Origin of the sequence: Kitasatospora sp. NPDC097691 (assembly GCF_040302665.1) — a bacterium.
In the GTDB taxonomy this organism is placed as follows: domain Bacteria; phylum Actinomycetota; class Actinomycetes; order Streptomycetales; family Streptomycetaceae; genus Kitasatospora.
In genome coordinates this window covers 1-115,343 of record NZ_JBEORY010000010.1, presented here as the reverse complement: position 1 = coordinate 115,343, position 115,343 = coordinate 1, and the positions used below count along the sequence as shown (strand labels likewise).

Annotated in this window: 90 protein-coding genes, 2 tRNA genes and 1 rRNA gene (1 of these 93 running past the window's edge); 51 read left to right on the top strand and 42 right to left on the bottom strand. The window is 73.7% G+C overall.

The window, feature by feature from the left end; genetic code table 11:
- Positions 1-680 carry the final stretch of an outer membrane protein assembly factor BamB family protein gene (locus ABTY56_RS10215; RefSeq protein ID WP_350628068.1) on the top strand. Its footprint begins 979 nt before the window's first position, so 680 of the gene's 1,659 nt are visible here — the last part of the coding sequence; the start codon falls outside the window, past its left edge; it ends in the stop codon at positions 678-680.
- Positions 681-859: 179 nt separating this feature from the next.
- Positions 860-3,439 carry an aminopeptidase N gene (gene pepN / locus ABTY56_RS10210; protein WP_350628066.1) on the top strand — a complete coding sequence of 860 codons (2,580 nt, stop codon included), beginning with the start codon at positions 860-862 and terminating at the stop codon, positions 3,437-3,439.
- A 115-nt stretch (positions 3,440-3,554) separates the two neighbouring features.
- On the opposite strand, the gene ABTY56_RS10205 is transcribed toward pepN, so the two are convergent.
- Both ABTY56_RS10205 and malQ read right to left on the bottom strand, forming a co-directional pair.
- Positions 3,555-3,782, bottom strand: coding sequence for a hypothetical protein (locus ABTY56_RS10205; RefSeq protein ID WP_350628064.1), 228 nt, complete (start codon positions 3,780-3,782; stop codon positions 3,555-3,557).
- A 146-nt stretch (positions 3,783-3,928) separates the two neighbouring features.
- Positions 3,929-6,040 carry a 4-alpha-glucanotransferase gene (gene malQ / locus ABTY56_RS10200; RefSeq protein WP_502893066.1) on the bottom strand — a complete coding sequence of 704 codons (2,112 nt, stop codon included), beginning with the start codon at positions 6,038-6,040 and terminating at the stop codon, positions 3,929-3,931.
- A 453-nt stretch (positions 6,041-6,493) separates the two neighbouring features.
- On the opposite strand from malQ, the gene ABTY56_RS10195 reads away from it, so the two are divergent.
- Positions 6,494-10,378, top strand: a complete 3,885-nt coding sequence (locus ABTY56_RS10195) for a beta-N-acetylglucosaminidase domain-containing protein (RefSeq protein WP_350628118.1) — start codon at positions 6,494-6,496, stop codon at positions 10,376-10,378.
- Positions 10,379-10,495: 117 nt separating this feature from the next.
- Here ABTY56_RS10195 and ABTY56_RS10190 read toward each other — a convergent pair whose 3' ends face one another.
- Positions 10,496-11,140 carry an HNH endonuclease gene (locus ABTY56_RS10190; RefSeq protein ID WP_350628062.1) on the bottom strand — a complete coding sequence of 215 codons (645 nt, stop codon included), beginning with the start codon at positions 11,138-11,140 and terminating at the stop codon, positions 10,496-10,498.
- Between the two features lie 500 nt (positions 11,141-11,640).
- Here ABTY56_RS10190 and ABTY56_RS10185 point away from each other — a divergent pair, with 500 nt between their 5' ends.
- The gene (locus ABTY56_RS10185; protein WP_350628061.1) at positions 11,641-12,813 is read left to right on the top strand and encodes a mechanosensitive ion channel family protein; all 1,173 of its coding nucleotides are present in this window, start codon (positions 11,641-11,643) and stop codon (positions 12,811-12,813) included.
- A 128-nt stretch (positions 12,814-12,941) separates the two neighbouring features.
- Here ABTY56_RS10185 and ABTY56_RS10180 read toward each other — a convergent pair whose 3' ends face one another.
- Positions 12,942-14,210: a hypothetical protein gene (locus ABTY56_RS10180; protein ID WP_350628059.1), complete on the bottom strand. Its 1,269-nt coding sequence runs from the start codon at positions 14,208-14,210 to the stop codon at positions 12,942-12,944.
- Positions 14,211-15,106: 896 nt separating this feature from the next.
- On the opposite strand from ABTY56_RS10180, the gene ABTY56_RS10175 reads away from it, so the two are divergent.
- The 8 genes from ABTY56_RS10175 to ABTY56_RS10140 all read left to right on the top strand — a co-directional run bounded on the left by ABTY56_RS10175 (position 15,107) and on the right by ABTY56_RS10140 (position 24,418).
- The gene (locus tag ABTY56_RS10175; RefSeq protein WP_350628058.1) at positions 15,107-16,297 is read left to right on the top strand and encodes an ROK family transcriptional regulator; all 1,191 of its coding nucleotides are present in this window, start codon (positions 15,107-15,109) and stop codon (positions 16,295-16,297) included.
- Positions 16,298-16,402: 105 nt separating this feature from the next.
- Positions 16,403-17,758, top strand: a complete 1,356-nt coding sequence (locus ABTY56_RS10170; protein ID WP_350628056.1) for an ABC transporter substrate-binding protein — start codon at positions 16,403-16,405, stop codon at positions 17,756-17,758.
- 28 nt (positions 17,759-17,786) lie between these two features.
- The gene (locus tag ABTY56_RS10165) at positions 17,787-18,803 is read left to right on the top strand and encodes a carbohydrate ABC transporter permease (RefSeq protein ID WP_350628054.1); all 1,017 of its coding nucleotides are present in this window, start codon (positions 17,787-17,789) and stop codon (positions 18,801-18,803) included.
- A 21-nt stretch (positions 18,804-18,824) separates the two neighbouring features.
- Positions 18,825-19,742: a carbohydrate ABC transporter permease gene (locus ABTY56_RS10160; RefSeq protein WP_350628052.1), complete on the top strand. Its 918-nt coding sequence runs from the start codon at positions 18,825-18,827 to the stop codon at positions 19,740-19,742.
- Positions 19,742-21,055: a 6-phospho-beta-glucosidase gene (locus tag ABTY56_RS10155; RefSeq protein ID WP_350628051.1), complete on the top strand. Its 1,314-nt coding sequence runs from the start codon at positions 19,742-19,744 to the stop codon at positions 21,053-21,055. Before ABTY56_RS10160 ends, ABTY56_RS10155 begins: the two co-directional genes overlap by 1 nt.
- A gap of 148 nt (positions 21,056-21,203) precedes the next feature.
- Complete coding sequence (locus ABTY56_RS10150; protein ID WP_350628049.1) at positions 21,204-22,223, top strand: N-acetylglucosamine kinase; 1,020 nt, start codon at positions 21,204-21,206, stop codon at positions 22,221-22,223.
- Between the two features lie 126 nt (positions 22,224-22,349).
- Positions 22,350-22,985, top strand: coding sequence for a hypothetical protein (locus ABTY56_RS10145; protein WP_350628048.1), 636 nt, complete (start codon positions 22,350-22,352; stop codon positions 22,983-22,985).
- A gap of 341 nt (positions 22,986-23,326) precedes the next feature.
- Positions 23,327-24,418, top strand: coding sequence for a hypothetical protein (locus tag ABTY56_RS10140; protein ID WP_350628046.1), 1,092 nt, complete (start codon positions 23,327-23,329; stop codon positions 24,416-24,418).
- Between the two features lie 95 nt (positions 24,419-24,513).
- Here the strand turns inward: ABTY56_RS10140 and ABTY56_RS10135 are convergent, their stop codons facing one another.
- Entirely contained in the window at positions 24,514-25,179 is a 666-nt protein-coding gene (locus ABTY56_RS10135) for a response regulator (RefSeq protein WP_350628044.1), read from the bottom strand.
- Positions 25,176-26,354 carry a sensor histidine kinase gene (locus ABTY56_RS10130; RefSeq protein ID WP_350628042.1) on the bottom strand — a complete coding sequence of 393 codons (1,179 nt, stop codon included), beginning with the start codon at positions 26,352-26,354 and terminating at the stop codon, positions 25,176-25,178. Before ABTY56_RS10130 ends, ABTY56_RS10135 begins: the two co-directional genes overlap by 4 nt.
- Before the next feature lie 134 nt (positions 26,355-26,488).
- Between ABTY56_RS10130 and ABTY56_RS10125 the strand changes: the two genes are divergently transcribed.
- Together ABTY56_RS10125 and ABTY56_RS10120 are read left to right on the top strand one after the other, a co-directional pair.
- Positions 26,489-27,400, top strand: coding sequence for an ABC transporter ATP-binding protein (locus tag ABTY56_RS10125; protein ID WP_350628040.1), 912 nt, complete (start codon positions 26,489-26,491; stop codon positions 27,398-27,400).
- On the top strand, positions 27,397-28,242 hold the full coding sequence (locus tag ABTY56_RS10120; protein WP_350628038.1) for an ABC transporter permease: 846 nt from the start codon (positions 27,397-27,399) through the stop codon (positions 28,240-28,242). The genes ABTY56_RS10125 and ABTY56_RS10120 overlap by 4 nt, the downstream gene beginning before the upstream one ends.
- Before the next feature lie 222 nt (positions 28,243-28,464).
- Here ABTY56_RS10120 and ABTY56_RS10115 read toward each other — a convergent pair whose 3' ends face one another.
- Positions 28,465-29,226 carry a tyrosine-protein phosphatase gene (locus ABTY56_RS10115; RefSeq protein WP_350628037.1) on the bottom strand — a complete coding sequence of 254 codons (762 nt, stop codon included), beginning with the start codon at positions 29,224-29,226 and terminating at the stop codon, positions 28,465-28,467.
- A gap of 317 nt (positions 29,227-29,543) precedes the next feature.
- Between ABTY56_RS10115 and ABTY56_RS10110 the strand changes: the two genes are divergently transcribed.
- Positions 29,544-30,359 (top strand): GntR family transcriptional regulator, encoded by an 816-nt coding sequence (locus ABTY56_RS10110; protein ID WP_350628035.1) that lies wholly within the window; start codon positions 29,544-29,546, stop codon positions 30,357-30,359.
- A 127-nt stretch (positions 30,360-30,486) separates the two neighbouring features.
- Here the strand turns inward: ABTY56_RS10110 and ABTY56_RS10105 are convergent, their stop codons facing one another.
- Positions 30,487-30,555 carry a hypothetical protein gene (locus tag ABTY56_RS10105; RefSeq protein WP_350628117.1) on the bottom strand — a complete coding sequence of 23 codons (69 nt, stop codon included), beginning with the start codon at positions 30,553-30,555 and terminating at the stop codon, positions 30,487-30,489.
- On the opposite strand from ABTY56_RS10105, the gene ABTY56_RS10100 reads away from it, so the two are divergent.
- From ABTY56_RS10100 to ABTY56_RS10075, 6 genes are all read left to right on the top strand, one after another.
- The gene (locus ABTY56_RS10100; protein ID WP_350628116.1) at positions 30,554-31,645 is read left to right on the top strand and encodes a PucR family transcriptional regulator; all 1,092 of its coding nucleotides are present in this window, start codon (positions 30,554-30,556) and stop codon (positions 31,643-31,645) included. The two genes, ABTY56_RS10105 and ABTY56_RS10100, sit on opposite strands and share 2 nt — an antisense overlap.
- A gap of 230 nt (positions 31,646-31,875) precedes the next feature.
- A complete protein-coding gene (locus ABTY56_RS10095; protein WP_350628033.1) occupies positions 31,876-32,700 on the top strand; it encodes a hypothetical protein in 825 nt (274 codons plus the stop codon).
- Positions 32,701-32,791: 91 nt separating this feature from the next.
- Entirely contained in the window at positions 32,792-34,822 is a 2,031-nt protein-coding gene (locus ABTY56_RS10090; protein ID WP_350628032.1) for a flotillin family protein, read from the top strand.
- 180 nt (positions 34,823-35,002) lie between these two features.
- Positions 35,003-39,817 (top strand): DNA repair ATPase, encoded by a 4,815-nt coding sequence (locus ABTY56_RS10085; protein WP_350628031.1) that lies wholly within the window; start codon positions 35,003-35,005, stop codon positions 39,815-39,817.
- 207 nt (positions 39,818-40,024) lie between these two features.
- Positions 40,025-40,879 carry a methyltransferase domain-containing protein gene (locus ABTY56_RS10080; protein WP_350628029.1) on the top strand — a complete coding sequence of 285 codons (855 nt, stop codon included), beginning with the start codon at positions 40,025-40,027 and terminating at the stop codon, positions 40,877-40,879.
- Between the two features lie 96 nt (positions 40,880-40,975).
- Positions 40,976-41,137 carry a hypothetical protein gene (locus tag ABTY56_RS10075; RefSeq protein WP_350628027.1) on the top strand — a complete coding sequence of 54 codons (162 nt, stop codon included), beginning with the start codon at positions 40,976-40,978 and terminating at the stop codon, positions 41,135-41,137.
- Positions 41,138-41,610: 473 nt separating this feature from the next.
- Here the strand turns inward: ABTY56_RS10075 and ABTY56_RS10070 are convergent, their stop codons facing one another.
- From ABTY56_RS10070 to ABTY56_RS10035, 8 genes are all read right to left on the bottom strand, one after another.
- On the bottom strand, positions 41,611-43,305 hold the full coding sequence (locus ABTY56_RS10070; RefSeq protein ID WP_350628025.1) for an FAD-dependent oxidoreductase: 1,695 nt from the start codon (positions 43,303-43,305) through the stop codon (positions 41,611-41,613).
- 140 nt (positions 43,306-43,445) lie between these two features.
- Entirely contained in the window at positions 43,446-44,393 is a 948-nt protein-coding gene (locus ABTY56_RS10065) for an AurF N-oxygenase family protein (RefSeq protein WP_350628023.1), read from the bottom strand.
- A 344-nt stretch (positions 44,394-44,737) separates the two neighbouring features.
- A complete protein-coding gene (locus tag ABTY56_RS10060) occupies positions 44,738-45,790 on the bottom strand; it encodes an alpha/beta hydrolase (protein ID WP_350628021.1) in 1,053 nt (350 codons plus the stop codon).
- A gap of 526 nt (positions 45,791-46,316) precedes the next feature.
- Positions 46,317-47,582, bottom strand: a complete 1,266-nt coding sequence (locus ABTY56_RS10055) for an RNA polymerase sigma factor (protein ID WP_350628020.1) — start codon at positions 47,580-47,582, stop codon at positions 46,317-46,319.
- Positions 47,579-47,956: a YciI family protein gene (locus ABTY56_RS10050; protein ID WP_350628018.1), complete on the bottom strand. Its 378-nt coding sequence runs from the start codon at positions 47,954-47,956 to the stop codon at positions 47,579-47,581. Before ABTY56_RS10050 ends, ABTY56_RS10055 begins: the two co-directional genes overlap by 4 nt.
- 159 nt (positions 47,957-48,115) lie before the next feature.
- Entirely contained in the window at positions 48,116-49,147 is a 1,032-nt protein-coding gene (locus tag ABTY56_RS10045; RefSeq protein WP_350628016.1) for an RNA ligase family protein, read from the bottom strand.
- 166 nt (positions 49,148-49,313) lie between these two features.
- Positions 49,314-50,561: a 3-phosphoshikimate 1-carboxyvinyltransferase gene (aroA, locus tag ABTY56_RS10040; protein WP_350628015.1), complete on the bottom strand. Its 1,248-nt coding sequence runs from the start codon at positions 50,559-50,561 to the stop codon at positions 49,314-49,316.
- 250 nt (positions 50,562-50,811) lie between these two features.
- Positions 50,812-51,456: a TetR/AcrR family transcriptional regulator gene (locus ABTY56_RS10035; RefSeq protein WP_350628013.1), complete on the bottom strand. Its 645-nt coding sequence runs from the start codon at positions 51,454-51,456 to the stop codon at positions 50,812-50,814.
- 122 nt (positions 51,457-51,578) lie between these two features.
- Here ABTY56_RS10035 and ABTY56_RS10030 point away from each other — a divergent pair, with 122 nt between their 5' ends.
- The gene (locus ABTY56_RS10030) at positions 51,579-53,006 is read left to right on the top strand and encodes an amidase (RefSeq protein WP_350628012.1); all 1,428 of its coding nucleotides are present in this window, start codon (positions 51,579-51,581) and stop codon (positions 53,004-53,006) included.
- Between the two features lie 118 nt (positions 53,007-53,124).
- On the opposite strand, the gene ABTY56_RS10025 is transcribed toward ABTY56_RS10030, so the two are convergent.
- The 4 genes from ABTY56_RS10025 to ABTY56_RS10010 all read right to left on the bottom strand — a co-directional run bounded on the left by ABTY56_RS10025 (position 53,125) and on the right by ABTY56_RS10010 (position 56,121).
- The gene (locus tag ABTY56_RS10025) at positions 53,125-53,811 is read right to left on the bottom strand and encodes a response regulator transcription factor (RefSeq protein WP_350628010.1); all 687 of its coding nucleotides are present in this window, start codon (positions 53,809-53,811) and stop codon (positions 53,125-53,127) included.
- Positions 53,808-55,028 (bottom strand): sensor histidine kinase, encoded by a 1,221-nt coding sequence (locus tag ABTY56_RS10020; protein ID WP_350628009.1) that lies wholly within the window; start codon positions 55,026-55,028, stop codon positions 53,808-53,810. The genes ABTY56_RS10025 and ABTY56_RS10020 overlap by 4 nt, the downstream gene beginning before the upstream one ends.
- Before the next feature lie 99 nt (positions 55,029-55,127).
- Entirely contained in the window at positions 55,128-55,895 is a 768-nt protein-coding gene (locus ABTY56_RS10015; RefSeq protein ID WP_350628007.1) for a sterol desaturase family protein, read from the bottom strand.
- A 142-nt stretch (positions 55,896-56,037) separates the two neighbouring features.
- Positions 56,038-56,121 (bottom strand) — tRNA-Leu (locus tag ABTY56_RS10010).
- Positions 56,122-56,437: 316 nt separating this feature from the next.
- Between ABTY56_RS10010 and ABTY56_RS10005 the strand changes: the two genes are divergently transcribed.
- Positions 56,438-58,024: an AMP-binding protein gene (locus ABTY56_RS10005; RefSeq protein WP_350628005.1), complete on the top strand. Its 1,587-nt coding sequence runs from the start codon at positions 56,438-56,440 to the stop codon at positions 58,022-58,024.
- 88 nt (positions 58,025-58,112) lie between these two features.
- The gene (locus tag ABTY56_RS10000) at positions 58,113-59,834 is read left to right on the top strand and encodes a DUF885 domain-containing protein (protein WP_350628003.1); all 1,722 of its coding nucleotides are present in this window, start codon (positions 58,113-58,115) and stop codon (positions 59,832-59,834) included.
- Between the two features lie 226 nt (positions 59,835-60,060).
- Here the strand turns inward: ABTY56_RS10000 and ABTY56_RS09995 are convergent, their stop codons facing one another.
- Together ABTY56_RS09995 and ABTY56_RS09990 are read right to left on the bottom strand one after the other, a co-directional pair.
- Entirely contained in the window at positions 60,061-60,546 is a 486-nt protein-coding gene (locus ABTY56_RS09995) for an SRPBCC family protein (RefSeq protein WP_350628001.1), read from the bottom strand.
- 108 nt (positions 60,547-60,654) lie between these two features.
- Positions 60,655-61,347 (bottom strand): TetR/AcrR family transcriptional regulator, encoded by a 693-nt coding sequence (locus ABTY56_RS09990; RefSeq protein WP_350627999.1) that lies wholly within the window; start codon positions 61,345-61,347, stop codon positions 60,655-60,657.
- A gap of 58 nt (positions 61,348-61,405) precedes the next feature.
- Here ABTY56_RS09990 and ABTY56_RS09985 point away from each other — a divergent pair, with 58 nt between their 5' ends.
- Together ABTY56_RS09985 and ABTY56_RS09980 are read left to right on the top strand one after the other, a co-directional pair.
- Positions 61,406-62,851: an aldehyde dehydrogenase family protein gene (locus ABTY56_RS09985; RefSeq protein WP_350627997.1), complete on the top strand. Its 1,446-nt coding sequence runs from the start codon at positions 61,406-61,408 to the stop codon at positions 62,849-62,851.
- A 285-nt stretch (positions 62,852-63,136) separates the two neighbouring features.
- Positions 63,137-63,652 (top strand): hypothetical protein, encoded by a 516-nt coding sequence (locus ABTY56_RS09980; RefSeq protein WP_350627995.1) that lies wholly within the window; start codon positions 63,137-63,139, stop codon positions 63,650-63,652.
- Here ABTY56_RS09980 and ABTY56_RS09975 read toward each other — a convergent pair.
- Positions 63,649-64,608, bottom strand: a complete 960-nt coding sequence (locus ABTY56_RS09975) for a GlxA family transcriptional regulator (RefSeq protein ID WP_350627993.1) — start codon at positions 64,606-64,608, stop codon at positions 63,649-63,651. The two genes, ABTY56_RS09980 and ABTY56_RS09975, sit on opposite strands and share 4 nt — an antisense overlap.
- A gap of 96 nt (positions 64,609-64,704) precedes the next feature.
- On the opposite strand from ABTY56_RS09975, the gene ABTY56_RS09970 reads away from it, so the two are divergent.
- Positions 64,705-65,301 (top strand): cysteine hydrolase family protein, encoded by a 597-nt coding sequence (locus ABTY56_RS09970; RefSeq protein WP_350627991.1) that lies wholly within the window; start codon positions 64,705-64,707, stop codon positions 65,299-65,301.
- A gap of 21 nt (positions 65,302-65,322) precedes the next feature.
- Here the strand turns inward: ABTY56_RS09970 and ABTY56_RS09965 are convergent, their stop codons facing one another.
- Together ABTY56_RS09965 and ABTY56_RS09960 are read right to left on the bottom strand one after the other, a co-directional pair.
- Positions 65,323-65,847 (bottom strand): hypothetical protein, encoded by a 525-nt coding sequence (locus ABTY56_RS09965; RefSeq protein ID WP_350627989.1) that lies wholly within the window; start codon positions 65,845-65,847, stop codon positions 65,323-65,325.
- Between the two features lie 139 nt (positions 65,848-65,986).
- On the bottom strand, positions 65,987-66,769 hold the full coding sequence (locus tag ABTY56_RS09960) for an SDR family oxidoreductase (protein WP_350627987.1): 783 nt from the start codon (positions 66,767-66,769) through the stop codon (positions 65,987-65,989).
- A 103-nt stretch (positions 66,770-66,872) separates the two neighbouring features.
- Here ABTY56_RS09960 and ABTY56_RS09955 point away from each other — a divergent pair, with 103 nt between their 5' ends.
- Complete coding sequence (locus ABTY56_RS09955) at positions 66,873-67,814, top strand: sigma-70 family RNA polymerase sigma factor (RefSeq protein WP_350627985.1); 942 nt, start codon at positions 66,873-66,875, stop codon at positions 67,812-67,814.
- Between the two features lie 88 nt (positions 67,815-67,902).
- On the opposite strand, the gene ABTY56_RS09950 is transcribed toward ABTY56_RS09955, so the two are convergent.
- On the bottom strand, positions 67,903-68,583 hold the full coding sequence (locus tag ABTY56_RS09950; protein WP_350627983.1) for a DinB family protein: 681 nt from the start codon (positions 68,581-68,583) through the stop codon (positions 67,903-67,905).
- A 52-nt stretch (positions 68,584-68,635) separates the two neighbouring features.
- Positions 68,636-69,211, bottom strand: a complete 576-nt coding sequence (locus ABTY56_RS09945) for a nucleosidase (RefSeq protein WP_350627981.1) — start codon at positions 69,209-69,211, stop codon at positions 68,636-68,638.
- A 460-nt stretch (positions 69,212-69,671) separates the two neighbouring features.
- On the opposite strand from ABTY56_RS09945, the gene ABTY56_RS09940 reads away from it, so the two are divergent.
- The 10 genes from ABTY56_RS09940 to ABTY56_RS09895 all read left to right on the top strand — a co-directional run bounded on the left by ABTY56_RS09940 (position 69,672) and on the right by ABTY56_RS09895 (position 83,049).
- Positions 69,672-71,081, top strand: a complete 1,410-nt coding sequence (locus ABTY56_RS09940; protein WP_350627980.1) for a GlnX family signal transduction membrane protein — start codon at positions 69,672-69,674, stop codon at positions 71,079-71,081.
- A gap of 21 nt (positions 71,082-71,102) precedes the next feature.
- Complete coding sequence (locus ABTY56_RS09935; RefSeq protein WP_350627979.1) at positions 71,103-72,062, top strand: glutamate ABC transporter substrate-binding protein; 960 nt, start codon at positions 71,103-71,105, stop codon at positions 72,060-72,062.
- Positions 72,063-72,263: 201 nt separating this feature from the next.
- The gene (locus ABTY56_RS09930) at positions 72,264-73,625 is read left to right on the top strand and encodes a hypothetical protein (RefSeq protein WP_350627978.1); all 1,362 of its coding nucleotides are present in this window, start codon (positions 72,264-72,266) and stop codon (positions 73,623-73,625) included.
- A gap of 5 nt (positions 73,626-73,630) precedes the next feature.
- Positions 73,631-76,168 carry a serine/threonine-protein kinase gene (locus tag ABTY56_RS09925; RefSeq protein ID WP_350627977.1) on the top strand — a complete coding sequence of 846 codons (2,538 nt, stop codon included), beginning with the start codon at positions 73,631-73,633 and terminating at the stop codon, positions 76,166-76,168.
- Between the two features lie 3 nt (positions 76,169-76,171).
- Positions 76,172-77,485 carry a PP2C family protein-serine/threonine phosphatase gene (locus ABTY56_RS09920; RefSeq protein ID WP_350627976.1) on the top strand — a complete coding sequence of 438 codons (1,314 nt, stop codon included), beginning with the start codon at positions 76,172-76,174 and terminating at the stop codon, positions 77,483-77,485.
- Positions 77,486-77,601: 116 nt separating this feature from the next.
- A complete protein-coding gene (locus tag ABTY56_RS09915) occupies positions 77,602-78,957 on the top strand; it encodes a vWA domain-containing protein (protein ID WP_350627975.1) in 1,356 nt (451 codons plus the stop codon).
- 73 nt (positions 78,958-79,030) lie between these two features.
- Positions 79,031-80,317, top strand: a complete 1,287-nt coding sequence (locus tag ABTY56_RS09910) for an FHA domain-containing protein (protein ID WP_350627974.1) — start codon at positions 79,031-79,033, stop codon at positions 80,315-80,317.
- 156 nt (positions 80,318-80,473) lie between these two features.
- Positions 80,474-81,391, top strand: coding sequence for an ABC transporter ATP-binding protein (locus tag ABTY56_RS09905; RefSeq protein ID WP_350627973.1), 918 nt, complete (start codon positions 80,474-80,476; stop codon positions 81,389-81,391).
- Positions 81,388-82,533: an ABC transporter permease gene (locus tag ABTY56_RS09900; protein ID WP_350627971.1), complete on the top strand. Its 1,146-nt coding sequence runs from the start codon at positions 81,388-81,390 to the stop codon at positions 82,531-82,533. The genes ABTY56_RS09905 and ABTY56_RS09900 overlap by 4 nt, the downstream gene beginning before the upstream one ends.
- Positions 82,534-82,644: 111 nt before the next feature.
- The gene (locus ABTY56_RS09895) at positions 82,645-83,049 is read left to right on the top strand and encodes a globin (protein ID WP_350627970.1); all 405 of its coding nucleotides are present in this window, start codon (positions 82,645-82,647) and stop codon (positions 83,047-83,049) included.
- A gap of 65 nt (positions 83,050-83,114) precedes the next feature.
- Here the strand turns inward: ABTY56_RS09895 and ABTY56_RS09890 are convergent, their stop codons facing one another.
- The 5 genes from ABTY56_RS09890 to ABTY56_RS09870 form a co-directional block, all read right to left on the bottom strand.
- The gene (locus ABTY56_RS09890; protein WP_502893068.1) at positions 83,115-83,801 is read right to left on the bottom strand and encodes a DUF8010 domain-containing protein; all 687 of its coding nucleotides are present in this window, start codon (positions 83,799-83,801) and stop codon (positions 83,115-83,117) included.
- A gap of 36 nt (positions 83,802-83,837) precedes the next feature.
- Complete coding sequence (locus ABTY56_RS09885; RefSeq protein ID WP_350627966.1) at positions 83,838-84,314, bottom strand: acyl-CoA thioesterase; 477 nt, start codon at positions 84,312-84,314, stop codon at positions 83,838-83,840.
- Between the two features lie 124 nt (positions 84,315-84,438).
- Positions 84,439-86,103, bottom strand: a complete 1,665-nt coding sequence (gene ettA / locus ABTY56_RS09880) for an energy-dependent translational throttle protein EttA (protein ID WP_350627965.1) — start codon at positions 86,101-86,103, stop codon at positions 84,439-84,441.
- A 311-nt stretch (positions 86,104-86,414) separates the two neighbouring features.
- Positions 86,415-87,854: a Cys-Gln thioester bond-forming surface protein gene (locus ABTY56_RS09875; RefSeq protein WP_350627964.1), complete on the bottom strand. Its 1,440-nt coding sequence runs from the start codon at positions 87,852-87,854 to the stop codon at positions 86,415-86,417.
- A 356-nt stretch (positions 87,855-88,210) separates the two neighbouring features.
- The gene (locus tag ABTY56_RS09870) at positions 88,211-88,795 is read right to left on the bottom strand and encodes a single-stranded DNA-binding protein (protein WP_350627962.1); all 585 of its coding nucleotides are present in this window, start codon (positions 88,793-88,795) and stop codon (positions 88,211-88,213) included.
- A 633-nt stretch (positions 88,796-89,428) separates the two neighbouring features.
- Here ABTY56_RS09870 and ABTY56_RS09865 point away from each other — a divergent pair.
- Positions 89,429-89,504, top strand: a tRNA-Arg gene (locus ABTY56_RS09865).
- 266 nt (positions 89,505-89,770) lie between these two features.
- Here ABTY56_RS09865 and ABTY56_RS09860 read toward each other — a convergent pair.
- Positions 89,771-90,382 (bottom strand): TetR/AcrR family transcriptional regulator, encoded by a 612-nt coding sequence (locus ABTY56_RS09860; RefSeq protein WP_350627960.1) that lies wholly within the window; start codon positions 90,380-90,382, stop codon positions 89,771-89,773.
- A gap of 77 nt (positions 90,383-90,459) precedes the next feature.
- Here ABTY56_RS09860 and ABTY56_RS09855 point away from each other — a divergent pair, with 77 nt between their 5' ends.
- A complete protein-coding gene (locus tag ABTY56_RS09855; RefSeq protein ID WP_350627959.1) occupies positions 90,460-91,008 on the top strand; it encodes a GNAT family N-acetyltransferase in 549 nt (182 codons plus the stop codon).
- Between the two features lie 193 nt (positions 91,009-91,201).
- On the opposite strand, the gene ABTY56_RS09850 is transcribed toward ABTY56_RS09855, so the two are convergent.
- Positions 91,202-92,716 carry an MFS transporter gene (locus ABTY56_RS09850; protein WP_350627958.1) on the bottom strand — a complete coding sequence of 505 codons (1,515 nt, stop codon included), beginning with the start codon at positions 92,714-92,716 and terminating at the stop codon, positions 91,202-91,204.
- A gap of 171 nt (positions 92,717-92,887) precedes the next feature.
- Here ABTY56_RS09850 and ABTY56_RS09845 point away from each other — a divergent pair, with 171 nt between their 5' ends.
- Both ABTY56_RS09845 and ABTY56_RS09840 read left to right on the top strand, forming a co-directional pair.
- Positions 92,888-93,583: a TetR/AcrR family transcriptional regulator gene (locus tag ABTY56_RS09845; protein ID WP_350627956.1), complete on the top strand. Its 696-nt coding sequence runs from the start codon at positions 92,888-92,890 to the stop codon at positions 93,581-93,583.
- 35 nt (positions 93,584-93,618) lie between these two features.
- Positions 93,619-94,434, top strand: coding sequence for an enoyl-CoA hydratase/isomerase family protein (locus ABTY56_RS09840; protein ID WP_350627955.1), 816 nt, complete (start codon positions 93,619-93,621; stop codon positions 94,432-94,434).
- Positions 94,435-94,544: 110 nt separating this feature from the next.
- Here ABTY56_RS09840 and ABTY56_RS09835 read toward each other — a convergent pair whose 3' ends face one another.
- Positions 94,545-95,771: an acyl-CoA dehydrogenase family protein gene (locus ABTY56_RS09835; RefSeq protein WP_350627953.1), complete on the bottom strand. Its 1,227-nt coding sequence runs from the start codon at positions 95,769-95,771 to the stop codon at positions 94,545-94,547.
- 145 nt (positions 95,772-95,916) lie between these two features.
- Here ABTY56_RS09835 and ABTY56_RS09830 point away from each other — a divergent pair, with 145 nt between their 5' ends.
- On the top strand, positions 95,917-96,543 hold the full coding sequence (locus tag ABTY56_RS09830; protein WP_350627951.1) for a TetR/AcrR family transcriptional regulator: 627 nt from the start codon (positions 95,917-95,919) through the stop codon (positions 96,541-96,543).
- A gap of 148 nt (positions 96,544-96,691) precedes the next feature.
- Entirely contained in the window at positions 96,692-98,146 is a 1,455-nt protein-coding gene (locus ABTY56_RS09825) for a cellulase family glycosylhydrolase (protein WP_350627949.1), read from the top strand.
- A 7-nt stretch (positions 98,147-98,153) separates the two neighbouring features.
- Here ABTY56_RS09825 and ABTY56_RS09820 read toward each other — a convergent pair whose 3' ends face one another.
- A complete protein-coding gene (locus ABTY56_RS09820) occupies positions 98,154-100,178 on the bottom strand; it encodes a M3 family metallopeptidase (RefSeq protein WP_350627947.1) in 2,025 nt (674 codons plus the stop codon).
- A gap of 153 nt (positions 100,179-100,331) precedes the next feature.
- On the opposite strand from ABTY56_RS09820, the gene ABTY56_RS09815 reads away from it, so the two are divergent.
- Positions 100,332-102,044 (top strand): bifunctional 3'-5' exonuclease/DNA polymerase, encoded by a 1,713-nt coding sequence (locus tag ABTY56_RS09815; RefSeq protein ID WP_350627946.1) that lies wholly within the window; start codon positions 100,332-100,334, stop codon positions 102,042-102,044.
- A gap of 18 nt (positions 102,045-102,062) precedes the next feature.
- Here ABTY56_RS09815 and dhaM read toward each other — a convergent pair whose 3' ends face one another.
- Complete coding sequence (dhaM, locus tag ABTY56_RS09810) at positions 102,063-102,455, bottom strand: dihydroxyacetone kinase phosphoryl donor subunit DhaM (protein WP_350627945.1); 393 nt, start codon at positions 102,453-102,455, stop codon at positions 102,063-102,065.
- A 148-nt stretch (positions 102,456-102,603) separates the two neighbouring features.
- Here dhaM and dhaK point away from each other — a divergent pair, with 148 nt between their 5' ends.
- On the top strand, positions 102,604-103,599 hold the full coding sequence (gene dhaK, locus ABTY56_RS09805; RefSeq protein ID WP_350627944.1) for a dihydroxyacetone kinase subunit DhaK: 996 nt from the start codon (positions 102,604-102,606) through the stop codon (positions 103,597-103,599).
- 12 nt (positions 103,600-103,611) lie between these two features.
- Entirely contained in the window at positions 103,612-104,268 is a 657-nt protein-coding gene (dhaL, locus tag ABTY56_RS09800; RefSeq protein WP_350627942.1) for a dihydroxyacetone kinase subunit DhaL, read from the top strand.
- A gap of 46 nt (positions 104,269-104,314) precedes the next feature.
- On the opposite strand, the gene ABTY56_RS09795 is transcribed toward dhaL, so the two are convergent.
- Positions 104,315-105,487 (bottom strand): PP2C family protein-serine/threonine phosphatase, encoded by a 1,173-nt coding sequence (locus tag ABTY56_RS09795; protein WP_350627941.1) that lies wholly within the window; start codon positions 105,485-105,487, stop codon positions 104,315-104,317.
- A gap of 166 nt (positions 105,488-105,653) precedes the next feature.
- Between ABTY56_RS09795 and ABTY56_RS09790 the strand changes: the two genes are divergently transcribed.
- Together ABTY56_RS09790 and ABTY56_RS09785 are read left to right on the top strand one after the other, a co-directional pair.
- Positions 105,654-105,872 carry a heavy-metal-associated domain-containing protein gene (locus ABTY56_RS09790; RefSeq protein WP_350627939.1) on the top strand — a complete coding sequence of 73 codons (219 nt, stop codon included), beginning with the start codon at positions 105,654-105,656 and terminating at the stop codon, positions 105,870-105,872.
- Between the two features lie 79 nt (positions 105,873-105,951).
- Complete coding sequence (locus tag ABTY56_RS09785) at positions 105,952-108,231, top strand: heavy metal translocating P-type ATPase (protein WP_350627938.1); 2,280 nt, start codon at positions 105,952-105,954, stop codon at positions 108,229-108,231.
- A gap of 96 nt (positions 108,232-108,327) precedes the next feature.
- On the opposite strand, the gene ABTY56_RS09780 is transcribed toward ABTY56_RS09785, so the two are convergent.
- From ABTY56_RS09780 to recD2, 3 genes are all read right to left on the bottom strand, one after another.
- Positions 108,328-109,047 carry an SDR family NAD(P)-dependent oxidoreductase gene (locus ABTY56_RS09780; RefSeq protein WP_350627937.1) on the bottom strand — a complete coding sequence of 240 codons (720 nt, stop codon included), beginning with the start codon at positions 109,045-109,047 and terminating at the stop codon, positions 108,328-108,330.
- Positions 109,048-109,622: 575 nt separating this feature from the next.
- Positions 109,623-110,912 carry a citrate synthase gene (locus tag ABTY56_RS09775; protein ID WP_350627936.1) on the bottom strand — a complete coding sequence of 430 codons (1,290 nt, stop codon included), beginning with the start codon at positions 110,910-110,912 and terminating at the stop codon, positions 109,623-109,625.
- Positions 110,913-111,137: 225 nt separating this feature from the next.
- Positions 111,138-113,369 carry an SF1B family DNA helicase RecD2 gene (gene recD2, locus ABTY56_RS09770; protein WP_350627935.1) on the bottom strand — a complete coding sequence of 744 codons (2,232 nt, stop codon included), beginning with the start codon at positions 113,367-113,369 and terminating at the stop codon, positions 111,138-111,140.
- A gap of 206 nt (positions 113,370-113,575) precedes the next feature.
- Here recD2 and ABTY56_RS09765 point away from each other — a divergent pair, with 206 nt between their 5' ends.
- Together ABTY56_RS09765 and ABTY56_RS09760 are read left to right on the top strand one after the other, a co-directional pair.
- Positions 113,576-114,367 carry a VOC family protein gene (locus ABTY56_RS09765; protein ID WP_350627933.1) on the top strand — a complete coding sequence of 264 codons (792 nt, stop codon included), beginning with the start codon at positions 113,576-113,578 and terminating at the stop codon, positions 114,365-114,367.
- Between the two features lie 147 nt (positions 114,368-114,514).
- Positions 114,515-114,976 carry a GNAT family N-acetyltransferase gene (locus tag ABTY56_RS09760; protein WP_350627932.1) on the top strand — a complete coding sequence of 154 codons (462 nt, stop codon included), beginning with the start codon at positions 114,515-114,517 and terminating at the stop codon, positions 114,974-114,976.
- Positions 114,977-115,052: 76 nt separating this feature from the next.
- Here ABTY56_RS09760 and rrf read toward each other — a convergent pair.
- Positions 115,053-115,169 (bottom strand): 5S ribosomal RNA (rrf, locus tag ABTY56_RS09755).
- Positions 115,170-115,343: the final 174 nt, after the last annotated feature.

The window sequence follows — 115,343 nt, the reverse complement described above, 5'->3', positions numbered from 1 at the left end:
GCGTCCAGATCGCCGTCAGCGACCGCTGCTACGGCGGCAGCGGCCCGAAGTCGCAGCTGGTCATCGTGAACGCCGAGACGGGCAAGGCGGCCAGCACGCCGATCACCCTGACCGGCAGCATCGAAGAGGTCGACCAGGTCGTCCAGGACAAGCCGCTCGTCCTGCTGATGACCAGCGGCCCGCAGGGCGACTACGTCCTGCCGTTCGACAAGGACAACAAGCCGGGCAACCAGATGTCCGTCAAGGAGCCCGGTTCGGACAGCCTGCGCCTGTCCGGCCAGGACGAGGCCCTCACCCGGAACGTGGTCAGCGGTTCCACCCTGTACGTCCAGGTCAGCGGCACCAAGCCGGGCATCAACGCCTACGACCTGAACACCGGCAAGCGCCTGTGGGCGTCCACCACCTCCTCGGCCGGCAACGAGATGCGCCTGGTCTCCGGCACCGACAAGGACGGCAAGGTCCGCGCCGTCGTCGAGCAGGGCTACGACAAGCCGGCCCGCCTGGTGACGCTCTCTCCGACCGACGGCTCGATGGCCGACATCGGCACCATCGCCATGTCGAACGGCCTGGACATCGGCAGCAGCACCTCCGAGTACGTCATCTCGGACGACGGCAGCGCGGTGTACGCCTTCCGTCGCTACAGCTCCACCGACGGTCCGCTGACCAAGTGGAAGAAGTGACACCGGGGGCATGACCCTCCGTCGGGGCCGTCGAGGCCACGACAGCACACGGGCGGGGCGGGTACGGGCGAACAGCCGGTACCCGCCCCGCCCGTGTGCCCCACCGGTGAATTCTCGGCGGGCCCATGCGTTGGACATGCGAGGATTCGGAACATCCGTCTGACAAAGGAGTGCAGCGAGTGCCCGGCACAAACCTGACCCGCGAGGAGGCCCGCACCCGGGCCGATCTCCTCCGCGTGGACGCGTACGACATCGAGCTCGACCTGGGCTCGGCCCGCGAGGGAGGCACCTTCCGGTCCACCACCGTGGTCCGGTTCACCGCCACCACGCCCGGCGCGGACACCTTCATCGACCTCGTCGCCCCGAGCGTCGAGGAGATCACCCTCAACGGCGCGTCGCTCGACCCGGCGAGCTTCGCCGACAGCCGCATCCCGCTGCCGAACCTGGCCGCCGAGAACGAGCTGCGGATCGTCGCCGACTGCGCGTACACCAACACCGGTGAGGGCCTGCACCGGTTCGTCGACCCGGTCGACGGCGAGACCTACCTGTACACCCAGTTCGAGGTGCCGGACGCCCGCCGGGTCTTCGCCACCTTCGAACAGCCCGACCTGAAGGCCGCGTTCACGTTCACCGTGACCGCCCCGAAGGGCTGGGTCGTGGTCTCCAACTCGCCGACCCCGACCCCCGTCGGCGACGATGACACCCAGGTCTGGAAGTTCGAGCCCACCGGCCGGATCTCCAGCTACATCACCGCGCTGATCGCCGGCCCGTACGTCGGCGTCTTCGACAGCTACGAGAAGGGCGAGCAGAAGGTGCCGCTGGGCGTCTACTGCCGGCCCTCGCTGCGGGAGTTCCTGGACCCGGAGGCCATCTTCGAGGTCACCAAGCAGGGCTTCGACTACTTCCAGGAGAAGTTCGACTTCCCGTACCCGTTCGCGAAGTACGACCAGCTGTTCGTCCCGGAGTTCAACGCCGGCGCGATGGAGAACGCGGGTGCCGTCACCCTGCGCGACCAGTACGTGTTCCGCTCCAAGGTCACCGACGCCGCGTACGAGGCCCGCGCCGCGACGATCCTGCACGAGCTCGCCCACATGTGGTTCGGCGACCTCGTCACCATGGAGTGGTGGAACGACCTCTGGCTGAACGAGTCCTTCGCCACCTTCGCCGAGGCCGTCTGCCAGGCCGAGGCCCCCGGCTCCAAGTGGCCCCAGTCGTGGACCACCTTCGCCAACCAGATGAAGACCTGGGCCTACCGGCAGGACCAGCTGCCGTCCACCCACCCGATCATGGCCGACATCAACGACCTGGAGGACGTCCAGGTCAACTTCGACGGCATCACCTACGCCAAGGGCGCCTCGGTGCTCAAGCAGCTGGTGGCCTACGTCGGCCAGGACGCCTTCTTCCAGGGCGTGCAGGCCTACTTCAAGCGTCACGCCTGGGGCAACACCCGGCTCAGCGACCTGCTCGGCGCCCTGGAGGAAGCCAGCGGCCGCGACCTCAAGGCCTGGTCCAAGTCCTGGCTGGAGACCGCCGGCATCAACGTGCTGCGGCCCGCCATCACGCTGAACACCGACGGCGAGATCGAGTCCTTCGCCGTGCTGCAGGAGGCCCCCGCGCTGCCCGCCGGCGCCAAGGGCGAGGCCGTGCTGCGGCCGCACCGCATCGCGATCGGCCTGTACGAGCTGAACGGCGACGCCCTGGTGCGCACCGACCGGATCGAGCTGGACGTCGACGGCCCGCGCACCGAGGTGCCGGAGCTGGTCGGGCGTCACCGCCCGGCCGTCGTGCTGCTGAACGACGACGACCTGTCGTACGCCAAGATCCGGCTCGACGAGGACTCGATGGCCGTCGTCACCGAGCACCTCGGCGGCTTCACCGAGTCGCTCCCCCGCGCGCTGTGCTGGGCCTCCGCCTGGGACATGACCCGCGACGGCGAACTCGCCGCCCGCGACTACCTGTCGCTCGCACTCTCCGGCATCGGCCGCGAATCCGACATCGGCGTCGTGCAGTCCGTGCAGCGCCAAGTCAAGCTCGCCCTCGACGCGTACGCCGACCCGGACTGGCGCGAGGAGGGCCTCTCCCGCTGGGCCGCCGCCGCCGAGGAGCACCTGCGCGCCGCCGAGCCCGGCAGCGACCACCAGCTGGCCTGGGCCCGTGCCCTCGCCTCGGTCGCCCGCACGGACGGTCAGCTCGGACTGCTCGCCGGTCTGCTGGACGGCTCGGTCGAGATCAAGGGCCTCGCGGTGGACACCGAGCTGCGCTGGACGCTGCTCTCCCGCCTCGCGGCCACGGGCCGGGCGGACGAGGCCGCGATCGCGGCCGAGCTCGAGCGGGACAACACCGCCGCCGGCCAGGAGCACGCGGCCACCTGCCGCGCCGCCCGGCCGACCGCCGAGGCCAAGGCCGCGGCCTGGGCGTCGGTGGTGGAGTCCGACACGCTGACCAACTACGTCCAGGAGGCCGTCATCGCCGGCTTCCAGCAGTCCGACCAGCGCGAGCTGCTCGCGCCGTACGCGGAGAAGTACTTCTCGGCGGTCAAGGGCATCTGGGAGACCCGCAGCCACGAGATCTCGCAGCAGATCATCATCGGGCTGTACCCGGCGCTGCAGGTGACGGCCGGGACGCTGGAGGCCACCGACGCCTGGCTGGCCTCGGCCGAGCCGGCGCCGGCGCTGCGCCGCCAGGTCGTCGAGTCGCGGGCCGGGATCGAGCGCGCGCTCAAGGCCCAGGCGGCCGACCGCGCTGCGGGCGCTCGCTGACGAGGCGCAGACCGCACGAAGGGGCGCCGGACGGGATCGTCCGGCGCCCCTTCGGGGTTGTGCGGGTCCGGGTGGACGGTGCGCGGCGTCCGGGTGGACGCTGTGCGCGGGGTGGTTACTTCTTCTTGGTCTTGCCGTAGGGCAGGCCGGCCAGGGCACCGATCACCACGAAGAGAACGATCGGGAGAAACACGTACAGGCCGAGGGTCTGGCCGAGGCTCAGGCCGGAACCGGGGTCATCGCCGTCGTCCCTGGTGTAGGCCATGGCGGGCGACGACAGCAGCATCATCAGCGTGACCGTTGCGGAGACCGCGCCGGCTCGCAAAGCGTTCCTCTTGTCCACGTTTCCAACTTACCCGCCGCTTATGGGACGGCGCGCGTCGGGGTCGGCCTGGTGGGGGTGGGGCGGCTGCGGGTGGCCGCGCGGGCGGAGGCCGACGGTGGCCGCGCGCGGGCGGAGGCCGCGCGCGGCGGGTCGGGCTCCCGCGGTCAGTGCGGCTTCGGTGGGGCGAGGAGGTGGGCGAGGAGGCGGGCGGCGGGGGTGGCGGCGAGGCGGTCGAGGGTGACCGGGGCGCCGGCGCCGTCGGCGACCGGGAGGCGCCAGTTCGGGTACTGGTCCCAGGTGCCCGGCAGGTTCTGCGGGCGAGGGTCCCCGACCAGGTCCGGCAGCCAGACGCCGACCAGCTCCGCCGGGGTCGCCCGCAGGAAGCGGTACAGCACGGGCATCGACAGCGGCTCGCCGGGGGTGAGCAGCCCCTGCGCGGCCAGCTCGGCCCGCCAGTCCGCCAGTTCCCCGGCCGCCTCCTCCTGCTCCTCACCCAGCGGCCGGGCCAGCAGGCCGAGCCGGTGGCGCAGCTCGACGTGCTCGCCGGAGAGCCGGGCGGCGGTGCTCGGCAGGTCGTGGGTGGTGAGGGTGGCCAGACAGCCCGGCCGCCAGCGGTTCGGGGCCAGGATGCCGCCGCCGGCCTGCCAGTCCCGTTCGAACCACAGGACGGAGGTGCCGAGCACGCCGCGCGCCGCCAGCTCCTCCCGGACGCCCGGCTCGACCGTGCCGAGGTCCTCGCCGATCACCGCCGTCCCGGCCCGGTGCGCCTCCAGGGCCAGCACGCCGAGCATCGCCTCGGCGTCGTAGCGGATGTACGCGCCCTCGGTGGGCAGGTGGCCGGCGGGCACCCACCAGAGCCGGAACAGGCCCATGACGTGGTCGATGCGCAGGGCCCCCGCGTGCCGGGCGGCCGACCGCAGCAGCTCCGCGTACGGGGCGTAACCGGCCTCGGCGAGAGCGTCCGGGCGCCAGGGCGGCAGGCCCCAGTCCTGGCCGTGGGCGTTGAAGGCGTCCGGCGGGGCGCCGACCGAGATGCCGCCGGCCAGCACGTCCTGGAGGGCCCAGGCGTCGGCGCCGTCCGGGTGGACGCCGACGGCGAGGTCGTGGATCAGGCCGACCGGCATGCCGGCCTCGCGGGCGGCGCGCTGGGCGTCGGCGAGCTGCTGGTCGACCTGCCAGGCGAGCCAGTGGTGGAACTCGACCCGTTCCCCGAGCTCCTTGCCCGCCTGCTCGACGTGTGGGCCGTCCGGGTGACGCAGGCCCTTCGGCCAGTGGTGCCAGTCGGCACCGTGCACCTCGGCCAGGGCGTTCCACAGGGCGTGCCGGCGCAGCCACTCGCCCTCCCGGCGCCGGAACGCCTCGTACGCGGCCTGCCGGCCGGGCCCGCGCGGCACCTCGTGCAGCAGTTCCAGGGCCTCGCGCTTGAGCGCCCAGACGGCGTCGCGGTCGATCAGGCCGTCGTGCCCGAGGACCTCGTCGCGCAGGCGGGCCGCCCGGCGGGTCAGCTCCTCGGCCCGCTGTCGTTGCTCCGCGGTCAGGTACCCGTACTCGGGGACGGCCTCGATCCGCAGGTGCACGGGGTCGGCGAAGCGGCGGGAGGACGGGCGGTAGGGGGACGGGTCGGACGGAGTGGCGGGGAGCCCTGCGTGCAGCGGGTTGATCTGCACGAAGCCCGCGCCGAGGTCGGCGCCCGCCCACTGGGCCAGTTCGGCGAGGTCGCCGAGGTCCCCCATGCCCCAGGAGCGGTCGGACAGGACGGAGTACAGCTGCGCGAGGAACCCCCAGCTGCGGCCCGGGAGTCGGGGGACTTCCTGCGGGGCGACGATCAGCGCCGCTTCGGCCTTCGTGCCGTCGGACTCCGCCTTGAGGGTGTGCCGCCCGAGGGGCAGGTCGGCGGGCAGCCAGTGCGAGTGCCCGCACGGCAGCTCCCAACTCCCGCCGCCCTCCAGCTCCACGTGCAGCCGGGCGTCCGCCGGGACGTCCAGGGCGGTGCGCCGGCCCTGCCGGACCACCACGGTGGGCGGCAGCAACCGGGCGCGCTGCTCGGCCCGGTGACGCTCCAGCGCCTCCCGCGCCTCCTCCGGCGTCCCGGCCGCCACCCCCAGTGCCGCCAGCACGGCGACCAGCGTCCGCGCCCCCACCGCCTGTCCGCCCGGCCCCGGATGCCGGGTGTCCACCCCGTACGCCTGTGCCAGCGCCACCAGTTCGGCGGGCGGCGGCGGGGCATCCTGCGCCGGTACCTGCTCGGCTCCGTCACTGTCGTGGTAAGCGGCCACTCGCGGCTCCTGCGATGTCTCGGCTACGCCCGGTCAGGACTCCCCAAGTCCTACCCGGGTAACCGCCCGACGACGCTGCGCGACACGGCGGGCGCGCGGTGGATCGGACGGTCCGTCGCACCGGAACCGGTGACCCTTCGGTGACGGACCGTGTCCATGCCGCCCCGCTCCCCCTTCCCCGGCCGCGGCTGACGCATCGCCGCACCTCACACCGTCGATCCGGGGCGTCGGGGCCGGGTCGGCGGCTGGTGCGGCGAGCGGTCCCGGCCGGGGGATGAATCGGGGCAAGGTCGGCATAGCCGTCGGCGGCGTTGACACCGGGTTGGGTACCTGGTGGGGTTGCTCGCATTGTGGTCCTGGCCTGGCGAGGAGGCTCCTGTGCAAGCCCGAGTGTCCGTCGCAGCCGGGCGGCGGCTGCGGTCTCAGTTGGAGCAGAGTCCGGCGTTGCGGGAGGTGCTGCAGCACCCGGCGGCGCTGGTCGCGCGGCGGGCGACGGCGCGGACGTGCCGTCAGTTGGCGCCCCGGACGGCGGACCGGCTGATCGCCGACCTCAAGGGGACGGAGCCGCTGTTGGCCTCGGTGCGGGCGGAGCGCGCGGCCGGGCGTCCCGGGCGGCGGGCGATGCAGATCGCGGCCGGGGTCGCGGCCGCGGCGGTGGTCGGCGGGCTGTTGGCCGGGCCGCTGCCGTCGGCGTACGCGGCCACGCCGGGGCCGGACGTGGTGTCCACCGCGCCGCAGACGCCGCTGGGGAGCGTGACCGACCCTCAGGTGTTCCCGCGGCCGCAGGAGCAGACGGTGGCGGGCAAGGCGGTCGTGGTGCCCGGCGCCGTGACGCTGGTGGCCTCGCCGAAGGCCGACATCGGCGCGGTGCTGGCCGTCCGTGAGGTGCTGGACGTCGCCGGGGCGACCGAGGTGACGCCGCAGGCGGACGGCGGGACGCCGGCCGCCGGCTCGCTGGTGGTGTACGTCGGCGGGCCCTCCGAGGGCGCCGACGGCGAGGTCGACCGGGTGCTGCGGCAGCTGAGCGCCGCGGCCGGCGGCAAGGGGGGCGCCGCGCCCTCGACCGCGAACCTGCCGGCCGGCGGGTACGTGCTGTCGGCCGGTCAGCTGCCCGCCCAGGGCGGCGGGACGTACGGCGCCGTGGTGCTGGCGGGCACGGACACCACCGGGACCTTCTACGCCGCGCAGAGCCTGCGCCAGCTGCTCGCCGCCGTGCCGGCCGGGCAGGGGCAGGCGGCGGGCGCCAACGGGCTCGGCCTGCCCGGGATCACGCTGCGGGACTGGCCGAGCGGCGCACCGGTGCGGGGCACCGCCGAGGCGTTCTACGGCACCCCGTGGACAGCGCAGCAGCGGCTGGACCAGGTCGACTTCCTCGGCCGCTCCAAGCAGAACTTCTACCTCTACGCCCCGGGTGACGACCCGTACCGGCTCTCCCGCTGGCGCAGCGCCTACCCGGCCGCGCAGGCGGACGAACTGCGCGAGCTGGCCGACCGGGCGCGGCGCAACCACGTGACGCTCGGCTACGCGATCGACCCGGGGCAGTCCCTCTGCTTCAGCTCCGGCAAGGACGTGGACGCGCTGGTGGCCAAGCTGGACGGGCTGCGCAAGCTCGGCTTCACCGCCTTCCAGCTGCAGTTCCTGGACGTCAGCTACGACGAGTGGCACTGCGACGACGACCGCGACGACTACGGCACCGGGCCCGCCGCGGCCGCCAAGGCGCAGGCCGAGCTGGTGAAGAAGGTGCAGGACCGGCTGATCGCCAAGAACCCGGGGCTGGCGCCGCTGTCCGTCGTCCCGACCGAGTACCACCAGCAGGGCGCCACGCCGTACCGCAAGGCGCTGGCCGCGGCGCTGCCGGCGGGCGTGCAGGTGGCCTGGAGCGGGGTCGGGGTGATCCCGGAGAAGATCACCGCCGCACAGGCCTCCGACACCGCCGACCTGTACGGGCACCCGCTGGTCACCATGGACAACTACCCGGTCAACGACGCCAACCCGGACCGGCTCTTCCTCGGCGCCTACACCGGGCGCGACCCGGGGGTGGCCACCCGCTCGGCGGTGATGCTGACCGGCGCGATGCAGCAGCCGGTCGCCTCCCGGATAGCCATCGCCACGGCCGGCGACTTCGCCTGGAACCCCGTCGGCTACAAGCCGGACGAGTCCTGGCAGGCGGCCGTGCGCACGCTGGCCGGGCCGACCGGCGCCGCCGCGACGCCCGCCGGGACGGCGCTGCCCGCCGTCACGGCGCTGGCCGGCAACAGCACCTCCTCCCCGCTGTCCAAGCAGGAGTCCGGCTACCTCACGCCGCTGCTCGACCGCTTCTGGGCGGCAGCCGAACCCACCTCCGGCGCGGCCCCCGACCTCACCAGGCTGATAGAGGCCGCCGCCCCGCTGCGGGACGCCTTCGCCGCGATGGCCACCGCCCAGCAGACCCTGGCCGGCACCCCGGCCACCGCCCAGCTGGCCGGCGAGGCCGCGCCCTGGCTGGGCCCGCTGCGCGACTACGGGCTGGCCGGGCAGGCCGCGCTGAACATGCTGCTGGCCCAGCACGGCGGCGACGGCGCGGCCGCCTGGAAGGCCCGGGTGGAGCTCAACCGGCTGCGCGAGCAGCTCGACCGGGCCCCGGCCACCGTCGGCGCCGGCGTGCTCGGCCCGTTCCTGGACCGTGCCGTCCGCGCCGCCGACACCTGGGCGGGCGTGGTCGGCGGCGGGGTCACCGCGACCACCACCCTGGGCACCGCGCAGGACCACCTGCCCGCGCTGATGACCGACGGCGTGGCGGACACCTTCTACTGGAGCTCCGCTCCCCCGCAGCCCGGCGACGCGATCGGCCTGGACCTCGGCGCGGGCCGCCCGGTCAGCGGCGTGACGGTGCTGATGGGCAGCTGGGGCAACGGCCCGGACGCCCGGACCGCCGTGGACGACTACATCCGCGACGGCGTGCTGGAGTACTCCACCGGCGAGGGCGGCTGGAAGCAGCTCGCCGTCGTCAAGAACCAGAAGACGGTCAGCGCCCAGCTCCCGCCGGGCACCGTCGTCCGGGCGGTGCGGCTGCGGGCCACCGCCGCGCAGAAGACCGCCGTCGCGGTCCGCGAGTTCACCGTCACCGCCCCGGACGAGTCCCCGGCGAGCGTCACCGGCGGGCCCGCCGCGCTGCCCGGCTCCTCCGCCGCCGCGGTACTGGACGGCAACCCGGACACCGCGTACCGGGCCGCCAAGGCGCCGACCGCGCAGGACGAGCCGCTGACCGTGGAGCTCGGCGCCGCCCGCCCGCTGGACCGGCTCACCGTGCTGACCGACCCGGGCGTGCGCGCCACCGCCACCGTCGCGGTGCGCCGCGCCGACGGCACCTGGGCGGACATCGGCACCGTGGTGCCCGGCTACAACGAGCTGCCCGCCGGCGGGCAGGTGGCCGACGCGTTCCGGCTGACCTGGCGGCCCGGCGGCGACCCGCCGGTGGTCAACCAGGTGATCCCCTGGTACGCGGACGCCCCGGCGGCCCGCCTCAGCCTCTCCGACCCGGCCCTGGACGTGGTCACCGGCGCGGCCGCGCCCGTCAAGACCCAGGCCACCGTGGAGGCCGGCCGCCCCGAGGGCACCACCGGGGAACTGCGTGCCGAGGTGCCGGCCGCCGCCAAGGGCCTGACCGTGACCCCGGCCGGCCCGGTGACCGTGCCGCGCGGCGGCCGGGTGGGCGTTCCGCTGCTGGTCGGCGCCGCGCCGGGCACGCCGTCCGGGACGTACCAGGTGCCGGTGCAGTTCGTGGCCGGGGCGACCACCGTCAAGCAGGTGCTCCAGGTGCACGTGGTGCCGCCGACCGGCGGGGCGGACCTGGCGCTCGGCGCGAAGGCCACCTCCTCCGGCGACGAGACGGCGAACTTCCCGGCCTCGGCGGTCACCGACGGCGATCCGAAGAGCCGCTGGTCCTCGCCGGCCAAGGACGACGCCTGGGTGCGGCTGGAGCTGCCGCAGGCGACCAGGCTGGGCGCGGCGGTGCTGCACTGGCAGGCCGCGTACGCCGCCTCGTACAAGATCCAGGTCTCTGCGGACGGGAACTCCTGGACGGACGCGGCGACGGTGGACAACGGCAAGGGCGGCGACGAGACGGTGCGCTTCGACGCGCCCGGCGTCCGGTTCGTCCGGGTCCAGGGCGTGGCGCGGGCGACGAAGTACGGCTACTCGCTGTGGGGCGTCGAGCTGTACGCGGTGACCCCGCCGGCCCAGCCGCAGCCGCCGGCCGGCCAGCCCGCGCAGCCGGGACAGCCGGGGCAGCCGGGACAGCCGGGCGGTGCGCCGAGCGCTCCCCCCGCAGCCCCTCCGGCGGCGCCCGCGAAGCCGTAGCCGGCCCGCGGCCCCCGAAGGACGGCGGCGGGCCGCCGTGCTCCCCGCTGCGGGGGGCGCGGCGGCCCATGAGGCGCGTACCGACGGTGTGACGGGCGAGCCCTTGTGTCGCTTCGGTCAGGCGGAGAGCGGTTCGGGCTGCTCGCCGCGGCGGACGGGGGTGGAGTGGGCGCCGTGCGCCCGGCCGATCGGGACCGAGTGGTTGAGCTCGGTATGGTCGTGGTGCTCGTACTCGCCCCACTGCGGGGCGCGCAGCTGGTCGCCGCCGCCGTAGGGTTCCAGGTAGGGGCGCCAGCGCGGATCCTTGATGCCGGTGCCGATGATCCGCCAGGCGAGTCCGCTGGGCGGTGCGGGTGGACGCTTCATCCGCCACCCGAGTTCGGTGAGGTGGCGGTCGGCCTTGGTGTGGTTGCAGCGGCGGCAGGCTGCCACCACGTTGTCCCACCGGTGCTGGCCGCCCCGGCTGCGCGGGATCACGTGGTCGACGCTGGTGGCGGCGGCCCCGCAGTAGACGCAGCGGCCGTGGTCGCGGGCGAACAGCGCCCGGCGGGTGAGCGGGACGGGCCCGCAGAACGGGACCCGGACGAAGCGGGTCAGACGGACGACGGACGGCGCCGGAAGGGCGCTGGTGGCGCTGTGCAGAGTGACTCCCGAGTCCTCCAGGCTGACCGCCTTGTGGTTGAGGACCAGGATGAGTGCGCGGCGCATCGATACGACGCCGAGTGGCTCGTAGGACGCGTTGAGGACCAGGACATGCGGCACGGATGCCTCCTTGGACGCCTGCGGCGCGTGGCTCGCGCCGGGACGAGCGGTTGGATCGCACAACGAGTGCGCGATCTCCCCCAGTGTCGCCTTACGCCTTTGTACGGCGCCACCACTCCTGTGTAACGGACCTGACGTGAACTCCGGGTGTGGTCTCTGTCATAACCGGTATGCCCGGGGAAGGTCGGGTTGCACCCGGGCGGCACCCGGGTGCCGCCCGGGCCCGGCCGACGGCTCTGCCGGGGGACGGATCGGCCGGTCGGAGCAGTGTCCGGCCGGGTCGGAGCGGCTTCCGGGCCGGGGTCCCGGGGGAGCGCACCGGGGCGTTGACGGGGCGTCCGGGCCGGTCCGTACGCCCGTGGGCGGCTTCCCGCGAGGCGGCGGACGGCGTCCGGCGTGTCCGGTCGGGCGCTCGGCGGCGGATAGGCTAAGGCGCACGGTCCGCGGGCCGCTTGCCGGCGGTGCGGGCCCGCCACGCCACCAGCAAGGAAGGTCCGCACGTGTTCAGCTCCGGCGCCACCGGTCTGTCCGACGCGTCCCCGACGCCCTCCGTCCCGACGCCGACCCCCAGCCCCACCGGGCAGCTGCCGAACCTGGACCTGCGGATCCCGACCAGCGCGCAGGAAGTCTCGGACACCACCAAGCAGGCCGCCAGCTGGTTCGACACGCACTGGCAGAGCTGGCTGGCCTCGGGCCTGCGGATCGTCTTCATCGTGGTGCTCGCGATGGTGCTGCGGGCCGTGGTGCGCAAGCTGATCACCCAGCTGATAGGGCGGATGGCGCGCAACCCGGAGCACCAGGAGGAGAGCCGGCTGGGCGGGCTGCTGGCCAACACCGGGGTGGTGAACCCGGAGCGGCGCCAGCAGCGCTCTGAGGCGATCGGCTCGGTGCTGCGCAGCGTGGCCTCCTTCACGATCCTCGGCACGGCGGCGCTGATGGTGCTCTCCGCGCTGGGGGTGAACCTGGCGCCGCTGCTGGCGAGCGCCGGTGTGGCCGGTGTGGCGATCGGTTTCGGCGCCCGCAACCTGGTCACCGACTTCCTCTCCGGAGTCTTCATGATCATGGAGGACCAGTACGGCGTCGGCGACGAGATCGACACCGGGGTGGCCACCGGCACGGTGCTGGAGGTCGGCCTGCGGGTGACCAAGCTGCGCGGCGCGAACGGCGAGATCTGGTACATCCGCAACGGCGAGGTGAAGCGGATCGCCAACATGAGCCAGGGCTGGGCGACGGCCTCGGTGGACGTCCAGGTCGCGTACAAGGAGGACCTGCTGCGGGTCGAGGACCTGATCCACCAGACCGCCGAGGAGCTGGCCAAGGAGACGCCGTACGACGAGCTGGTCTGGGCGCCGGTGTCGATCCTGGGCGTGGAGTCGGTGGCGGCGGACTCCCTGATGCTGCGGGTCGAGGCCCGGACCGCGCCCGGCAAGTCGGCGGCCGTCTCCCGGGCGCTGCGCCAGCGGCTCAAGGTGGCCTTCGACGGGGCCGGGATCAAGGTCAAGGAGGAGGCCCCGACGGCGGCGGCCGCGGCGGCCGCCGCCGTGGCCGCCGCGGTGATCGCTCCGACGCAGGCCCCCGCGGCCGAGCCGGGGGCGCCGTCCGCCTTCGCCGACCCGAACTCGGCCCGGTTCAAGGCGACCGAGCCGATCCCGCTGCCGAGGCCGGAGCCGTAGACCCCACCCGCGAGAACGGACGAGAGCCCCGCCCCCGGCGGTCGGCGGCGGCGGGGTGCGCGTCGATCGGCAGGGTGCGCGTCGATCGGCAGGGTGCGCGTCGATCGGCAGGGAGCGGGACGGGGGGATCAGATCGGCTGAATGCGCTTTCCCTGCCGAGGGACCGGCGGAAGGTTCGTGAGCGTACGCAGAGCCTGATCATGCGCGCGGAAGCCGAAGCTGATGAGGGTGACGCTCTCGCCGGCGCCGAGCGGCGTCCGGCCGTGCGGCGTGAGCGCGCCGTCGAACACGACGCAGTCACCCACGTCGAGATCGCATTCGAGATAGCCGTTGGCGTCGATGAACACGGTGGTGCTGGCCCTGGGCGCACCGGTGGGGCGAACGTGCTCTAGGCAGAGGATCAGGTTGGCCTCACCGAAGCCGGACTCGTCGACGTGGAAGTCGAGGAACTGCCCCTCCTCCCGGTAGGCGATGTAGACGGCGGTGTGCGGCTGCTCGACGTCCAGGCCAGTGGACCCTGCCACGACTGCGGCGAGATCGATCTGTGCGGCGAACCGGTTCGCGGCGACGCCTACAGGCGCGTTCCACTTGCCGTTGTGGAGGTATCCGTCAGCGGCTACGACCCTCTCGGCCTCCTCCGCCATGGCGGCGACCAGCTCAGCGGGGAACGACTGATCACGCAGGTGACGCGGGTGCACGCGCTGGTGTGCGGTGAGCCCGCGCACGGCGTCCCGGAGAGTGGGGAAGTCCTCTGCCCACCGGTCCGGCCTCCGGGCCGTGGTGCGGGACCGGAGCCATGAAGTCCACTGACCGCTCCACCGGCTCGGTGCCGCGCTGCCCGCCGCCGACGCGTCGGCCTGACCGATCAGCATCTCCACTCGGGAGAGTGCGGCCTGCGTGGACTCGACCAGCCCGGCATCCCCCTTGGCGATCCGCAGCCGCAGCGCTTCCTGCAGATGGGCCTGGGCATCCGCGAGGTCGCCGCGCTCCATCAGGTGCTTTCCGGTGTGCTGGAGCGCGAAGTCGACCAGTTCCGGGTGCCGGCCTCGCGCGGTGCTCAGGGCACTGCGGTAGAGCGCGTCCGCGGTCCGCACGTCACCGGCGTAGCGATGCGCGTCGCCGAGGTTGAGTCCGGTGGCGACGACGGCCCGGGTGTTGCCGATCGCCGCGGCCAGGTCGAGCGACTGCCGGAGGAACCTGCGGGCCTCCTCGTGGTGGCCCAAGCACATCCGGCCGATGCCGATCCACCTGGTCAGGACCCGGGTACGAGCAGGGTCGGCCCCCTCGGGAAGGTCCTGCAGGTCCTTGTGGAGTCGGCCGACGGCGACGGTCAGCTCGTTCCGGTCGGCGGGGACCATCCGCAGGTCGTCGTCGTGAGTGATGAGGTGATTCAGCACGTGACCCTCCGTCGTTCGGCTGAGCCCAGAGTGGCACTACAGCTGGTCGGTCTGCCCGGCGCAGGTCGGCCAGCAGCTCCACCCCGTGGGCGGTGAAGTGATCCCGCAGGAGTTCGAGTTCGCGCATGAGGTAGCGGACGGCCGGCAGTCCCTCGTCATAGGCGCTCCGGAAGCTCGCGCGCTCGCTGGGCGTCAGATCGTCGCGGCGCAGTTCGGTCTGGCGGAAGCGCAGCAGCTGGTTGTACACGCAGGTCGCGTGCCACCTCATAGGCAGGAAGTCGGTCCGGCCGACTTCCTGCGCATGAGGGCCGGGCACTGCCGTTGCCGCTTCGGCCGGGCAGAAGCGGTCGACGGGGACCCTCAGTGCGCCATGGGCGTCGCTGTCGACCGATACTTCTGCTGCCGCCGCCTCACCATCGGAGGTCGGCGCCCCTCTTCTCCTCCCTGCTTCCTCCGCTCGTGATCGCCCGAGAGGCGACTTTCCCTCATTTCGCTACGCTGACTGCTTCTATCGATGCCGCCCCTCGGTGTGCCGAGGGGCGGCATCACAATTCCCGTCTTCTTCGATTATTTCGCCCATAAGTACGCTGCCCCTCCTTGCTCAAGGAGGGGCAGCACACTTGATCCGAGGTTTCCCTTTTGGCGACTGAGCGGCTTACCCCCGCCCCCGGCGCCGTGGGGTGGGGCTCCGTGCTGCCCGGTAACGCTTCGGCATCCTCCGTTCCACCGGCCATTGACACCCCGCTGACACGGCCCTTACGGTCCTTCCCAAGCGACTGGAAAGTTTCCTAACAGTTCGCCCGAAGCTCGCACCCGTCGGTACGGACGCCGCCCGAGAGTCACCCCGACGTCCCCCGGCGGCAACCCCGACCAGCCGAAAGAGGAGGATTCCGGGCATGACCAAGAGCACCGCCAAGGCCCCCCTCGCCGGCACTCCGAGCCTCCTGCGGGCCATCAACGACCGCGCCGCCCTCGAACTCCTGCTGGAGAACGGCCCGCTCTCCCGCACCCAGATCGGCACCCTGACCGGGCTCTCCAAGCCCACCGCCTCCCAGCTGCTGGCCCGGCTGGAGGCGGCCGGGCTGGTCCTGCCGGTCGGCACCACGGCGGGCGGTCCGGGGCCCAACGCGCAGCTGTACCAGGTGAATCCGGCCGCCGGGTACGTCGCCGGCCTGGACGTCACCAACAGCGCGATCCGGGTCGCGGTCGCCGACATCACCGGCACCACGCTGGTCGAGCACACCGTCACCACCAAGGGGGTGCCGGCCGCCGAGACCGTCCCCAGGGTCGCCTCCGCCGTCGCCGAGGCGGTCCGGGCCGCCGGGCTCGCCGAGGGCAGCCTGCGCACCGTCGCGATCGGCGTCGGCGGCGCCCCCGACCCGGTCACCGGCAAGCTGCGCTACGCCTCCCACCTGCCGGGGTGGCACTCGCCGCGGCTGGTCGAGGAGCTGTCCGAGGCGATCGGCGCGCCGGTGTCGATCGAGAACGACGTGAACCTGGCCGCCGTCGCCGAGCAGGCCTCCGGTGCGGCGGCCGGCTTCGAGGACTTCGTGCTGCTCTGGGCCGAGGCGGGCGTCGGCGCCGCGATCGTGATCGCCGGGCGGCTGCACCGCGGCTTCACCGGCGGCGCCGGGGAGGTCGGCTACATGCCGGTGCCCGACTCCCCGGTCGAGTGGGACTCCCGCCGCCGCAACTTCGGCGGGTACCAGGCCCTGGTCGGCGCACCCGCCGTCCGGGCGCTGGCCCGCGAGCACGGGCTCGGCGCGCCCACCGCCGAGGAGTCGATCGCCAAGGCCCTGGCCACCCCGGGCGCCGGCGACGCCTTCCTCACCGCGCTGGCCGGGCGGCTCGCCGTCGGGCTGACCGTGATCGTCTCGGTCGTCGACCCCCAGCTGGTGGTCCTCTCCGGCGCGGTGCCGAGCGCGGGCGGCGAACGCCTGCGCGCGCTGGTCGAGGACGAACTGGCCAGACTCTCCATCGCCCGGCCGGAGGTGAGGAGCAGCGCCCTGCCCGGCTCCCCCGTCCTGCTCGGCGCCCTGCAACGCGCCCTGTCGGACGCCCGCGAGGCGGTCTTCTCCACCCACTGACGCTCCCGCCCACCGACGCTCCCCCCGCACCCACTTCTCCCCGACCCCCGAACGCGGGCCCCGAGGCGACGACGCCTGCCCGCGCACTTCCAGGAGGACCTCCCAGTGCACGCCACCACCTCCCGCAGAGGCCGCCGCACGATCGCCGCCGTCGCCGGCAGCGCCGTCCTGGCCCTGCTCGCCACCGCCTGCACCGGTTCCAGCGACTCGGGCGGCAACGACGACTCGGCCAGCGGCAAGGACGTCACCATCACCTTCTGGCACGGCTGGAGCCAGGACAACGAGACCAAGGCGATCAACGACAACATCGCCGCCTTCGAGAAGGCCCACCCCAACATCCACGTCAAGGCCGTGGGCAACATCCCGGACGACAAGGTCAACCAGGCCCTGCGGGCCGGCGGCGACGACGCGCCGGACGTGGTCTCCTCCTTCACCACCAACAACGTCGGCATGTTCTGCTCGACCAAAGCCTTCGTCGACCTCAAGCCGCTGCTCCAGAAGAGCGGCATCGACGCGGCCAAGACCTTCCCGGCCGTGATGCTCAACTACACCCAGTTCCAGGGCAACCAGTGCTCGCTGCCGCTGCTCGGCGACGCGTACGGCCTGTACTACAACAAGAAGGCCTTCGCCGCCGCGGGCATCACCAACCCGCCCAAGACCTTCAGCGAGTTCGCCGCGGACGCCGCCAAGCTGACCGTCGCCGACGGCGACTCGTACAAGCAGCTCGGCTTCATGCCGCTGTACCACGGCTACGAGTCCACCACCGAGCACTACCTCGGCCAGTACGGCCCCACCTACTTCGGCCCCGACGGCAAGTCGAACCTCGCCACCGACCCGAAGGTCGCCGCGATGCTCCAGTGGCAGAAGGGCCTGGTCGACCAGCTCGGCGGCTACGACAAGCTGGAGAAGTACCGCGCGACCTTCGGCGAGGAGTTCAGCGCCAAGAACCCCTTCCACACCGGCCAGGTCGCGATGGCCATGGACGGCGAGTGGCGCACCGCCTCGCTGGCCGCGAACAAGCCCGACTTCGAGTGGGCCACCGCCGCGTTCCCCGTCCCGGACGACCAGGCCGACACCTACGGCCGCGGCTACCAGACCGGCACCATCGTCGGCATCGCCAGCACGAGCAAGAAGCAGACCGCCGCCTGGGAGTTCGTCAAGTACCTGACCACCGACACCGACGCGGTCGTCGGCTTCGCCAACGCGATCCACAACGTGCCGAGCACCTTCGCCGCGCTCGACTCGCCGAAGCTGGTCAGCGACGACAACGTCAAGACCTTCCTGGACATCGCCAAGAACCCCCACTCCGGCACCACCCCGTCGGCCGTCAACGGCAGCGGCTACATCAGCTCCCTGCAGAACCTCGGCTACGACTACGAGTCCGGCAAGCAGACCGACCTCCAGGCCGGCCTGGCGGCCACCGCCAAGCAGATCGACACCGACATCGCCCAGGCCAAGTAAGCGCCCGCGAACGGCCCACGGAGCTCCCATGTCACTCGCGTTCGGCACCCGCAAGGGAAGCGGCGACAAGGCCGGCACCGGACCGACCGACCCGACGGCGCCCTCCACGCAGCACCTGCTGCGCCGGAAGCGCCGCCGGGAGGCGGCCCGCACCCTCGCCTTCCTCTCCCCCTGGCTGATCGGGTTCAGCGTCTTCTTCGTCTACCCGCTGGTCTCCACCGCCTACTTCTCCTTCACCCAGTACAACGGCTTCGGCCAGCCGACCTTCAACGGCCTCAAGAACTGGGACTACGTCCTCGACCAGCTGCCGATGTTCTGGCAGGGCCTGCGCAACACCCTGTGGCTGGTCGTCGTCATGGTGGGCCTGCGGGTCGCCTTCGGCCTCGGCATCGGGATGCTCATCACGAAAGTCAAGACCGGCGCGGGCTTCTTCCGCACCGCCTTCTACCTGCCGTACCTGGCCCCGCCGGTGGCCGCGACCGTGGCCTTCGCCTTCCTGTTCAACCCCGGCACCGGCCCGGTCAACCACCTGCTCGGCGAGCTCGGCCTGCCGCAGCCCGGCTGGTTCGCCTCCCCGGACTGGTCCAAGCCCGCGCTCACCCTGCTCGCCATGTGGGGCGTCGGCGACCTGATGGTCATCTTCATGGCCTCGCTGCTGGACGTCCCCAGGGAGCAGTACGAGGCGGCCGAGCTGGACGGGGCCGGCCCGTTCCAGCGGTTCCGGTACGTCACGCTGCCGAACATCTCGCCGATCATCATGTTCGCGGTGGTCACCGGGGTGATCCAGACCATGCAGTACTACACCCAGGCGATCGTCGCCGGGAAGGTCGCCAGCGGCATCGCGGGCAACTCCGGCCAGCAGTTCGAGCCCGGCTACCCGGGCGGCTCCACCTGGACCCTGCCGCAGATGGTCTACAACCTCGGCTTCCAGCGCTTCAACTACGGCGCGGCCTGCGTCGTCGCCCTGGTGCTGTTCGCCGTCTCGATGGCCGTCACCTCGATCCTGCTCCGCCGCCGGTCCGGCTTCATGGCGAGCGACGACTAACGGGCCAGTGAGGAACTGATCATGACTCTCGGCAACACGCTCACCGAGGCGCCGGCCCCGACCGGCTCCGCCCGCCCCGCCCGCCCCGGCAGTCCCGCGGCCCGGGCCGCCCGGCGCCGCGCCCTGCTCCACTGGGTGGCCGTCCACTCGCTGGCCATCGCCGCCGCGCTGTTCTTCCTGCTGCCCTTCGTCTTCGTACTGCTCACCTCGCTGATGGACGACCAGCAGGCGCTCACCACCGACTACTGGCCCACCCACTGGGAGTGGGGCAACTACGGCAAGGTGTGGAACACCCCCGGTTTCCTCACCTGGTGGCGCAACACCCTGCTCTACGCCGGCGCGGGCACGCTGCTGACCGTCGTCTCCAGCCTGCCGGTCGCCTACGCACTCGCCAAGTTCCGCTTCCGGGGCCGCAACCTGGCACTGATGGCGGTCATCGCGATGATGATGCTGCCGCCGCAGGTCACCGTCATCCCGATGTACCTGTTCTGGGCCAAGCAGATGGGCATGAGCGGCTCGCTCTGGCCGCTGATCATCCCGATGGCCTTCGGCGACGCGTTCTCCATCTTCCTGCTGCGCCAGTTCCTGATGACCATCCCCAGGGAGTACATCGAGGCCGCCCGGATCGACGGCTGCGGCGACCTGCGCACCCTGCTGCGGGTGGTCCTGCCGATGGCGAAGCCGGCCATCGCCGCCGTCGCGCTGTTCCAGTTCTTCTACTGCTGGAACGACTACTTCGGCCCGCAGATCTACGCCAGCAACAACCGCGAGGCCTGGACCCTCTCGTACGGGCTGGAGTCCTTCAAGGCCGCCCACCACACCAACTGGAACCTCACCATGGCCGCCACCCTGCTGGTGATGGCGCCGGTGATCATCCTCTTCTTCTTCGCTCAGAAGGCCTTCATCGAAGGCGTGACACTGACAGGGGTCAAGGGCTGATGTCCGCACCGAAGACGTCCGGAGCCGCCGCGCTCAAGCTCGCCATCGTCGGCGGGGGTTCGACGTACACCCCGGAGCTGATCGACGGCTTCGCCCGGCTGCGCGACACCCTGCCGGTCGGCGAGCTGGTGCTGATCGACCCGGCCGCCGAACGCCTGGAACTGATCGGCGGCCTCGCCCGGCGGATCTTCGCCAGGCAGGGGCACGGCGCGGCCGTCACGGTGACCACGGACCTGGCGGCGGGCGTCGCGGACGCCGACGCCGTCCTGCTCCAACTGCGGGTCGGCGGGCAGGCGGCGCGCGACCAGGACGAGACCTGGCCGCTGGAGTGCGGCTGCGTCGGGCAGGAGACCACCGGCGCAGGCGGGCTCGCCAAGGCGCTGCGCACCGTCCCGGTGGTGCTGGACATCGCCGAGCAGGTGCGCCGCACCAACCCGGACGCCTGGATCGTCGACTTCACCAACCCGGTCGGCATCGTCACCCGGGCCCTGCAGACCGCCGGCCACAAGGCCGTCGGGCTCTGCAACGTCGCCATCGGCTTCCAGCGCAAGTTCGCCGCGCACCTCGGGGTGGACCCGGAGCTGGTCCGGCTCGACCACGTCGGGCTCAACCACCTCACCTGGGAACGCGGGGTGACCCTGCTGGACGCCCCCGGCGCGGCGGGCGGGCGGGAGGTGCTGCCGGAGCTGCTCGGCGGCTTCGGCAAGGAGATCGCCGAGGACCTGCACCTGCCGCGGGCCGTCATCGAGCGGCTCGGCGTCGTACCGTCCTACTACCTGCGGTACTTCTACCAGCACGACGCGGTGGTCGCCGAGCTCAGGGAACAGGGCTCGCGGGCCGCGCAGGTCGCCGAGATCGAGCGGCAGCTGCTGGCGCTGTACGCCGACCCGACCCTGGACACCAAGCCCGAACTGCTCGGCAAGCGCGGCGGCGCCTTCTACTCGGAGGCCGCCGTCCAGCTGATCGCCGCCCTGCTCGGCACCGGCGGCGGGACCTCCGTCCAGGTCGTCAACACCCGCAACGACGGCGTGCTGCCCTTCCTGCCGGACGACGCCGTCATCGAGGTGCCCGCCGAGGTCGACGCCGGCGGCGTGCGCCCGCTGCCGCAGCGCCCGTTGGAGCCGCTGTACGCCGGCCTCGTCGCCGCCGTCACCGCGTACGAGCACCTCGCCCTGGACGCCGCGCTGCACGGCGGGCGCGACCGGGTCTTCGACGCACTGCTCGCCCACCCGCTGGTCGGCCAGATCGAACTCGCCGACCGGCTCACGGACCGACTGCTCGCCCACAACCGCGAGCACCTCGCCTGGGCCTGACCTGGCCCGCCGTGCCCCGCCCGCGTTCCTCAGGACATCGCGGGCCGGGCACCGCGAGGAGACCGTCCACCCCCGGCCGCCGACTCCCGGCCGGGCATCCCCGGCCGATGACTTCCCGGCCGGGCCACGTACGAGCCGCGGGGACCCGATGACCCACCAGCCCGAACCACTCCTGCCCGGCGTCCTCGCCATCGACGCGGGGAACTCCAAGACCGACGTCGCCCTGATCGGCGTCGACGGCACCGTCCTCGGCACCGCCCGCGGCGGCGGCTTCGCACCCCAGCGGATCGGCGGCGCCGCAGCCGTCGCCGGCCTCGCCCCGCTCGTCCGGCAGGCCGCAGCCGAGGCCGGCCACCCGACCTGGAGCGGCGTGCTCACCGACCACGTGAGCGCCTGCCTCGCCAACGCCGACCTGCCGGTCGAGGAACAGGCCCTGCTCGACGCCCTCGAATCCCACCCCTGGGGCGCCACCAACACCGTCGTCAACGACACCTTCGGCCTGCTGCGGGCCGGCACCGACGGCCCGCGCGGCGTCGCGGTCGTCTGCGGCGCCGGGATCAACTGCGTCGGCCTGCTGCCGGACGGCCGCACCGCCCGCTTCCCCGCCCTCGGCGAACTCACCGGCGACTGGGGCGGCGGCTCCGGCCTCGCCATCACCAGCATGTGGCACGCCGTACGGTCCGAGGACGGCCGCGGCGGGCCGACCGCCCTCGCCCGCGCGATCGCCGACCACTTCGGCCTGTCCAGTGCCGGCGCCGTCGCCGAAGCCGTCCACCTCGGACACCTGTCGGGCGACCGGCTGCACGAACTCGTCCGGGTGCTGTTCGCGGTCGCGGGCGACGGGGACGCCGTCGCCCTGGAACTGATCGACCGCCAGGCCGACGAGATCGTCCGGCTCGCGGTGGTCGCCCTGAGACGCCTCGACCTGCTGGACTCCCCCACCCCGGTGGTGCTCGGCGGCGGCGTGCTCGCCTCCGAGCAGCCGCTGCTGCTCGACAACCTGAAGGCCCGACTCGCGCGGGCCGCGCCGCTGGCCGAACCCCGGGTCGTCGTCGCGCCGCCGGTGCTGGGCGCGGCACTGCTCGGCCTGGACCACCTGCAGGCGGGCGCGGAGGCGCAGGCCCGGCTGCGCGAGGCCTACGAGGGGCCACGGCCGGTCGCCGCCTGACCAGGCGTCAACGAACTTCCCTCCTCTGTCGGATCCGCACATCCGGCGGGGGAGGGAACCGCGCTCCCGGTCGTCCTCGTACGACCCGAGTACCGGCGACCGCCGCCGCCCGGGGAGACTGGTGCCATGGCCGTGCCCCGCAACCTCCTCGCCGCCGCCCTGCTGGCCTGTGGCACCGCAGCCGCGCTCACCGGCTGCACCCCCGCCGACTCCGGCCCGACGGTGGCCGCCGCCTCCGCCGCGGCGGTCGCCGACGAGGCGGCGGACGACCTGCTGGACGAGGACGACGAACTCCTGGGCGAGGAGGAGGAAGCGGAGGAGGCCTACTCCCCCGCGGACAACCCGTCCGCCGGCGATCCGTCCGCGGCCGACCCGTCCCTCGCGGCCCCGTCCGTTCCGGCCCCCGAGTGCCCGGCGCCCGCGGAGCGCCCGGGCCACGAGGTCCTCGTCGTCGTCGCCGCCGGCCCCGCCACGGTCACCGCCCAGCCGGCCCGCCACACCTGCGACCCCGCCCGCTACACCCCCACCGGCACGCCCGTCCACTACGGCTTCGCGGCGGCCGGAGTGACGGCGACCCTGGTCGACCGCCCGCACGGCGACCCGGCCAGGGCGGTCCCGCTGGCGGAACTGATCGCCCACCTCGACGACTGCCTGGCCGAACGGGACCCGGCCGCCCCGTACGGGTGCCACGGGAACGCCTACGACGTGGTGCTGGACTCCCACGGGCGGATCATGCGGATCGGCGAGGTCGAGGGGCCGTAGGGCAGGCAGCGGCGGAATACGGTGTAGAACCTCCTCGCAACTGTTGACATTCGGCTGAGCTACGCGCGTCAGCATCCCTGCAGCTGGGGACTTTTGACCTTCCATACCTCCGCATGGGCCGCCCTTGGGGCTGGTCTTACTCTCAGCCTCGTTGACCCGGTTTCGGCGGCTCTGCTTTGCTTCCGGCGGTCGACGGTGTACCGGTCCCCCATCCCCTCTCAGCCGACCGCCCCTGACGGGCGGCCCGCTGCTCCGGCCTGCCGTCGTCGCCCCGCTCGTCCCCCCACAGCGCCGCCGCGTCCCCACCCGGGTGCGGTCGGCGCGAGAGAGGAACCCTCACGATGGGCATCTCCCCCACCTCCCGCCGGATGCGGCTCCGGGCCTTGACCGGGCTCAGCGCGCTGGCCCTCGCCGTCACCGGTCTCGCCGCCGCTCCGGCCGCCCAGGCCGACCAGCCGGGCGGCGAGTTCGCCGGAAAGTCCCACCCGTACCGGCACGGCGTCCACCCGTCCAAGGAGGCGGGCAACTCCGCCGCCGCCCGGACCAACAACCTGAAGTACGGCGGCGCCGTGGACGGCATCGGCGTCACCACCGGCGCCCCCAAGGTCTACCTGGTCTTCTGGGGCACCCAGTGGGGCACCCAGGGCACCGACGCCAACGGCAACACCACCCTCACCGGCGACCCGAAGGGCATCGCCGTCCGCGCGCAGCAGCTGTTCAAGGGCCTCGGGACCAACAACGAGACCTGGTCCGGCGTCATGACGCAGTACTGCGAGGGCGTCGCCAAGGGCGCGAGCAGCTGCCCGGCCACCGCCACGCACGTCGGCTACCCGACCGGCGGCGCGCTGGCCGGCGTCTGGGTGGACTCCTCGGCCGCCGCCCCGGGCCAGGCCACCGGCAACCAGCTGGCCGCCGAGGCCGTGAAGGCCGCCGGGCACTTCGGCAACACCACGGCCGCGTCCAACCGCAACGCGCAGTACGTGGTGCTCTCGCCCACCGGCACGCACCCGGACGGCTTCAACACGCCGAGCGGGGGCTTCTGCGCCTGGCACGACTGGAACGGCGACACCACGCTGACCGGCGGCGCCGCCCCGTCCCCGTACGGCGACGTGGCGTTCACCAACGACCCGTACGTGACGGACATGGGCGCCTCCTGCGGCCAGAACTACGTCAACAGCGGCAGTGCGGGCACGCTCGACGGCGTGACCATCGTGTACGGCCACGAGTACTCGGAGACCGTCACCGACCAGAACCCGGCCGGCGGCTGGACCGACTCGACCGGGTACGAGAACGCCGACAAGTGCGCCTGGAACGGCACCGGCGGGACCGGCGGCGCGCAGAACGTGACCTTCGCGACCGGGTCGTTCGCCATGCAGGCCACCTGGTCGAACGCGGTCAGCGGCTGCCAGATCTCGCACGCGATCGTCCACTGACGCCCGGGGCGCGGTGAGGCGCCGGGGCGGGCCGTGCGGGCCCGCCCCGGCGCTTCGCGTTCCCGGGAGCGGCCGCGAGCGGCCACGAGCGGCCGCTACGGGCTGACCAGCCCGAACTCGTAGGCCTGGATGACCAGATGGACCCGGTCGCGAGCGTCGAGCTTGGTGAAGAGCCGGGCGACGTGGGCCTTGGCGGTGGCCACGCTGATGGTGAGCTCCTCGGCGATCTCGGTGTTGGACAGGCCGCGGCCGACCAGGGTGAGCACCTCGCGCTCGCGCTCGGTGACGCTCCCGGCGACGGCCCGCCGGGGCTGCCGGGCCTCCCCGGCGCCGTCCGGACGGGCGGCGAACTCGCCGATCAGGCGGCGGGTGATGCCGGGGGCGATCAGCGCGTCCCCGGCGGCGACGACCCGGATGCCGTCCAGGATGGTCTCCAGGGCGAGGTCCTTGACCAGGAAGCCGCTCGCGCCGGCCCGCAGCGCGCCGTACACGTAGTCGTCGTCGTCGAAGGTGGTGAGGACGAGGACGTGGGTGGGCAGGTCCGGGTCGGCGGTGATCCGGCGGGTGGCCTCGATGCCGTCCGTGTTCGGCATCCGGATGTCCATCACCGCGACGTCGGGGCGCAGCCGGGCCACCAGGTCGACGGCCTCGGCGCCGTCGCCGGCCTCGCCGACCACCTCCAGGTCCGGGGCGTCGGCGATGAGCACGCGCAGGCCGGTGCGGATGAGCGGCTGGTCGTCCACCAGAACGACGCGGATCACGGTCCCACCTCCACGGGGATCGGCAGTCGGGCGGCGACCCGGAAGCCGCCTTCGGGGCGCGGGCCGGCGCTGAACTCGCCGCGCAGCAGGGCGACCCGCTCGCGCATGCCGGCGATGCCGTAGCCGGTGCCGGGAGCCGGCGTCGCCGGGCCGGCGCCCAAGTCGACGACGGTGACCGCCAGTTCGTCCGGCCGGTAGTCGACGGTGACGTGGCAGTCGCGGGTACCGGAGTGCTTGACCACGTTGGTCACCGCCTCCTGGACGATCCGGAAGGCGGCGAGGTCGACGTCGGCGGGCAGGGCGCGCGGCTCGCCGCCGCGGGTCACCGCGACCCGGACACCGGCGCCCGCACCGTTCGCCACCAACCGGTCCAACTCGGCGAGCCCCGGGGCGACTTCGAGCGGTGCGGACTCCTGCTCGCCGGCCCGCAGCGCGCCGAGCATCCGGCGCAGGCCGGCCAGCGTCTCCCGGCTGGTGGCCTCGATGGCGACCAGCGCGTTGCGGGCCTCGGCGGGCTGGGTGTCCATGACCCGGCTGCCCATGCCGGCCTGGATCGCGATGATGCCGATGGTGTGCGCGACCATGTCGTGCAACTCGCGTGCGATCCGCAGTCGTTCGGCGGTGATGGCCTGCTCGGAGGCGCGGCCGCGCAGCGCCTCGGTGTGGGCGCGGGTCTGGTGCACCGTGTTGCCGACCAGCCAGGCGATCAGCGCGGTCGCGGCGAATCCCGCGTAGGCGAACGGGTTGACGGGGTAGTCGTGGACGGCACCCCAGAGCAGCAGCCCGGCGACCGTGGCGACCGGCAGCCCCAGGGCGCTCAGCGAGACGCGCCGCGAGCGGGTGGCGGCGCAGTAGCCGACCACTCCGTCGGCGATCAGGAACTGCAGCACCGGCGTCTCCGGGACCCCCTGCATCCCCAGCGAGAAGATGCTGCCCACGAGCGCCACCACGATGGCCACCAGCGGCAGCCGGACCAGCAGCGCCGCCACCAGGGTGGTGACCACCGCGGTGACCACCAGCGGCATGTCCTCCGGATTGCCGTAGTAGTTGAACAGGTGGCTCAGCTCGGCCTCACGCGTGAAGCAGCGGAACACGACCAGGGCCGTCCAGAGCGCCGCCACCCACACGGCCGGCGGCAGGCGCCTGAGCAACGGCGGGCGGGGTTCGGTGATCATGACGCGATGGTAGCCGCGCCCCGTTCGGCGGCGCATTGGCCGGCGGGCGTAATCCCCGGGGCCAGTGCGGCGGCGGCCGGTTGTGGCCCGCCGCCCGATGCCGCGGCGGGGCGCCGACCGGCAGCGTTGTCCCCGTGATCGAGATCGAGCGACTGACCAAGCGGTACGGCGCCACCACGGCCGTCGACCAGTTGACCTTCACCGTCCGGCCCGGGGCCGTCACCGGCTTCCTCGGCCCCAACGGCGCCGGCAAGTCCACCACGCTGCGGATGATCCTGGGCCTCAACACCCCCACCGAGGGCAGCGTCACCGTCGACGGCGTGCCCTTCGCGCATCGGCCGCGCGGGCTGCGGCACGTCGGCGCGCTGCTGGACGCGGGCGACGTGCACGGCGGGCGCAGCGCCCGGGCGCACCTGTCGGCGCTGGCCCGCAGCAACCGCATCCCGCTCGGGCGGGTGGACGAGGTGCTGGAGGAGGTCGGGCTGGGCAAGGCCGCCGGGCGGCGGATCGGCGGCTACTCGCTGGGCATGAAGCAGCGGCTCGGCATCGCGGGCGCGCTGCTCGGCGACCCGCCGGTGCTGCTCTTCGACGAACCGCTCAACGGGCTGGACCCGGAGGGCGTGCTGTGGGTGCGCGGGCTGTTCCGGCGCCTCGCCGCCGAGGGACGGACGGTGTTCGTCTCCAGCCACATGATGGCCGAGATGGAGCACACCGCCGACCGGCTGGTGGTGATCGGACGCGGCCGGCTGATCGCGGACGAGAGCCTCACGGACTTCTCGGCCCGCAACGCGGTGACCTCGGTGGCCGTACGCACGCCCGGACTCGCCTCGCTGGCGGCGGCGTTGCGGGCCGAGGGGGCCGAAGTCCGCGAGATGGAACCGGAGTTCGGGATCGTCGCGGGCCTGCCCGCCGAGCGGATCGGCGAACTCGCCCTGCGGCACGGCGTGGTGCTGCACGAACTCGCCACCCGGACGTCCTCCCTGGAGTCCGCGTTCATGTCCCTGACCGCCGGCAGTGTCGAGTACCTGGCTGGAGACGCCCGATGAGCACGACCCTCGCCCTTCGTTCCGGCGAGCCGGCGCCCCGGTTCACCGACCTGCTCGCCGCCGAGTGGATCAAGCTGCGCTCGCTGCGGTCGACGTACTGGGTGCTCGCGCTCGCCTCGCTGGTGGCGATCGTGGTCAACCTGAACGCCGTCCACAGCGACCTGACGTACATCGACCAGCCGCCCGCGCCGATGCCCGGCCACCCGCCGTACCGGTACGACCCGCTGTTCCACGGCCTGAGCAGCATGTCGAGCGACCTGCTGGCGATCGCGGCCGGCAGCCTCGGCGCGATCACCGTGTTCGGCGAGTACACCACCGGCCTGGTCCGCACCACCTTCGCCGCGGTCCCGGACCGGCGCGGAGTGATCGCGGCCAAGGTGGTGCTGATCGGCGGGATCACCGCGCTCGCCGGGCTGGTGGTGTCGTTCGGGTCCTTCTTCACCACGAACGCGATGCTCGCCTCCCGGCACGTCGGACTCTCCGTCTCCGACGAGGGCTGCCTGCGGGCCGTCCTCGGCTACGCGGCGATCGTGCCGACCTGCGCGCTGATCGGCATGGCGCTCGGCGCGCTGCTGCGGCACGCCACCGCCTCGATCGTCTCGCTGGTGATGCTGATGTTCATCCTGCCGCTGATGTTCGGCGGGGACCGCTACCGGTGGCTGAAGGAGATCGGCACCCACCTGCCGCTCAGCACCGTCAGCCGGCTCACCATCACCCCCGGCTCCTCGGCCACGATGGGGAAGTACGCGCCGACCGTGCTGGACTCCTGGATCACGATGGGCGTGTGGGCCGTCGTCGCGGTGACGGTCACGGTGGTCGTGGTGCGGCGACGGGACGTGTGAGGCGGCGCTCCGCAGCAGTGTGGCCATCACGCCGCGCCCCCGGTCTCCACGCTCCCTGCCGCATCCTGTGCCCCCGCCCCGCCGGGCACGGTGGTGCCAGGCTGGGCGGGGGCGGCGCAACGGAGTTGCCGCGCGGGCGGGGGCGGCGGGGCCGCCGTCGGGGCAGCCGGGTCGCTGCCGGGCCGGGAGGCCTTGTGCCGAGGCGGCCGGGTCGCTGCCGGGTCAGGCCACGGCGGCGCCGGCCTTGGTGCGGAAGGCGGTGAGGGTGGCGGTCGGGACGCCGCAGGCGGGGAGGAAGGAGGCGGCGCCGCCGTGGTGGGTGCGGACGCGGTCGAGGAAGACGGACATGGCCTCGGCCGGGGCTTCCAGCAGGGGGGCGGGGATCGTGAGGTTGCGGCCCTGGGAGTCGGTGACGCGGGAGGTGGAGTGGTCGTTGAGGGCGGTGCGGTGGCGCTCGGCGAGGCCCTCGAAGATCTGCGGGAGGGCGTCGGTGGTGCGGGCGTAGTCGGCGACGATGCGGTCCACGGAGGCGCCGAGGAGGTCGAGGAGCAGGGCGGTCAGCAGGCCGGTGCGGTCCTTGCCCGCCGCGCAGTGCAGCAGGACGGCGCCGGGGCGGACGGTGGCCTCGACGGCGGCGGCGACCGCCTCGGGGGCGGACTCGGCCAGCAGCACGTAGAAGTCGCCGAGGTCGGCGGCCGTGGTCATGGTGCTCATCCGCGCGGTGAGGGCGTCGGTCGCGGGGTTCACCGGGGCCGCGACCACGGCTATCCCGGCGGCCTCGGCGGCGGCCCAGTCGGCGGGGTCGGTCTCACGCGGGTCGCGCAGGTCGACGATGGTGCGGATGTCGCAGGCGCGCAGCTGGGCGACGGTGGCCTCGTCGGCGGCCGGGAACGGCTGGGCGGAGCGGTACAGCACGCCGGGGCGGACCCGACGGCCCTCGGGGTCGCCGAGGACGGCGGCGTCGCGGAAGTTGACCAGGGACATGCGGGAGGCCTTTCGGTGGAGCCGCGCTCGGGGGGTGGGGCATCCGGACGGACATCTAGACGTCTAGATGTCTAACCCCTCCGGGGGTCGCCGGGCAAGCGGCGACCGACGCGCTCCCTCCATCCCACCCCCGTCCGTGCGCCGGGGCGACCCGGGCGAGGCGGCGGGCTCCGGGCAGCGCGGGCGGGTCCGGGGCGCGCGGGTCCGGGGCGCAGGCGGCGGACAGCGGGTCCGGGGCGCGGGCGGCGGACAGCGGGTCCGGGGCGGCGGGCGGCGGACAGCGGGTCCGGGGCGGCGGGCTTCGTAGGATCGGGCGTGTGGCGACCAACCCTCCGGGCACCCCGAGCACCCCGCTGTACCGCCGCCTGGCGCGCCGGCTCCAGGAGCGCATCGACGCCGGCACCTACCCGGCGGGCACCCGGCTGCCGAGCGAGCCGGAGCTGAGCAGCGAGTTCGGCGTGAACCGGCTGACCGTGCGGCAGGCGGTCGCGGAGCTGGAGCGGGCGGCCGTGGTGGAGATCCGCCGGGGCGTGGGCACCTTCGTCCGCCCGCCCGCCGTCCGCGTGTCGATCACCGTGGACCCGCGCAGCCAGCGCTTCGACCTCGGCAGCGTGCACGCCGCTCTGCCCGCCGGCGGCCGGGGCACCGGCCCGGACGACGATCGGGACGGTGACGGGAACGGGGAGCAGGGCGACGGCGAGTTCGTCGTCGCCTCGCCGCCCGTGACCGGCGCGGCGGAGGACGCGGAGGCGGCCCGCCGGCTCGGCCGCGAGCCCGGCGAGCTGTCCCGGGTGGACTCGGTGATCCGGCTGGGCGGGCGGGCCCGGGCCGCCTGCAGCTACTGGGTGCCGTTCGGCCCGCTGCCCGCCGAGCTGGTCCGGCCGGGCCGCCCCGGGAACCTGGTGCTGGACCTGGCGCGGGCCGCCGGGGTGGAGCTGGAGTACGACTGGCGGGCCTTCGGCGCGGTCGGTGCGGACCTCGCCGACGCCGAACTGCTGGGTGTCCCGCCGGGCACCGCGCTGCTGGTCCGCGAGGGCGTCAGCTGCACCCCGGACGGCACCCCGCTCCTGTACGTGCGGCGGCGGATCGACGGCAGCAGCGCGCGGTTCGTGCTGCACTTCCGCGACCGGTAGCGCCCGGGTTCCGACAGCCGTGGCGCCCGGATTCCGACGCCCGGGGCGCCGGGATTCCGAGGCGGGCGGCGTCGGGGCTCGCGGGTGCGGCGGCACCGGTCTCCGGCCGTATCGATCCTGCTAATGTTCAGCGCCGAAATACCAGGTCGTTCGGGGGATGGCAGGACACGGTGACCGAGGGGATCGAGCTCGACATGCCCACCGAGCTGGCCGAGGCCTACCTCGTCCTGCTCGCCGACGTCTCCCGCACCGGCCGGCTGCTGCGCCGCGACGAGCTGGAGCGTCTGCGCAGGCTGGGCGAGCACTGCGCCGAGGCCGGGTACGGGCTGCGCGAGGTGGTGGCGCACTGCCTGGCGGCGGCCCGCCGGGCCTGGCAGACGCTGCCCGGGACGACCGCCGCGACCAGCGTCGGCGAGCTGCGCCGGATGGGCGACGCCGTGCTCGGCGCCACCGACGCCGCGCTGGCCGCGCTCGGCGAGGGGCACGAGCGCGCGCAACGCCTGGCGGTCCGTCAGGAGGAGGCAGCCAGACGGGAGTTCATCGACGACCTGCTGTTCGGCCGCAGCGACCTCGGCCTGCTCGCCGAGCGCGCGGAGCGGTTCGGGCTGCGGCTGGCGGGTGCGTACACGGTGGCGGTCGCGGTGGGCGACGAGCCGTTCGCGGACGTGCACCCGCTGGTGCACCGGGTGGAGCGGGAACTGGCCGGGCGGTTCGGCGAGCGGGACGTGCTGCTGGCCGGCAAGGACGGCCGGCTGGTCTGCATCGCCCCGGATTCCGAGCGGGCCGTGCTGGAGGCCTTCGCCGATCTGACGCTGCGCCCGGGCCCCGGCTACCGCCCGGTGCTGCGGGTGGCCACCGGCCGTCGGCACTCGGGGCCGAGCGGGGTACTGCGCAGCTACGACGAGGCGCTGGACGCGCTGGACTACGCGCAGCGCCTGGGCCTGCCGGCCCGGCAGCTGAAGGCCGAGGAGCTGCTGGTCTTCCCGGTGCTGATGCGCGACCGGGCGGCCATGGCGGACCTGGTGCGCAGCGTGCTCGGCCCGCTGACCGAGGCGCGCGGCGGCGCCCGTCCACTGCTGGACACCATCGCGGTGCAGGCGGAGGCCGCCTACGTGAACGCGGAGGCGGCGCGCCGGCTGGGGCTGAGCGTGCGAACGCTGAGCTACCGCCTGGAGCGGATCAAGGCGCTCACGGGGTACGACCCGTCGGACGCGCTGCAGCGCTTCACGCTGGAGACCGCCGCGATGGGCGCGCGGCTGCTGAACTGGCCGGAGCAGCCGCTCTAGGACCCGGCTCGAAGCCGCTCGTCGAACCGGCTCGTCAAACCCGCTCGGGCCCGCTGCGACGGTCCGGCGGCCGTTCTGTTGCCCGGCTGTTGCAGTGTCACGTGGGTCGCGTGTACCAGGGTGTCAAAGAGCCGTAAAGATTGCCGGATCCTGGCAATGTGCGGCGGGCGGCTCCACTGCCATGATCTCTCCGGCGCCGAAGCGCGGTGCCGTGGGAAAGGCGGGGGAGCGTGGCCGGGACGGGGGGATTCTTCGCGGCCGCGCTGGCCTTTCCGACGGCGCTGTTCAGTTTCGCACTGGTGGTGGTCGTCGGGTACTGGCTGCTCATGCTGCTCGGCGGACTGGGGTTCGACGCCCTGCACGGGGGGCACGGCGTCGGGCACCACCTGGATGCCGGGCACGTCGGTCATGTCGGCCACGTCGGCCATGCGGGTCAGGTGGGTCACGTCGGGCACGGTGCCGGGGGGCACGGTGTCGGGGGGCACGTGGCCCACGGGTCGCACGGTGGGCACGGCACCGACGGGCACGGCACCGACGGGCACGGCTCCGACGGGGGGAACGGGGGCAACGGCGCCCGCGCCGCGGCCGGCCACCACGGGGGCGTGCTGGACGCGCTGGGACTGGGCGGCGTGCCCGTGACGGTGGCGGTGTCGCTGCTGGTCGCGCTCGCCTGGTTCGTCAGCCTGGCCGGCACCGTGCTCACCTCGGGGGCGCCGGCGCGCGGCGGAGTGTTCGCCGTCGCGCTGGTCGCCTCCTGGGCGGGCACCCGGGTGCTCGTCAAGCCGCTGCGGCGGCTCTTCCCGCAGGACCGGCCGACCACCCGGGGGGACTTCGTCGGCCGGGTCTGCGTGATCCGGACCGGCCGGGTGACGGCCGACTTCGGGCAGGCCGAGGTCACCGCCGAGGACGGCTCCACCGCGACCGTCCAGGTCCGCACGACCACCCCGGAGCCCGGGCTGACGGTCGGGCGGACCGCCCTGATCTTCGACTACGACGCCGAGGGCGAGCACTTCCTGGTGGCGCCCTTCGACCCGTCGCCGCCGGGCCTCACCTGAGAGCCCGGACCCCGTCACCTCTGACCCTTCGTCAGTTCACTTCCTCCGCTTTCCTCTTCGCACCATCTCGCCATCGTCAAAGGACTCCGTGATGGACACCATCGCCGTGGGTTTCGGCGTGCTCGTCGCCGTCGTGCTGCTCATCCTGCTCGCCATGCTGCTGTTCGTGGGCCGCCTCTTCCAGAAGGTCGAGCAGGGCAAGGCACTGATCGTCTCCCGGACGAAGAAGGTGGACGTCACCTTCACCGGCGCGATCGTCCTGCCGATCATCCACAAGGCCGAGCTGATGGACATCACCGCCAAGACGGTGGAGATCCACCGGGCCGGCCGGGACGGCCTGATCTGCCGCGACAACATCCGGGCGGACATCCGGATCTCCTTCTTCGTCCGGGTGAACAAGACCGTCGAGGACGTCGTCAAGGTCGCGCAGTCGATCGGCACCGCCCGGGCCAGCGATCCGCAGGCGATCCAGGACTTCTTCGCCGCGAAGTTCGCCGAGGCGCTCAAGACCGTCGGCAAGCAGCTGGACTTCACCGACCTGTACACCCACCGGCACGAGTTCCGGGACCAGATCATCGCGGTCATCGGCACCGACCTCAACGGCTACACGCTGGAGGACGCGGCCATCGACCACCTCGAACAGACCCCGATGAGCCAGCTGGACGGCGACAACATCCTGGACGCCCAGGGCATCCGCAAGATCACCGAGCTGACCGCGATCGAGCACGTGCGCACCAACGAGTACCAGCGTACCGAGGAGAAGGAGATCACCCGGCAGAACGTGGACGCCCGGGAGACCGTCCTGGAGCTCGAACGCCGCCAGGCCGACGCCGAGATCCGCCAGCGCCGCGAGATCGAGACCCTGCGGGCCAAGGAGGACGCGGTGATCGCCCGGGTGCAGGAGGAGGAGCGGCTCAACGCGCAGACCGCGTTCCTGCGCACCGAGGAGCTGCTCGGGGTGCAGCGGGAGAACCAGGCCCGCGAGGTCGCGGTGGCGCAGAAGAACCGCGAGCGGGTGATCGCGGTGGAGAACGAGCGGATCGAGAAGGACCGTCTGCTGGAGGTCGTCGGCCGCGAGCGGGAGACCGAACTCGCCACGATCGCCAAGGTGAAGGAGGTCGAGTCGGCCAAGCGGGACGTCGCCGACGTGGTCCGCGAGCGGGTCGCGGTGGACCGGACCGTCGCCGAGCAGGAGGAGGCCGTCAAGACGCTGCGCGCCACCGAGGAGGCCGAGCGCGTCCGCAAGGCCGTCGTCATCCAGGCCGAGGCGGAGGCGCAGGAGAAGCTCGTCAAGGACATCAAGGCCGCCGAGGCCGCCGAGCAGGCCGCCACGCACAAGGCCCGCGAGGCGCTGGTGCTGGCCGAGGCCCGGCAGCAGGCCGCCGAGCTGGACGCGGCCGCCAAGATCAGGATGGCCGAGGGCGTCCGGGCGGAGGCCGCCGCCGAGGGTCTGGCCCGCGTCCAAGTGCGGGAGCAGGAGGCCGCGGCCGTGGAGAAGGTGGGCCTCGCCGAGGCCGTCGTCCAGGCCGAGAAGGCCAAGGCGGCCGCGCTGGAGGTCGGCGCCAAGCTGAAGGCCGAGGCCGAGGGCCTGACCGAGAAGGCCGCCGCGATGGCAAAGCTGGACGAGGCCTCGCGCGAGCACGAGGAGTACCGGCTGCGGCTGGCCGCCGAGAAGGACGTCCGGCTGGCCGGGCTGGACGCGCAGCGGCAGATCGCCGAGGCGCAGGCCGCGCTGGTCGCGACCGGCTTGGAGAAGGCCAAGATCGACATCGTCGGCGGGGACTCGGTCTTCTTCGACCGGCTGGTGCAGTCGGTGACGGCCGGCAAGAGCGTGGACGCCTTCGTCGGCCACTCGCAGACCGCGCAGGCCCTGGCCGGCCCCTGGCTGGACGGCCGGGCCGGCTTCACCGAGGACCTCACCCGGGTGCTGTCCTCGGTCTCCACGGCGGACGTGCAGAACCTGACGGTCTCCGCGCTGCTGATGAAGCTGATCGGCTCGGGCGCCGGCGAGCAGTCCGGACAGCTGCGCCAACTCCTGGATTCGGCACGGAAGCTGGGGATCGCCGAGGCCCCGATCGGGACGCTGGCCGGTGGCGGCGCCGCGCTGAACGGCTCCAAGTAGCCTACGGAGCCGGGCAGCCCGGCTCCGAGCGGCCCGGCTCCGGGCAACATCGTTCCGGGCAGCCCGGCTCCGGCGAGGCTGCTGCGGGCAACCCCGCTCCGGGCAACACCGCTCCGGGCAACACCGCTCCGGGCAACACCGCTCCGAGCAACGATCCGCCGAGTACCTGAGGAACTGACCGTGGACGTCCTCGACGACCGGCTCGACGCCGGCACCTACGAGGTCCTGCGCGACCGGCTCGCCCGGGCCGCCGCCGAACTCGCCGACCGCGCGCAGGCGTTGAACGCCCGCCGGGTCGAGGAGTTCGGCGGCGGGGAGCTGCGGCTGACCGGCACCGGGCGGCTCACCACCCCCCGGTCCTGCCTCCCGCAGGACCTCACCGCCGCCGGCGGGCTGCTCCTGCTCGGCACCCGCCCCACCGAAGTCGGGGACGGCGCCGAGGACTTCGCCGACGTACTCGGCCTCCACGGCCCCGACCTCTCCCCCGCCCCCGCCGAGGGCACCCTGCTGGACGACCCTCGACTGCGCCAGGACCTCGCCGACCTGCGGCGCTACTTCCGCGACGCCCGCCTGGAACGCCTGCGCCCGGCGGAGGGGCGACTGCTCGCCGTCTTCCGCACCGGCCCGGCCGCCACCGACGTCCGGGTGCTGCGCTGGCGCCTCGACGACGGCGCCGACGACACCCGCCCCGCCTACCTGGACGGGCGCGGCGAGCGCGACCACACCCCCGCCGACGGGCAGCAGCTCGCCTGGACGGCACTGACCCGCGACGACCAGCTGCCGGCCGGCCCCGGCCGCCCGCCCCGCGCCGACCTGGCCGGCGAGCTCCACCTCGGCGTCGACGGCGGCCGGTTGACCCTCACCACCCCGGACGGCCGGGAGCTGCACCACGAGCCGCTGGCCGAGGCCCTGCAGACCCTCGCCGACGCGCAGATCGCCCACGCCCGGCTCGGCACCCTGCTGCTGGTGCGCGTGCGCCCGTACCAGGAGGAGGGCGTCCGGCACCTGGTGGTGCACCTGCCCAGCGGCAAGGTCACCCGGATCGACGCGCTCGGCCAGGCCTGCCTGCGGCTGCCCGCCGACCAGGGCGTGGCCTTCCCCGGCGGCTGCCACCTCACGGACGGCACCGTGCGCACCTTCGACCAGCCGGTGGACGGCCTGGCCTACGAGCGCACCGTCGTCTCGCCCAACGGCGAGGACGTGCTGTACGAGTTCCGCTCCCCCGCCGACGGCCGCGCCCTGCTGCAGCCGTACAACAGCGTCCGCCAGGAGGCCGCCGCCCCGCTGCCCTGCCAGGGGTACGCACTGCTCGCCGACGGCACCCTGATCGCACTGCGCCCGGCCGAGGACGGACCCACCCGGCTGCACCCCGTCCAGCTCTGGCAGACCCCGTTCACCAGCGAGCGCTTCGCCGCCCAACAGCCGCCCGGTACCGGGCCGTTGGCCCGGATCGGCAACGCCGACCTGGTACGCGGCCTGGCCGACTGCCTCGCGCTCGCCCGCCTGGCCGAGGCCGGCGCCGACACCCCGGCCGGCCACCGGGCCGTCCTCACCGCCTGCACCCGCACCGCCGACCGGCACCACTGGCTCGGCCAGAACGGCCTCGGCGACCTCGCCGCGCCGCTCGCCGAGATCCGCGACACCGCCCGGCAGGTCATCGCCGAGTACGAGGCGATCGCCCAGCTCACCGCGCACGCCGCCGGCCAGACCGGCGAGGCGGCCGAGCACGTCGAGGGCCTGCTGCGCACCGCCCGCGGCGAGACCCTGGCCGACGCCGCCGAGTGGGTCGACCGGCTCGCCGGGCTGCGCCGCGCCCAGGGCCGGGTCGAGGCGCTGCGCGACCTGCCGCGGGCCGACCCCGAGCGGATCGACGCGCTCGCCGCGCACCTCGCCGAGGGCCTGGCCGAGGCCGCCGACCGCGCCGTCGGCCAACTGGCCGAGCCCACCGCCTTCGAACCGCACCGGCGGCGGGCCGCCGAACTGGCCGAGCAGTGTGCCGCGATCGCGACCGCCGCCGAGGCCGAGCCGCTGGGCCACGAACTGAACGCCCAGAGCGAGGCGCTGCAGACCGTCTCGGAGCTGGTCGGCACCCTCGACCTGGCCGACGCCACCACCCGCACCGCCATCCTGGACCGCCTCGCCGACGTCCTCGGGCTGCTCAACCGGGCCCGGACCGCGCTCACCGTGCGCCGCCGGGAGCTGCGCACCCGCGAAGCCGCCGCCGAATTCGCCGCCGAGACGGCGCTGCTCGCCCAGGCCACCACCGCCGCGCTCGCCGCCGCCGACACCCCCGAGGCCTGCGACGACCGGCTCGGCCGGCTCCTGCTGCGGATCGAGCAGCTGGAGACCCGCTTCGCCGACGCCGACCCGGCCCTCGGCGAGCAGCTCGCCGACCGGCGCACCGAGATCCACGACGCGCTCACCGCCCGCCGCCAGCACCTGCTGGAGGAACGGGCCCGCCGCGCCGACCGGCTCGCCGCCTCCGCCGAGCGGATCCTCGACACCCTGCACCGCCGACTGGCCGCCCTGGACACCGCCGCCGAGATCGACGCCGCGCTCGCCGCCGACCCGACCGCCGTCAAACTCCGCGACCTCGCCGGCCAGTTGACCGCGCTCGGCGACCGGGTCCGGGCCGCGGAGCTGACCGGACGGCTGCGCGCCGCCCGCGGCCGCGCCCACCGCGCCCTGCGCGACCGCGCCGAACTCGCCGGGGACGGTCCCGGCACCCTGCGGCTGGGCCGACACCTGTTCGCCGTCACCACCCAGCGGCCCGAACTCGCCCTCGTGCCCTGGCGCGGGCGCCCCGCCTTCACCCTCACCGGCACCGACTACCGCTCCCCCGTCACCGACCCGGCCTTCGCCGCCACCGAGCGCTACTGGGACCGTCCGCTGCCGTCGGAGACCCCACAGCTCTACCGCGCCGAGTACCTCGCCGCGAGCCTGCTGCTGGCCGCCGAGCCGGACTCGCTCTCCGCCGACGCGGACCTGCTGGACCACGTCCGGCGGGCCGCCGAGCAGCGGCCGGACGAGGGCTACCAGCGCGGCGTGCACGACCACGACGCGGCGCTGCTGCTCCGCGCGCTGCTCGAACTCTCCGCCGACGCCGGGCTGTTGCGGCACCCGGCAGGCGCCCGGGCGGCCGCGCAGCTGTACTGGGCGTACGGCGCGGACGAGCGGCAGCGGCTGCTCTGGCACACCCGGGCCCGCTCGCTCGGGCTCGCCCGGCAGGCCTTCGGCGGCGTGCCGGCGCTGGACGCGCTGGCCGCCGAACTCTCGGACGCCGTCACCGAGTTCGCCCTGGGGACAGGAAGGAGCGGAGCAGGAAGGCGCGGAACAGGAACGCCCGGGGCAGGAACGCCCGGAGGCGGCGCGCGGGGAGCCTCCGCTGCCGGGGCGGAGGGCGCCGGACCGTACCTGGTGGCCGAACTGGCCGCCGAATCACCGACATTCGCCTACTCGGCGGGCGCGGCCGCGCTGCTCGACAAGTTCCGCGCCGCCCCCGAGTCGGCCGGCCTCACCGAGGCGCTGGCCGCCCTGCCCGACGAGCCCGCACTCCTGGCCGTACGGCGCCAGCTCGCCACCGCCTGGCTGACGGCGGGAGCCGCCGACGCCGATCCGGCCGACCTCGCCGAGGCCGCCGCCGTCCTGCTCTGCCCGTCCCTGCCGCGCCGGCCGGTGGACGGGGCGGTGGGCACCCGGCTGACCGGGCTGCTCGGCGACCACCCGCGCCTGGCGGGCGGCGCACTCGACCTCCGACTGGACGAACTGCTCGCCCGGGTCCGGGATTTCGAGGAGGTGGAGGTCCCCGGTCACCGGGCCTACCAGAAGCTGCGCGGCGAGCTGCTGGCCGCCGAACACGCCCGGCTGCGGCTCGACCAGTACCGGCCGGCCCCGCTCAACGGCTTCGTCCGCAACCGGCTGATCGACCGGGTGTACCTGCCGCTGATCGGCGACAACCTGGCCAAGCAGCTCGGCACGGCGGAGTCCGGCGGACCGGTCGACCGCAGCGGCCTGCTGCTGCTGGTCTCCCCGCCCGGCTACGGCAAGACCACCCTCGTCGAGTACCTCGCCGAGCGGCTCGGCCTGCTGCTGGTCTCCGTCAGCGGCCCGGCGCTCGGCCACCGTGTCACCTCGCTCGACCCGGCCGAGGCGCCCGACGCCACCTCCCGGCGCGAGGTCGAGAAGCTCAACTTCGCCCTGCACGCCGGCGACAACGTGCTGCTCTACCTCGACGACGTCCAGCACACCTCGCCCGAGTTCCTGCAGCGCTTCATCCCGCTGTGCGACGCGCAGCGCCGGATCGACGGCGTCTGGGACGGCGAGGCCCGCGAGTGGGACCTGCGCGGCAAGCGCTTCGCCGTGGTGATGGCCGCCAACCCGTACACCGAGTCCGGCCGGCTCTTCCGGCTGCCCGACATGCTCGCCAACCGCGCCGACGTCTGGAACCTCGGCGACGCCGTCGCCGGGCGCGACGACCTGTTCGCGCTCAGCTTCGTCGAGAACGCCCTGCCCGCCAACCCCCACCTCGCCCCGCTCGCCACCGCCGAGCGCGCCGACCTGGACACCCTGCTCGCCCGTGCGACGGGGGTCCCCGGCGGCACGCTGGCCGGCGCCTGGCCCGCCGCCGAGGTCGAGCGGATGACCGCCGTCCTGGCCGGCCTGCTCCACCTGCGCACCACCGTCCTGGCCGTCAACCGCGCCTACCTGGACTCGGCCGCCCAGGACGACCGCACCCGCGCCGAACCGCCGTTCCTGCTCCAGGGCTCGTACCGCAACATGGCCAAGCTCGCCCAGCGCCTCGACCCCGCCCTCACCCGACCCGAGCTGGACGCCCTCCTCACCGACCACTACCGCGCCGAGGCCCAGCCGCTGGGCGCCGAAGCGGAGGCGCAGCTGCTGAAGCTGGCGGAGCTGCGCGGTGCCCTGACGCCGGAGCAGGCGCAGCGCTGGGAGGAGCTGAAGCGCGCCCGGCGGGGGCAGGGCCCGGGCCTCTGACGACCGGCCCTCGCCCGGCCTCGCGGGCTTGCGAGCCCGGCCGCGAAGGCTTGCGCAGGCCCTCGCAGGCCCGCACCGATGTCCGCCTGACCGCCGAGCGCGCCGGTCCGTTGATCAGGCGGTCGGACGACCGCACAACACGCCCCACCGGGGCAACCGTCCGTGGCGCGCCGGGGTGCGGCCGAGGCCTGCGGCTAGCGTGTCCGCATGGGCGCTCAGCAACTCGATCTGACCGGGCTGCGCCGGGTGTACGGGCGGAGCGGGAGCCGGTGGTTCTACACCCGGGTGGCGCGCAACGCCCGGCACTGGGGGTGGACGGAGCCGGGGCAGTCGAAGTGGCGGCTGTGGCGGGCGCAGCGGCAGCTGGAGGACGTGTTGGGGCGCAAGCTGGCACTGCCGGCCGGGGCCCGGGTGCTGGACGCCGGGTGCGGTGCGGGGGTGGTGGCACGGGCGATGGCAGCGCGCTTCGGGCTGGCGGTGACCGGGGTCGACGTGCTGGACTTCCACCTCGCCGAGGCCCGTCGGCTCAGCGCCCGCGCCGCGCTGGACGGCCGGACCGCCTTCTCCTGGGGTGACTTCCACCGGCTCCCCTTCGGGGACGACGAGTTCGACGGCGCCTACTCGATGGAGACGCTCGTCCACTCCTACGACCCGCCGCGCGCCCTGGCCGAGTTCCACCGGGTGCTGCGGCCGGGCGGGCGGCTGGTGCTGCTCGGCCCGATGAGCACCGCCCCGCTGGACGAACTGGAGCCGGGCGCACGGGCGTTGCTCGAACCGTACCTGGACGCGATGACGATGACGGGCGCCAAGCTCTACCACGCCCGCAACCTGCCGCGGCTGCTTGCCGAGGCCGGCTTCGAGGTCGAGGAGGCGCTGGACGCGACGCCGCGCTACACGCCCACCTCGGAGGCGGTGTACGCGTACTTCCGGCTCCCGTGGGAGGTCGTGCGGCGCTTCGGCGATCCGGCGAAGTGGCTCAACCTCCGCTCCACGGTGGAGATGTACGCCGTCCGCGAGTACATCGCCTGGTACGTCCACACCGCCGTCAAGCCGTCGAGGTGACCCCGGCCGTGGGCGGGCGCTCGGCGCCGCTGCCGTACCCGAGCGGCTGGTTCTGCGTCGGCCGGGCCCGGGACCTGGCCGGCGCTGCGGGCCTCGGTGCGGATCATCAAGCAGGACCGGCCGGTGCTCACCCACAAGCGGTACCTGGAGCGGCCGCGGCTCGTCCCCGGGGAGCGCTCGATCGGGCTGTTCCGCCGCTGGGCGCGCCAGTTCTATCCGGTCCATCCGGTCTGTCCGGAGGCGAATCCCGTGGACTGACCTCCGCCTCCGGGCGCGGCCAGGGACTCCCACACCGGGTCGGGCAGTCCGGGGACGGACCGCCCCTCCGCCTGCCACCGCCGGGCCAGCTCGGCATAGATGGGGGCCTCCGGATCGGGTTCTCCGGGCGGCTCCAGCCCATGCAGGATCGTTTCTTCGGCCGGCCACCGCCGTGGGACCGGCATCACCCCAAATCCACTCACACCCACCCAACGCACCCCGGCCTCACCGGGACACGGCCTCGTCAACCGGGCAGTCCGCGCATCAACCCCTCGCGGGGCTCCGTACGGGGGAAGCGGCGCGGGGGTTCGGGAGGGTTTGGCAGGGGGTGGCGAGGGGACCGGCGAGGGGCTCGCGCAGGAAGTCGACCGGACCGACTTCCTGCGCGGCACCCGTGCGGCCTGTGCGGCCTGTGCGGCCTGCGGGACCTGCACGGCCTGCGGGGCTCGTACGGCCCGACGGTCCCGGGCCGCCTACCGTCGGCGGCCCGCCGCCAGCAGTTCGGACACGGTGGCGAGCTTCACCCGGGGCCGCCCCTCCGCCGCGCCCCGTTCGCGCTCGGCCCGGTCCACCGCCCGCAGCTCCTTCAGCCCGACCGCGTCGGGCCGGCGGCGCCGCACCAGCCGGTCGAAGTCCGCGCGGCCCGTCTCCGGTACGGGCAGCACCCGGGCGGCCGCGTCGTCCAGCAGCGCGTCCACGGTCTCGCGCGCGCACGCCCGGTTGGCGCCGATCCCGCCGGACGGGCCGCGCTTGGCCCACCCCACCACGTACGTCCCCGGCAGCGGCTGCCCGGTCGCCGGGTCGACGACCCGGCCGCCCCGGTGCGCAACCGTCCCCGTCCGCTCGTCGAACGGCAGCCCCGGCACCGGCACCCCGCGGTGCCCGATGGAGCGCACCACCAGCCCGGCCCGCAGCACGTCCTGCTCCCCGGTCGCCTCGACCCGGTCCCCGTCCACCAGCGTGGTCCGCTCGACGGTCAGGGCCTCGACCCGCCCGTCGCCGGACAGCTCCACCGGCGCCGACAGGAACCGCAGCACGATCCGCCGCCCCGCGCCGGGCTCGGCGGCCCCGTCGTACGGGACCAGCGGCAGGCCGGCGAGCAGTGCCGCCCGCGAGCCCGTCGGCGGTGTCGCGGTGTCCGGACCCGCCTCTTCGGCCGACACCGCCCCCTCGATCGCCGCCCGGACCTCCGGGTGGTCCTCGACCACCACCTCGACGCCCGGCAGCTGCCGCAACGCCAGGAACTCCGCCCTGGTCCACGCCGCCTGCTCCGGACCGCGCCGGGCGAGCAGCACGACCTCCCGCACCCGGCTGCCGCGCAGTGCGGCGAGGGCGTGGTCGGCGATGTCGGTGGCGGCGAGCCGGTCCGGGTCGGTGAGCAGGATGCGAGCGATGTCCACGGCCACGTTGCCGTTGCCGACCACGACCACCCGCTCCGCCGACAGCTCGACGGCGTCGCCCGGCACGGTCGGATCGGCGTTGTACCAGCCGACGAAGGCGGTCGCGGGCAGGCTGCCGGGCAGGTCCTCGCCGGGGATGCCGAGCCGGCGGTCGGCGGCCGCGCCGACGGCGTACACCACCGCGTGGTGGTGCTCGGCGAGTTCCCGGTGGGTGACGTCCGCGCCGATCTCCACGTTCAGGTGCATCCGCAGCCGGGGGTCGTGGAACACGCTCGCGAAGCTCTCCGCGATCCGCTTGGTGGACTGGTGGTCGGGCGCGACGCCGTGCCGCAGCAGACCGCCGGTGACCGGCAGCCGGTCGATCATGGTGATCTCGGCGCTGGTGCTGCGCAGCAGTTCCTGCGCGGTGTACCCGGCGGACGGCCCGGTGCCGACGACGGCGATCCGCAGTGCGCCGAGCTCCCCCGGCAGGCTGCGCGGGAAGCTGGGCCGACCCCAGGCGTGGTCGTTGGGGTGGTCACGGAACCAGTCGCGGTTGAGGTCCCCGAACACGGTGTCCGGACCGCGCAGCCGGTCGACCGGGAACACCGCGTCCACCGGGCAGGCGTCCGCGCAGGCGCCACAGTCGATGCACGCCTTCGGGTCGATGTACAGCATGTCGGTGGTGCCGAACTCCGGCTCGTCCGGGGTCGGGTGGATGCAGTTGACCGGGCAGACGGACACGCACGAGGCGTCGTTGCAGCAGGTCTGGGTGATCGCGTAGGCCATGGCCGGTGAGGGGTCCTCGCTGCGCGTTGGGGGGTGGCAGGGGGTCTGGTGCCGGGGGGTCTGGTGGCAGGGCGGCAGGGGGTCTGGTGCCGGGGGGTCTGGTGGCGGGGGGTGGCGGCAGGTGCGCTTCCGACTGCGGGTCAGAGCATGTGCACGCGGCGGTAGACGGCCGCCGAGCGGCCGGTGAGCAGCCCGGTCTCGGCGAGGAAGGCCATCAGGTGCCGGGAGCTGGTGCGCATCATCGCCTTGCGGTGCTCGTTGGCCCGTACCTCGGCGAGCGCCCGCTGTACGTCGAGCCCGGCGGCCCGGTACACGCCCGGGTGGACCATGCTGGTGACGATGACGTACGCGCCCACGGCGATGCCGGTGGCCGAGGCGCGTCGGCGCGCCGGGCTCGCGTGCCGCATCCGCTCGCGGATCTCCTGCCGGGCGAACTTCATGTGCCGCGACTCCTCGACCACGTGGATCCGGGACGTCCCGCGGACGATCTCCAGCACGTTCTCGCCGCGCATCCAGTCGCGCTGCATGACGTCGAGCACCTCTTCGGCCACCAGGATGCCGCCGAAGGCGAGTTCGCCCTTGGCGAGCGCCTTGAACACGCGTCCGGCCTGGGCGATCAGCTTGTTCGGCCGGTAGGCGGGGACGCCCATCTTCTCGCAGGCCCGGGCGAACATGATCGAGTGGCGGCACTCGTCGGCGATCTCGGTGAGGGCGAACTGGAACTCCGCGCTGGCGGGGTTCTTGAGGTACTGGTCGCGCAGCACCATCTGCTGGAGGATCATTTCGAACCAGATGCCGGTGTTCATGATCGAGCAGACCTCGTGCCGGGTCAGGGTCACCCGCTGCCGCTCGGTCATCTCGTCCCACAGCCGCGTGCCGTAGAGCGTGCTCCACTCGGGGTTGAGGCCGTAGTGCCCCTCGGGGAGGGGGGCGTCCCAGTCGATCTCGGTCGAGGGGTCGAAGGAGAGGGTGGCGGCCGACTCCAGCAGTCGCTTCGAGACGTCGTCGTCGGCCGTGGTGTGACGGTCACTCCGGTGGTCGTCCTGACGGTGGTCCCGCCTCCGCGCCCTCGGGTCGGTGAGAGCCATGGCTGCCTCCAGGTGCCTGCTGCTGCGGGTTCCCGCTCACCCGCTTATTAGACGGACAGTACAATAAGACCCTGCCGCCGAGAACCCCCTGCGCAGCGGCGAACCGGCGCGGCTGCAGGGCTCGCGACTGCAGGGCTCGCGCCCCCGGCGGCCCGGGTACGCGGGCGGGAGTGGGAGCGTGCGGGTGGACGGGTGCGGGTGGGCGGGTCTCCTCACCCACGTCGGCACGCATCCGGGCACGACGAAGGGCGAGGCCCGTCGAGGCCCCGCCCTTCGTTCCGCCTTCCGTTCCGCCTTTCTGATCCGTCCTCCGGCCTGTCCTGTTGTCCGGCCGCGCGTCTCCGCTACGCCGCGGCCAGCGCCTGGCGCAGCGCCTCGGCCGCCTCCGCGGTCGCCTCCCGGAAGCGCCGGCCGATGCCGATGTAGTTGACGTACCCGTGGATGAGGTCCGGCTGCCGGCTCAACCGCACCGCCACCCCGGCCTCCTCCAGCGCCCGCGCGTACGCCTCGCCCTCGTCCCGCAGCGGGTCGAAGCCCGCGGTGCCGATGTACGCGGACGGCAGGCCGGCCAGGTCCCCGGCGAGCAGCGGCGACAGGCGCGGGTCGGTGCGGTCGGCGGGCTCGGGCGCGTACTGCTCCAGGAACCAGTCCGCGTCGGCGCCGGTCAGGAAGAACCCGTCGGCGAACAGCTCGCGCGAGGGGCGTCGGGTCGAGGCGTCGGTCGCCGGGTACAGCAGCAGCTGGAACACCGGCGCGGGACCACCGCGCCGCACGGCCTGCTGCGCCGCGACGGCGGCCAGGTTGCCGCCCGCGCTGTCGCCGCCGATCGCGATCCGCTCCGGGTCCGCGCCCAGGTCGGCCGCCTTGGCATGCGCGTAGTCGAACGCGGCCAGTGCGTCCTCGGCCGCGGCCGGGAACACGTGCTCGGGCGCCAGCCGGTACTCCACCGACAGCACCCGCACGTGCGCCCGCTGCGCCAGGAACCGGGCGACGTGGTCGTGACTGGTCCGGCTGCCGACCACCCAGCCCCCGCCGTGCAGGTACACCAGCAGGCCGGAACCCTCCGCCAGGCCCTCCGGCGTGTACAGGGTGGCGGCCAGTTCGCCCTGCTCCTGCGGGATCCCGACGGCCCGCGCGGCCACCGAGTGGAGCGTCGGCCCACCCACCAGGTACCGGGCGTACTCCATCGCGGCCCGCGACGGCTCGACCCCGCCCGGCATCACCAGGGCCGCCTTCGACTGCCGCTGCAGCTTGAGTATCAACTGCGCGTCCAACGCGAGCGTCTGCCCGTCCCGCACCACCGGCTTGCCCGCGATCGCCCGCCGCACGCCCTCCGGCAGGGCGTACATGCCCCGGACGACGGCGGCCTGGATCCGGACGGGGAGTGGGATCGTCATCTCTTCTGCCTCCTGGGGACGGTGCTGCCCGAACGGGAGCCCATGATGGGGCCGTCCCAGCAGAGTTGGAAGCCTCCTCGACGCCCCCTGAACCCACCCTCGACCCGACACGCCCCCGCCCTGGTCCGACACCCCGGGGAATTATGTAGACCGGTCTACATTCCTGCTCGCGACCCCACCCCACCCCACCCCACCCCACCCCACACGAGAAGTCGGCCAGGCCGACTTCCTGTGCAGCGAGCAACCCATCGAGAGCAAATAGGTAGACCGACCTACATAATTCTGCGCACACCAGGCCACGACCCGCACAAATCAGTAGACCGACCTACATATTCGCCCCACCCGCACCGCCAAGCCGCAGAGTTCGGGCCAAATCAGTAGACCGACCGACATAATTTGGCGCTCAACCCACCCCGCCCGCCCCACCACCCACCCACCCACCCACCCACCCACCCACACAGAAAGTCGACCAGGCCGACTTCCTGCCACACCGCGCCACCGACCCCTCACAAATCAGTAGACCGACCTACATATTCACCCCACCCGCGCCCTCAAGCCGCAGGGCTCGGGCCGCCAGGTGGCGGCGTTCGGGGGCGCTGGAGGTGCGGGCGGCGGCTTCGCGGTAGGCGCGGGCGGCGGCGGCCGGGTCGGTGCCGAGGCGGTCGAGGAGGTGGGCGCGGACTGCGAGCAGGCGGTGGTGACGGGCGAGGCGCTGGTCGGCGGCCAGCGCGTCCAGGAGAGCGAGCCCGGCCGCCGGGCCGTGCACCATCGCCACCGCGACGGCCCGATTGAGGGCGACCACCGGATTGGCGTCGAAGCGCAGCAGCAGGTCGTACAGCGCCAGGATCTGCGGCCAGTCGGTGGCCTCGGCGGTCGCCGCCTCGCTGTGCACCGCGGCGATCGCCGCCTGCACCTGGTACGGCCCGGGGTGCCCGCCCGGCAGCGTGGCGGCGATCAACTCCATTCCCTCACGCAGCAGTTCGTGGTCCCATCGCTCGCGGTCCTGCTCTTCCAGCGGCACCAGCGCGCCGTACGGTCCGGTGCGGGCGGGCCGGCGGGCGTCAGCGAGGAGCATCAGGGCGAGCAGTCCCGCCGTCTCGGCGTCTCCCGGGGTGAGGCGCAGCAGCAGCCGGGTCAGCCGGATCGCCTCGACGGCGAGCCGCGGCACGGTCAACTCCTCGCCGCCACTGGCCGTGTAGCCCTCGTTGAAGATCAGGTACAGCACGTGCCGGACCTCGCCGAGCCGCGCCGCTCCACCCGCCCCGTCCGGCGGTGCCAGCCGTCCGCCCGCCGCCTTCAGCGTCTGCTTGGCCCGGCTGATCCGCTGCGCCATGGTCGCCTCGGGTACCAGGAACGCGGCGGCGATCTGCGCGGTGGTCAGGCCGCCGACGGCGCGCAGGGTCAGCGCGATCCGGCTCGGTACCGAGAGCGCCGGATGGCAGCAGAGGAACAGCAGCGCGAGCGAGTCGTCCGCCGCCGGGTCGGGCTCGTCGGCGGCGGGGGCGAGCAGCGCCGCCTGCGGTGTGGCCAGCGCCAGCGCCTCCTCCCGGCGGCGCCGCGCCGAGTCGCTGCGCACCTGGTCCACCAGCCGGCGGTCGGCGACGGTGAGCAGCCAGCCACGCGGGTTGGCGGGCACCCCGTCCGCCGTCCACTGCAGCGCGGCGGCCAGCAGCGCCTCCTGCACGGCGTCCTCGCACGCGTCGAAGGCACCGCCGTGCCTCCGCAGCAGCGCGCCGAGGACCTGCGGCGCCAGTTCGCGCAGCAGGCCCTCGACGCCGTTCGGCTCGCTCACCCGTTCACCGGGAGGTCGTTCGTCGGCGACTCGTGCAGGATCGGCCACAGCTCCACCGGCTCCACGTCCGCGAACGGCATGTCGGCCGCGATCTGCTGGGCGCGCTCCAGGTTCTCGCAGTCCAGCAGGTAGAAGCCGGCCAGGTACTCCTTGGTCTCCAGGTAGGGCCCGTCGGTGACCACCGGCACGCCCTCCGCCCGCCGCACCAACTGCGCGGCGGCCGCGTCCGCCAGCCCGTACGCGCCGATCAGCTCGCCGCTCTCGTGGTACCTGGTGTTGAACGCCTCCTGCTTGGCGATCGCCTCCGGCCAGGCCTCGGCCGGGAAGGAGTCCCACTTGGCCTGGTTGCCGTAGATCATCGCGACGTACTTCATCCCGGGTGTCCCCACTTTCGTCCCGCGCGCCCTTCCGGCGCGCTGTCACCTCTCAGTCGGAGCCGCGGAACGGGCCCTCGACATCGACGGAGAGATTTCTTCGGAGAGTTCTGTTTCGGAGGATTCCGGTTCGGAGGATTCTGCTTCGGAGGATTGGTCTCAGGCGCCGCGCCGGTCCGCCGCGTCGAGGGCCGCCAGCGCCAGGGCTCCCGGTTCCAGCGCCCGCCGCAGCGCCGCCGTGCCGGGAGCCTCCAGGCCGCCCAGCGCGTCGGCGAGTTCCTCCGCGACGTCCTGCGCGATCTCCTCCGCCACCGCCTCCGCGGCCGTGCGCGGCCCCAGCTTGCTGACCGCGGCCGCCGCGCGGGCGGGCGTGAGCAGGGCCGACGCCTGGACCAGCAGCCACGCCGGCACCCCGGCCGCGCCCTCCGGCGGGGGCAGGTAGGGGCGGGCGCCGCCGTAGCGCTCGTCCTCGGCGAAGGCCTGCTGCTTCACCTTCAGCAGCGGTCGGGCCACCGCCACCGCCTCGCCCGACTCCCGCCACTGCCCGGCCGGTTTGAGCACGTACCCCTCCGCGAGGTTGTCCGCCAGCCCGGGCAGCCCGAACAGCGCGGGCACCCGGCTCGGGAACAGCACCGGGAGGTCCTGCAGCGCGTTCAGCGGGCCGTGGCCGAGGAGCGGCGCGCAGGTGAGCCCGGCGGCGCCCGCGGCGGCGCGCAGGGCGCGGTCGGCGATCCACCAACGGCCTTCGGGCGTCTGCACGGTGGCGTCGAACGGCAGCCAGCGCAGGCCGGGGTCGTACCAGACGCCGGTCTGCACCGGTTCGACCCCGGCGGCGGCGGGCACCTCGGGGTGCGGGTAGCGTCCGCCGGCCAGCTCGCCGTAGACGGTCACCACCGCGGACGGGCCCCACGGCTCGCGCACCGCGCCCGCGAGCCGGGCCGCGGCGACGGCGAGCCGGGGCCAGATGCGGCTCACGCCGAAGAAGCCGTCCAGCCCTTCGTCGTCCAGCAGTTCACGCCGTTTCGCGGCCCGCACCGAGTCGCCCTCGCAGACCACCGCGAAGTGCGCGCCGTGCACCTTCTCCGCCGCGACCCACTCGCGGCTGCCGGGTCCTCCGGAGCGGCCGCGCGCGGGAATCTTGGGATAGGGCTGCAGCTCGGACCCGTCGAACACCGCCGTCGTCTCGGACACGAACAGGATCATCGCCGCCCGGTCCGCCCACCGGCAACCGGCAACCGGCAACCGGGAATCCCGGCACCGTCGGTGTGTGCTCGGACCGTTCGCACTCAGCCGGGTACGCCGCGGCCGGACCGGTACTCCCCCAGCCAGGTACGCCGCCGCAAGGACCGCTCCGCCGTCAGACCCCCCACTGCGAGCGCAGCCGGGCGAACGCCTCGTGGAACCCGGGGAAGGTCTTCCGCACGCAGCCCGGGTCGTCGAAGGTGATCCCGGGCGTGCGCAGCGAGGTGACGGCGAACGACATCACAATCCGGTGGTCGGAGTGCGTGGCGACCTCGACCGGGCGCGGCGCACCGGGGTGGATCTCGATCCAGTCGTCCCCGGTCGCGACCGTGATGCCCATCGCACGCAGGTTGGCGGCGCAGGCCTCGAGCCGGTCGCACTCCTTGACCCGGGTGTTGTGGACGTCCTCGATCCGCACCGGCCCGGACGCGAAGGGCGCGATCGCCGCGAGGGTGGGCATGGTGTCGGAGATGTCCCGCATGTTGACGGTGAGGCCGTTCAGCGTGCCGTCGCCCGCCACCGTCGTACGGTCGCTCCCGATGTCCACCCGGACGCCCATCCGCCGCAGCACCTCCACGAAGCGCAGGTCGCCCTGGAGGGCGTCCCGGCCCAGGCCGGGCACGGTGACCTCCCGGCCGGCGACGGCCGCGGCGGCGAAGAAGTAGCTCGCGGTGGAGGCGTCCGGCTCGACGGCGTACCCGGTCGCCCGGTAGCCGCCGGACGGCACCTCGAACACCTCGCCGCCGGACGTCCGCTCCCGCTTCACCTCGACCCCGAACTCCCGCATCATCGCCAGGGTGATGCCGATGTACGGGGCGGACACGAGGCGGGTGACGGTGATCCGCAGCCCGTCCCGGGTGAGCGGGCCGAGCAGCAGCAGCGCGGTCAGGTACTGCGAGGACTCCCCGGCGTCCAGGGTGAGTCCGCCGCCGCGGACACCGTCGGCGACCAGCGTGAGCGGGTGGTGTCCCTCGGCCTCGTCGTGCCGCAGGTCCACGCCCAGCTCGCGCAGCGCCCGGGTCAGCGGGGCGACCGGACGGCGGCGCATCTGCGCGGAGGCGTCGAAGCGGTAGGTGCCGCGGCCGGCGGCGGCGAGGGCGGGCAGGAAGCGCGCGGTGGTGGCGCCGTCCCGGCAGTACACCTCGGCCGTCTCCACGGCGGGTCCGGACGGCCGTCCCGTCACCCGCCACCGGTCCGCCGCCCGCTCGACCTCGTACCCGAGGGCGGCGAGGCCCTGCGCGAACCCCTCGGTGTCGTCCGAGGCCAGCGGCCGGTGCAGGGTGGTCACGCCGTCGGCGGCGGCGGCCAGGAACAGCGCCCGGGCGGTGATGGACTTGGACCCCGGGATCTCGACGGCAGTCACAGCGGGCTCTCCCTACACAGGTGTGTCCAGCGATGTCGGCCCGATCCTGCCGCACCGGCGCTCCGCCGTTCCCGGCCTTCCACGGACCGGACGGCGACGGCTCGGCTGACGGCGACGGCCCGGACGGCGACGGCCCGGCTTACGGCGACAGCCCGGCTTACGGCGACAGCCCGGCTTACGGCGACGGCTCGGCTTACGGCGACAGCATGCCGGGACTGCGGACGGCCCGCCGGACAGCGACGGCGCCGGCTCAGCGGCGCCCCCAGAGCCCGACCAGGTGAGCGTGCAGGACCTCCTCCGCCTCCGCCGCCGTCCGGTGCCCGACCAGCACGTGCGCGGTGAGCCCGTCCGCCAGGGCCAGCACCGTCCGCGCCTCGATCCGATCCACCGCCCGCGCCTCCGCAACGCCGTCCGCAGCGCCCTCCGCGCGCACCTCCGTCGGCTCCGCCGCCCCGCCCCCGGAGGCCTCCGCGAGCAGCCGCACCACCAGCTCCTCCAGGTCCGCGTAGCTGCTCCGCAGCGTCGCCGCCAGCCCCGGGTTCACCGCGGCGGCGGCGATGAAGGCGAGCCAGATCCTGGCCTCGGCCCGGTGCTCCTCGCGCAGCAGCGCCACCTCCCGGGCCACCAGCCCGAGTTCGCTGGCGGCCGACTGTGCCGGGCCGGCGGCCAGCCGCCTCCGGACCCGCTGGGCGACCCGTTCGCCGATGTGCGCGAGGGCGAACCGCAGCATCTCCTCCTTGGTGCGGAAGCAGCGCTGGACGGCCCCCATCGACACCTCGGCGCGGGTGGCGACGTCCCGCAGGGTGACGCCCTCCAGCCCGTGCTCGTCCACCAGCAGGCAGACGGCGTCGGCGATCTGCCGGCGTCGACCGTCGTGGTCCACCTGCTTCGGCATGTCCGGCCTCCTCGTCGTGGCCTCCGGAACCGGGGCCGTCGATTATTCGATGCAAGCGTATCGGTTCCCGGGCTATGGTTCCGATGCAACCGCATCGGAACCGATCCGAGGAGACCCGAGCCATGCCACTGTGGAGCAGGACCGCCACCGAACTCGCCGCCGCCGTCCGGGCCGGCGACGTTTCCGCCCTCGACGTGATCGACAGCCACCTGGACCGCATCGCCGAGGTCAACCCCCACCTGAACGCCGTCACCCAGCTCCTCGCCGACCGCGCCCGCGAGGCCGCCCGGCACACCGACCGGCGCCTGGCCGCGGGCGAGGACCCGGGCCCGCTCGCCGGCGTGCCGTTCACCGTGAAGGACTGCACCCCCATCGCGGGCGTGCCCACCACCTTCGGCACGCCGCGCTTCCGCGACCACGTCGCGCCCGTCGACGCCGTCCCGGTGGCCCGCCTGCGCGCCGCCGGGGCGATCCCGATCGGCCACAGCAACATGCCGACGCTGATCCTCGCCGGGATGCACACCGCCAGCGAGCTGTACGGCGACACCCGCAACCCGTGGGACCCGAGCCGCACCCCCGGCGGCAGCAGCGGCGGCGACGGCGTCGCGGTCGCCGCCGGTATGGCCCCGATCGGGCTCGGCAACGACTCCGGCGGCTCGCTGCGGATCCCGGCGGCCTTCTGCGGCGTCGCCGCACTCAAGCCGACCACCGGCCGCGTCCCCGCCGACCAGCGCCTCCTCGGCCCGGACGACCCCGGTCCGGCCTCCCAAGTCCTGGTCACCGACGGCCCGTTGGCCCGTACGGTCGCCGACCTCCGGCTCGCGTACGAGACCCTGGCCGGCACCGACCCCCGTGACCCGCGCGCCGTCCCCGTCCCGCTGTACGGCCAACCGCCGTACGCCGAGCCGCTCGACGGCCCGATCAAGGTCGCGGTCGTCGCCGACCCGGGCGGCCACGGCGTCCACCCCACCGTGCGCCGCGCCGTCGAGACCGCCGCCGACGCGCTGCGCGACGCTGGGTACGACGTCCGGGAGGTCCCCGACGTGCCGAGGCTGAACGAGGCCTACGACGCCTACCACCGGCTCACCGTCACCGAGTTCGCCCCGAGCTGGCCCGCCGTACGGCAGCTGCTGGGTGAAGGCGGCGACCGCTTCATCGAGCTGACGATGCGCAGCGCTCCGCCCGCCGACGCCCCCGGGCTCATCCGGCTCATGAGCACCTGGATGAGCATCCGCCGCTCCTGGACGGAGTTCCTGCACGAGTACCCGCTGCTGCTGGGCCCGGTCTTCACCGAGCCGCCGGTCGAACCCGGCCTGGAGTCGCGGGACCAGGCGGGCCGGGACCGCGTCGCCTCGGGCATGCGCCTCTGTTCGGCGACCACCCTCGTCGGCGTCCCGGCCGTCGCCGTGCCGACCGGGCTCGCCGGGGACGGCCTGCCCACCGGCGTGCAGCTCGTCGGACGGGCGTTCCGGGAGGACCTGTGCCTGGCCGCCGCCCAGGCCGTCGAGGACCGCGTCGGCGTGCTCACCCCGGTCGACCCGAGGCCGTAGCGGTCGGGCCGGGCCGGGCCGTCGTGGCCCGGGACGGACCGGCACGGAGCAGGACGGGCCGCCGCGGACCAGGGTGCCGGCTTTCACCCACCGTCAGCCGCGCCCCAGAAGGCTGCGGTTACCCGCCCAGCAGGCCCGGCACGACCAGTCCCGACTCGTACGCGATCACCACCGCATGGGTCCGGTTCTGCGCGCCGAGCTTGGTCAGCACGTTCCCGACGTGCGTCTTCACCGTCTCCGGGCCCACCGCCAGCGACTGCGCGATCTCCGGGTTCGAAGCCCCGGTCGCCATCAGCCGCAGCACCTCCTCCTCCCGCCCGGTCAGCGCCGCCCGGGGCAGCGCCTCCGCGGAGTCCAACGGGCGGGCGGCCACCATCCGGCGCAGCGCGGCCGGGAACAGGATCGCCTCCCCCGCCGCCGCCACCCGCACCGCCTCGGCGATCTGCGGGACCGGCCGCCGCTTCAGCACGAAGCCGCTCGCCCCGGCGCTGAGCGCGGCGGTGACGTAGTCGTCGTTCTCGAAGGTGGTGATCACGACGACCTTCGGCGGGGCGGGGGTGGCGGTGGCGCCCCCGGCCAGCAGTTCGCGGGTCGCCTCGATCCCGTTGCGGCGCGGCATCCGCACGTCCATCAGCACCACGTCCGGGCGCAGCCGCCGGACCTGCTCGACCACCTCGACCCCGTCGGCCGCCTGCCCCACCACCGCGATGCCCGGTTGGGCACCCAGCAGGGTGCCCAACCCGCTGCGGGTCACGGGGTCGTCGTCCGCGATCAGGACGGTGACGGGGACTTCCGGGCTGCTCACGCCGACAACCGTATCGGCAGCCGGACGACCAGCCGCCAGTGCTGCGCCCCGCCCGTACCCCGCAGCCCGGCCTCGAAGTCACCGTGCAGCAGGCGGACGCGCTCGGCGAGGCCGGGCAGGCCGTGGCCGGACGTCGGGAAGCCGCTCGGGCCGGCCTTGATCCCGTTGACCACGCCCAGTTCCAGCCCGTCCGCCGCGACCACCACCCGCAGCTCGATCGGCCCGCCCGCCCCGTGCCGCAGCGCGTTGGTCAGGCCCTCCTGCAGGATCCGGTACGCGGCGCGGGAGAGCGTGCCGTGGACCTGCTCCGGATCACCGACGACGTCCGCCTCCACGACGGCGCCCGCGTGCCGCAGCCGGTCCAGCAGCTCGGGCAGGTCCGCGAGGGTCCGGGTCGGCGCGGTGCCCGCCTCCTCCTCCCGCAGCACGCCCAGCACGTAGTCCAGGTCCTCCAGCGCCGCCCGGGCCGACTCCTCGATGCTGCGCATGGCGGCCCGGGCGGCCGCCGGGTCGGCGGCGAGGACCTCGCCCGCGACAGCGGCCTGGATCGTGGCGGCGGTCAGCGTGTGCCCGATCGAGTCGTGCAACTCGTGCGCCAGCCGGTTGCGTTCGGCCAGCGCCCGCTCCCGCTCGGCCGCCAGCGCCAGCCGCTCCGCCGCCGACGGGCCGAGCAGCCGCGGCGCCAGCCACCGCAGCGCACCCGAGACAGCGACGAACAGCACCACCGCCAGCACCACGCAGACCGCCGCCGCCACGCAACGCCAGCCGCCCGTCAGGTCCTTGGACCACCCGAACAGGCTCAGCCGCGCCTCACCCTCGGCATACCGCGTGGGCAGGAACACCCCCATGGTCAGCAGCACACTGCCGCCGAACAGCACCACCCACCCCGACGCCACGTGCAGCACCAGGAACACCGGCGTCCGCCACCGCTCACCCGCCGCCCCCTTCACCGGATCCGGCACCGCCACCCCGAGCAGCCGTCGCGCCGCCCGGACCGACACCCGCCGCGTCACCCCGGCCAGACCCACCGCCCCGATCAGCGCCACCCAGAGCGCGAGCGACAGCACCTCCGGCAACGCGTACGGATCCGCCTGCATCCCCGCCGCCGGCACCACCGCGACCAGCGCCAACGGCAACCCCGCCACCGCCCCCAGAACGGCGAACAGCACACCCGAATACGTGGAGCCGCGCAGCAACGGCCGAAGAACCTTGATCATGGTCGCCAGTATTGCGGCGCGATCCGCACCCGACCTCCCCCGATCGAGGGAGCACCGTGCCCCCGAACTGCCCGGCTCCCGACACCGCGCCCGATCCGGTCAGCCGACTCGGTCCGCCGGTGCGACCGTGCCGCCCGTCCGGATCCGGTCGTAAGCGGGGTCGATGGTGCCGAACAGGCGGTCCCAGACGGTGGTGTAGAAGCCCAGGTTGACGGACGGGTCGGCGTGGTGGCCGACGTGGAACGTCGGCAGTGCCACCCAGCGGAAGACCCGCCAGCGCCGTACTCGCACCGGGACCGGCTCCACCCCGAGGTGCCCGAGCAGGCCGAACAGCAGGTTGAGCACGACGAACCCGCCGACGGCCGCGATCGAGATGCCCCACACGCAGAGCACCGCCAGCCACGCCCCGCCGAAGCCCAGCGCCTCCAGCGGGTGCAGCACGAAGAGCGTGGCGGGCCCGGGGTCCGGGTAGCGGTGGTGCACCTCGTGCACCAGCAGGTAGACGCGGCGCCGGTGGGCGATCCAGTGTCCCGCGTACATCAAGGCGTCCATGAGGAGCGTGAAGAGCACCAGCTCGGCAACCGCTCGCAAGCCGGTGGCCGGGTCCGGCCGGATCCACCCGGCCCGCCACAGCAGCCAACCGGCCACACCAACAGCCGAGTTGAGGATCACGGCCACCACGATCAGTACCCACTCGGTGGGCGTGACGGGCCCCGGCGCGGGCGCCACCCGGCGTTCCCCGTACCGGCGCACCAACCACCCTCCCGCGCCCACGGCGACGAGGAACAGGAGCAGGTTGGCCACCAGCGCCCCGCCCACCACCTCGACCGTGCCGAGTCCGGCAGCCCACTGCAGTAGCGCGCCCATCCCGCCCCCTCGCGATTCGGACCATCAGCAGCCCCATGGTGCGCTTCCGGGCAGGCCTGGACGACCGATTCGGCCAGGAGGTCAACACCGGCCGGTAAAACAAAACGGCCGGTCGATCCGAAGATCGACCGGCCGTTCGCTGTGCGCGAGGGGGGAGTTGAACCCCCACGCCCTTTCGGGCACTGGAACCTGAATCCAGCGCGTCTGCCTATTCCGCCACCCGCGCATCTGGGTGATGGGTTAAGCATAGACCATCTGAAGGGGTGCTTCTGACCACCTCCGGGCGACCCCACCGGCACGCTCTCCGGCCGGTCTCGGGGCGGGCTCAGAGGCGGTCTCGGGGGCGGGCGGTCACCACCTGCTCGAAGGCACCCTCCGGCACGATCCGGCCAGGAGCCCGCGCCGGCCCGGGGCACCCGCCGCGCCGCACCGGCCGGCGCGGCCCTCCGACGCTCCGCCTGCGGCGGAGGAAACCCCTGATCGGATACGAAGGGTGGGGTTAGTCTGTGGACATGGTTGTGAACGGCACAGACCAAGTAGCCATGGACGAACAGGAGTTCATCAGCGCTCCGGCCCTGATCCTCCGCTCCCTCGCCGCCGACCCCGACCGGCGGGCCATCACCACCGCCGACGGCACGGTGATCACGGCCGGCGACTTCGCGGCCACCACGTACCGGCTCGCCCACGAGCTGGTCGCCCGGGGCGCGACCCGCGGCACCACCGTGACACTGCTGACGGGCAACACCGCGGAGGCGCTGAGCGCTCGCTACGCCGCCGGGCTCGCGGGCGCTCGGGTGGTGAACCTGTACGACGGCATGAGCGCGCCGACCCTGGCGGAGATCACCACGAGCGTCGACACCGCCGTCCTGCTGGTGGACGCCGAACGGTACGCGACGGCCGCCGAGCTGCTGCCGCTCGTCGACGTGCCGACCGTCCTCACACTGGGTCCGGGCCCCGGGACGGCGGGCCCCGGGACGGCGGGCGTCGAACCGTCGGGCGCCGGAGCGATCGGCGAGGACGCCATCGCCGCTTCCGCCCGCCGGCCCGCCGAGCCGCCGGCCGTCCGGATCGGCCCGGACGACGACCTGGGCATCCGCCACACCGGCGGCACCACCGGCATCCCGAAGGGCATCCGCAGCCTGCACGGCCCGTACCGGAGCGCCTTCGACGCCCGGTACGGCGGCGCCGACCCGGATGCCGCCCCGCCCCGCTTCCTGGCCGCCACCTCCCTCGCCCACCTGGCCGGGGTGTTGTCCGACCTGACGTTCCACAGCGGCGGCTCGGTGGTCATCCAGCGGTCCTTCGACCCCGGCGAGGTCCTGGCGGCGGTCGAGCGCGAGCGCATCACCGACCTCTGGGTGCTGCCGCCGTTGCTCTACCAGCTGCTCGACCACCCGGCGATCGGCCGCACCGACCTGTCCAGCCTGCGCCGGGTCTCGTACGGCGGCTGCGCCGCGTCGCCGTCCCGGGTGCGCGAGGCGATCAAGGTGTTCGGGCCGGTCCTGATCAGCGGCTACGGGCAGTCGGAGGCGCAGAACATCGCGATGCTCGGGCCGCACGAGCACGACCGGATCGGGCGCGGCGGCCAACTCTCGGTCGGCCGGCCCCTTCCGGGCGTCGAGGTGGCGGTCCGGTCCGAGGACGGGACCGCGCTGCCGACCGGGGGGCAGGGCGGGATCCACGTCCGCTCGGCGACCGTCATGGCCGGGTACTGGAAGCGGCCCGACCTCACCGCCGAGGTCCTGCGCGACGGCTGGCTGGACACCGGTGACATCGGCTACCTCGACGAGGACGGCTACCTCTACCTGGCCGACCGGCGCAAGGACAAGATCATCGTGGTCGGCGGGCACGTCTACCCCACCGAGGTGGAGGAATTGCTGCTCACCCATCCGGCGATCGCCCAGTGCGCGGTCTACGGGGTGCGCGACGCCCAGGAGGCGGAGCACGTCCACGTCGCCGTCGTCCCCGCACCGGGGCAGCGGCCCGAACTGGACGACATCCGTGCGTTCGTCACCGCCCGCAAGGGCCGGATGTACGCACCGGAGGCCCTGCACGTGCTGGCCGAGATCCCGCTGACGGCCGTGGGCAAGCCGGACAAGAAGTTGCTGCGCGACTCCCACGCAGGCTGAGGAGTCCCCCCGGGGGGGCGCTTCCGGGCGGATCCTGCGCGAACGATCCGGCCGGAAGCACCCCCGACGGATGGGCCATCATGGCGCCATGGCAGATGAAACGATCACCGCTCGCACCATCGCCGACCGCCACCTCGACCACGTGGCCGCCCACGACCCTTTGCACGCCGCCTGGTTGGGCCTGCACCCGGGCGACGACCGGCAACCGGACCTCTCCCCGGAAGGCTTCGAGGCGCGCGCCGACCTCGCCCGACACACCCTCGCCGCGCTCGACGCCACACACCCCGCAGCGGACACCTCCGCATCGAACCCCACCGCACCCGACCCCACCACAGCCGACCTCGCCGACCGGACCTGCGCCCGGCTGCTCCGCGAGCGGCTGACCGCCGAACTGGCCGTGCACGACTCCGGCGAGAACTTCCGCCAGCTGCGCAACATCGACGCGCACGTCCACCACGTCCGGGACATCTTCAGCTACATGCCGACCGCCACCGACGACGACTGGGCCGCGGTGGCCGGCCGGATGCGCAACCTGCCCGCCGCCCTCGACGGGTACCGCGCGACCCTCACCGAGGGCATGTCCCGGCGGCTGCTCGTCGCGCCCCGCCAGGCGGCCGCCGTCGTCGGCCAGCTCACCGCCTGGACCGGCGAGGGCACCGGAAGCCCCGGCTGGTTCGCCGACTTCGTCGCCACCGGCCCCGAGCGGCTGCGCGGCGAACTGGACGCCGCCGCCCTCCGGGCCACCGCCGCCACCGCCGAGTTCCGCGACTGGCTGCGCGACACCTACGCCCCGGCCACCGTCGGCACCCCCGACGCCGTGGGCCGGGAACGCTACCGGCTCGCCGTACGCCACCACACCGGCGCGGAGGTCGACCTGGACGAGGCCTACGCCTGGGCCTGGAGCGAGTTCCACCGGACCGCGGCCGAGATGCGCGCCGCGGCCGACCGCGTACTGCCCGGAGCGGGAGCCCTGGAGGCGATGCGACACCTGGAGCGGCACGGCCACGCGGTCGAGGGCGAGGAGGCGGTCCGCGACTGGCTGCAGTCGATCATGGACGGGGCCATCACCGCCCTCGACGGCACCCACTTCGACATCTCCGGACCGCTGCGCCGGGTGGAGTCCCGGATCGCTCCGGCGGGCAGCGCCGCCTCGCCGTACTACTCCGGCCCGAGCCTGGACTTCAGCCGCCCCGGCCGCACCTACTTCCCCACCCTCGGCCGGGACTCCTTCCCGACCTGGCAGCTCGTCAGCATCTGGTACCACGAGGGTGTCCCGGGCCACCACCTGCAACTCGCCCAGTGGGTCGCCCTCGCCGACCGGCTCAGCCGCTACCAGACGACGCTGGGCATGGTCAGCGCCAACGTCGAGGGCTGGGCCCTGTACGCCGAACGCCTCATGGACGAACTGGGCTTCCTCGACGACCCGGCGCACCGCCTCGGCTTCCTCGACGAGCAGATGCTGCGCACCATCCGGGTGATCGTGGACATCGGCATGCACCTGGACCTGACCGTCCCCGCCGACGCGGGCTTCCACCCCGGCGAGCGCTGGACCCCGGAACTCGCCACGGAGTTCATGGCCACGTACAACGGCAGCCCGGCCGAGATGCGCGACAGCGAGATCGTCCGCTACCTCGGCTGGCCGGGCCAGGCCATCGGCTACAAGCTCGGCGAACGCGCCTGGCTGCGCGGGCGAGAAGCCGCCCGCAGCCGCCGGGGCGCCGGGTTCGACCTCAAGGCCTGGCACATGGAGGCGCTCGCCCTGGGCTCGCTCGGACTCGACGACCTGGTCGACCGGCTCGCCGCGCTCTAGGACCGGCGCAGCACCTCAAGCGGCGCACCACCTCAAGCGGCGCACCACCTCCGCCTTCGCAGCACCTCTACCGGCGCAGCACCTCCGCCGACATCCCCGGGAGATCCCCACCGGACTTCACCCCACCGTGGGGTTTGGCTCAACGAAGTGCCACCCGGGTGCCGAGAAGGCAAGAGGGGTGGCGGCGCTGAGGGCCGCCACCCCGCTCCGCACGGTCCGTCGCGGGTCAGGCGGCGCCGAAGTGCCGCTTGGTGTCGGCGATCAGGCCCTTCAGGAACGCCGTGCCCGGGACGCCGGTCAGCGCCGCCGGGCGTGCCAGCAGGCGGCTCGGTTCGAAGGCGAAGGTCCAGGTGAAGCGGGTGCCGTTCGCCGTGGGCTCGACGAGGTAGTCCTCACCGAAGCGCCGGAACAGGGGCAGGGTGGCCTGCGTGACGCAGAACGAGTGCCGCACCCCCTCCTCCCACCGCACGAACTCCTCGCGCAGGCGCAGCACACCGCGCGCGGTGATCTCGCGCGTCGTGCCGACACCGTGCGGGGCGGGCGAGGTGTAACGGCCGCCGCTCAGACCGCGGCACCAGGACAGCGGCGTGTCGCCGGCGAGGCCCCGCCAGACGGTCTCCGGCGCCACGGGAAGGTCCATGGTGAACGAGTGGCGGTGCGGGGCGGTGTCGAAGAAGGACACGTCGAAGCCTTCGAGCGTGGACCAGGGCATGGTTCCCCTCCTGTCAGTGTGGCTGCGCCTGCCGCTGTGGCTGCGCCTGCGTGTGTGGTTACGCCTGTCGCTGTGGTTACGCCTGCCGGCGGTGGACGTCGGGGCCGGTCACCCGCCGGCGGGCCCCCCGCCGCCCACCGCGCGCAGGGCGAAGGGCAGGAAGCGGTCCGCCGCCTCCCGCGCGGTGAGCTCGTCCACCTGCTCCGGCAGCCGGGGGGTGAGCAGGAACCGGCTCATCACCGGGCCGACCACCACCTCGCCGAGCAGCTCGGCGTCCTCGACCGGCGGGATCTCGCCCCGCTCGACGGCACACCGCACGACCTCGGCCACCCGCCGGTACACCGGCTCCAGGAGGGCCGCGATGAGCGCCTCGGCCAGGGCGGTGTTGTGCGCCGCCTCGCCGATCAGGGCCCGCATCACCCGGCCGCTCTCACCGGTCACGGCGGCGGCCTTGTCCCGGAGCACCACGCGCAGGTCGCCCTCCAGGCTGCCGGTGCCGGGCAGGCTGGACGGGTCCTCCTCGGCGAAGCTCGCGGCGGCGGCGACCACCAGGTCCTCCTTGGACGACCAGCGCCGGTAGAGGGTCGCGGTGGAGACGCCCGCCCGGGCGGCGACCGCGGCGGTGGTCAGTCCGCCGTAGCCGCTCTCGGCCAGTACGGCCAGCGTCGCGCCCAGCAGCGCCCGGTCCCGGGCGGCGTCCCGGGGGCGGCCCCGGCGGGGTGCTGCCTCGGACGGGGCGGGCGGGGTGGGTGACGCGGGCGATGCAGGCGACGCGGGCGGGGTGGGGGTGGTGCGGGTCATGCCGCCAGTTTACCGCCAATAGAAACGAAATCGTTTCGTTTCGTTTATGCTCGGCGGCATGAGCGCTTCCACCGAGACCACGCCGGGCACGACCGCCCCCGCCCCCGCCGACACCGCCGAGGCCACCGAGACCGCCTCCGCCGCGGCCACCGTCGCCCGCCTCGGCGCCGCCTTCGCCGCCGGCCGCACCAAGCCCGTCGCCTGGCGCAAGGCCCAACTGCGCGCCCTGCGCCGCCTGTTGGTCGAGCAGGAGGACGTCTTCGCCGCCGCACTCCAGGCCGACCTCGGCAAGCACGCCGCCGAGGCGTACACCACCGAGATCGGGTTCACCGTCAACGAGATCGACCACACCCTGCGCCACCTCGACCGCTGGCTACGCCCGAGCCGCGTCCCGGTGCCGCTGGCACTGCAGCCCGCCCGGGCCCGCACCGTGCGCGAGCCGCTGGGCACCGTGCTGGTCATCAGCCCCTGGAACTACCCGCTGCAACTGGCTCTGGCCCCGCTCGCCGGCGCGATCGCGGCGGGCAACTGCGTGGTGGTCAAGCCCAGCGAACTCGCCCCGGCCACCTCGGCGGCGCTCGCCCACTGGCTGCCCCGCACGCTCGACCCGCAGGCCGTGGCCGTCGTCGAGGGCGGCGTCCCGGAGACCACCGCTCTGCTGGAGGAGCGCTTCGACCACGTCTTCTACACCGGCAACGGCACGGTCGCCCGCATCGTGATGACCGCCGCGGCCCGCCACCTCACCCCGGTCACCCTGGAGTTGGGCGGCAAGAGCCCCGCCGTCGTGGAACCGGGCACCGACCTCGCGACCGCCGCCCGCCGCATCGCCTGGGGCAAGTTCATGAACGCCGGCCAGACCTGCGTCGCCCCCGACTACGTCCTGGCCATCGGCGAGAGCGCGACCGCGATCGAGGCGCACCTGACCGCCGCGATCCGCGAGATGTACGGCACCGACCCGGCGAAGAGCCCCGACTACGGCCGCATCGTCAACGAGCGGCACTTCGACCGCCTGACGGCCCTCCTCGGCGACGGACGGATCGTCACCGGCGGGGACCACGACCGCGCCGAGCGCTACCTCGCCCCGACCGTCCTCGCCGACGTCGACCCGCAGGCGCCGGTGATGCGCGAGGAGATCTTCGGCCCGGTCCTCCCGATCGTCCGCGTCCCGGACCTCGACGCCGCCATCGCCTTCATCACCGCCCGGGACAAGCCGCTCGCCCTGTACGCCTTCACCGCGTCCGCCCGCACCAAGCACCGCCTGACCACCGAGACCTCCTCCGGCGCACTGTCCTTCGGCGTCCCCAACGCCCACCTCACCGTCCCCGGCCTCCCCTTCGGCGGCGTCGGCGAGAGCGGCATCGGCGCCTACCACGGCGCCCGCACCATCGACACCTTCAGCCACACCAAGGCCGTCCTCGACAAGCCCCTCCCCGCCGACACCCTCCGCCTCGCCTACCCGCCCTTCACCCCCCTCAAGTCCCGCCTCCTGCGCCGCTTCCTCTGAACACCCCGGATCGCCGGCCGCCGCCCTTCCCCCGACCGGCGGCGACCGGCAACTCTCCCCTGATTCGACGACGTCCCGTCAGCCGCGCCCATATCATCTGAATATCTGTACGGATGCGGAGTACACGTTTCCCGCCTAGCGTTCTGCGGGCGAGCGCGGCACACGCATCCGCTTCCGGGGAGGGGAACCCACGTGGGCGACAAGGACACGTCCGGCCAGATCGCACTCTCGACCCCTCGCACAGGCACCGCTGCCAGACGGCTGGGCCGCCTCACCGTCACAGCATTGCTGACTGCCACCCTCGGGGCCTGCGTGTCCGGCCCCGGCAACGGAAAGAACGATCCGCTGCCCGTCAAGTCCAACCAGGAGGCGCTGGACTGGGCGCGTCAGATCACCGATCACGTGGCTCAGGTCGCCGGAACCCGTGTCAATGAGGAACCGGAGATCATCAACTTCACCCCCTGTATAGGCAAGAAGGGTGAGCACGCCTCCGACGGCCGCTACACACTGTTCTACGCAGTCCACGCCGACGTCCCGGACGACCAGCAGAACGAGGTCCTCCGCAAGGTCCGGGACCTGCTCACCGGCGAAGGGCTCAAGGTCACCGAGTACCAGGAGATCCCCGCCGGCAATCCGCCCGCCCAGCCAGCCGCCGCCTTCTCCGCCCGGCACCCCAACAGCCAGTACGTGGTGGACGTCGACAGTACGAGGGGGCACAACCGGATGTCCCTCTCGGTCCGCACTCCCTGTTTGCTGCCGCCGCCCAAGTCTGCCCCGCCGACGTCGGCCGGTACGCCCTAACCGTCCTGCCGGCCGCGGAACGCGCGGCGGTACTCCCTTGGTGCCAGGCCGACCCGCGCGGTGAAGACCGGCCGCAGGGAGACCGCCGAGGAGAAGCCGCAGCGCGTGGCGACGGTGTCGACGGGGAGGTCGGTCTCCTCCAGGAGGCGCTGGGCGGTGAGGACCCGCTGGTCGAGGAGCCAACGGGTCGGGGTGGTGCCGGTGGCGGCGGTGAAGCGGCGGGCGAAGGTGCGTTCGGACATCAGGGCGGCGGCGGCCATCCGCGGGACGGTCCACGGGGTGTCGAGGGAGGCGAGGATCTCGGCGCGGACGCGGTCGAGCGGGTCGTCCGCGGTGGGGGCCGGGACCGGGGTGGGGATGAACTGGGCCTGGCCGCCCGCCCGGAAGGGGGCGGTGACCATGACCCGGGCGATGGTGGCGGCGGTCTGCTGGCCGTGCGCGGTGCGGACGAGGTGGAGGCAGAGGTCGATGCCCGCCGCGACGCCGGCCGAGGTCCACAGGCCCTCGCCGCCGGTGAAGAGCACCTCGGGGCGGACCGTCACCGCCGGGAAGCGGCGGGCGAGTTCGGGGGCGAGGGCCCAGTGGGTGGTGGCCTCGCGGCCGTCCAGCAGGCCGGCCTCCGCGAGGACGAAGGCGCCCGCGCAGAGCGAGGCGACCGGGACGCCGGCGGCGCGGACGGCCCGCAGGGCGTCGAGGACGGCGGGGTCGCGGTCGGCCCCCGGGTCCTCGACGCCCGGGACGACGACCAGGTCGCAGTCGGCGAGCGCGGCCAGCCCGTGGTCGGGGACGCGTTCCAGTCCGCCGCCCAGCCGGACCCGGGTGCCGTCCGGGCCGCAGACCCGCAGGTCGAAGGCGGGCAGTCCGGGCCGGGCGGCGCGGTTGGCCCACACCTCGCCGATCACCGCGTAGTCGAAGGCCCGGACACCGTCGAAGATCAGACAACCCACCGTTCGCATGGCAGAGAACCTATGGCAGGCCTCTGGCAGGAATCCATCGATGGGTGGCATCTCCGCCCATCACGCCCCCGGCACGCCGGCGAGCACGATGGACGCATGACGAACACCGACGCCTTCGACGCCCCGCTCACCCTCGACCCCGACGCGGTCCTGCTGCTCATCGACGTCCAGAAGGGCTTCGAGGACCACGAGTTCTGGGGCCCCCGCGACAACCCGCAGGCCGAGCAGCGGATGGCCGAGCTGATCGCCGCCTGGCAGGCCACCGGCCGCCCGATCGTCACCGTGCAGCACGCCTCCACGGCCGGGCCGCTGGTCGAGGGCACGCCGGGGTACGAGCTGAAGGACTTCGTCGCCGACGTCACTCCCGCGCTGCACATCACCAAGACCGTCAACAGCGCCTTCTACGGCACCCCCGACCTGCACGCCTGGCTCCGGGAGCGCGGCGCCCGGCAGCTGGTGGTCACCGGGATCATCACCAACGTGTGCAACGAGACCACTGCCCGGATGGCCGGCAACCTCGGCTACGACGCGATCTTCCCGACCGACGCCATGCACGCCTTCGACCTGACCGGCCCCGACGGCACCACCCTCCCCGCCACCGAACTCGCCCGCGCCACGGCCACCGTGCTGCACGCGATGCGGTTCGCCAAGGTGGTGACGACGGAGCAGGTGCTCGGGGCGGCCAAGGCCTGACCGGTGGCGAGGCCCGAGCGGCTAACCCCTGAGCAGCGGCCGGTACGCGTTCCCCTCCTGCGCGTTGAGCAGCACGTACGACGCCCCGAGGCCGAACGCGACCTCCCGCAGCCGGGCCAACGCCTCGGCCTCGGAGGGGACTTCGAGGCCGAGCGCGGCGGCGGCCGCGTCCCGGTCGGCGAAGTGGCCGGGCTCGTCCTCCAGGTACTCCTCGGCCGCCTCCGCGCTCTCCTCCACCGTCAGCCGCCGGCAGTCCCGCCACCACGGCACGGCGAGCAGCAGCCGGACCAGCTCCGGCACCCCGACGGCCAGCAGGGCGGCGCCGCCCTCGGAGTCGGCGAAGAGCACGGGCCGCTCCTCGCCGCCCTCGCCGCAGAGGAAGTAGGTGCCGCCCGCGCCGTCCTTGGCCACCCGCTCCAGGGCCTCACCGGAGGCGAGCACCACCTCCTCGACGTGCTCGTAGCAGCGGGAGGGGTCGAACTCGCCGGGCCAGGCCAGGTAGTCGGCGGCGGCGGGGTTGGCGCGGATCGCGTCGAGGAGGGACATGGCGGCCACCCTACGGCGTGCCACTGACAGGCACTCAGGCGGACGAGGCTCAGGCCGACGGGCCTCGCGCGGACCGGGCCAAGCCGCCCGGGGCTCAGGCCGACGGGCCTCGGGCGGACCGGGCCAAGCCGCCCGGGGCTCAGGCCGCCAGCCGCTCCGCCAGGAACTCCTCCCAGGTCCGCCGCCCGTGCTCCGCCCCCGGCCGGGCCAGGTTCTCCCCGGCCCGGTAGGCGCGCCCGACCTTGCCCGGCACCCGTACCGGCAGCTGCCGCCGACCGCGCCCCCGGGCCTCCAGGTACCGCCGGGTCAGCTCGCGCATCTCGTACACCGCGGGACCGGCCAGGTCGGGCACCGCCCCGGCCGGCTCGTCCAGCGCCAGCTCGACCAGACGGGCGGCGACCTCGCGCACGTCGACGGGCTGCCAGCGGACCCCGCCGGGGGCCGGGACGACCGGCAGCTTCGCCATCTTCTCGACCACCGTGAACGCCAGGTCGTGGAACTGCGCGGCCCGCAGCACGGTGTACGGCAGGCCGGAGCCGGCCACCGCCTCCTCGGCGGCGAGCTTGGCCCGGAAGTAGCCGAGCGGGATCCGGTCCGCGCCGATCACCGAGATGTACACCAGGTGCCGCACGCCCGCCCGCCGGGCGGCGGCGACCAGCAGTCCGGTCGCGGTGTCGTCGCCCTTCGGACCGCCCGCGAGGTGCAGCACGGTGTCCACGCCGGTGAGCGCCTCGTCCAGCCGGGCGGCCGCCTCGGCCGGGGCTCCCAGGAGGTCGCCGCGCGCGTAGGTCACGCCGTCGGCGGCGGCGCGCTGCTGCCGGCTGAGCACGCGCACCGGCCGCCCGGCCGCGCGAAGCAGCGGCACGACGTGCCGACCGAGGGTGCCGGTGCCGCCGGTGACCAGCACGGGGTTGTTCGTCACGATCGTCTCCGATTCGTCCCGGGCGGGGAGTTGATCTCCCCGCCGCAGCCGTTGTTGGGTGACTCCTGCTGCCCTGACCCCCGGCGACGAAGGAATGTGACACGTGGACGACGCGGTGGACGAGAAATCTGCCCGGACCGTGCTCTTCGAGGAGCAGCGCCCGCACCTGCGCGCGGTCGCGTATCGGATGCTCGGCTCGATCAGCGAGGCCGAGGACGCCCTGCAGGAGGCCTGGCTGCGGTACGACCGCACCGACACAGCCGGGGTGGAGAACCTCGGCGGCTGGCTGACCACGGTGGTCTCGCGGGTCTGCCTGAACCTGCTGCGCGCCCGCGCCCAGCGCCGCGAGGAGCCGCTGGAGCCCGTCGGTCCCGGCGGTGAGCCGGGCCCGCCGCGCATCCCGGACCCGCTGCTGCGGCGCGAGGGCGTGGTCGACCCCGAGCAGGAGGTGATGCTCGCGGACTCGGTCGGCCTGGCGCTGATGGTGGTGATGGAGTCGCTGTCGCCGGCCGAGCGGGTCGCCTTCGTGCTGCACGACCTGTTCTCCGTGCCGTTCGACGAGATCGCCCCGCTGATCGAGAAGTCGGCGGCCGCGACCCGGCAGCTGGCCAGCCGGGCCCGCCGCAAGGTGCAGGGGCAGGCCCCCGCGCCCGACCCGGACCTCGGCCGCCAGCGGCTGGCCGTGGACGCCTTCTTCGCCGCCGCCCGCAACGGGGACCTGGACGCGCTGCTCGCCGTGCTCGACCCGGACGTGGTGCTGCGGTCGGACGGCGGGGCGGTGATGGCCCGGCACACGGTGGTGCTCTCGGGCGCCGCCACGGTGGCCGGCCAGGCCGTCCTGTGGGGCACGCTGTCGCCGTTCGCCCGCCCGGCGCTGGTCAACGGCACCGCGGGCGCCGTGGTGATCGGCGACAACGGCCGGGCGCTGTCGATCATGGCGTTCACCGTGGCGGACGGCGCGATCGTCGCGATCGACGTGCTCACCGACCCCGAGCGGCTGGCCGCGCTGGACCTCTCGGACTTCCGGGACGGCGAGGAGCGGTAGGACGACGAAGGGGTGGGAGGGTCACCCCCTTCCCACCCCCGTCGGCCCCGTCGGCCCCGTCGGCCCCGTCAGCCCCGTCGGAGCGCCCTCAGCGCCCGACCGCGCCGTCCAGCTGTTCGCGGATGATGTCCGCGTGCCCGGCGTGCCGCCCGGTCTCCTCGATCATGTGGACCAGCACCCACCGCAGCGACGGCCCCTCGGCCACGTCCGGCCGCAGCGAGCGCACGCCCGGCCGGTCGAGGTCCGGGGCGGCCGCCGCCACCGCGTTGGACCGCGCGATCGCGTCGCGGTACGCGGCGACCTCGGCGGCCACGGTCGTGCCGTCCAGCGGGACCTCGTCGGACTCGCCGGGCTTCTCGCCCACGCCCTGGTAGGCCCACTCGAACCAGTTGCGCTCGACCACGGTCAGGTGCCGCACCAGCCACAGCAGGCTGGTGCCGGAGGGCACGCCGGGGCGCCGGGCGTCCTCGTCGGAGAGCCCGTCGACCTTGGCGAGCACCGCCGCGCGCAGGTAGTCGAGGAAGGCGAGCAGGGTGGTCGGCTCGTCCGCGTTCATGCTCGGCGGCCGGGTGTCGGAGAGCTTGCTCGGCCCGGCGCCCGGGAGGTTCCCGGTGCGTCCGGTGCCATCCGTGCGATCGGCGTGCTCGGCGTGCTCAGCGTGCTCGATGTGCTCAGCGTGCTCGATGTGCTCAGCGTGCTCGGTGTGCTCGGCGTGCTCGGTGTGCTCGGTGTGCTCGGTGTGCTCAGCGTTCTCGGTGTTGTCGGTCACCGCGCCACCCTAGCCACCACCCACCCACCGGGGAAACGGACATGAGCCCCCGTCACCAGCCCTGCGCGACCACCCAGGCGGCGAGGTGCCGGGCGCAGTCGTCGACCGACTCCTGCCAGCTGCGCACGGCTCCGGCGCCGGCCTCGTCGCTGACGTGCTTGACCAGCCGCACCGGCACGCCGGCCCGGTGGGCGACGGTGGCGACGGCGTAGCCCTCCATGTCGACCAGGTCGGCGTGCTCGGCGAGCCGGTCGCGGGCGGCCGGGTCGGAGACGAACAGGTCGCCGGTGGCCAGCACCGGGCCGTCGCCCTTGCCGATCACCAGCGGGGCACCGTACTGACGCCCGGTGAGCGCCTGCAGGGCGGCGGTGTCGAGGTCGTGCTGGATCACCTGGACCACGTGGTGGGTGCCCTCCCAGCCGGGCCGCAGCGCACCGGCCGTGCCCAGGTTGATCACCTCGGAGGGCTTCTCGCCCTGGGCGAGCACGGTGGCCAGGGCGGCGGTGGCGTTGACCTTCCCGATCCCGGTGAGCAGCACGGGCAGTCGGCCGTCCAGGTGTGCGGCCTCCTCGCGGACGGCGACGACGAGCAGCGGGCGGTCGGGCGAGATCGTTCCAAGCAGGCGCATGTGCCCATCGTACGGAGCGAGGGGGCGCCGCACCGGGGAACGCGCGCCCACGAACGGGCCCCCGCGCTCCGCCCGGTCGGGGGAACCGCGCGGGGTGCGGGCCGCGTCGGACGGTTCGCCACCTCTCCGTACGGGCGGCGCCACGAACGCCGGCCGGGCGACGACGCGAGCGACGACCCGGGCGGCGACACCGGCTCCGCCGCGGGCGCGCGAACGGCGTGCCCGAGCCGTACGGAGGCGTGCGGGAACCGTGCACGACATGCTCAAGATCGGCGCAAGTCAGGTGTGGCCGGGGGGAGTCACGGCCATACTGCTGCCATCGGCCGGGCCCGGGGAAGGGGCCCGGCTCCAGGGGAGGATGAGGCGGGTGGCGACACCAGTAGGCAATGGCGCACCGGGGGCCGCGATCCCGGGCCGGCCGGCCCGGCCGCCGGGAGCACCGGCCGCGGCGGGCACGTCGGTGCTCGTGAAGCCGGGCGGCCCCCCGGCAGCCGGGCCCGGCAGGGCACCCGGCGGAGCGCCCGCCCGGCGCCCCGGCACGGTGGTCGCCACCGGCGTCCGCGCCCGGCTGGCGCAGGCCACCCGGACGGCGCCCGGCCGGCTGCGGCTGGCCGGGGTGGTGCTGGCGGCGCTCACCGTGGCGTTCGGCGGGCTGACCGCCTGGCAGTTGGAGACCAGGGCGCAGGCCGCCGACCGGGTGGTCTCTTACAGCCAGCCGCTCAGCCGGGACGCCGCCGAGATCCACCGCAACCTGGCCGACGCCGCGACCACCGCGGCGACCGGCTTCCTGCTGGCCGGCGCCGAACCGAAGGACGTCCGGGACCGCTACGAGCAGGACCTCGCCACGGCCGCCAAGCTGGTCGCCGAGGCCGCCGCCCGGACCACCTCGACCTCCCCCGCGCAGGACTCACTCGCCCGGCTGAACCAGCAACTCCCCTCGTACGCCGGTCTGGTGGAGACCGCCCGGGCCGACAACCGGCAGGGCATCCCGCTTGGCGGCGCCTACCTGCGGTACGCCTCCGAGCAGATGCAGACCGTGCTGCTGCCGGCCGCCGCCGAACTGGCCGCCGCCGAGAACCAGGAGCTGGCCGCCGACTACGCCGCGGCCAAGTCGGTGCCGTGGGGGGCGTACGGCCTGGCGGTGGTCACCCTGGCGGCGCTGGTCTGGGTGCAGCTGACGCTGTTCCGCCGCACCAACCGGGTGTTCAACATCGGTCTGCTGGGCGCCACCGCCGCCGTGCTGGCCGGCGCGCTCTGGCTGACCGTCACCGGGCTGACCACCAACGCGGCGCTGAAGCGCAGCGACAGCGAGGGCGCCACCCCGCTGCGGGCGCTCAACTACGCCCGGGTCGACGTGCTGACCGCCCGGCTCGCGGAGAACCTGCACTTCGTCGCCCGAGGCTCCACCACCAAGTACGCCGACCAGTGGACCAAGGCCACCGAGCACCTGGACGGGGCCGCGGTCAAGGGCGACCCGCTGGAGCGGCGCAGCGGCTCGCTCCCGGAGGCCGTCCGGCTCGCGCCCACGGCCGCCGAGTCGAGCGTCCGGAACGCGGTGGAGCAGTTCGACGAGTGGCACGACCGGCACGACAAGGCCCGGAAGCTGGAGGTCGACGACGCCGACTACCAGGGCGCCCTGGACGCGACCGTGACGGCCACGGCCGACGCGCAGACCGCCGACGCCGCCTTCAGCGCCACCGACCGGGCGCTCGCCCGGGCCGCCGACATCGAGCAGGACCGCTTCGAGCAGGCCGCGAAGGGCACCGGAGGGGACCTCCGCACCGCCGCCGTCGCGGCCGCGCTGCTCGGTCTGGTTTCCGCGGCCGCAGCGCTGCGGGGCCTGGGCCGACGACTGGCCGAGTACCGGTAACCGGCAAGGGGGAACGGACAGATGCGCAGGACAACCGTACGCACCAGGCCGGCCGCCGTCGTGGCGCTGCTGGCGGCCGGCGCCGTCGTGCTAGCCGGGGGCGGCCCGGTCGGCGCCGCGCCGACGGCCGCTGCCGGCAGCACCGCCGAGGGCACCGTCCGGCAGGGCCAGGAAACGCAGCAGGACCAGGCCGACTGCGACGTCTACAAGAGCGTGCCGCCGAGCGCCGAGGACGGCCCGGCCGTGAAGGCCGTCAAGGCCAAGCGCAGCCTGGTGATAGGCGTCGACCAGAACAGCTACCGCTGGGGCGCCCGCAACCCGAACACCGGCCAGATCGAGGGCTTCGACATCGACCTCGCCCGGGCGATCGGCGCCGCCATCATGGGCGACCCGGACAAGGTGGTGCTCAAGCCGGTGGCGACCGCCGACCGGATCGACGCCATCAAGAAGGGCCGGGTCGACCTGATCGTCCGCACCATGACGATCAACTGCAAGCGGATGGAGGACGTCGCCTTCTCCAAGCCGTACTTCAACATCAGCCAGCGCGTCCTGGTGCCGAAGGCCTCCCCGGCGAAGAGCATCGACGACGCGATCAACGGCAAGGCGGTCTGCGCCGCCGACGGCTCCACCGCCCTGAACGTGGTCAAGGACAAGAAGACCGCCGGGCGGATCGTCACCGTGGAGAACCAGCTGGACTGCCTGGTGCTGATGCAGCTGGGCAAGGTCGACGCCACCGTGACCGACAACGGCCTGGCGGCCGGTCAGGCCGCCCAGGACCAGACCGTGCGGATCGTGGACGGCGAGGCGCAGCCGGAGGTGATCGGCGTCGCCATGCTGAAGGAGAGCCCCGACCTGACCGCCCGGGTCAACCAGGTGCTGGCCGACTACTACGCGCGCGGCGACTGGGCCCGTTCGTACGAGCACTGGCTCAAGCCGTACATGCTCAACGAGGCGGACCACTACTGGCCGGGCACGCACTGAGGCACCACACCGGGGGACCGGCCGAACCGACGGGCCGGGGCGTTGACGCCGTCTTGACGCCCCGCGCCCGTTCGGCCCGAACGGTCACCGGCTAGGGTTCGGGACGATCACCGCGGGGAGACCGGTGGTGGACACGGGGGTTGTCGCGGGACCGCACGTCACACGTGGCGGGATCGCGCGCGAGGAAGGAAGGACACCGCGGTGGCGGCATCGGCTGGCCCGGTACTGAGCCGGGAGGAGGTGGACCGCGCGCTCGCGCGCCTCGGCGCGGAGCGGGACGCGGTCGAGTCGGCGCTGCTCGCCCTGCAGGACCACCCGGGCCTGCGGCTGCTGGACGGCGCCGAGCTGACCGGGCGCACCCTGGAACGCTGGTCGGTCGCCGGGAAGGGCCTGCCGCTGCTCTGGGCGCTGTTCGACCGCTACTCCGAGGCGCTGGCCTCGGCGCGCGCCGTACGGGCCCGCAAGGCCAAGCCCGGCGCGCCCGAACTCGCGGAGCTGAGCGAGCTGTTGACGGGCGATGCGGTGACCGTCCCGGGCGGCGCGGTGCCGGACGGGCCGCAACTGCTCGGCGCGCCCGCCAAGCTGGTCGAGCGGATCAGCCTGGACGCGCTGATGGCCCGGATGAACTCCTGGTACGCCACCGTGCTGGAGGTGGTCAGCGCCGCCGACGCGGTCTGGTCGGCGCTGCCGGCCCGGATCGACCTGCTGCTGGCCGAGCTCCACCGGGTGCGGACGCTGGCCGGCTCGCTCGGCGTGCGGACCGGCGGCCACCCGTTGGGCGACGACCTGGCCGCGATCGAGAAGGACCTCACCGAACTGCGCACCGAGGTGCACGGGGACCCGCTGGCGCTGTGGCGCCCGGCCCGGGTGCCGGCCCAGCGCGGCACGGTGCCGGAGGGGTCGGCCTTCGCCGGCCCGGTCGGGGTGGTGGACACCGAGCGGTTCGACCGGGCCGGGCGGGCGCTGGACGGCGTCCGGCTGGAGCTGGAGGACCTGCTGCGGCTGCGCGACGAGGCCGAGGAGCGGCTGCAGGGCGTCGGCGACCTGCTCCAGCGGGCCGACGCGACCCTGGCCGAGGCCCGCCGGGCGCGCGGCGAGGTGCTGGCGAAGATAGCGGCCAGCGACGTCCCGGCGGTGCCCGGCCCGGCCTCGGCGCTGCGCGAGCGGATCGTCGCGGCGCTGGACCTGCGCCAGGCCGGTCAGTGGGGCCGGCTGGCACCGCTGCTGGACACGCTGGAGGACGCCGCCGCCAAGGAGTTGACCCGGGCCCGGCAGTCGCTCACCGAGGTGACCCAGCCGCTGGCCGTACGGGCCGAGTTGCGCGGCCGGCTGGACGCCTACAAGGCGATGGCGGCCCGGCTGCGGGTCTCCGAGGACCCGGAAGTGATCGAGCGGTACGAGAAGGCGCGCTGGCTGCTGTGGAGCGCGCCGTGCGACCTGCGGGCGGCGGCCGTCGCGGTGGCCCGGTTCCAGCAGTCGCTGCGGCCGGCCCAGGCCGAGGCCGCACAGGGTCAGGAAGCGGCCGGCCAGGCGCCGGTCGACGGACAGGTTCAGGGGGGCTGAGGGTGATGGGCGAGGCGTGCGTACGGCCGGAGTGCTCCGGCAGCGGCAGCATCGACGCCGACGGCTACTGCGACGAGTGCGGGCTGGCCCCGGCGGGCACCTCGACGGTCGCCCCAGCGGGTGCCGGGGCGGGCGCCGGGGCGGGTGCCGGGGCGGCGCCGCCGGCCGCCGTCGGCCCCGGATCGCCCTGTCCGCGCGACTGCACGGGCACCGTCGACGCGGACGGCTACTGCGACGAGTGCGGCCTCACGCCGCCCGCCGGCGACACCGGCGTCACCCAGCCCTACGTCCCGTCCGCGCGGGTCGGCCCGGACTCCGCCCGCAGCGGCTCGGTCCGCTCGCTGTCGGCCCGCACCGGCTCGGCGCGCTCGATGTCCGGCCGCTCCCGCTCGCACCGCTCGACCCGTACCGGCTCCGGCCGCTCGGTCTCGGTGCGCTCCACCCGCGGCGGCGTCAGCGCGGGCACCCGCAACCGGCTGGGCGCCGGCCTGGTCACCGTGCCGACCGTGGCGACGGCCGACCCGTCGCTGGCGGTGCTGGTCGATCCCGAGGTGCCCGAGCGCAAGCGCTACTGCGCCAAGTGCGAGGCGCCGGTGGGCCGGGAGAAGAACGGCCGCCCCGGCCGCCCGGACGGCTTCTGCACCAAGTGCGGCACGCCGTACTCCTTCACGCCCAAGCTGCGCCGGGGCGACCTGGTCGGCGGGCAGTACGAGGTGGTCGGCTGCCTGGCGCACGGCGGTCTCGGCTGGATCTACCTGGCGATAGACCGCCGGGTCAACGACAAGTGGGTCGTCCTCAAGGGCCTGTTGAACACCGGGGACGAGGACGCGCTGGCCGCGGCCGTCGCCGAGCGCCGCTTCCTGGCCGAGGTGGACCACCCGAACATCGTCCGGATCATCAACTTCGCCGAGCACCTGGACCTCACGTCCGGTTCCACCGACGGCTACATCGTCATGGAGTACGTCGGCGGCAAGTCGCTCAAGGACATCGCCAACGAGCGCCGCACCCCGGACGGCCGGCGCGAGCCGCTGCCGGTGGAGGTGGCGATCGCGTACGCGCTGGAGGCGCTGCCGGCGCTCGGGTACCTGCACAGCCGGGGCCTGATCTACTGCGACTTCAAGATCGACAACGTGATCCAGAGCGGTGACGCGCTCAAGGTCATCGACATGGGCGCGGTCTGCCGGCTCGACCACGACGGCCCGATCTACGGCACCGTCGGCTACCAGGCGCCGGAGATCGCCACCCACGGCCCCTCCCCCGCCTCCGACCTGTACACCGTGGCCCGCACCCTCGCGGTGCTCACCTTCGACTTCCAGGGCTACAGCACCACCTTCCGCGACTCGCTGCCCGGCCCGGAGGACGTCGAGGCCTTCGCCCGGTACGAGTCGTACTACCGCCTGCTGGTCCGCGCCACCGACCCCGACCCGGCCCGCCGCTTCGCCTCCGCCGAGGAGATGGCCGACCAGCTGACCGGCGTGCTGCGGGAGGTCCTGGCCCTCCGGAACGACCGGCCCTACCCCGCGCTGTCCACCCTGTTCGGCCCCGAACTTCGCGTCGTGGACACCGAACTGGTGCTGCCCACCGAGCAGTCCGGGCAGCTCCGGGTGGCCGCCCTGGACCCGGCCGCCGCCGCCCTCGCGCTGCCCATCCCCCGGGTCGACCCGAGCGACCCGAACGCCGGCTTCCTCGCCACCCTGCTCTCCCCCGACCCCGGGGACGCGCTCGCCGCCCTGGCCGGCGCACCCGCCGTCTCGGTCGAGAGCCGGCTGCGCGAACTGCGCGCCCTGCTCGAACTCGGCCGCCACGACGACGCCGTGACCCGCCTCGACGAGCTGGAGCAGGGCCACCCGGACGACTGGCGGGTGGTCTGGTACCGCGGCCTCACCGCCCTGGTGGGGGCCGCCGACAGCGGCGGCGAGCCCTCCCTGCGGGCCGCCGCCGAGGCCTTCGACGCGGTCTACGACGCCTTCCCCGGCGAGGCCGCGCCCAAGCTGGCCCTCGCCATCTGCGCCGAACTGCTCGGCGACGGCGGCGACGCGGCCGAGTTCTACCGGCTGGTGTGGGCCACCGACCACGCCTACCTGAGCGCCGCCTTCGGGCTGGCCCGGGTCCGGCTGGGCGAGGACGACCGGACCGGCGCGGTCCACGTCCTGGAGTCGGTGCCGGCCACCTCCAGCCAGTACACCGCCGCCCGGATCGCCGCCGTCCGCGCCCGGCTGCGCGAGCGGCCCGCCACCGACGAGCTGGCCGCCGACCTCGACGCGAGCTCGGCGCAGCTGACCGCGCTGCGGCTGGACGACCGCCGCCGCGAGGAGCTCTCCGTCGAGGTGCTCGGTGCGGCGCTCGGGTGGGTCGGCGCCGGGTCGGCCGGGTCCCGGGGGGCCGCCGACCTGGAAGTGCTGGGACGTCCCGCGCAGGAGCGGGAACTGCGCTTCGCCCTGGAACAGTCCTACCGGGTACTCGCCCGGTTGGCCGACCGGGCCGAGACCAGGATCGAGATGGTGGAGCGGGCCAACCGTGCCCGTCCCAGGACGTGGGTGTAGCCGATGCCGCAGCAGACCGAGTGCCCGAGCTGTTCCGAGCCGATGGACCCGGAGGACGCCTACTGCGGCTCCTGCGGGGCCGACCGGGACGGCCGGACGGCCCCGGGCTCGATGCCCGCGGGCTGGGCCGCCGCCCGGGGTGAGGCCGTACCGCAGCAGCGCGGGCCGGTCTGCGTGCACTGCGGGCAGCCGCAGGTCACCGCGGACGGCTACTGCGAGGGCTGCGGCGGCGCCCAGCCGCGCCCGCGCGACCACATGGAGAAGGCGCTCGCGGGCGTCGCCGGGGTCAGCGACCGCGGCCTGCGCCACCACCGCAACGAGGACAGCTTCACCATCGCCGCGAGCTCGCTGCCCGGCGGCGAGCCGGTCGTGGTCGCCGTGGTGTGCGACGGCGTCTCCTCCTCCGACCGGCCGGACGAGGCCTCGGCGACCGCCGTCGACGCCGCCTCCGAGTCGCTGCTGACCTCGCTGGAGGCCGGCCGGGACCCGAACGAGGCGATGCGCGCGGCCATCGCCGACGCCGCCAAGGCCGTCGCCGACCTGGCGACCGACGGCGCCGGTCCGGCGCGCCCCGACCTCAACGCACCCGCCTGCACCTACGTCAGCGCGATAGCCGCGGGCGGGCGGGTCACCATCGGCTGGGTCGGCGACACCCGGGCGTACTGGATCCCGGACGACCGCGCCGCCGCCGAGCCGTTCCGGCTCACCCAGGACGACTCCTGGGCGGCCCGGATGGTCGAGGCCGGGCTGATGAGCGAGGCCGAGGCGTACGCCGATCCGCGCGCGCACGCCATCACCGGCTGGCTCGGCGCCGACGCCGAGGAGGTCGTGCCGCACACCCTGGACTTCACCCCGCACGTCCCCGGCGTGGTGCTGATCTGCACCGACGGCCTGTGGAACTACGCCGAAGCGGCCACCGACCTGGCGTACTACGTCCGGCCGGACGCGCGCACCGAGCCGCTCGCGACGGCGCAGACCCTGGTGAAGTTCGCGGTCGCCGCCGGCGGCCACGACAACATCACCGTCGCCGTGCTGCCGATCGACCCGCCGGCCGTCCCGGTCGAGGAGGCCGAGCAGACTCCCACGGCGCTGGACCTGCCCGTGATCACGCCGCGGCCGGCACCGGCGGAGGACGAGGACCACGACCCGACCCTGCCGGACATCCCGGTGATCGGCTCCCCCGCCGCCCCGCTGCCCCCGGCACCGCCGGCACCGCCCGCACCGCCGGCGGCTCCCCCGGCCGTTCCGCCGGCACCGCCCGCCGCGCCGGTCGCACCGCCCGTCCCGCCGCAACCGCCGCACCCTCCGACGGCCTGACCGGGAGTCCACAGGACGCCCGGGCACCACGGCGCCACGGTCCGCCGGCCCGGCCGGCGGACCGCCCCACCGACCCGATCGCATCCACCCCTCACCCGACGGGAGCCGACCGCCCCATGGCAACACTGGCGAAGCCGAACCTGCCCAGGTTCGACGTGGAGATCTTCCAGAACGAGTACCTGGCCGACGGCGCCCGCGAGGTCAACGCCATCGTCACGGTCACCGCGACCGGCGGCGGCACCTCCGGCGGCCGCCCGCTCGGGATCACCGACGCCGGGCCGACCGGGGCCGAGGCCGCCGCGGCCGTGGTGATCCTGGTGGACTGCTCCGGCTCGATGGACTACCCCAAGAGCAAGATCAACGGCGCGCGGGAGGCCACCGCCGCCGCCATCGACGCCCTGCGCGACGGCACCGCCTTCGCCGTGGTCGCCGGCACCCACGAGGCCAAGGACATCTACCCCGGCGACGGCACCCTGGCCACCGCCTCGCCCGGCACCCGGGAGCAGGCCAAGGAGGCGCTGCGCCGCCTCACCGCCGCCGGGGGCACCGCGATGGGCACCTGGCTCGCCAAGGCCGACAAGCTCTTCCTCACCCGCCGCGACATCGCCATCCGGCACGCCATCCTGCTCACCGACGGCAACAACGAGCACGAGTCGGCCGAGGGCCTGGCCCGCAACATCGAGCGGGTCACCGGGCACTTCACCGCCGACTGCCGCGGCGTGGGCACCGACTGGCGGATCGACGAGCTGCGCAAGATCTCCTCGGCGCTGCTCGGCACCGTCGACATCGTCGCCGAGCCCTCGGGCCTGGCCGAGGACTTCCGCTCGATGATGACCGGCGCGATGGGCAAGCAGGTCGCCGACGTCGCGCTGCGGATCTGGACCCCGGCCAACGCCGCGGTGAAGTTCGTCAAGCAGGTCGCCCCCGCGGTCGAGGATCTGACCGCCCGCCGCGCCGAGGCCGGGCCCCGGGCCGGCGACTACCCCACCGGCTCCTGGGGCGACGAGAGCCGTGACTACCACGTCTGCGTCGAGGTCCCGGCCGCCTCGATCGGCAACGAGATGCTCGCCGCCCGGATCAGCCTGGTGCTGCCCCCGCAGGTCGGCGGCGGCACCCCCGAGGTGCTCAGCCAGGGCCTGGTCAAGGCGGTCTGGACCGACGACCTGGCCTCCTCCACCCGGATCAGCCCGCAGGTCGCCCACTACACCGGGCAGGCCGAGCTCGCCTCCTCCATCCAGGAGGGCCTGGAGGCCCACCGCGCCGGCGACGTCGACCGCGCGACCGCCAAGCTGGGCGCCGCCGTCCGGATCGCGCACGCGGCCGGGAACGAGGGCACCTACAAGCTGCTGCAGAAGGTGGTGGACGTGGTGGACCCGAAGGAGGGTACCGTTCGGTTCCGTAAGAACGTGAGCGAGGCCGACTCGATGACCCTTGAGACCCGGTCGACCAAGACGGTACGTGTGAAGAAGTGACCGCTGAAGACGTGACCGGGCCGGCACCCCGGCGCGACGCCGCACCGAGCCGGCCCGAAACGAGGGGGACCTGATGCCGATCTGCCCGAGGGGCCACGAGTCGCAGGCCGAGGACTGGTGCGACTTCTGCGGCTTCCCGATGACCCCGCCGGCCCCGACCCCCGGCGCCCACGGGGCCTACCCGGGGGCGCCCGGCGCCGACCCCGCGCCCGGCGCACCCGCCGGGCACCCGCAGCACGGCGGTGCGTCCTTCGGTGCGCCGCCGCTCCCTCCGCCGATGCCGCCGGGGGCCGTACCCCCGCCGCCGCCCGGTGCCTTCCCGCCCCCGGGGGCCTACCCCCCGCCCGGGTCGGTGCCCCCCGGCGCCTACCCGCCGCCCGGAGCGGTCCCGCCGCCGCCCGCAGCGCCGCAGGGCCTCACCGAGGGCCTGGTCGTCTGCCCGATCTGCCGCAGCCCGCAGACCGGCCGGTTCTGCGAGGAGTGCGGCTACGACTACGACCTCTCCACCCCCTCGCGCCGCCAGCCCCCGACCGTCGGCGCACCCGCGCCCGGGCCGGCCCAGCCGCCGCCGCTGAACATCCCGGCGGCGTACGGCGGTGCCCCGCAGCAGCCGCAGGCCCCGTACGGCCAGGCGCCGTACGGGCAGGCGCCGCACGAGCAGCACCAGGCCGCCCCGCAGGCCGCCGTCGCCCCGCCCGTCCCGCAGCAGCCGCAGGCCCCGGCACAGCCCCACACCTACGGCTATCCGCCCTCCATCGGGCAGGAGGGGGGATCCATGCCGGAGGGCGCGTTCCCCGAGGCCCCGCTGCGCGAGGACTCCGGCCCGGTGTACGCCCAGCCGACCGGCCCCGGCCCCAACAACCGCGGCGGCGACTTCGGCACCTCGTTCCACCTGGCCCCGCCGCAGCCGCAGCAGCCCCAGCAGGAGGCCGCCCCCGCCGAGCCGGTGCGGACCACCTGGATCGCCGTGGTCTCGGCCGACCGGGACTACTTCACCGACATGATGGCCCGCAGCGGCCCCGAGGCGGCCGGCCTGTTCTTCCCGCCGTACTGCCCCGAGCGCCGGATCCCGCTGACCGGCCGCGGCCAGCTGCGGATCGGCCGGCGCAGCCAGCACCGGGGCACGGTGCCGGAGATCGACCTGTCCGTCCCGCCGGAGGATCCGGGCGCCTCGCACCAGCACGCGCTGCTCGCCGAACAGGCGGACGGCAGCTGGGTCCTGGTGGACCAGGACTCGACCAACGGCACCACGGTCAACGGCGGCGCGGAGCCGATCGCCCCGCACACCGCGGTGCCGCTGAACGACGGCGACCGGATCCACCTCGGTGCCTGGACGACCATCACGGTGCACCGCGCCTGACGCCTCCCTGAGCGTCCGTCAGCGACAACTCCGGCCGGGCCGGGCGGAATTCAACATTTCGCCCGGCCCGTCCCTTGTCCCCGGTTGCTCAAAGGATCCGCAAATCCCCGCCCCGGGTGTGCACAGGGCTCTCCGGAACCCCTATTCTCAGGGCACATGACTGCAGCTATATCCGCCGACGGCATCCGTCAGCGGTACGGGGATGTGCAGGCCGTCGACGGGGTGTCCTTCACCGTCGAGGCCGGCGAGTTCTACGGGATCCTGGGCCCCAACGGCGCCGGGAAGACCACCACCATGGAGATCCTGGAAGGCGTCCGGGAACCGGACGAGGGCCGGGTCGAGCTGCTGGGGATGACTCCCTGGCCGCGCAATCCGAAACTGCTGCCGCGCATCGGCGTGCAGTTCCAGGCCTCCGCCTTCTTCCGGAAACTGACGGCCCGGGAGACCATCCGCACCTTCGCGTCGTTCTACGGGGTCGGCCCCAAGCGGGCCGATGCGATGCTGGAGCGGGTCGGTCTGGCCGACAAGGCCGAGACCCTGACCGACCAGATGTCCGGCGGCCAGGCCCAGCGCCTGTCGATCGCCTGCGCGCTGGCCCACGACCCGGAGCTCGTCTTCCTGGACGAGCCCACCACCGGTCTGGACCCGCAGGCCCGGCGCAACCTCTGGGACCTCCTGCGCGACATCAACGCCGAGGGCCGCACGGTCGTGCTCACCACGCACTACCTGGACGAGGCCGAGGTGCTCTGCGACCGGGTCTCGATCATGGACCACGGGAAGATCCTGCACACCGGCGCCCCCGCGGCGCTGATCCGCGAGATCGACGACACCGTCCGGATCAGCGTGGCCTCCGGCCAGCTGCCGGTCGACCGGGCCCGCGAGCTGCTGACCGCGGCCGGCGCCGACATCGCCAACCTGGAGGACGACAGCGTCTCGCTCTCCGTCTCCACCCGCCTTCCGGCCCCGGTGCTCAGCGTCCTGGCCGAGCAGAACGCGCTGCGCGGCCTCGAAGTGCGCGGCGCCACCCTGGAGGACGTCTTCCTCCAGCTGACCGGACGGGAGTTCCGCGCATGACCGCACCCACCCCGACCGAACCGAAGGTCCCCGCCCAGCGGGGCGGTCCGGTCTCCGCCGCCGGCGAGCGGGAGCGGGTCAGCGCGTTCTGGAGCCTGTCCCGCGCGATGCTGCTCGGCATGAAGCGCGACCGCACCGCGACCTTCTTCATCCTGCTCTTCCCGCTGGTGTTCCTGGTCTTCTTCGGCACCGTGACCAAGGGCTCCGGCAGCCCGCACGCCAAGGTCGCGCAGGTCGGCGCGGTGAAGCTGTTCGACTCGATGCAGGGCGACGCCCGGGCCGGGCTGAACGAGGTCCTCACGATCACCCGGACCGACGACGAGTCGGCCGCGCTGGAGAAGGTCCGCAAGGGCGACTTCGACGCGATGATCGAGCAGGGTCCCGACGGCAAGGTCCAGCTGCGCTACAGCGCCGCCGACACCGTCCGGGCCGGCGCGCTCCAGGGCATCCTCAACTCGGTGGTCCAGAGCGCCAACCAGGCGGCCACCGGGCAGCCCCCGGCCTACGTGCTGGACGCCCAGCAGGTCGAGGACAAGTCGCTCAAGCCGATCCAGTTCCTGACGCCCGGCCTGCTCGGCTGGGCCATCGCCACCGGCGCGGTGTTCGGCGCCGCGCTGACGCTGGTCAACTGGCGCAAGACCAAGGTGCTGCGCCGGCTGCGGCTGGCCCCGATCAGCGCGGGCACGGTCGTCAGCTCCCGGGTCGTGGTCTCGCTGCTGACCGCGTTCCTGCAGAGCGCCGTCTTCCTGGCGGTCGCGACGAGCTTCTTCGGGCTCAAGCTCACCGGGAACTGGTGGCTGATCATCCCGCTGGTGGCCTGCGCGACGCTCGCCTTCATGTCGATCGGCCTGCTGGCCGGCTCGGTCGCCAAGACCGAGGAGGCGGCCAACGGCATCTCGCAGGTCATCGTGCTGCCGATGTCCTTCCTGTCCGGCTCCTTCTTCCCGCTGGACGGCGCTCCGGGCTGGCTGCAGACCGTCTCCAAGGTCATGCCGCTGCACTACCTGGTCGAATCCGCCCAGTCGGTGCTGACCCGCGGCGGCGGCGTCATGGACGCCCTGCCGACCATGGGCGGCCTGCTGCTCTTCGCCGCGGTGCTGACCGGCGTCGCCTGGAAGCTCTTCAAGTGGGAAGACGCCTGACCGGTCCGACCGTCCACCGCTGACGATTCGATCCCGACGGGGTCGTACGCCTCGGGACCCACGCCTTTGGTCCTGGTGTACGACCCCGTCGGCGTCTGCGACCATGGTCGGGTGAGAGAGATCCGGCAGGGCACGTTGAGCGAGGAGACCTTCTACGACCAGGTCGGCGGTGAGCCGACCTTCCGACGTCTGGCCCACCGGTTCTACGAGGGCATCGCCGAGGACGAGTTGCTGCGGCCGATGTACCCCGAGGGCGACCTCGGCCCGGCCGAGGAGCGCATGGCGCTGTTCCTGATGCAGTACTGGGGCGGTCCGCGCACCTACAGCGACCGGCGCGGACACCCGCGGCTGCGCATGCGGCACGCGCCGTTCAAGGTCGACCGCGCGGCCCACGACGCCTGGCTGAAGCACATGCGCGCGGCCGTCGCGAGCCTGGAGCTGCCGGCCGACCACGAACGGCAGTTGCTGGAGTACCTGACCTACGCCGCCGCCTCGATGATCAACACCGAGGGCTGAGCCACCCCACCGGGTCGGCGGGGTGACGAAGCCGGTGGGCCGGCGGGGCGGGCCGGTGGGCCGCGCTACCCGATCGGGCTGAGCCCGAGACCCGCGCCCGGCGCGGCCACGGTGCGCACCGCCACGGAGCCCGCCGGGGCGCTCAGCCGCAGCCAGCCGCCCGCCCGGTGCACGGACAGCGGGGCGCCGGGCTTCAGGAAGCCCATCACGTACGCGGCGTGCGCCGCCCGCAGCGGCAGCTCCGGCAGCGCGGACACCGGGCGGGACCAGATCTCGTCGGCCAGCGCGTCCAGCACCGCACGGGTGCGGTGGTGCGCCGGCACGGCCTCGCTGCGCTCGCGGAACTCCCCCACCCCGGCCATGAGTTCGGGGTACACCCGGGCCACCGGCGGGGCCCCGACCGGCCGCCAGCCGGTGCGCGGCGGCAGCAGCCCGGCCCAGGCCGGTCCGGTCACCGGCGCGGGCAGCGCGACGGTGCCCGCCTCGGCGTCCACGCCGTCCAGCAGCTGTCCCGCCGAGACGGTCAGGTCCACCGGCTCGTCGAGGCCGCCCAGCCGCGCGGTGCGGATCGCCAGCGCGCCCGAACCGCCCAGCGGCAGCCGCCCGAAGACCGCCAGCACGCCGTCCCCTTCGCCCGGCCCCACCGCCTGCAGGCGGACGGCCGCCGCCTTGTCGAAGCGCAACAGGCGCAGCAGGAAGGCGGAGAGGTCGGCGGCCTCCCCGGCGTCGGTCAGGGCGAGGCGGGCGGTCACGGTCAACGCAGCTCAGCTCGAATCATCATGTGGCGGTCAGACCGCGGCGGGCACGACCGCGGCGGGCACGACCGCGGCCTTCTCGGCGGCGGCCTCGTCCATGAAGCGGCCGAGGAACTCCCGCTCCACGGGCGAGATCCGGCGCGGCCGGCCCTCGGCCAGGTCGTAGGGGACGACCACGGTGGACGCCCGGACGTACACGACGTCGGTGCCGTCCTCGGCGACGTCCTTGATCTCGTACGAGACGGTCAGCGAGGCGCCGCCGATCTTCGTCACCCAGGTCTCGACGGTGACCGGGTGCGGCCGGTGCACCAGCGGGCGCTTGTAGTCGATCTCGTGGCGCGCCACCACCGAGCCGCCCGCGAACTCCCCGGCGCCGGCCGCGGCGGCCTGGGTGAACATGAAGTCGATCCGGGCCTCCTCCAGGTAGCGCAGGAAGACCACGTTGTTGACGTGCCCGAAGGCGTCCATGTCGGACCAGCGCAGCGGGCAGGCGTAGATGTGGCGGGCCACGGGTGTTCTCCTCGGTTCCGGTCGCCCGCCGCCGTCCCCTCGGAGGCGACGGGCGGGGCGACGGGCCGCGGCCCGGCAGGCCGCCCCGGAGGGCAGTCTGCCGGGCCGTTGTGACGACTGGGTGTCAGCCTCGGGTCAGCTTCTTGTACGTGGCCCGGTGCGGACGGGCGGCGTCGGAGCCGAGCCGCTCGATCTTGTTCTTCTCGTAGGACTCGAAGTTGCCCTCGAACCAGAACCACTTGCTCTCGCCCTCGTAGGCGAGGATGTGGGTGGCCACCCGGTCCAGGAACCAACGGTCGTGGGAGATGACCACGGCGCAGCCGGGGAACTCCAGCAGGGCGTTCTCCAGCGAGGAGAGCGTCTCGACGTCGAGGTCGTTGGTGGGCTCGTCGAGGAGCAGCAGGTTGCCGCCCTGCTTGAGGGTGAGCGCCAGGTTCAGGCGGTTGCGCTCACCGCCGGAGAGCACGCCGGCCGGCTTCTGCTGGTCCGGGCCCTTGAAGCCGAAGGCCGACACGTAGGCGCGGGACGGCATCTCGACCTGGCCGACGTTGATCCAGTCCAGACCGTCGGAGACGACCTCCCAGAGGGTCTTCTTCGGGTCGATGTTGGCGCGCGACTGGTCGACGTAGCTGATCTTGACCGTCTCGCCGACCTTGACCGTGCCGCTGTCCGGGGTCTCCAGGTCCTGGAGCATCTTGAACAGGGTGGTCTTGCCGGCGCCGTTCGGGCCGATGATGCCGACGATGCCGTTGCGCGGCAGGGTGAAGCTGAGGTCGTCGATCAGGACCTTCTCGCCGAAGGCCTTGTTGAGGTTCTCGACCTCGATGACGACGCTGCCCAGGCGCGGGCCCGGCGGGATCTGGATCTCCTCGAAGTCCAGCTTCCGCATCTTGTCGGCCTCGGCCGCCATCTCCTCGTAGCGGGCCAGACGGGCCTTGGACTTCGCCTGGCGGCCCTTGGCGTTGGAGCGGACCCACTCCAGCTCTTCCTTGAGCCGCTTGGCGCGCTTGGCGTCCTTCTGGCCCTCGACCTTCAGACGCGACTGCTTGGTCTCCAGGTACGTGGAGTAGTTGCCCTCGTACGGGTAGGCGCGGCCGCGGTCGAGCTCCAGGATCCACTCGGCGACGTTGTCGAGGAAGTACCGGTCGTGGGTGACGGCCACGACGGTGCCCTTGTACTTCTCCAGGTGCTGCTCCAGCCAGTTCACCGACTCGGCGTCCAGGTGGTTGGTGGGCTCGTCGAGCAGCAGCAGGTCGGGGGCCTCCAGCAGCAGCTTGCAGAGCGCGACGCGGCGCTTCTCGCCACCGGAGAGCTTGGTGACCGGCCAGTCGCCGGGCGGGCAGCCCAGGGCGTCCATGGCCTGCTCCAGCTGGGCGTCCAGGTCCCAGGCCTCGGCGTGGTCCAGGTCCTCCTGGAGCTTGCCCATCTCGTCCAGCAGGGCGTCCGAGTAGTCGGTCGCCATCAGCTCGGCGATCTCGTTGAAGCGGTTGAGCTTCCCCTTGATCTCCTTTACGCCGTCCTCGACGTTCTCCAGGACGGTCTTGGACTCGTCCAGCGGCGGCTCCTGGAGGAGCATGCCGACGGTGAAGCCGGGCGAGAGGAAGGCGTCGCCGTTGGAGGGGTGCTCCAGGCCGGCCATCATCTTCAGCACGGTGGACTTACCGGCACCGTTGGGGCCCACGACGCCGATCTTCGCTCCGGGGAGGAAGCTGAGCGTCACGTCGTCAAGGATGACCTTGTCTCCGTGAGCCTTGCGCACCTTGCGCATCGTGTAGATGTATTCCGCCACGTGAGATCGCTCCGGCGTCGTCGGGAGTAATTCGGCTTGCAGCCTTCCATTGTGCCGCACCCGGCCGCGGGCCCCGAACCGCCGGGGTGCCCCTCGGGGGTATCCCGGGCCCGTCCGGCGCCGACCTCGCCGAGTTCCGCAGGTCCGCCGGGCGGTCGCTTCGCCCCGTCCGTGCAGAACGTGCCGAGTCCCGGCGGGCGGCGGCTTCGCTTCCCCCCGGCAGAAAGGCCCGGCCCCCGCAGCGAGCGGGGACCGGGCCTTTCTGTACTCAGGGCTTCAGGAGGTCAGTGCCTCGGGGCCCGTGGAGCGGGTCAGGCGGTGGTGCGACCGTGGCGGCCGCGGCGGCGCAGGACGAAGACGGCGGCGCCACCGGCCACGACCAGGCCACCGGCGACGGCGGCGAGGATCGGGGTCGAGTCATTGGCACCGGTCTGGGCCAGGCCACCGGTGCCCGGGGCGGTGCTGGTCGGAGCCGGGGTCGGGTGGCCGGCGCCGGTGCTCGGGGTGCCCGAGGGGCTGCCGGTCGGGGTGCCCGACGGAGCCGGGGTGGACGGGCCGGGGGTCGGCGTGGTGCCGGTGCCGGTCTTGCAGTCCAGGACACCCTTGAACTCGCGGCTGTAGCCGTTCGGGCCGGTGACGGTGATGTCGTAACCGGTCTTCTCGGCGACCTGGACGAGCACGCTCTCGGTCTTGCCCGGCTGGACGGTCAGCTGCTGCTTGCCGACCGTGACGGTGCCGGCCTCGTCGCCACCGTTGGTGACGGAGACGCGCACGCCGCCGTTGGCGCACTCGACCTTGGCGGTGCTGTCGATCAGCGCGCCCTTGCCCTGCTTCCAGGTGGCCTTGGCGGCGTCGGCGACGTTGAGCTTGGTGGAGCCGGCCAGGATCATGGTCTGGCTGTGCTCCTCACGGGTGTAGCCCTTGCTGAGGAAGACACGGCCGCTGGGCACCACGGTGGCGGCGCTGGCGTTCACCGTGACCGAGCCGTCCGGGGTGCCGGCCGGCACGTCCAGGAACAGCTGGGTGTCCTTGGCGATCGGACCGGCCAGCGAGCCGCCGACCGGCTTGTTGTCCGCGCCCAGCAGCTTGACCTTGTCGGCGGCGTCACCGGTGACGGAGAGCTTGACCTCGGAGGCGCTGGAGTTGAGCGTGAACGGGCCGAGCTTGGCGCCCGACTTGCCGGAGACCGAGTCCGGGCTGAGGGTCAGCGAGGGCTTCGGCTCCGCGGCGATGCCCTTGTTGGCGGTGCCGGTCAGGTAGTCGCGGAGCTTCTTGGCGTTGTCGCTGTGCGGGACGGCGTTCTTGTTGTCCGAGTACTTCCAGATCGCGGCCTGGGTGCCCGCGGCGGCGTCCTCCGGGGTCAGGCTGCCGGCACCGGCGGCCTTGGCGAGCGCCGTGAGGTCCTTGACCTGGGGGAAGGAGTTCTCCAGGATCCAGCGGATCTTGGCGGCGGCCTCGACCTTGTTCTTGTCGCCGAGGGAGCTGGAGGCCCAGTCGGACTCCTGGTACTGGATCTTCTTCCGGATGTCCACCGGGAAGCCGAAGTCGATGCAGTAGGTCTGCAGCTCACCGTCGGCGGTCTTGAGGGTGAACAGGCCGCCGTCGACGGTGCCCTCGCCCTCGACGTCGATCTTCTCGCCGAGCATGGTGTTCTGCACCACGGCGGTCACACCCGAACCCGGGGTGTCCGCCGCGACCGCCGCACCGGCTGCGAACAGGCTTCCGCCCAGCGCCAAGCTGGTCGTGAGCATGACAGTGCTTATCCGGGACAGACTCCGCCCCTGCCTCTGGAACATCTGGGATCCCTCCGGGACAGGCCGCACCGTTGGCGCGACCTGCCGACTTGCCGTGCCGCGCGTGCCCCCTGTGGCACTGCTGCGGGTATGAACCAGACGAATCCTATTGACCCCCAGGGGCCCCGAAACCCCCATGCGAAATCAGGACGATTCCGTATCTGTATCGTTATCAACCCCCTCAGATTCCACACAAGCTGACGGTGGGACAGAAAGTTTCCGCCCACTTTCCGTTATCCGGTCCGGATTGCACGTACGGGTACAACAGCCTTCTCGATCAACATATTTGTCGACAGAGAAGGGTCACCGACCGGTCAGTTCAGCGCACCCGATCCGTCACCTCCCGACTCCCCCTCGGACACCTCTCCCTGCCCGTCCGTCAGCGACGGCGCACCCGGCGGCAACGCCCGCAGGCCGGGTGCCGGGGCGACCGCGGCAGCCCTGCGCGCCTCCAGTGCGCTCACGATCCACTCCGGCACCGGCTCGCCCCCGCACTCCGCCCCGGCCCGCCCCGCACCGCCCGGGGGCTGCCCGCGCACTCCGGTCGCCCACCGGAACGCCGAGGTGCCGCGGGTGAGATCGTGCCCGACCGATCGGGCGTCGATCTCGGCCCGACTGCGCTTCGCGTCCCCGTCCACCCACTCCCGCACCCGCAACCGACCGCTCACCAACACCGGATCGCCCTTGGCCAGCGAGCCGATCAGGTTCACCGCCAGCGCCCGCCAGGCCGTCACCGTCACCCACTGCGTCTCGCCGTCCACCCAGCACTCGCGCTGCCGGTCGTACCGGCGCTCGGTGCAGCCGAGCCGGAAGTTGGCCATCGGCACCCCGCCGGCGGTTTCCCCGTAGCTCACCTCCGTCGCGACATTGCCGACCACCGTCACATGAGCCTCGTTCACGGCACACTCTCCGTTCTCGCCGATGCACCGTACGGAATCGACCGGTGCGCCTTGAGCGTGCACTTCGGGAGAAATCCGGGCCAGTGACTTCCGAAATCCTGTGGATAACTCGGCCGCCGTGGAACAGTTGTCACTCGCAGGGGTGAATTTCAGCCTTCGGGGGTCGCTTCGACCCCATCTCTTCGCGGCCATGACAACAAACCCGCTGATCGCCGCCCCGCGCGGCGCGCGCCGGAACACCCGCCGGAGGCCGTCCGCGCACGTCATCCGACCGACGGAACCGCCATTACCGCCCCCCACCCGCGCCGTCGGCGGCACATTCTCCGTGTCGAATCCATAACGGGTGAGGAGGCAGCCCCGTAACGACTGCACAACGTCCGGCGCGGAACACTCCCAGACCGCTGCACGCACGGCCTTCACCTGCGATTATCGGACCGCTCCACCGAACCGACACACCGACGACGGTGTCGTCACACCCGGCCGAGGAACTGGACACCCTTATCCTGTCCCCGACAGGGCGAGGGCCCACCACCCCCACCCCCACCCTCAGGTACGGGCCGGACAACGCGCGCCCCGGCGCTCGTCGCCCGATCCCGGCCACGGTCACGCCCACCCCTGGGCGTCGCCCGCCCCGCCCCCATAGCTCAGCGGATAGAGCACCCGCCTTCTAAGCGGTAGGTCGCAGGTTCGAATCCTGCTGGGGGCACCATCCCGCAAATTCCCGCAGGCCATCGCGCCAATCGCGACCATGCGTAGTCGCGCCGGTCCGCCCGGTAATGTCAAGCACCCACCGCGCATAACCCGTGACAATCCGTGTCATGGCCGCTGCGAAAACCACGGCCAATGCCGCCGGTTCCGGAATCGAACGGTTCGGGCGATCCCGCCGGACTCGGCGAACGGCGGAATCCCGGGCGAATCCCCCACCCGGGAGCAATCCGGCGGGCGCCCGGGGCCGGTCGGCCCACCCGGGGCCGGTCAGTCCGCCAGCCCGGCCAGATGTGCGTCCAGCAGGGCGATCTGTCGCTCCGGCGGGAACTCCCCCGGGGCGAACAGCGCCTGCACCACCAGCCCGAGCACGAAGGCCTGCGCGCCGGCGGCGACTTCGGCCGGGTCGGCCTGCGCCGGGAGCTCTCCGAGCCGTTGGGCGTCTGCGACGATCTCCGTGAGCGCCACCCGCGAGCGGGCGTAGCGGCCCGCGTGCGCGTCCGCCAGCTGCGGGTCGGCCAGGGCGTGGTCCCAGGAGCCGACCCAGATCCGGTTGCCGGCCGCGGCGTCCGCGTCCAGCGGCAGGACGTCGAGCAGCGCCGCCCGCAGCCGGGGCAGCCCGGCGGGCGGCGGCGGGCTGCCGTCGGCGGGCGCGGTGCGCCGGGGCCGTTCGCCCGAGCGCCGGTCCAGCTCCTCCAGGGCGTGGCTCAGCAGCGCCCGCTTGTTCGGGAAGTAGTGCGTCAACAGTCCCGTGGAGGCGCCCAGTTCGGCGGCCACCGCGCGCAGGGTCAGCCCCTCGAAGCCGCGGGTGGAGAGCACCCGCCACACCCCCTCGGACACTTCCGAGCGGCGGGCGTCATGGTCTCCACGGGCCGGTGTCATGGGGGCTATCGTACATACCAAACGTTTGTTATGAATGATTCCGACCAGCCCGTGCACCGCCCCCGAAAGGCCCGCCCGTGTTTGCCGTACAGCTCACCGACCACGCCGAACTGCGCCCGCTGGAACCGTGGCAGGCCCCCGAGTTCCTGGCCCACATCGACCGGGCCCGCGCCCACACCGATCCGTGGATCCCCTGGGCCACCTTCTCCACCGACCTGGACTCCGCCCGCGCCACCCTGCAGCGCTACGCCGACGGCCAGGCCGCCGACCAGAAGCGGATCTTCGGCATCTGGCGGGACGGCACGCTGGTCGGCGGCGTGATGTTCGTCAGCTTCGACACCAAGTCCGGCGTCTGCGAGATCGGCGCCTGGACCGAGCCGGCCGGCCAGGGCGGCGGCCTGATCACCGCCGCCGTCGGACAGCTGCTCGACTACGCCTTCGTCACCCGCGGCCTGCACCGGGCCGAGTGGTGGTGCACCTCCGTCAACGCCCGCAGCCGCGCCGTCGCCGAGCGGGTCGGCATGAAGCGGGACGGCGTGCTGCGCGAGTGGTACCTGCACAACGGGGTCCGCCTCGACAAGGAGATCTGGGCGATCCTGGCCCACGAGTGGTCCGCCCGGGCCTGAGCACCCGGCAGGACCCGGCCCGGAGCCGGGACGGCGGGAGCGGACACGGCAAGGGGCCCGGTGGACTCCCCTGCGGTCCACCGGGCCCCTGCCACCCCGGGTCGTTCCGGGCCTCCCGGCCGTTAGGGCCGATCGAGCCCCTCAGGCCACCCAAGCCGCTCGGCCGCTCAGGCCACCCAAGCCGCTCGGCCGCTCAGGCCGCGAGCACCGGCCGCTGCTCCTCGGGACGCTCCCCCACCGACCCGGCCCCCGCGCCCCCGGCCGTCCGCAGCCGCAGCGCCAACAGCAACGCCAGCGTCAGCAGCCCGCCGGCCGACATGAACACCACGTCCACGGCGTCCGTGAAGCTGCCCAGCGCGTGATCGCGGGCGGCGCCGGCGAGGGTACGGACCGCGCCGAACGACCCACCGGGCTCGCCCGCCGCGTAGACCCGGGCCAGCACGGTGCCGAACAGCGCCGCGCCGAGCGCGCTGCCGAGGGTCTGGAAGAAGCGCACCCCGGTGGTCGCGACGCCGAGCTGGTGGGCGGGTGCGGCCTCCTGCACCAGCATGACCAGCTGGCCGATCAGCTGCCCCAACCCGCATCCCAGCAGGGCGAGTTCGGCCATCACCACCCACAGCGCGGTGGTCGGCCCGCTGAGGCCGAGCAGGAGCAGGGCGAGCGCCGCGAGGCCGGCGCCTGCCACCAGGAAGGTCTGCGGCAGGTGGCCGCGGGCGGTCAGCTTGCCCACCAGCAGGCCGACCACGGTCATCCCGGCCGCCATCGGGACGAGGTAGAGGCTCGCCGAGGTCGGGGCCACGCCGCGGGCGATCTGCAGGTACATCATCACGTAGACGATCGAGCCGGTCATGGCCATCCCGACCAGGCCCTGGATCGCGAAGCCGAGGCGCACCGCGCGGATCCGGAACAGCGACAGCGGCAGCACCGGCTCGGCCGCGGTGGCCTGGCGCCACAGGAAGAGCGCGAACGCGGCCAGGGTCGCGGCGGCCAGCCCGAGGACCACCGGGGAGGTCCAGGCGTAGTCCTTGCCGCCCCACTCGGTGACCAGCAGCAGCCCGGTGGCGAAGGCGGCGGCGAGGGCCGCGCCGAGGAAGTCCAGGCTGCGGCGCCCGGCCGAGGCCGGCAGCTTGAGCACCAGGGCGGCGCCGACCATGACCAGCAGGCCGAGCGGCAGGTTGACGTAGAAGATCCAGCGCCAGCTGAGGTGGTCGGTGAACAGCGCCCCGATCAGCGGGCCGATCGCCATGCCGAGGCCGGCGACGACCCCGCCCATCGCCCCGCCCCTGCCGCCGCCCGCGTCCTCCGGGTCCTTGAGGTGGGCCACGACCACCATGGTGACGCTCATCAGTCCGCCGCCGCCGATGCCCTGGACGGCCCGGAAGGCGATCAGCTGCTCCATCGTCTGGGCGGCCCCGCAGAGCGCCGAGCCGAGCAGGAAGGCGCCGACCGCGCCGAGCAGTACGCGCTTGGCGCCGTAGAGGTCGCAGAGCTTGCCGTAGAGCGGCAGCAGCGCGGTGGCGGCCAGGGCGAACGCGCTGACCAGCCAGGGCAGTCGGTCGACGCCGTGGACGGGGTCGAGCTCGCGGACGATCGGCACGCTCACCGCCGAGACGATGTTCATGTCGAGCACGGCCAGCACGATCGTGACCAGGCAGATCAGCATGCCCAGCTTGCGCTGTACCGGTGTCATCAGGGCGGTGGGCGCCATCGTCGAGTCCCCCCAGGGTCGTCGGAGTTCGGTCCCGGGCCGGTGCGGTCCGGCGGGAACGGCACCACCATGACAGGATTTTTGGACTCGGTCAATCCTTGATCTCAGGCGATATTTCATCCAGGCACATCTATGTTCCGAATCAATCGTTGTTCCTGGTACAGTTCGGCCATGGCGTCCCCTTCCGGCTTCGGCCGCGGCCTCGATCACGGCTTCGACCTCGACGCGCTCCCGCTGCGTGAGCGCAAGAAGATCCAGACCGGCATCCGGCTCTGGCGGACCGCCGTCGGGCTGTTCGCCGAGCGGGGCTTCGACCAGGTCTCGGTGGCGGAGATCGCGGCCGCCGCCGACGTCTCCAAGATGACCGTCTTCAACTACTTCCCCACCAAGGAAGACCTGGTCATGAGCCCGATGGAGCAGCACCTCGACGAACCGGCCCGGGTGGTGCGCGAGCGCGGCCCGGGCACCTCGGCGGTGGCGGCGCTGCGCGAGCACTTCCTGGCCGCGCTGGGCCGGTTCGACCCGGCCACCGGGCTGAGCGACGACCCGGTCGTGCTCAACGCGGTCCGGGTGATCCACCAGACCCCGGCCCTGCTGATGCGCGCCACCGCCGGCTTCGACCAGAAGGCGCAAACCTTGCTGGCCGCCGAACTGCTCGCCCAGGACCCGGCTCACGACGAGCTCACCGCCAGGGTCGCCGCCGCCCAACTGCTGGCCGCCCGGCTGACCCTGACCGGCGAGAACCAGCGCCGGATGCTGACCGGCGAACGCGCCGAGGACGCCCTGCCCGCCGCGCTCGACGCGACCCACCGCGCCTTCGCCCTGGTCGAACGGGGCCTCGGGGACTACTGCGCCGACACGCCCTGAGAAGGTGTGCGCACCACGATCATCCGGAGGTACGCATGGACCAGGGCCAGCCCTTGCTCACCCGGGGACGCACCCCGCTGCCCACCGACGTCGACGGCCTGCTCGCCCACATCGGTGAGGACGGCGTCGCGGTACTGACGTTCTCCCGCCCGCTGCGCCGCAACGCGATCACGCTGGCCATGTGGCAGGCCCTGCCCAAGCTGCTGTTCCGGATCGCCGAACAGCCGGGCGTCCGCGTCCTGCTGGTCACCGGCGCCGCCGGCACCTTCAGCGCGGGCGCGGACATCGACGAACTCGCCGAGGTCTACGGCGACCCGGACCACGCCGACGACTACCACGCCGTCAACGTGGCCGCCGAGGAGGCCCTGGCAGCCTTCCCGCACCCGACGATCGCGGTGGTGCACGGCGCGTGCGTCGGCGGCGGCTGTCAGTTGGCGGTCGCCTGCGACCTGCGGTTCGTCGCGAACGACGCGCGGATGGGCATCACCCCGGCCAAGCTCGGCGTGGTCTACCCGGCGGTGCCGACCCTGCGGCTGGCCCGGCTGGTGGGCCCGTCCCAGGCCAAGTACCTGCTGTTCTCCGGCGAATTGGTGCAGGGCCTGCGGACCTCCGTGATCGGCCTGGCCGACCGGGTCGTCCCCGCCGCCGAACTGGACGGGAACGCGCTGGAGTTCGCCCGGCTGCTGACGCAGCGCTCGCCGCAGACCATCGGCGCCGTCAAGGCCGCGCTGTCCGTCCCGCCGGAGCAGGCCGCGCAGGCGCTGGAGCCGTGGGAGCGCCGCTCCCGCGAGGCCTCGGACGTCCACGAGGGCCTCGCGGCGTTCCTGGCGGGCCGCCCGCCCCGGTTCTGAACCCCGGGGGGAGCCGTCACGACGGCAGCCCCGGGAAGCCGTCACGACGGACCGTCCCGCGCCGAGCCCCCCACGGGTTCGGCGCGGGACGGTCGGCCGCCGCCCACCGCTCAGCGGATCGGCATCCCCGAGATCGCCCGGGCGATCACCAGCCGCTGGATCTCGCTGGTGCCCTCGAAGATCGAGTAGATCGCGCTGTCCCGGTGCATCCGCTCCACCGGGTACTCCCGGGTGAAGCCGTTGCCGCCGAGGATCTGCATCGCCTGCGCGGTGACGTACTTGGCCGTCTCGCCCGCGTACAGCTTGGACATCGAGCCCTCGGCCGCGGTGAACGGCTGGTTGTTGACCGCCATCCAGGAGGCCCGCCACACCAGCAGCCGGGCCGCGTCGATCCGGGTCTTCATGTCGGCGAGCTGGAAGGCCACACCCTGGTTGTCGATGATCGGGCGGCCGAACTGCTCGCGCGTCTTCGCGTAGTCCAGCGCCACCTCGTACGCGGCCCGGGCGATGCCGATCGCCTGCGCACCGACGGCCGGGCGGGAGGCCTCGAAGGTCGCCATCGCCGCGTTGCCCCGGCCGCCCGGGCGCTTGACGCCCTCGCGGGCCCGGGCCAGCCGCTCGTCCAGCTTCTCCTTGCCGCCGAGCAGGCAGCTGCCGGGCACCCGGACGCCGTCCAGCACCACCTCGGCGGTGTGCGAGGCCCGGATGCCGTGCTTCTTGAACTTCTGGCCCTGGCTCAGCCCGGGCGTGCCCGGCGGGACGACGAAGGAGGCCTGCCCCTTGGCGCCGAGCTCCGGGTCGACGGTGGCGACCACCACGTGGACGGCGGCGATCCCGCCGTTGGTGGCCCAGGTCTTGGTGCCGTTGAGCACCCACTCGTCCTTGGCCTCGTCGTACACCGCACAGGTGCGCAGTGCGGAGACGTCGGAGCCGGCGTCCGGCTCGGAGGAGCAGAAGGCGGCCACCTTGACGTCGTCGGGGGTGCCGAACATCTGCGGGGTCCAGGTGCCGATCTGCTCGTCGGTGCCGTTGGCCAGCACCGCGACGGCGGCCAGGGTGGTGCCGACGATGGACAGCCCGAGGCCCGCGTCGCCCCAGAACAGCTCCTCCATCGCGATCGGGATGCCGACGCCGGAGGGGTCGAAGTACTGCTGGGCGTAGAAGTCCAGGGAGTAGATGCCCAGCTTGGCGGCCTCCTGGATGATCGGCCAGGGGGTCTCCTCGCGCTCGTCCCACTCGGCCGCGGCCGGGCGCATCACGTCGGCGGCGAAGCCGTGCAGCCAGTCGCGTACGGCGAGCTGGTCCGCGCCCGGGTCCAGCGAGAACGTGCTGCTCATGGGTGCTTGCCTCCGAAGACGTGTGCGGCCGACCGGGGTGTTACCTCGGGTAACATCGTCGGAGTCTGCTACTGATTGGTAACCGGTGTCAACGCCCGTGACCGGTGTCAATACCGAGTCAGCCCCCACCTCCGAGGAGCAGCGCATGTCCCGAGAGCCCCGCCGCGAGCAGCTGCTCAACGCCGCCGACCGGGTCATCCAGCGCGAGGGTCCCACCGCCAGCATGAACGCCATCGCCGCCGAGGCCGGCATCACCAAGCCGATCCTCTACCGGCACTTCGGCGACCGGAACGGGCTGATCAGAGCCCTCACCGAGCGGCACACCGGCGGCCTGCTGGCCGCCGTCCGGGCCGCCCTCGCCGAGCCGCTGGAGCGCCGCGACCGGGTCGAGCACGTGCTGGACACCTACCTCGCCGGGATCGAGGCCCGACCCCAGGTCTACCGGCTGCTCACCCACCCCGAGCCGGGCGACCCGAGCGGCGCCGGCAACGCACTCGCCCCCGCGCTCCGGCAGATCGCCGAGGAGATCACCCGGGCCGTGCAGAGCCAGGTCGACCTCGGCGCCGACCGCGACCTGCTCGCCGAGGCCTGGGGCCGGGGCATCACCGGCATGGTGCTGGCCGCCGGGGACTGGTGGCTGGAGACCAAACCCTGCTCGCGCACCCGGATGGTGCAGGCGCTGGCCGACCTGCTCTGGGGCCGCCTGGCCGCCGCCGCGGACCTGCCGACCGCCGTCCTGCCGACCGCCCCGGCCGAGCCTGCCGCGGACTGACCTCCCGCCGGCCGAACTCCCCTTTCACACACGAGCCTTGTCGCGTACGACCCTTGTCGCGCACGACCCTTGTCGCGCACGACCCTTGTGCGGTGGGCGGCGGCACGGGCATCATCGGGCCCCCACCCCCCGCCGTGCGAGGTCCCCGATGCGCCTGCGCCGCACCGCCGTTGCCCTGCTGCTCGCCGCCACCGCCGCACTGACCGCCGCCCCGGCCCAGGGCGCCCCGAGTCCGACTCCCGGCGCCACGGCCGCGCGCTTCCCCACCGGCACGGCCACGTCCCCGGAGGGCCGCACCGCCCTCACCGACGACCGGGGCCGCCGGCTCGGGCTGCGCGGCTTCAACCTCGACAAGTACGCCGAGGCCACCGAGGCCGACCTCCGGTCCATCGCCGCCCAGGGGTTCACGCTCGTCCGGCTGCCGGTCTCCTGGACCAGGCTGGAGCCCCGGCGCGGCCACCTCGACGGTGCCGAGCTGCACCGCCTGCAGCAACTCCTCGGCTGGGCCGACCGCCTGAACCTGCTCGTCCTGGTCGACTTCCACCAGGACGTCTACGGACCGAAGTTCGGCGGCGGCACCAACGGCATCCCGGTCTGGGCCACCCGGGACGACGGCCTGCCCTTCACCCCCGACCCGGACGACTGGTTCGCCGGCTACTTCCAGCCCGCCGTCCAGGCCGCCTTCCGCCACCTCTACGACGACCCCGACCTGCGCGCCTGGCAGGCCGACTTCGACACCCGGCTCGCCCGCGAACTACGCGGCCACCGCTCGCTGTTGGGGTACGACCTGTTCAACGAGCCGTTCGGCCCGGTAGACGGCGACCCGAGCGACCCGGCGGTGCTGGCCGCCGCCTCCGCCGCCCTGGAACAGGGCCGGCTGGCCGACATGTACCGCCGTCTGATCACCGCCGTGCGCCGGGCCGACACCCGCGCCTGGCTGTTCGTGGAACCGACGGTCCTGGTCGGCCAGGGCGTGCCGACGCGACTGCCCGGCTTCACCGACCCCCGCCCCGGCGCACCCCGGCTCGGCTACGCGCCGCACTTCTACTCCACCGCCGTAGAGAACGGCGCCGACTGGGACCCGTCCGACGGCTTCGTCGAGCAGTACACCGCCGCGATCACCGCCTACCCCGCCGCCCACCGCCTGCCGGTCCTGGTCGGCGAGTGGGGACCGCCGAACTCCCGCACGCCGGGCAACGGCCTGCTGGTCCGCCGGCAGGTCGCCGCGATGGACGGCTTCGCCGAGGGCTGGACGATGTGGTACTGGTGCCGGGGCACCGGCGGCTACTGCGCGCTCGACCCGGCCGGGCACCCCGCACCCGGCGACGAGCCCGCCTTCGGCCCGTACCCCGCCGCCGTAGCCGGCACCGGGGTCCGCACGGACGGCGGCACGGTCCGCTGGAGCGCCGACGGCACCGGGAACGGCAGCGAACTCGTCCTGCCGCCCGCCGCGTTCCCGCACGGCGCGAGCGTCGCGGTCTCCCCCGCCGACGCCCGCGTCGAGGTCGAGCAGCCCGCGGACGGACACGCGGGAGCCGTACGGATCCGGCTCCCGCACGCCCGGCCGGGCACCGCCGTGACGGTCACCCTCACGGCCCGGTGAGGCCGCGTTACAGCAGCCCCCGGCGGGCCAGCAGCGGCTCGGTCTCCGGCGCCCGGCCGACCACCGCGCGGAAGGACTCCAGCGGGTCCCGGCTGAACCCGCGCGCCAGCAGCTCGCGCCGGAACAGCTCGCCGCTCTCCCGCACCGGCCGCTCGTTGCCCTCGAACCACTGCACGGTGTCGGCGTCCAGCACCTCCGACCAGATGTAGGCGTAGTACGCCGCGCTGTAGCCGCTGGAGAAGACGTGCTGGAAGTACGCCGTCCGGTAGCGCGGCGGGATCGCGTCCACCCCGACCCCGGCCGCCGCGAGCGCCCGGGACTCGAACTCCTCGGCGTCGGCGATCTCCTCGCCCTGCGGCACGGTGTGCCAGGCCCAGTCCAGCAGCGTGGCCGCCAGGTACTCCACCGTCCGGAAGCCCTGCCCGAAGCCCTCGGCCGCCGTCATCCGCTCGACCAGCCCGGCCGGCAGCGGCTCCCCGGTCTCGTGGTGGCGGGCGTAGTTGGCCAGCACCTCCGGCCGGACCATCCACATCTCGTTGACCTGCGACGGGAACTCCACGAAGTCCCGGGGCACCGAGGTGCCCGAGAACAGCGGGTACCGCACGTCCGAGAACAGCCCGTGCAGCGCGTGCCCGAACTCGTGGAAGAGCGTGCGCACCTCGTCCCAGGACATCAGCACCGGCTCGCCGGGCGCCGGGAGCGGGATGTTGAGGTTGTTCAGCACCACCGGACGCTGCCCGGTCAGCGCGGACTGCTCGACCAGCGAGTCCATCCAGGCACCGCCGCGCTTGGACGCCCGGGCGTGGAAGTCGCCGATGAACAGGCCCAGCGCGGTGCCGTCCTCCTCGAACACCTCGAAGACCCGCGCGTCCGGGTGGTGGGCCGTCATGTCCGGCCGCTCGGTGAAGCTCAGGCCGTACGCCAGGTTCGCCGCGAAGAACACACCGTCGCGCAGCACCCGCTCCAGCTCGAAGTACGGGCGCAGCACCGCCGCGTCGACCTGGAAGGAGCTCTGCCGGACCTTCTCCGAGTAGTAGGCCCAGTCGTGCGCGGCGATCTCCCCGATCCCGTCCGCGGCGGCCGCCGCGGCCAGCTCGGCGGCCTCCCGCCGGGCGTTGGCCACGGCCGGACCGACCAGCCGGGCCAGCAGGGCGGAGACCGCCTCGACCGTGCCCGCCGTCTCGTCCGCCACCACGTACGCGGCGTGGCTCGGGTACCCGAGCAGCGCGGCCCGCTCGGCGCGCAGCCCGGCCATCCGGATCGCGATCGGGCCGTTGGCCTCGATGCCCCGGCCGAGCGAGGCGGCGAGCAGCCGCTCGCGCACCGAGCGGTCGGTGAGCTGGGCGAGTTCGGGCTGACCGGAGGTGTTCTTCAGGCTCAGCACGTACGCGCCCTCGTGGCCGAGCACCCGGGCGTTCTCCGCGGCGCCGGCGATCGCGCCCTCGGACAGCCCGGCCAGCTCCTCCGCGGAGTCCAGGACCAGCGCGTTGGCCCGGGTCTCCGCGTTCACGTTCTGCTGGAACGTGGTGCCCAGCGCGGCGAGTTCGGCGTTCAGCTCGCGCAGCCGGGCCTGCTCGGCCCCGCCCAGCCGGGCACCGGAACGCTCGAAGCCCGTGTACCGGCGCTCCAGCAGGCGCAGCGACTCCGGGTCCAGGCCGAGCTCCGTGCGGCTCCCGTACAGGGCCTCGATCCGGGCGAACAGCGCGCGGTCCAGGTGGATAGCGTCGTGGTGGGCGGCGAGCAGCGGGCTGACCTTGGCCTCCACCTCGTCCAGCAGGTCGGTGGTGTCGGAGGAGGACTGGTTGCGGAACACCACGTCCACCCGGCGCAGCAGCTCCCCGGAACGCTCCAGGGCCACCAGGGTGTTCTCGAAGGTCGGCAGGCTCAGGTCGGCGGTGATCGCCGCGATCTCGGCCAGCTGCTCGGCCATCCCGCGCTCGTAGGCGGGCAGGTAGTGCTCCTCCCGGATCTCCGCGAAGGGGGGCAGCTCGTAGTCCAGCGTGCTGGGCTGGAAGAACGGGTTCTCGGTCATTTCGCCGACCATACGCGGTGTCACCCGCCCTGCCTATGCGGCCCGAGCCCGTTGTCGTACCCACCCGTTAACGTCAGCGCAGGACACCCGTAAGCCCGCACATCCGTGCCCGTACCCGCACGCCCGACCGCGCGCCGGAGAGGAGCAGCCCCCGTGGCACCCAGGACGGCCCTCGCGCCCGACCCGCACGGCCCCGGCGGCCGCCTCCAGCCGCTGGACGACGCGGGCGCCCCGCTCGGCCCGCCCGAGGCGGTCCGCGACCTCGCCGCCGCGGTCGCCGCCCGGGAGGCCGCCGAGCAGACCCGCTGGGTCTGGGCCGCCGCCGACTCCGCGTACGCCCCGCTGCTGGCGCGGCTGCCCGACCGGCTCGCCCGCTGCCACGACCTGCGGCTGGTCGAGGCGCTGCTGGTGGCGCACGAGGGCCGGTTCGGCGCGCCGCGCTCGCTCGGCGCCGCCTGGTGCCGGCTGCGCGGCCTGCCCGTCCCGGCGGACCTGGCCGAGCCAGGCCCGGCCGACGCCGACGACGGCCAGGACACCCTGTTCGCCCCCGACCGGCTGCAACTGCCCCCCGGCGCCGACCCGCTGGCCGCCGTGGTCGCCGTCCACGCGGAACAGCAGCGCCGGATCGCCGCGATCGCCGAGCCGGGCGCCCGGCAGCGGTTCCGGCTGCTGGTCGCCGCCGAGTCGGCCGGCGCCCTGGTGGCCGCGGAGATCGCACACGACGGCCTGCCCTGGCGCACCGACGTCCACGACCGGCTGCTGACCGAACTGCTCGGCCCCCGCCCCGCCGTGCCCGGCACCCAGCCCCGGCTGCTCGCCGACCTCGCCGTCGAGCTCCAGCACGCCCTCGGCGCCAAACCGTTCAACCCCGACTCGCACACCCAGGTGCTGCGCGCCTTCGCCGACGCGGGCATCCCGCTCGGCTCCACCCGCTCCTGGGAGCTCAAGGGCATCGACCACCCGGCCGCCCGGCTGCTCGTCCGCTACAAGGAGCTCGCCCGGATCCACGTCGCACACGGCTGGGCCTGGCAGGACGCCTGGGCCCGCGGCGGCCGCTTCCGGCCCGAGTACGTGGTCGGCGGCGTGGTCTCCGGCCGCTGGGCCAGCCGCGGCGGCGGCGCCCTGCAGATCCCGCGCATCCTGCGCCGGGCCGTGGTCGCCGACCCGGGCTGGCTGCTGGTGGTCGCCGACGCCGCCCAGCTGGAGCCCCGGGTGCTCGCCGCGCTCTCCCAGGACGCCGGGCTGGCCCGCACGGCGGCCGGCGGCGACCTGTACGAGGCGCTCGCCGCCACCGCCTTCCAGGGCGACCGGGAGAAGGCGAAGCTCGGCCTGCTCGGTGCCATGTACGGGCAGACCAGCGGCGACATCGGCCCGCTGCTGAACACCCTGCGCCGCCGCTACCCGGCCGCGATGGGCTACGTCGAGGCCGCCGCCCGCACCGGCGAGGACGGCGGCGTGGTCGCCTCCCGGCTCGGCCGGGTCTGCCCGCCGGCCTCCGCCGACTTCCTCGACCTGACCGAAGCCGACACGGCGGGCGAGGCCGGCGGCCGCACCGCCCGCGCCCGGGGCCGCTTCACCCGCAACTTCGTCATCCAGGCCAGCGCCGCCGACTGGGCCCTCGCCCTGCTCGCGGCGCTGCGCCGACGGCTCGCCGAACTGCCCGCGGCCGGCCCGGCGGACCGCCCGCACCTGGTGTTCTTCCAGCACGACGAAGTGATGGTGCACACCCCGGCCAACCTCGCCGACGAGGTGGCCGCCGCCGTCGCCGAGGCCGCCGACGAGGCCCGCCGGCTGGTCTTCGGCGACACCCCCGTGCGCTTCCCGCTGACCACGGCGGTGGTGGACTGCTACGCCGACGCGAAGTGACGCCGCCGGCTCGTGCCCCTACAGCTTCCGGAAGGAGCGTGCGTCCTCGGCCGCCGCGACCACCTCGGCCAGCCCCGCGCCGGCCGAGGCGGTGACGGCGGCGGCCACCGCGCCCTCCACGAACGGCGCGTCCACCAGCCGCACGCCCGGACGCGGCTCGTCCTCCAGGACGGTGACGGCGGTCAGCACCGAGCTGCCGAGATCCGGCAGCACGACCACGCCCGCCCCGCCGTCCGCCTGCGCGATCGCCCCGGCGATCAGGTCGTAGCTGGTGCCGAGCCCGCCGTCCTCCGTCCCGCCGGCGACCACCACCCGCACGCCGTCCGGGGCGAGTTCGGCGAGCAGCTCGCGCAGCCCCTCCGCGAGCCGGGCGCTGTGCGAGACCAGGACGATGCCCACGTTTCCGCTCATGCCGACGACCCTACGGGCCGCGCCCACTGCTCCGGGAGGGTGACCGGAAACGCGCGTGTCGCATCCCGTGCCCATCACCCCCGTCTGGCGTAGCGTCGGGTCAGCAGCGTTGACGGCCGTAGCGTCCTCACCAAGGGAGCGAAGAGCGTTGAAGAAGCTGATCAACACCCCGGAGGGGGTCCTGGAGGACGCCCTGGCCGGAGTCGCCGCCGCCCATCCGGAGCTGACGGTGGACATCCCGAACCGGGTGATCACCCGGGCCGCTCGCCCGGCCGGGCCCAAGGTCGCGCTGATCTCCGGCGGCGGCTCCGGCCACGAGCCGCTGCACGGCGGCTTCGTCGGCCCCGGCATGCTCGACGCCGCCTGCCCGGGCGAGGTGTTCACCTCGCCCGTCCCGGACCAGATGCTGGCCGCCGCCAAGGCCGTGGAGAACGGCGCCGGTGTCGTCTTCGTCGTGAAGAACTACACCGGCGACGTGATGAACTTCGAGCTCGCCGCCGAACTCGCCGCCGAGGAGGGTCTGGAGGTCCGCACCGTCCTGGTCAACGACGACGTCGCGGTCGAGGACTCCACCTGGACGGCCGGCCGCCGGGGCACCGGCGCGACCGTCCTGGTCGAGAAGACCGCCGGCGCGCTGGCCGAGCGCGGCGCCCCGCTGGACGAGGTGGCCGCCCTGGGCGAGCGGGTCAACGCCGCCTCCCGCTCCTTCGCGATCGCGCTCACCGCCGCCACCGTCCCGGCCGCCGGCAAGCCCGGCTTCGACCTGCCCGAGGACGAGATCGAGGTCGGCGTCGGCATCCACGGCGAACCCGGCCGCCGCCGCGAGAAGCTCCGCCCGGCCCGCGAGCTGGCCGCCGAGGTCGTCGAGACCATCCTGACCGACCACCACCTGACCCCGGGCGACGAGGTGATCGCCCTGCTCAACGGCCTGGGCGCCACCCCGCTGCTGGAGCTGTACGTGGTCTACGGCGAGGTCGCCGCCCGGCTCGCCGAGCGCGGCATCGGGGTGGCCCGCAGCCTGGTCGGCAACTACGTCACCAGCCTGGACATGGCGGGCTTCTCGCTCACCCTCACCAAGGCCGACGCCCAGCTGCTGGAACTCTGGGACGCCCCGGTCGACACCCCCGCCCTCAAGCGGGCCTGAGGAGGATTCGCGATGGACCCCGACACCCCGGCGTTCGACTCCCGGCCGTTCGACACCGCACTGGCCGAGGCCTGGATCCGCGCCGTCGCCGCGGCCGTCGACCAGGAGCAGTCCCGGCTCACCGAACTGGATTCCGCGATCGGCGACGGCGACCACGGCAGCAACCTCCGGCGCGGCTTCACGGCCGCCCTCGCCGCCCTCGACGGCCTGCACCCGACCGGCCCCGGCGCCGTCCTCACCAAGACCGGCACCACGCTCATCTCCAAGGTCGGCGGCGCCTCCGGCCCGCTCTACGGCAAGGCCTTCCGCGCCATGGGCGCCGCCCTGCCCGAGCCAGCCGCCCCGGCCACCGTCGCCGAGGCCCTGTCCGCCGGACTGGACGCCGTGCGTCTCCTCGGCAAGGCCGAGCCCGGGGACAAGACCATCGTGGACGCCTGGACCCCGGCGCTGGCCGCCTTCCGCGCCGCGGCCGCCACCGGTGCCACCCTGGCCGAGGCCGCCGCCCCGGCCGCCGACGCCGCCGAGCAGGGCGCCCGCGACACCGTCCCCCTCCGGGCCCGCAAGGGCCGTGCCTCCTACCTCGGCGAACGCAGCATCGGGCACCAGGACCCGGGCGCCACCTCCACCGCCCTCGTCTTCCGCGCCCTCGCCGACACCACCACCGCCTGAACGCACTCCGGCCTCCCGGGCTGCCGACCGCACCCCAAACCGCCGATCAGCCGTCCGTCCGCGCGATCAGCAGCAGCAACGCGTCGTCCCGAAGCTCCCCGCCCGTGTGCGCCAGCAGGTCCCCGTACACCCGCCCGACCGCCGCCTCCAGCTCCCCCGCCGAGCGCGCAGCTCCCCGCACCAGCGCCCCCACCCGCTCCGCCAGCGGGTAGAACTCCCCGGTCGTCCGGTGCCGCGCCTCGATCACCCCGTCCGTGCAGAGCACCAGCACGTCCTCCGGCCCGAACGGCTGCCCCCAGCTGGTCGGTTCCCCCGCGGCCAGCCGGCCGAGGCCCAGGGGGACCCACGGGTCCGGCGCGTGCAGGAGGATCGCCCGCCCCTCGCCGTCGACCCGGATCGGCGGCACGTGCCCGTACTGCAGCAGCTCCATCTCCCCGGGCGCGCGGAACTCCGCGAACAGCGCCGTGGTGAACTCGCCGTCCGGAACGTGCCGTTCGACGCTGGCCTCGACCCGCGCCGCGACGCCCCGCAGCCCGGCCTCGTCGTACGCGGCCTCGCGGAACGCGCCCAGCACCACCGCCGCGGTCTGCACCGCCGCCAGCCCCTTGCCCCGGACGTCCCCGACCGCGACCCGGGTGCCGTGCGGCGTCTCCAGGACGGAGTACAGGTCCCCGCCGATCCGCGAGGCGTCCGCCGCCGACACGTACCGCACGGCCAGCCGCAGCGGCCCCACCACCGGCCCCGGCAGCCGCAGCAGGGCCCGCTGGGCGGCCTCGGCGACGGAGCTGACGGCCGCGAAGGCCGCCGCGCGCCGCATCCGGAGCCCGGCGACCCAGGCCGAGAACAGCGTCACCACCAGGTAGCCGACCATCGCGCCGTAGAGGAACCGCGCGTCGTTGATGTTGTCGACCTCGTCGTAGTGGCTGAGCCCGAACACCGCGAACAGTCCGAACGCGCAGACCGCCAGCAGCTCGCGGGGCCGCAGGGTCAGGGCCGCGATGGTCGGTACGACGGTCATCAGCGGGGCGAGGTAGCGGTCCTTGCCGGAGAGGAAGTCCGCGAGCGCGACCAGCAGGGTAGCGAGCAGCGCCGGGGCGGCGCGCCGCCACAGCGGCACGTCCTGGAGGTCGGCGGCCAGCAGGGCGCCGCGCTGCCGGTCCGGCGGCAGTCCGGCTGCCTCGGGTGCCGAGGGTGACTGGGCGCGGCGGATCGGAAACACATATCGAACATAAGGGACGATCACGGCACCCACCCGCCCGCCCTGTCGCCTACGATTCGATCCACCTCCCCCACCCCTTCGGGTAATACCCCTCAGGGGTATGGTGTCATCGGCAGTCATCGACAGTCGTCAGCACAGGAACCCGCACCGACCTCCGGAGGCCCCGATGTCCAGCACCATCACCTACACCGTGTCCGGCATGAGCTGCGGCCACTGCGAGAAGGCCATCAGCGAGGAGCTCTCCGCCCTGACCGGTGTCACCGAGGTCGCCGCCGACGCCAAGGCCGGGACCGTGACGGTCTCCTCCGCCGCCCCGTTGGACGACGAGCAGGTCCGCACCGCCGTCGACGAGGCCGGCTACGAGCTGGTCGGCCGCAGCGCCTGAACCACCGAGGTACGGCGGGGCCCGCCCGGCGGCCCGACCGGCGGCCCCGCCGTACACCCCCAGCAAGGAGCTGATCCGCATGAGCACGTCCGCCCCCGACGTCGAGGCCCGGGACCGGGTCGAGCTGTCGATCGGCGGGATGACCTGCGCCTCCTGCGCGGCCCGGATCGAGAAGAAGCTCAACCGGATGGACGGCGTCGAGGCGACCGTCAACTTCGCCACCGAGAAGGCCCGGGTCGACTACGGCCCCGGGGTGACGGTGGCGGAGCTGATCGCCACGGTCGAGCGCACCGGTTACACCGCCGAGCTGCCCCCGCCCCCGGCGCCCGCCGCCGCCGAGCCGGCCGGCCCCGACACCGGGACCGGATCGGCGCGTCCCGAGCAGCCCGACCCCCTGCTCGACCGGCTGCTGATCAGTACCGTCCTCGGCATCCCGGTGGTCGTGCTGTCGATGGTCCCGGCCCTGCAGTTCACCGACTGGCAGTGGCTGGCCTTCGCGCTCACCGGCCCGGTCGTGGTGTACGGCGGCCTGCCGTTCCACCGCGCCGCCTGGACCAACCTCAAGCACGGCGCCGCGACCATGGACACCCTGGTCTCGCTCGGCACCCTGGCCGCCTTCGGCTGGTCGGTCTGGGCGCTGTTCCGGGGCCACGCCGGCCTGCCCGGGATGCACCACGACTTCTCGCTCTCCGTCGGCGACGCCGACGCCTCCTCCGCGCTCTACCTGGAGACCGCTGCCGCCGTCACCGTGCTGATCCTGCTCGGCCGCCTGCTGGAGGCCCGCTCCAAGCGCCGGGCGGGCGCCGCACTGCACGCGCTGCTCGACCTCGGCGCCAAGGACGTCGCGGTCCTGCAGGGCGGCCGCGAGGTGCGCCTGCCGGTGGACCGGCTGGCCGTCGGCACGCGCTTCGTGGTCCGCCCGGGCGAGAAGATCGCCACCGACGGCGTGGTGGTCGAGGGCAGCTCCGCGGTGGACGCCTCGATGCTGACCGGCGAGTCCGCCCCGGTCGAGGTCGCCGCCGGCGACCCCGTCACCGGCGCCACCGTCAACGCCGGCGGGCGCCTGGTGGTCGAGGCCACCCGGGTCGGCGCCGACACCCGGCTGGCCCGGATGGCCGAGCTGGTCGAGGAGGCCCAGAACGGCAAGGCCGCCGCCCAGCGGCTGGCCGACCGGATCTCCGCCGTCTTCGTCCCCGCGGTGATCCTGATCGCCCTGACCACCCTGGTCACCTGGCTGCTGGTCACCGACAGCCCCACCGAGGCCTTCACCGCGGCCGTGGCCGTCCTGATCATCGCCTGCCCCTGCGCGCTCGGCCTGGCCACGCCGACCGCGCTGATGGTGGGCACCGGCCGCGGCGCCCAGCTCGGGATCCTGATCAAGGGCCCGGAGGTCCTGGAGACCACCCGCGCGGTGGACACCGTCGTGCTGGACAAGACCGGCACCGTCACCACCGGCCGGATGGCCGTGGTCGCCGTGCACACCGCCGAGGGCGTCGACCGGACCGAGGCACTTCGGCTGGCCGGCGCCGTCGAACACGCCTCCGAGCACCCGATCGCCGCCGCCGTCGCCGCGGCCGCCGTCGAGAGGACGGGCGAACTGCCGCCGGTCGAGGGCTTCCGCAACGTCCCCGGCCGGGGCGTGGAGGGCGTCGTGGCGGGCCGCGCGGTGGTCGCCGGGCACGAGGCCCTGCTCGCCGACCGGGCACTGCACCTGCCGCCCTCCCTGGCCCGCGCCAAGGCCGCCGCCGAGGCGGCCGGCCGCACCGCGGTCGCGGTCGGCTGGGACGGCGAGGCGCGGGCCGTCCTGGAGGTCGCCGACGCGGTCAGGCCGACCAGTGCCGAGGCGGTCGCCCGGCTCCGCGCGCTGGGCCTGCGCCCGGTGCTGCTGACCGGCGACAACCGGACGGTCGCCGAGGCGGTCGCGGCCGAGGTCGGCATCCCCGCGCAGGACGTGATCGCCGAGGTGCTCCCCGAGGACAAGGTCGCGACGGTCAGGCGGCTGCAGGCCGAGGGCGGGGTCGTCGCGATGGTCGGCGACGGCGTCAACGACGCCGCCGCCCTCGCCCAGGCCGATCTCGGGCTGGCGATGGGCACCGGCACCGACGCCGCGATCGAGGCCGGCGACCTCACCCTGGTCGGCGGCGACCTGCGCGCGGCGGCCGACGCCATCCGGCTCGCCCGCAGGACACTCGCCACCATCAGGGGCAACCTGGCCTGGGCGTTCGGCTACAACGTCGCCGCCCTGCCGCTGGCCGCGGCCGGGCTGCTCAACCCGATGATCGCCGGGGCGGCGATGGCCTTCTCCTCGGTCTTCGTGGTCACCAACAGCCTGCGCCTGCGCCGCTTCCGACCCGCCTGAGCGGGCCTGTCGGCACGCCCGGAAGCCCCGGGACACGGACTCCGGGACACGCACGAGGGGCCCGGACCGCCATCGGCCCGGGCCCCTCGCCGTACGTCAACGCCCCAGCAGCTCGCCGCCGTTGCAGTGCAGGATCTCACCGGTGATGAACCCGGCCTCGGGCGAGGCGAGGAAGTGCACCGCCGCGGCGACCTCACCGGTCTCCCCGATCCGGCCGAGCAGGGTGCGGGCCGCCCGCCGGGCCACCTCGGCCTCGTCCAGTCGCGGCCCGAAGAACTCGGTGCCGCTGACCGTCCCCGGCGCGACGATGTTGGCGGTGATGCCCGAGGTGCCCAACTGGGCGGCCAGGAAGTGGTTCCAGGCGTGCAGCGAGGCCTTCGCCGCGCCGTAGGAGCCGGCCCCGCGCAGGGCGGCGATGGAGCTGATGGTGACCACCCGGCCGGAGCCGGGGGTGAGCCGGTCGCGGATCGACTCGGTGAGCAGCACCACGGTCAGCACGTTGCGCTCGAAGTCGCCGCGCCAGCGCGCGAGCAGGGCGTGCGGCCCGCCGCCGACCACGGTCTCCCGGCTGCCGGCGTTGTTGACCAGGACGTCGATCCGCTCGGGCAGTTCGCGCAGCGCGTCCTCCACCGCGTCCGGGTCGGCGAGGTCGCACACCAGCGGGGTGACGCCCGCCCCGAGGTCGGCCGCGGCCTTCTCCAGGACCGCGCGGCGGCGGCCCACGATCACCACGCGGTCGCCCGCCTCGGCGAACCGCCGCGCGACTTCGTACCCGATTCCCGTGCCACCGCCGGTGACGACGACGTTCCTGGCCATCTGCGTACTCCCTCCCCAGTTCCGCCGCCGCGCTGCGAGTGTGCGTGGCGGTCCGTACCGGAATGCCACGATTCCTATCACGCTCGGTTGCCGTGACTGCGGGGAGGGTGACGTACCGCGCGAGAGAAGGTGTGATATGGGCGGGGTACGACGCGCACACGGAGCGTGGCGAGAGGCAGCTCACACCCCCCGGGCGTAACTTCTCGCACCCTGATACGTCTTAGGTTGGTAGTGCGGCAGTTTTTCCGATGGGCGGGGGCACGCTGAACGGCAACGTGCCCCCGCGCTTCCATCGGCTGTCGCCGACGGGGCTCCGGCGGGCCCCGGGAAGGGTCGTCGTCCTCGACGGCCTTCGCGCACGACGCCGGGGTTCTGGCGGGCCAGGGACGCTTTGAGCGGCCGTTCCGGGCTGCGGCCGGCCCCGGAGTCGTGCGCCGTACGGTTCCGTCCCCGCGCGGACCCCTCCGGGGGTGCGGCGCGGGAACGCGGAGGGGCCCGTCCGCTCAGGCAGCGGCCGGGCCCCTTTCAGCTTCCGTCCGGGTCGGTGCCCGGCGTCGGCGTCGTCGCGCGCGTGGTCAGCGGCCCTCGAGCGGGACGTAGTCGCGGATCGCGGTGCCGGTGTAGATCTGGCGCGGGCGGCCGATCCGGCTGGTCGGGTCGTTGATCATCTCGTGCCAGTGGGCGATCCAGCCCGGCAGCCGGCCGAGGGCGAACAGCACGGTGAACATGCTGGTCGGGAAGCCCATGGCGCGGTAGATCAGGCCGGTGTAGAAGTCCACGTTCGGGTACAGCTTGCGCGAGATGAAGAAGTCGTCCTTGAGGGCGTGCTCCTCCAGCTTGAGCGCGATGTCGAGGAGCTCGTCGCTCTTGCCGAGCTGGCCGAGGACCTCGTGCGCGAGCAGCTTCACCTGGGCGGCGCGCGGGTCGAACGCCTTGTAGACCCGGTGGCCGAAGCCCATCAGCTTGACGCCGGCTTCCTTGTTCTTGACCTTCGTGATGAAGGCGTCGACGTCGCCGCCGTCCTTCTGGATGCTCTCCAGCATCTCCAGCACGGCCTGGTTGGCGCCGCCGTGCAGCGGGCCCCACAGGGCCGAGATGCCGGCCGAGATCGAGGCGAACAGGTTGGCGTGGCTGGAGCCGACCAGGCGCACGGTGGAGGTCGAGCAGTTCTGCTCGTGGTCCGCGTGCAGGATGAGCAGCTTGTCCAGGGCGTTGACGACGACCGGGTTGAGCTCGTAGTCCTCGGCGGGGACGGCGAAGGTCATCCGCAGGAGGTTCTCGACGTAGCTCAGGTCGTTGCGCGGGTAGACGAAGGGCTGGCCCATCGCCTTCTTGTACGCGTACGCGGCGATCGTCGGCAGCTTGGCGAGCAGGCGGACCGTCGACAGGTGGCGCTGGGCCGCGTCGAACGGGTTGTGGCTCTCCGGGTAGAACGTGGACAGCGCGCCGACGACCGAGGACAGCATGGCCATCGGGTGGGCGTCCCGCGGGAAGCCCTGGAAGAAGCGCTTGACGTCCTCGTGCAGCAGGGTGTGCTGGGTGATCTCGCGGTTGAAGTCCGCCAGCTGGTCCGCGTTGGGCAGCTCGCCGTTGATCAGGAGGTACGCGGTCTCGATGAAGCCGCCCTGCGAGGCGAGCTGCTCGATCGGGTAGCCGCGGTACCGCAGGATGCCGTTGTCGCCGTCCACGAAGGTGATCGCGGACTTGTACGCGGCGGTGTTACCGAAGCCGTTGTCCAGGGTGACCAGGCCGGTCTGCGGGAGCAGCTTCGAGATGTCGAAGCCGGCGTTGCCCGCAGTGCTCTCGACGACGGGGTACTCGTACTCGCCGTCCTGGTACCGCAGTACTACCGAGTTGTCGCTCACGTCTTCCTCACCGACGAAATGAATCCTCTTCCAAGGTGCCCTGACTGTCTCTACCATCCCCCATCCGGAGGACAGCCGCGCACCCGGGGTGGCCCGAAAGGGCCCGCCCCTACAAAACCTGCCGCCGCAGCCGGTACGAACCGGACAAGATCGGCACCACCCTAGGCTCTGCCGTAAATCTCTTCACGTCAAGAGAACATTAGAGGCAACCATCCTGTTGGATAATCATCCAGTAGTCAGCCGATGATCGAGCGCGGTATGCCGCCGACCTGCACTGACGGCCCGTACGGCCTGCGCGATCGCCTTGCGTGACCCGACCAGCACCACGAGTTTCCGCGCCCTGGTCACAGCGGTGTAGAGCAGATTTCGCTGGAGCATCGTCCAAGCGGACATGGTGACCGGAATCACCACCACCGGGTACTCGCTGCCCTGCGAGCGGTGGATCGTCACCGCGTACGCGTGGGCCAGCTCGTCCAGTTCGTCGAAGTCGTAGGCCACCTCCTCGTCCTCGTCGGTGAGCACCGTCAGCCGCTGGTCGTCCATGCTGAGGGCGGTCACCACTCCCACTGTGCCGTTGAAGACGCCGTTCCGCCCCTTGTCGTAGTTGTTGCGGATCTGCGTGACCTTGTCCCCCACCCTGAACGTACGGCCGCCGAAGCGCCGTTCGGCCAGCCCCTCCCGAGCCGGCGTCACCGCCCCCTGCAGCAGGGTGTTCAGGTTCCCCGCGCCCGCCGGGCCGCGGTGCATCGGGGCCAGCACCTGGACGTCCCGGCGCGGGTCGAAGCCGAACTTCTGCGGGATCCGGCGCGCCACCACGTCCACGGTCAGCCCGGCCGCCCGCTCCGCGTCGTCCTCGGCGAACAGGAAGAAGTCCGCCAGCCCCTCCGTCAGGGGCGGCTTCCCCTCGTTGATCCGGTGCGCGTTGGTCACCACGCCCGACTGCTGCGCCTGCCGGAAGATCCTCGTCAGCCGCACCGACGGGATCGGCCCGCCCACCGCCAGCAGGTCCCGCAGCACCTCCCCGGCACCCACCGAGGGCAGCTGGTCCACGTCCCCCACGAACAGCAGGTGAGCACCCATCGGCACCGCCTTGACCAGCTTGTTCGCCAGGATCAGGTCCAGCATCGAGGCCTCGTCGACCACCACCAGGTCCGCGTCCAGCGGCCGGTCCCGGTCGTACGCGGCGTCCCCGCCCGGCTTCAGCTCCAGCAGCCGGTGCACCGTCGAGGCCTCCATCCCCGTCAGCTCCGACAGCCGCTTCGCCGCCCGGCCGGTCGGCGCCGCCAGCACCACCTTGGCCCGCTTCGCCAGCGCCAGCGTCACGATCGACTTCACCGTGAACGACTTGCCGCAGCCCGGACCCCCCGTCAGCACCGCGACCCGCTCGGTCAACGCCAACCGCACCGACTGCTCCTGCTCCGGTGCCAGCTCCGCCCCCGTCCGCTTCGCCAGCCACTCCAGCGCCACCGGCCAGTCCACCCCCGCGAACCAGGGCATCCGGTCCGAGTCCGAACGCAACAGCCGCAGCAACTGGTTGGCCAGCGAGATCTCCGCACGGTGGAACGGCACCAGGTACACCGCGGTGATCGGCTCGCCGGCCTCCCCCGGCACCGTCTCGCGCACCACCCCCTCCGACGCCACCAGCTCCGCCAGGCAGTCGATCACCAGCCCGACGTCCACCTGCAGCAGCTTCACCCCGTCCGCGATCAGCCGCTCCTCCGGCAGGAAGCAGTGCCCCTGGTCGCTGCTCTGCGACAGCGCGTACTGCAGCCCGGCCTTCACCCGCTCCGGACTGTCGTGCGGGATCCCCACCGCCTGGGCGATCCGGTCCGCCGTCAGGAAGCCGATGCCCCAGACGTCCCCGGCCAGCCGGTACGGCTCGTTCTTCACCACACCGATCGAACCGTCGCCGTACTGCTTGTAGATTCGCACAGCCAGCGAGGTCGACACCCCGACCCCCTGCAGGAAGACCATCACCTCCTTGATGGCCTTCTGCTCCTCCCAGGCCACCGCGATCTTCTTGGTGCGCTTCGGCCCCAGCCCCGGCACCTCGATCAGCCGGCCCGGCTCGTTCTCGATCACCTCCAGGGTGTCCACCCCGAAGCGCTCCACGATCCGCTCGGCGAACCGCGGCCCGATCCCCTTGATCAGCCCCGAGCCCAGGTACCGCCGGATGCCCTGGACCGTCGCCGGCAGCACCGTCGTGTAGTTCTCCACCGTGAACTGCCGCCCGTACTGCGGGTGCGAGCCCCACCGCCCGTGCAGCCGCAGCGACTCCCCGACCTGCGCCCCCAGCAGCGCGCCCACCACGGTCAGCAGGTCGTTCCCGCCCCGGCCGGTGTCCACCCGGGCCACCGTGTAGCCGGTCTCCTCGTTGGCGTAGGTGATCCGTTCCAGCACTCCCTCGACCTGCGCGAGCTGGAACGGCTGCTGTCCCGACTGCGCCTGCTTGCTCACCGGGCCCCCTTCGACCGGTACGGGTGGATCATTCCGCTACGCACGGTACCGCCCGGCCCCGACAAGCCCACAGCCGCGAACGCACGGATCCGGGACCGGAAGCCTGCCGTGCAGCGCCATCGCCGAGGTGCCAGGCTGTGAGGTAGGCAGGGGGACCGTCGGCCGCGCCCGCCCGGGCCCGGCCCGTCCGAGGAGCAGTGCCCGACATGCTCAACACCGCCTTCCGCTCCGGCTCCCCCGACTGGCTCGACCTGAGCAGCCCCGACACCCGGGCCTCCGTCGACTTCTACACCGCGCTGTTCGGCTGGACCTTCGACTCGGCCGGCCCCGAAGCCGGCGGCTACGGGTTCTTCCGACTCGACGGCCGGATCGTGGCCGCCCTCGGACCGCTCACCGAGGAGGGCTCCCCACCGGGCTGGACGATCTACTTCGCCACCCCCGACGCCGACCGCACCACCGCACTGGTCGAACAGGCCGGCGGCCGCGTCCGGTTCGCCCCCTTCGACGTCTTCACCTCGGGCCGGATGGCCGGCTACACCGACCCCACCGGCGCCGACTTCGCCGTCTGGCAGCCGCACGACATCCGCGGCCTGGACGTCGTCGACGAGGAGGGCAGCCTCTGCTGGGCCGAGTGCCACAGCATCGACGCCGAACTCGCCAAGTCCTTCTACCGCGCCGTCTTCGACTGGCAGGAGCAGGACGTCCCGTTCGACGGCTCGCTCTACACCGTCCTCACCCCGGCGGGCGGCGGCACCGACGACGCCCACGGCGGCATCGTGCAGCTCGCGCCCGAGCAGACCGCCGCCGGCACCGGCTCGCACTGGCTCCCGTACTTCGAGGTCCCCAACACGGACGCCAGCCTCGCCATCGCCGGCACCATCGGCGCGACCGTGCGGGTCCCCGCCGCGGACGTCCACGGCGTCGGCCGTCTCGCCCAGCTGGTCGACCCGCACGGCGCGGTCTTCGCCGTCATCACCAGTGCCCCGCCCGGGGAGTGACACCGACTCACCCCCGGTCTCGGCCGGCCCGGTCTCGCCCCGCCCGGGTCGGCCCGCCCCGGATCGGCCCCCAGAAGGGCCGTGAGGGGGTGCTACGGGCGTAGACAGGGGTGGGTCGGGGTACCGGAGCCCTTCTATCCTCTGATCATGAACGACAGGACCGATCTGACGATCCGCCGGGCGACCGAGGCGGACCTCCCGGCAATAGTGGCGATGCTCGCGGACGACCCGCTGGGCGCGACCCGCGAGAGCCCCGACGACCTCACCGCCTACCGCACCGCCTTCGCCCGCATCGACGGCGACCCGCACCAGCACCTGGTCGTCGCCGACCGCGCCGGCCGGACCGTCGGCACCCTGCAGCTCACCGTCGTGCCGGGCCTCTCCCGACAGGGCTCCACCCGCACGATCATCGAGGCCGTCCGCATCCACGCCGACGAGCGCGGCAACGGGCTGGGCACCGTCCTGATCGAATGGGCCGTCGAGCGCTCCCGCGAACTCGGCGCCGACCTCGTCCAGCTCACCTCCGACGCCACCCGCACCGACGCGCACCGCTTCTACGAGCGGCTCGGGTTCGTGCCGTCGCACCTCGGTTTCAAGCTGAAGGTCTGAAGCAGCGCCCGAAAAAGCGTCCGGAAACGCGAAGAACCCCCATCCGGAATCCGGATGGGGGTTCTTCACAATGATTGTTCGGCGGCGTCCTACTCTCCCACAGGGTCCCCCCTGCAGTACCATCGGCGCTGTGAGGCTTAGCTTCCGGGTTCGGAATGTAACCGGGCGTTTCCCTCACGCTATGACCACCGAAACACTATGAAACTGTCAACCGCACACCCGAACAAGTCGGGCGGGTCGTTGTTTCAGAACAACACAGTGGACGCGAGCAACTGAGGACAAGCCCTCGGCCTATTAGTACCGGTCAACTCCACCCCTTACAGGGCTTCCATATCCGGCCTATCAACCCAGTCGTCTACTGGGAGCC

Coding starts and splice junctions, on each gene's coding strand:
- ABTY56_RS10140 (WP_350628046.1), top strand. CDS start 23,327: ATGGGCATCTCCCCCACCTCCCGCCGGATGCGGCTCCGGGCCTTGACC.
- ABTY56_RS09790 (WP_350627939.1), top strand. CDS start 105,654: ATGTCCAGCACCATCACCTACACCGTGTCCGGCATGAGCTGCGGCCAC.
- ABTY56_RS09985 (WP_350627997.1), top strand. CDS start 61,406: ATGAGCGCTTCCACCGAGACCACGCCGGGCACGACCGCCCCCGCCCCC.
- ABTY56_RS09765 (WP_350627933.1), top strand. CDS start 113,576: ATGCTCAACACCGCCTTCCGCTCCGGCTCCCCCGACTGGCTCGACCTG.
- ABTY56_RS09785 (WP_350627938.1), top strand. CDS start 105,952: ATGAGCACGTCCGCCCCCGACGTCGAGGCCCGGGACCGGGTCGAGCTG.
- ABTY56_RS09835 (WP_350627953.1), bottom strand. CDS start 95,771: ATGAGCAGCACGTTCTCGCTGGACCCGGGCGCGGACCAGCTCGCCGTA.
- dhaL (WP_350627942.1), top strand. CDS start 103,612: ATGGACCCCGACACCCCGGCGTTCGACTCCCGGCCGTTCGACACCGCA.
- ABTY56_RS09860 (WP_350627960.1), bottom strand. CDS start 90,382: ATGACACCGGCCCGTGGAGACCATGACGCCCGCCGCTCGGAAGTGTCC.
- ABTY56_RS09780 (WP_350627937.1), bottom strand. CDS start 109,047: ATGGCCAGGAACGTCGTCGTCACCGGCGGTGGCACGGGAATCGGGTAC.
- ABTY56_RS10060 (WP_350628021.1), bottom strand. CDS start 45,790: ATGACGATCCCACTCCCCGTCCGGATCCAGGCCGCCGTCGTCCGGGGC.
- ABTY56_RS09760 (WP_350627932.1), top strand. CDS start 114,515: ATGAACGACAGGACCGATCTGACGATCCGCCGGGCGACCGAGGCGGAC.
- ABTY56_RS09905 (WP_350627973.1), top strand. CDS start 80,474: ATGACTGCAGCTATATCCGCCGACGGCATCCGTCAGCGGTACGGGGAT.
- ABTY56_RS10165 (WP_350628054.1), top strand. CDS start 17,787: ATGTCACTCGCGTTCGGCACCCGCAAGGGAAGCGGCGACAAGGCCGGC.
- ABTY56_RS10150 (WP_350628049.1), top strand. CDS start 21,204: ATGACCCACCAGCCCGAACCACTCCTGCCCGGCGTCCTCGCCATCGAC.
- ABTY56_RS10065 (WP_350628023.1), bottom strand. CDS start 44,393: ATGGCTCTCACCGACCCGAGGGCGCGGAGGCGGGACCACCGTCAGGAC.
- ABTY56_RS09925 (WP_350627977.1), top strand. CDS start 73,631: ATGGGCGAGGCGTGCGTACGGCCGGAGTGCTCCGGCAGCGGCAGCATC.
- ABTY56_RS10160 (WP_350628052.1), top strand. CDS start 18,825: ATGACTCTCGGCAACACGCTCACCGAGGCGCCGGCCCCGACCGGCTCC.
- ABTY56_RS10090 (WP_350628032.1), top strand. CDS start 32,792: ATGGACACCATCGCCGTGGGTTTCGGCGTGCTCGTCGCCGTCGTGCTG.
- ABTY56_RS09935 (WP_350627979.1), top strand. CDS start 71,103: ATGCGCAGGACAACCGTACGCACCAGGCCGGCCGCCGTCGTGGCGCTG.
- ABTY56_RS10035 (WP_350628013.1), bottom strand. CDS start 51,456: ATGCCGAAGCAGGTGGACCACGACGGTCGACGCCGGCAGATCGCCGAC.
- ABTY56_RS10100 (WP_350628116.1), top strand. CDS start 30,554: ATGCCCACCGAGCTGGCCGAGGCCTACCTCGTCCTGCTCGCCGACGTC.
- ABTY56_RS09990 (WP_350627999.1), bottom strand. CDS start 61,347: ATGACCCGCACCACCCCCACCCCGCCCGCGTCGCCTGCATCGCCCGCG.
- ABTY56_RS09850 (WP_350627958.1), bottom strand. CDS start 92,716: ATGGCGCCCACCGCCCTGATGACACCGGTACAGCGCAAGCTGGGCATG.
- ABTY56_RS09995 (WP_350628001.1), bottom strand. CDS start 60,546: ATGCCCTGGTCCACGCTCGAAGGCTTCGACGTGTCCTTCTTCGACACC.
- ABTY56_RS09945 (WP_350627981.1), bottom strand. CDS start 69,211: ATGCGCCTGCTTGGAACGATCTCGCCCGACCGCCCGCTGCTCGTCGTC.
- ABTY56_RS10050 (WP_350628018.1), bottom strand. CDS start 47,956: ATGAAGTACGTCGCGATGATCTACGGCAACCAGGCCAAGTGGGACTCC.
- ABTY56_RS10155 (WP_350628051.1), top strand. CDS start 19,742: ATGTCCGCACCGAAGACGTCCGGAGCCGCCGCGCTCAAGCTCGCCATC.
- ABTY56_RS09975 (WP_350627993.1), bottom strand. CDS start 64,608: ATGCGAACGGTGGGTTGTCTGATCTTCGACGGTGTCCGGGCCTTCGAC.
- ABTY56_RS10120 (WP_350628038.1), top strand. CDS start 27,397: ATGAGCACGACCCTCGCCCTTCGTTCCGGCGAGCCGGCGCCCCGGTTC.
- ABTY56_RS10020 (WP_350628009.1), bottom strand. CDS start 55,028: ATGATCAAGGTTCTTCGGCCGTTGCTGCGCGGCTCCACGTATTCGGGT.
- ABTY56_RS10015 (WP_350628007.1), bottom strand. CDS start 55,895: ATGGGCGCGCTACTGCAGTGGGCTGCCGGACTCGGCACGGTCGAGGTG.
- ABTY56_RS10005 (WP_350628005.1), top strand. CDS start 56,438: ATGGACGAACAGGAGTTCATCAGCGCTCCGGCCCTGATCCTCCGCTCC.
- ABTY56_RS10130 (WP_350628042.1), bottom strand. CDS start 26,354: ATGATCACCGAACCCCGCCCGCCGTTGCTCAGGCGCCTGCCGCCGGCC.
- ABTY56_RS10175 (WP_350628058.1), top strand. CDS start 15,107: ATGACCAAGAGCACCGCCAAGGCCCCCCTCGCCGGCACTCCGAGCCTC.
- ABTY56_RS09965 (WP_350627989.1), bottom strand. CDS start 65,847: ATGTCCCTCCTCGACGCGATCCGCGCCAACCCCGCCGCCGCCGACTAC.
- ABTY56_RS09920 (WP_350627976.1), top strand. CDS start 76,172: ATGCCGCAGCAGACCGAGTGCCCGAGCTGTTCCGAGCCGATGGACCCG.
- ABTY56_RS10070 (WP_350628025.1), bottom strand. CDS start 43,305: ATGGCCTACGCGATCACCCAGACCTGCTGCAACGACGCCTCGTGCGTG.
- ABTY56_RS09840 (WP_350627955.1), top strand. CDS start 93,619: ATGGACCAGGGCCAGCCCTTGCTCACCCGGGGACGCACCCCGCTGCCC.
- ABTY56_RS09845 (WP_350627956.1), top strand. CDS start 92,888: ATGGCGTCCCCTTCCGGCTTCGGCCGCGGCCTCGATCACGGCTTCGAC.
- ABTY56_RS10080 (WP_350628029.1), top strand. CDS start 40,025: ATGGGCGCTCAGCAACTCGATCTGACCGGGCTGCGCCGGGTGTACGGG.
- ABTY56_RS09915 (WP_350627975.1), top strand. CDS start 77,602: ATGGCAACACTGGCGAAGCCGAACCTGCCCAGGTTCGACGTGGAGATC.
- ABTY56_RS09910 (WP_350627974.1), top strand. CDS start 79,031: ATGCCGATCTGCCCGAGGGGCCACGAGTCGCAGGCCGAGGACTGGTGC.
- ABTY56_RS10115 (WP_350628037.1), bottom strand. CDS start 29,226: ATGTCCCTGGTCAACTTCCGCGACGCCGCCGTCCTCGGCGACCCCGAG.
- ABTY56_RS09820 (WP_350627947.1), bottom strand. CDS start 100,178: ATGACCGAGAACCCGTTCTTCCAGCCCAGCACGCTGGACTACGAGCTG.
- ABTY56_RS09875 (WP_350627964.1), bottom strand. CDS start 87,854: ATGCTCACGACCAGCTTGGCGCTGGGCGGAAGCCTGTTCGCAGCCGGT.
- ABTY56_RS09900 (WP_350627971.1), top strand. CDS start 81,388: ATGACCGCACCCACCCCGACCGAACCGAAGGTCCCCGCCCAGCGGGGC.
- dhaM (WP_350627945.1), bottom strand. CDS start 102,455: ATGAGCGGAAACGTGGGCATCGTCCTGGTCTCGCACAGCGCCCGGCTC.
- ABTY56_RS10145 (WP_350628048.1), top strand. CDS start 22,350: ATGGCCGTGCCCCGCAACCTCCTCGCCGCCGCCCTGCTGGCCTGTGGC.
- ABTY56_RS09830 (WP_350627951.1), top strand. CDS start 95,917: ATGTCCCGAGAGCCCCGCCGCGAGCAGCTGCTCAACGCCGCCGACCGG.
- ABTY56_RS10000 (WP_350628003.1), top strand. CDS start 58,113: ATGGCAGATGAAACGATCACCGCTCGCACCATCGCCGACCGCCACCTC.
- ABTY56_RS10030 (WP_350628012.1), top strand. CDS start 51,579: ATGCCACTGTGGAGCAGGACCGCCACCGAACTCGCCGCCGCCGTCCGG.
- ABTY56_RS09825 (WP_350627949.1), top strand. CDS start 96,692: ATGCGCCTGCGCCGCACCGCCGTTGCCCTGCTGCTCGCCGCCACCGCC.
- ABTY56_RS09970 (WP_350627991.1), top strand. CDS start 64,705: ATGACGAACACCGACGCCTTCGACGCCCCGCTCACCCTCGACCCCGAC.